We start from the raw sequence: 112,434 nt of genomic DNA, 5'->3' as shown, positions 1-112,434 counted from the left end.
TGGCGGGCGGGACAACTGTTGCTGGACGTGGCGGGCCTGAGCACCGACCGCGTCAGCGATGTCAGCCTCAGGGTTCGCCGAGGCGAAGTGCTCGGCATCGCCGGCCTCATGGGTGCGGGCCGATCCGAACTGGCAAAGGCGATTGTCGGCTATGACCGCCGCCTCGCTGGAACCATAGCCATGAACGGTGTGTCGGTTCTCGCCAACAGTCCGCATGCGGCAATCGTCGCCGGCATTGGCTTTGCCCCGGAAGACCGCAAGCACGAGGCGCTGCTGCTCTTTAGAAGCATTCTCGACAACGCGGCACTTTGCGTGCCCGACAAGACGTCGAGCTTCGGCTTCTTCAATCGGCGCAAGGCGCTGGAGATTGTCTCGCCTCTGGCAGCCAAGATGTCGATCAAGGCTCCGAATCTCGACGAACAGGTTTCAAAGCTGTCGGGCGGCAACCAGCAGAAAGTCGTTCTGGCGCGCTGGCTTGCCCGGCAGCCGATGCTGCTCATCCTGGACGAACCGACCCGCGGCATCGACATCGGCGCCAAGGCGGAAATCTATCGGCTGATCGATGAACTCGCGGCAAGCGGGATCGGCATCATCCTGATCTCTTCGGAAATGCCGGAACTCATCGGCCTCGCCGACAGGGTTCTGGTCATGGCGGGAGGCCGCATCACCGCCGAATTGTCCCGGCCCGACATCGACGAGGCGACGATCCTCAAACACGCCATGCCGCAATCGGCACCAGCGCTCGGAGACCACATCCAATGAACAGCCTCGAGCTTCGCGCCTCGAAAGCGCAGACCGGCGCCAGGGGGGCTTCCTCGCGCCTAGTGGAGCGCCTTGGCGTTCACAACATCAGCCTGCTGGTCGCGCTCGCCATTCTCGTCGTCATCTTCGGTTCGCTGCGCGCCGATGTGTTTTTCTCCAGCCGAAACCTGCTCAACATCGGTCTCGGCATCACCATCCTCGGCGTGCTGGCGATGAGCCAGACGGTTGTCATTGTCGCCGGCGGCCTCGATATCGCCGTCGGCGCCACTGTCGGCCTGACCACCGTATCGACTGCAATGGCCCCAAGCGACCGGGTCGCCCTCGGCGGGCATCGTTGCCGGCCTGGTGCTTGGCGGTCTTGCCGGTCTCGTCAACGGCATCATCATCACCTACGGACGGGTCAATGCGGTCATTGCCACGCTCGGCACCATGGCTATTTTTCGGGGTATCGCCTTCATCATGTCCGATGGCCAGTCGATCGCCATCTTCAGCGACACGTTCCGGTTCATAGGCATTGGGCGGATCCTCGGCCTGCCGCTGCTGATCTGGATTCTTGTTCTGACCGCGATCGTGTTCCATCTCTTCCTGGCGCGCTCGATCGTCGGCCGCAACATCTATGCGCTCGGCGGCAATCCCGTTGTCGCCCGCTTCTCCGGCATCAACATCAACCGCTATCGCGTCGGCATCTACATCATGAGTGGCGTTGCCGCCGGTCTGGCCGGGATCCTGCTGGCTGCCCGCACCGGCTCGGGGCAGCCTGTGTCCGGATCGCAGGGCCTGGAACTCGAGGCCATTACAGCGGCGGTGCTGGGTGGCTGCGCCTTGCAGGGCGGCAAGGGAACGATTGTCGGCGCACTGCTCGGCGTCGCCATCATTGGCGTGCTCAACAATGGAATGATACTGACGTCGGTACCAACCTTTTATCAATTGCTTGCAAAAGGCTCGCTGCTGATCCTTGCTGTGGTGATTGCCGAGTACCACTTGAACAGGACATGACGATGGACGCGGCGACTGCTTCGATTGGCCAAGGCAAGCAGGACCCGCCTGCCGGAGATGGCGCCACGTCATCCCTCAAGGATCGTATCGCCCGCGATCTCGGACAGCGCATTCTCGCCGGCACCTATGCACAGCACGCGCTGCTGCCGACCGAGGCTGAACTGTGTGTCATCTACGGCGCCAGCCGCACAGCGCTTCGCGATGCGCTGCTGACGCTTTCGGCCAAGGGATTGATCGAGGCGCGCAAGCGGGCAGGCACCCGCGTGCGTGTATCGAGCGAATGGAACAGGCTGGATGCGCAGGTTCTCGAATGGATGCGCGACATCGAGCCCGATCTCGATTTTGTTCGCGGCTTGATCGAGGCGCGGCTGGTCATCGAGCCAGCTGCCGCGCAGCTTGCGGCGAAGATGGCGACCTCGGGCGATCTCGCTGTGATCGAAGCCGCCTACGAGGCCATGCGCATAGCGCCGGAGGATGACCTCGCCGCCTGTCTCGACGCCGACGTCCGCTTTCATACCGCCATCCTGCGCGCCAGCCGCAACCCGGTTTTCGCCAATCTCGGCAACATGCTTGCGGCGGCGCTGAGCTTCTCCTTCCGATTGACCACATCGGCCACCGCCAACTACCAGCAGACACTGAGCGCGCATGGCGACGTGCTGGAGGCCATCCGCATGCGCAGGGTCGACGACGCGCATGACCAGATGAAAGCGCTGATCGGCATCGCGTCGAATGACCTTCTCGCTGTCGCCCGCAAGGGTCGCCATCAACAGCCGGCCGCCGCTGCCAAGGCCGATACCGTCTGAATGATCGAGACCATTGAAATTCGAAGCGGCGACCTGTCCGCCGAGATTGTTCCGTCGCTTGGGGCAGGTCTGGCGCGGTTCGACCATGGCCGCGTGCCGCTGTTCAGGCCATGGCCGGAGCACGGGAGTTCGAACCCCTTCGATCTCGCCTGCAATTTGCTCCTGCCTTGGTCAAATCGCATCTCGAGCGGCGGCTTCACCTTCGACGCCAAGTTCCACGAACTGCTTCCCAACCTTGCCGGCGAGCCGTTCCCCATTCACGGCAATGGATTTTCAAGCGCATGGGATGTCGACAGCCTGACGCCGGACCAAGCCAGGATGTCGCTGATCAGTGAGGGACCCGGCCCGTACCGGTACCGCGCGGAGGTGAGCTACGCGCTGACTGGCCAGACGCTCGAACTGCTGCTTCAAATCGTCAACCGCGCGACGGTCAGGCTTCCGTTCGGACTTGGCATCCATCCATGGTTGCCCAGAACCTCACGGACAACGCTTCACGCCCCGGCGTCACAGGTCTGCCTCGAACGGCCCGACCATCTTCCCGACGGGTTCGTGGATGTCAAAACCCGTCCCGATTGGGATTTCGGCACGCCGACTGCCTTGCCGGTCGGATGGATAAACAATGCCTTCGCCGGCTGGGACGGCGTCGCTTCCATATGTTGGCCGGAGCAAAATTGCGGCCTCAGGATCGAAGCGTCGCCGCCTTTGAACTTCTACCAGGTCTATTCGCCATCGCAGGCGAGCGACTTCTTCTGTTTCGAGCCGATAAGTCATGTCGTCGATGCTCACAACCGCGGCTCGATCGACAAATGGAATGGATTGACGGTGCTTGGCCCTGGCGAGAGCCTGGTGGCAGGTTGCAGCTTCCGTGTCTCATCTTTGCCTATACCGAAGTAAAGGCAACAGCGGCCGCCCGGCTGGCCGTGGCGGCGCGCTGCTTCTGGCGCTGTTGCGGCGGGATCGCCTGGCGCCGCCGCTGGTGTTCGGACATTGATATGGGACGGCCGCCCGTTGCTCGGCGACCGTCATATTCTTCGCGCTGCGGGTTGAGTCGAACCGGTGACTCAAACTTTCAGCCATGATTCATCCCGTTGACGCCGAAACTACGCCGCCTGAACGATCTCGACCAGTTCAACATCGAACACCAGGTCCTTACCGGCCAACGGATGATTGCCGTCGAGCTTGACGCTGGAGTCGTCCGCGCCGACGACCGTTACAGGCATGGGGCGCCCGTCGCCGGTTCTAACCTGCAATCGAGTGCCGACATCGACGTTGATGTTGTCTGGCACCTTGGCGCGATCGATGGTCATGACCGCTTCAGGGCGGTGTGGCCCATAGCCGGCCTCGGCGGGAACTTTGACGGTGCTTTTCGCACCCACCTCCATGCCCTCGACCTGGGTTTCAAGGCCAGGGATCAGTTGCCCTTCACCCAGCGTGAATTGCAGCGGTTCGCTGCCGGAAGCATCGAATTGAGTGCCGTCGGCCAGACGTCCAGTATAGTTGATGCGCACGGTGTCGCCATTCTTGGCCTGTGTCATAGCAGTCATCCTTTCGGAAGTTTTTGATGGGGCCGGCCAGAGCTCACGGTCCCGTTCTCGATCATCCACGCACGAAGGTGCACGGTGCGAAGCTTTAAAACTAGGTACTCGGCTGCAGATGTAAAGCGCTAGAGCTGCCGACTGGCTTCCCCATGCGTCGCCTTCATTCGCGTGCTGCCTGTGCTATGATACTGTCGGCGATCTTCAGCGCCGGCCAAGCCAGCACCGCACTCAGTGTAGTCGCCGTCGATGCCCGTCAACATCAACGTGCATTCGGCCTCAATGCGCCATCGCTCGCTTTTCGAGCTTCCGCGCGTACTGCGTCAGCGGAAAGCACATGACGAAGAAGATCAGAGCCACCAGCCCGTAGACCTTGAAGGGTTCGAAGGTGGCGTTGTTGATGGCGTTGGAGGTGCGCACCAGTTCCTCGAAGCCGATGATCGAGGTCAGCGCCGTCGATTTGATGAGCTGCACCAGGAAACCAACGATGGGCGCGCGGGTGATCGAAAACGCCTGCGGCAGGATGATCAGCCTGAGCTCCTGCAGATAGTGCAGGCCGAGGCTGGCGCCGGCGTCCCATTGGCCTGGCGGCAGGGCGGCGACGCCGGAGCGCCAGATTTCGGCCAGATAGGCGCTGGCGAAGAAGGTGAGGCCGAGCACCGCCGCCGTCCATGGCTCGATGCGCAGGCCCAGCATCGGCAGACCGAAGAACATCAGGAACAGCTGCATCAAGAGCGGCGTCCCCTGGAACAGGGCGATGTAGCCGGAGGCGACGCGCCGGCTCCACTTATTCTTGGCGATCCTGAAGAACAGCACGACCAGGCCGACGATGCCGCCGCCGATGAAGGCCGCCAGCGAAAGCAGCACCGTCCAGCGAGCGGCGAGCAGCAGGTTGCGCACGATGTCCCAGAAGGTGAATTCGATCATGACACGCCAGCCCCCAGGACGCGGCGGCCGCCTGTGACCAGCAGCCGGCGCAAGGCCATCGACATCAGTAGATAGACCATCGTCACGACCAAATAGGTCTCGAAGGAACGGAAGGTGCGCGCCTGCAGCATGTCGGCCTCGTAGGTCAGCTCACGCACCGCGATCTGCGACACCACGGCAGACTCCAGCATCATAATGACGATCTGGCTGGTCAGCGCCGGAAAGATCACCTTGAGCGCCTGCGGCAACACGATCTTGATGAAGACCTGGCGTGGTCTCAGGCCCAGCGCGAGCGCTGCTTCCGTCTGCCCGCCGGGCACGGCGTCAAGCCCGGCGCCGACGATCTCGATGGTGTAGGCCGCCATGTTGAGCGTCATCGCCAGGATGGCGGCAAGCACCGGGTCGAGCCTGATGCCGAGGCTAGGCAGGCCGAAGAAGATGAAGAACAGCTGCACCAGGAACGGCGTGTTGCGGATGATCTCGACATACCAGGCGATGGCCCGCTTGAGCAGCACCGGGCCGTTGCGGCGCCCCGCGGCACCCAGGATGCTGAGGAACGTTCCCGCCAGCGTGGTCACGGCGATCAACAGGATCGTCGTGGCCGCGCCGCGCGCTATGTCGCCGACGGCACCTGGAAGCCAGGCAAAAGCCACGGAAACTCAATCCTTGAGATTGTCGGGATTGAGCGGCGTCTTCAGCCAGGCTTTCGAACTTTCGTCGAGCTTGCCGTCCGCCAGCATCTTGGCGACGGCGTCGTTGACCGCCTTTTTCAGGCTGTCCTCATTCTTGTTGAGACCGATATGGGAGGGCGAGGTCAGAAGCTGGAACTTCTGCTCGGGCTTCAGCGCGTCCTGCTTGGCCAGCACCTGCGCGCCGACATCGTTGCCGACGACCATCAATTGCGTCTGGCCCGAGATGAAGGCCTGGATCACCGAATTGTAGTTGTCGAAGCGCTTGATGTCGGCAGACGCCGGTGCCGCCTCGGTGAGCGAGGTGTCTTCCAGCGTGCCGCGGTTGACGGCGATCGACTTGTCGGCGAGGTCTTCCTTGCCCTTGACCGAAAGAGCCGCCGGTCCGATGACGGCGATGTAGTAGGGCGCGTAAGCGACAGCGAAGTCGATCACCTGCTCGCGTTCCTTCGAATAGCCGACGCTCATCAAGAGATCGACGCGGTGGTCGTTCAAGTATGGGATGCGGTTCTGGCCGGTGACGGAGACTGGGTTGAGCTTCACCTTGAGCGTGTCGGCAATGTATTGCGCGACATCCATGTCATAGCCCTTGAGGCTCATGTCGGCACTGGCCGAAGAGAAGGGTGGGAAATCGGCGAAGGCGCCGACATTGATGGCGCCGGCCTTGGTGATATCTGCCAGCGCATCGGCGCTGGCGGCCTGGATTGCGAGGCCGAAACCGGTCGTGCCAAGCATCAGCACGGCGGCGATTGAGGTAAATGTCTTTCGGATCGTCATTTTTATTCCCCTGTCTGGACGCTTTGTTTGTCTGATACGGCCACTGGCTCCAGTACGGCGGCCGACTTTGCTTTCTGAACGTCAGGTTCCCTTGCCGGTAACAGCCGGGCTGAACACCATCAGGCTCAGGATCTCGAACAGCACCTGTGCGGCGGCATGCGCCGTATTGGTGGTGGCGTCGTATTGCGGCGCCACCTCGACGACATCGCCGCCGACGATGTTGAGGCCCTTGAGACCGCGCAGCAATTCAAGCACTTCGCGCGTCGTCAGCCCGCCAACTTCCGGCGTGCCGGTGCCGGGCGCGAAGGCCGGATCGATGCTGTCGATGTCGAAGGAGACATAGGTAGGGCCGTCGCCGACAATCTTGCGCGCCTTCTCGATGATGGCGAGAATGCCGAGACCGGTCACTTCCTCGGCATGGACCACCGTCATGCCGGACTCATAGGTGAACTCCCACAGATATTCGGCCGAGCCGCGAATGCCGATCTGGATCGTGCGCGTCGGATCGAGCACGCCGTCTAGCACGGCGTTGCGGAATGGCCCGCCATGGTGGAATTTGGTCATGTCGAACAGGCCACTGGTGTCGCAATGGGCATCGATGTGGATCAGCCCGACCGGAGCCTTCTTGCCGACGGCTTTCAGGATCGGATGGCTGATCGAATGGTCGCCGCCCACAGACAATGGGATGACGCCGGCATCGACGATCTGGTTGGTGCGGTGCTCGATGTCTTCGTGGCTGACCTCCAGCCGGTAGCGGCTGCGGAACGGCGTATCGCCGATATCGGCGACCCTGAGCTCATGCGTCGGTGCGCATTCCAGCACGTGGTTGTAGGGGCCGATGCGCTCGATGGCGCGCAGCGCCCTTGGCCCGAAGCGCGAGCCCGGCCGGTTGGTGACGCCGAGATCCATCGGCACGCCGATCATCGCCACCTGCAAATCGCCGAAATCCGGATTGTCGGCTGCTATTTCGCGGTAAGGTGCGGCGAGGAAGGTCGGGATGCCGGAATAGGGCGCCAGCCGCGTGCCGCTCTTGGAAAAGATCTTGTCGGCGACCTTGCGGAACTTCAGGTCGAACATCTCGCCGCCATGGCTTTCACCATACTTGCGACGCAACGCATCGAGCTTGCCGCGATCGTATCCCATATCCGCTCCTCCTGCCCGGGCTGATGCAGTGCGACCGTTGGCGATGCCTGGCGAGCCGACCGTCGTCCGGGCGGGTCGCTGTCGCGCTGGCTGCCTGCAGATTTCACGTCTTGAAGCTGTTTCGGGCTCAAGTGTCTGGCAGCCCCATTGAAAAATCAAATGATAATGTTAGCGTGTTCTCTGTGAGAAAATCTCACAATGAACTCTAAGCACGATCACATCCGAAAACCGGCCTCCACTTTTCGGGATCGTGCTTCAATGGATGCTCATGGGCAATCGGCTGCCGCCTCTCAATCCGCTGCGTGCCTTCGAGGCAACGGCCCGCCATGGCTCGCTGACCAAGGCGGCGAGTGAACTGAATGTCACGCATGGCGCCATCAGCCACCAGATCAAGGCACTCGAGCAGTCGCTCGGCGTCAAGCTGTTCGAGCGGGTCGGTCAGCGGGTCAAGCTGACGCCGCATGGCGCCGAACTTTTGCCGGCGGTCTCGACGGCCTTCGACAGCATCGCGACCGCCACCCAGCGCATGACAAGGCCAGCGAGCAGCGGCACACTTTCGGTCTCCTGCGTGCCGGCGCTGCTGTTGTTGTGGATGACACCGCGGCTCGGCAGTTTCATGGCGCAATATCCCGACATAAGTCTGACGCTTATTCCCTCCAATGACCCCAGGGATTTGCGGGCGCCGAATATCGACGTCTGCGTGCATTATGGCGACGGCAGTTGGGCCGATTGCTGGATGCGCAAATGGTCGGGCCTCGAACTGTTTCCCGTGGTCAGCCCGACCTTGATCAACAACCGTCCGATCCGCAGCGTCAGGGATCTCGCCGACCATGTCTTCCTGCATGGCGACGATGGCCGCGAATGGCACACATGGCTGGCGGCCGCCGATGCGCTGGACCTGGAGCGAGGCCGCCGCCATCATCTTGGCGATGCACGCATGGCGACCGAGGCGGCGGTGCATGGCCATGGCGTGGCGCTGGGCGATTCCGTGACGGCGAGCGCGCTGCTGGCCAGGGGTATGCTGGTCGCGCCGTTCAGCCTGTCGGTGCCGGCGGTCGACGATTTCTATGTCGTCTGTCGCAACGAAATGAGGGCGACACCGATCGTGCAGGTGTTCATCGATTGGCTGTTTGCCGAGAAGGCCGGGGATGACGGCCGCGCCGACGCGCCGGTGGCCGGCCGCATCGTCAGCCGCCGCAAGCGTCCGGCGCTCAGGGTCATCGGTGCCAAAACCGGGACCTGACAGCGGCTTGCGGTGGCCATCAGTGGTCTTCCGCCTCCGCAGGTCTCTCTTTTTGTCGGGCCAGCCTGAAACCGGGCAGCGTTCTGGCGAATTCGATGCTATGAGGCCTGTCGCGGTTGTGGATTGCAGGCAGCAAAGGCGGTGTTGAAACATGGCTAAGACCGATATTGCGCGGCGGGTCTACAACCACACCTGGAAGCTCGATCCGATCGTGCGCAGCCTGCTCGACACGGATTTCTACAAGCTTTTGATGCTGCAGATGATCTGGGGCATGTACCCCAAGGTCGAGACCACCTTCTCGCTGATCAACCGCACCACTTCGGTTCGCCTCGCAGACGTGATCGATGAGAGCGAATTGCGCGAACAGCTCGATCATGCCCGCACCTTGCGCTTCTCCAAGAAGGAGATGATCTGGCTCGCCGGTAATAATTTCTACGGCCGCAAGCAGATCTTCGAGCCGGAGTTTCTCGCCTGGCTCGAAGGTTTCCGGCTGCCCGAATACGAGCTGTCGAAGCGGGACAGGCAATATGAACTGACCTTCAACGGGCCGTGGATGTACACCACTTTGTGGGAGATCCCGGCGCTGGCGATCATCAACGAACTCCGATCTCGCGCCGCCATGCGGGCGTTCGGGCCATTCGCGCTCGATGTGCTCTATGCCCGCGCCAAGGCCAAGATGTGGGCCAAGACCGAACGGCTGAAAGCGCTGCCCGGGATTCGCATCTCAGACTTCGGCACGCGCCGGCGGCATTCCTTCCTGTGGCAGCGCTGGTGCGTCGAAGCGCTGAAGGAAGGTATCGGCGAGGCGTTCACCGGCACCTCCAACGTGCTTCTGGCGATGGACAACGACCTCGAAGCGCTCGGCACCAACGCGCATGAACTGCCGATGGTATTCGCGGCGCTGGCCAATTCCGAAAAAGAGCTGAAACAGTCGCCCTACAAGGTGCTGCAGGACTGGCAGCGCTACTATGGCGGCAATCTGCTGATCGTGCTGCCCGACGCCTTCGGCACCGCGTCGTTCCTGCGCGACGCGCCGGACTGGGTGGCCGACTGGACCGGTTTCCGCCCCGACAGCGCGCCGCCTATCGAGGGCGGCGAGAAGATACTGTCGTGGTGGCGCGACAAGGGCAAGGATCCCCGCCAGAAGCTGCTGATCTTCTCCGATGGACTTGAGGTCGAGACAATCGAAGAGACCTACCGCCACTTCAAAGGCAAGGTGCGCATGTCCTTCGGCTGGGGTACCAATTTGACCAATGATTTCGAAGGCTGCGCGCCGACCGAAACCAACAGCCTCGACGCCATATCGCTGGTCTGCAAGGTCACCGAGGCCAATGGCAGGCCGGCGGTCAAGCTCTCCGACAATCCGGCCAAGGCGACCGGAGATGAGAAAGAGATCGAGCGCTATATCAGGATTTTCGGGGAGAAGGACCGCGTGGAGCAACTGGTCAAGGTGTGAGAAACCGCGAAAGATCTCGCATCACCGGCAAAGATGAAATCTCGGATAGCTTGAGTTCCCGCCCACCCCCCTCTGTCCTGCCGGATATCTCCCCCTCAAGGGGGAAGATTGGCTGTCACTTCGGCTTTCGCCAATCCCCCACGCAGCGAAAGAGGCGCCGATCGAAGAAACTGCCAATCTCCCCACTTGAGGGGGAGATGTCCGGCAGGACAGAGGGGGGCGCCGTAGAGTGCCTTCCTGCGAGAGTTGCGCCCCCGTGCCTCATCGCTTTGCTGGCCTTCCTCCCCACCCCCGCCTTCGCGCACGCCTCTGACCGTGGCCATGTCCTGCTCCTGCCGACGGGCTACTACCTGGTCGGCGGCGCCTTCGCCGTTGCCGTCAGTTTCCTCGTGCTGGCGCTGCTGCCGGTGGATTGGCTCGATCGTTTCTGGCGCCGGCGCCTGCCGCTATTCACCTTCGGCGACAGCGTCCGCACTGCCGTCAGTCTGATATCCTTTGCCGGCTTTGCACTCCTGAGCGCCGCCGGATTTTCCGGCAGCCGCGACCCGCTCTCCAACCCGTTGCCGCTGGTGATCTGGACATTGCTGTGGGCCGGCGTCGCGCTGTTGCAAGGCGTCTTCGGCGATCTCTGGTCATGGCTCAACCCGTGGTACGGGCCATGGCGCCTCGTCTCGCGCCTGTTGGGCGGGGACGACGAGGGAAGGTGGCAATGCCCTCGATGGCTTGGCTACTGGCCGGCAGTGATACTGTTCTTCGCCTTTGCCTGGTTCGAACTCATCGATCCGGCGCCTGACGATCCGGTGCGGCTGGCCTCAGCCGCGGGCCTTTACTGGCTGCTCACCTTCCTTGCGATGCTGGTATTCGGCTATCGTGCCTGGAGCCGCAGCGGCGAATTCCTGACGGTTTTCTTCTCGATGGTGGCGCGCTTCGCGATTGTAGAGCGCGATGAGAACGGCCGGCTTGGCCTGTGCAGGCCGGGCGCCAAATTGCTCGCCGCCGAGCCATTGCCGACCAGCGGCATCGCCTTCCTGCTGCTGGCCCTGTCGTCGGTATCGTTCGACGGCTTGTCGAAGACGTTCTTCTGGCTTGGCCTGTTCGGCATCAATCCGCTCGAATTTCCCGGCCGCACCGCGGTGATCGGCAGCGGCACGTTCGGGTTGGTGCTGACATTCGTGCTGCTGGCGGCGGTGTTCCTGCTTGCCGTCTGGCTCGGCCAGCGTCTCGCCGGCGGTGATCGCACCCTCGGCGAGGCGGCTGGCCTGCTGGTCTGGTCGATCGTGCCGATCGCGCTCGCCTATCATGTCGCTCATTATCTGACCGCGCTGCTCGTCGACGGCCAATATGCGCTTGCGGCACTTTCCGACCCGTTCGCGCTGGGCTGGAACCTGTTCGGCACCGCCGACATGCAGATCGAGGCCGGCATCGTTGCCGGGGCGGACTCGGCGTGGTGGCTGTGGAATGTCCAGGCCGGCACCATCATATCAGGCCATGTGCTCGCCGTCCTGGTCGCCCACGGCTTCGCCTGGCGCCTGCACCCGCAGCCTTCCCGCGCCGCGCTCAGCCAGTTCCCGCTTACCTTGCTGATGATCGCCTACACCGTCTTCGGCCTCTGGTTGCTTGCCACGCCGACCGCCGGATGAGAAAACGGCGGCCTCGATATCGTCGGGGAAGCTCGCTTGCCACATCAAGGCTTTGGTGATTTAGTTTGTACACATGCAATTTTTCGCGTCCTCTGAGCGAGGATGCCTAAGCCGCCTTATCGTTGGTCAAAACTGAAAAACCGGGGAACGAAACATGGCTGACAAGAACGGATTTTTCGACCTCTCCAAGACTGCCCTCACCCGCCGTACGGCGCTGAAGGGTCTGGCTGCCACCGCCGGCCTGGTCACCGCCCCCGGCTTCGTACGCTATTCCCAGGCGCAGAGTTCGGCGCCGATCAAGATCGGCTTCCAGTCGCACCGCACCGGCATCGGCGCTGCCTATGGCCGCTGGTACGAGAAGACCACGGCTGCCGCGGTCAAGGCGATCAACGCTGCCGGCGGCATCAATGGCCGCCAGGTCGAGGTGATCATCGAGGATGACGGCACCGATCCCGGCCGTGGCGCCGAGGTGGTCGGCAAGTTCGCCACCCAGCACAAGACCGACATCGTCTTCGGCACGCTGTTCTCGCACGTCGTCATCGGTTCGGCGCCGGCTGCCGGCGAAGCCAAGATCCCCTATTTCGTCGTCAGCGAAGGCCACCATGTCGCCTCGACCAAGCTGAACCGGTATGTCTTCCAGCCCGGGATTACCGATGTGAAGAGCCAGATCCAGGCGATGGCGCCGTGGATCGCAGGCAATGTCGGCAAGAAGGTCACCATGATCTTCCCGGATTTCGCCTTCGGCTACGACCATCGCGACTACCTGCCGCCGGCGCTGAAGGCGCAAGGCGCCAACGTCATCGCCCAGATCGCCATCCCGCCGACGGAATCCTCCTTCACCAAGTACTTCCCGCAGATCCCGGCCGAGACCGAGGTGCTCTATCACGTCATGGTCGGCCCGGCGGTGCTCACCTTCGTCAAGGAACTCGGCGAATTCTACGGCTCCAACCGGCCGCAGTTGTTCGGTTTCATCGATTCGCTCGAAGCCACCGACATCAACAGCCCCGGCCTCGAATTCCTCGATGGCAGCCATTTCTGGGAAGGCTCGCCGCGCTATGCGCAGCCAGACGATTCCGAGGCGCAAAAGGCCTACCGCGCCGCCGTCGGCATCGACGACAATGGTGCCGCCGTCGGCGACCCCAAGGACGTCTCGACCGCGGCCCATATGTTCGGCTGCTGGGAAACGCTCTACGTCGTCAAGAAGGCGATGGAAGATGCCGGCTACAAGGGACCGGAAGACCGCGCCAAGCTGGTCGAGGCGACCGAGGCGCTGACCGAATTCGCCGAAGGACCCGAGCACCCGCAAGGACCCAAAACCTTCAATGGCAAGATCCACCAGTGCTTCGGCATTCAGAACATCTCCAAGGTCGAAGGCGGCAAACTGAAGGTCGTGCACAAGACCAAGATCGAGGACGGGCTTTACGAGCCCGAGGGGGATTACACGACGCAGGCGCTTTAGGCTTGGTCCTTTAAGCGCAGTGCCCTTCGGCCCACCCCCCTCTGTCCTGCCGGACATCTCCCCCTCAAGGGGGGAGATCGGCTGTTCTTGCGAAGGCGGCCATTTATCACCATCGGCTATTGGCGAAGGCAGCGGGGACAGCCAATCTCCCCCCTTGAGGGGGAGATGTCCGGCAGGGCAGAGGGGGGTGCGCCTCGCGCCTGCCTTGGGCGTATAGCCGATGCACTTCGGTCCGCACCTCCTCCTCGCCGCCCTCGAAGGCCTCGTCACCTCCGCGGTGCTGGCACTGACGGCGCTTGGTTTGTCGCTGGTGTTCGGCGTCATGCGCGTCGTCAATGTCGCGCATGGCGAGTTCTTCATGCTGGGTGCCGTGCTCGCCTGGGCGATCACCACGGCGATCGGCGGCCACCCGGCACTCGGCTTCCTGGCTGCATTGGTGATTGCGCCGCTGATCGTCGGCGCTATCGCGCTGGTCGCCGAACGCTTGGTGCTGCGCCGGCTCAACTACAATCCGGAAGCCACCATCGTTGCCACCATCGGCATGCTCTACATCATCCAGCAGTTGGCGCTGACCTTCTACGGTCCGGAGGCGCGGCCGGTGGAGCCGCCATTCAGCTATCGCATCCTTTTGCCGTGGTTCGGCTACTCCGGCTACAAGCTGTCCATTATCGCCGCTTCCGCGCTACTTCTGGTCGCGACATGGCTGGTGCTGACGCGGACCAAGATCGGCCTCATCATGCGCGCCACGCAGTATGACAGCGAGACGGCGCAGGCCTTCGGCATTCCCGTCGGTCGCGTCTATGGCGGCGTCTTCGCGCTCGGCGCCATGCTGGCGGCCGTTGCCGCGGTGCTGATCGTGCCGATCAGCCAGGCGCATTATCTGATGGGACAGGACCCGCTGCTGCTGTCCTTCATCGTCGTCATCATCGGTGGCCTCGGCTCGCTGCGCGGAACCGTCGTCGCCGCCGTGCTGATCGGCCTGTCCGACGGCATCATCTCGATGTTCTTCTCGCCGACGCTGGCCAAGATCATCGCCACCCTGCTCGTTGCCATGGTGCTGGTGTTCCGGCCGCAAGGCTTGTTCGGGACGGCGTCGCGATGAGCGAAGCTTCGCCGGCAAAAGCCTATGCCCTGCATCTCGGCGTCATCGCCCTGCTCTTCGTGCTGAGCTTCCTGCTGCCGGACTATTATCACGGCCTGCTCGCTCGCATTATGGTGCTGGCGGTCTTTGCCATGGGCTACAACATGCTGTTCGGCTATGTCGGCCTGCTCAGCCTCGGCCATGCCATGTTCTTCGCCGCCGGGCTCTATGGCGCCGGCCTTGCCGTCATCCATCTCGGCTGGAGCGTGCCACTGGCCTTCCTTGGCGGGATCGCCTGCGGGGCAGTGCTGGCGCTGGCGATAGGCCTGTTGGCGCTGCGCACCACGGGTGTCGCCTTTATGATCGTCACCATGATGTTCGCCCAGGTCTTCTACCTCCTCATTCTCTACTTCGCGACATGGACCGGTGGCGACCAGGGCATGGTCGTGCCGCAACCGGCACGGGTGCTTGCTTTCGGCTCGAGATCGCTCGATCTCACCAATCCGACCGTGCGCTATATGACGGCGCTGGCGCTGTTCTCGCTCGTGCTGCTTGTCACATTGGCGATCGTCCGCTCCAGATATGGCCGCGTGCTGGTCGCCATCCGCGAGAACGAGGAGCGGACGAAGATGCTCGGCTACGACACCTTCTCCAACAAACTCGCCGCGGTCGTCATCTCCGGCACTATCTGCGCTGCTTCGGGCGCCGCCTATGCCCTGCTGTTCGGCTATGTCGGGTCGAGCTTCGCTTCGGTGCAGTATTCGATCCTGCCGCTGCTCTGGGTGCTGCTCGGGGGTGCGGCCACGACACTCGGGCCGCTGATCGGCACGCTGTTCATGTATTATGTCATCGACATCACCAGCGGCTACACCTCGGCCTATCTGCTGATCGTCGGCATCGCGCTGATCCTTTTGGTGCTGTTTTTCCCCAAGGGCATTCTGGGCAGCATCCGGCAGCGCTGGCTTGGGTGGCTGCCATGATGCCGCTTTTGACCACCAAGGGCCTGTCGCGAAACTTCGGCGGCCTGCGCGCCGTCGACGGCGTCGATTTCGAACTGATGCCGGGCGAAATCCGCGCCGTCATCGGCCCGAACGGGGCGGGGAAGACGACTTTCGTCAGCCTGGTCAGCGGCCGCATCCAGCCATCTTCCGGCATGATAATCTTCGACGGTGCCGACATCACCAGCGAGCCGGCCTATATCAGGGTTCGCCAGGGCATCGCCTACACGTTCCAGATCACCAGCGTCTTTGCCAATCTTTCCGCCTACGACAATGTCGCGCTGCCGGTGCAGCGGACCCTGAGCGATGACCGCTCGAAGGGTGCGGTGCGGGCAGGCGTCATGGCGGCGCTCGAACGCACGGGGCTGGCCGATCGTGCCCACATGCCGGCCGGGCAGTTGTCCTATGGCCACCAGCGCCTACTGGAAGTGGCGATGGGCCTGGCACTGAAGCCGCGCCTGCTGATCCTCGACGAACCGACGCAAGGCCTTGCCGACAGTGAGATCGACAATTTCATCGAACTGGTGCGCGAGATCGCCAAAAACGCCACCGTGCTTCTGATCGAGCACAACATGCCTGTCGTCATGCAACTGGCCGACCGCATCACCGTCTTCAACGCTGGCAGGATTCTCGCCGAAGGCACGCCGGAAGCGATCCGCGAGAGTGCGGCGGTGCAGGAAGCCTATCTGGGGACGGCCCCATGACGGAGACGAAGTCCGAAGCATTGGCAATCGCGGGGCTCGACTGCTTCTATGGCGAGGTCCAGGTGCTCTATGGACTAGACCTGGTGCTGAACAAGGGCGAGGTGCTGTGCCTGTTCGGCCGCAACGGCGCCGGCAAGACGACGACGCTCAAGGCCATCATGGGGCTGGTCCCATCAAGCGCCGGCTCGATCAGGCTCGATGGCAAGGAATTGACCGGACTGCCGGCGCACGAGGTGCCCAAGGCCGGGGTCGCCTATGTGCCGCAGGGAAGGCGGCTGTTCGCCGAGATGACGGTGGCCGAAAACCTCGAGATCGGCCTGATGGCGCGTGGCAAGGGCAAGGCCGTGCGGGAAAACGTCCTCGACCTTTTTCCATTGCTGCGCCAGCGGCTGAGGCAACGCTCCGGTACGCTGTCCGGCGGCGAACAGCAGATGCTGGCGATGGCGCGTGCGCTGTGCCTCGAACCACAGGTACTGCTGCTCGACGAGCCGACCGAAGGGCTGATGCCGTCGATGATCGCCAAGATCCGCGAGACGGTGTCGCAATTGCGCGAGATGGGCGTCTCGACCATTCTGGTCGAACAGCGTGTCGACGCGGTGCTTTCGGTCGCCGACCGCGTTGCCTTCATCGAAAACGGCCGCAATCGCGAGACGGTCGATGTCGCAGAGCTGCGCGCCGACCCGTCGGCGGTGCGACGCTATGTCGGTGTCGGGTGATCAGCCGAAAAACAGAAAACCCGCGATCAGGAATATCGGGATCAGTACCAGGCCGGACCATGCCATATAGCCGAAAAAGCCCGGCATCTTCACGCCTCGATGTCGGGCTATGGCGTAGACCATGAAGTTCGGCGCATTGCCGATATAGGTGTTCGCGCCCATGAACACCGCCCCGGCCGAGATCGCCGCCAGAGTCGAGGCGAATTCCGTCATCAGGTGCCGTGGGTCGCCGCCGGCAAGCTCGAAAAACACCAGATAGGTCGGTGCATTGTCGAGGAAGGACGACAGCGCGCCGGTCAGCCAGAAATAGGCGAGGTCGTCGGGCCTGCCCGAGGACGAAGTGACGAGGGCGACCAGGGGCGCCAGCGCGCCGTCATGTCCGGCTCTCAAGATGGCGACGACCGGCACGATGCATATGAAGATGCCGGCAAACAGCTTTGCGACTTCCGCGATCGGTCCCCAATTGAAGCCGTTCGCCTCGCGGTGGCTCTTGCGCGAGACGGCGAGCGAAAGGAAGGCGAGCGCCAGGATGATGGCGTCGCGCACCAGGTTCTGCAGCTCGAGACTCACCCCGAGGGCGGAAAAGCTCACGCCCGGCTTCCAGGCCGCCGACAGCAGGATGGCACCGATCACGCCGGCCAGCAGTGGAAGATTGGCCAGGCCGCGCAGACGCACCTCCGTATCCGGTGTCGGATCCTTGATCTTTGGCGCGCCAGCCTCGCGCCGGTGCAGGACGATATCGATGCCTAGGAAGACGGCCAGCACGAGACCGCCGACGAACAGCGTTTCGCGATAGAGATTGGCAGTCGTCCAGAAGAAGTCGACACCGCGCAGGAAGCCGATGAACAGTGGCGGGTCGCCCAAAGGCGTCAGCGAACCGCCGATGTTGGAGACCAGGAAGATGAAGAAGATCACGACATGGGCGTTGAACGGCCTGGCGTCGTTGGCGCGCAGGATCGGCCGGATCAGGATCATCGAGGCGCCGGTCGTGCCGATGACCGAGGCGAGCAGTGCACCGACCAGCAACAGCCCGGCATTGACCAGCGGCGTCCCATGAATGTTGCCGGCGACCAGAATGCCGCCTGAAATGGTGAACAGTGCAAACAGCAGGATGATGAACGACATGTATTCGGTAAGCAGCGCATGCAACACCGCCTCGGTCGCCGAGGGGACGCCGAAGGCAAGGGCCAGCGGCACGATCACCAGCGCCGCCCACAGGCCCGCGATCTTGCCGTAGTGATGCTCCCAGGCATGAGGGAACAGCAGCGGGCCGGTGGCGATCGACAAAAGCAGTCCGGTGAAGGGCAGCGCCCACCACAGCGACATCGCGGCACCGGGCAGGCCGTGGTCTTCGGCAGCAAAAGCCATTCCAGGAAATAGTATTGCGAAAACCGCTATAATGCATGCCGCCCAGGCATTCACGGGATAGAGGCGGATAGCGCATGAGAAAGGCCCCCTCATCCGACCGCTGCGCGGCCACCTTCTCCCCGCCGGGGAGAAGAGGCAGGCGTCGGCGCCAGCGAACTCCTCTCCCCTCGGGGAGAGGTCGGATTGCCCCGAATTACCCTTCGTAATTCGGTTGGCAATCCGGGTGAGGGGGCTCTTTCCCAAGGGTCCGTTCAGTCCGACAAGGGATCTTCGAGCGTCACTCCGGCGTCGCGCATGCGGTGCAGCATTGTGTCGAGCGAACCATTGAGATCGATGCCACGGCAGGCATCGAGCCTGACGGTGGTCTTGAAACCCTGGCTGACGGCGTCCAGCGCCGAGAAGGCGACGCAGAAATCGGTCGCCAGCCCGACCAGGGTCAGCGTGCCGATGCCGCGTTCCCGGAGATAGCCGCCAAGACCGGTTTGGGTCTTGCGGTCATTCTCGAAAAAGGCCGAATAGCTGTCGATATCGGGCCGAAATCCCTTGCGGATGACGAGTTCGGCCTTGGTCCAGGCAAGGCCGGAATGGAAATCGGAGCCCAGGCTGCCCTGGATGCAATGGTCGGGCCACAGCGTCTGCTGGCCATAGGGCATTTCGATCATCGTGAAAGGCTGCGCGCCCGGATGGCTGGAAGCAAAGCTGGAATGGCCGGCGGGGTGCCAGTCCTGCGTCAGCACGACGTGATCGGCGTGCCGGATCAGGTCGTTGACCAGCGGCACGATCTCGTCGCCGCCGGCAACCGCCAGCGCGCCACCCGGACAAAAGTCGTTTTGCAGGTCGATGACGACAAGCGCTTCGTCGGCCATGGGCTTTCCTCTTCCGTATGCAGGCTCCAGTGGAAAATGCCGCTGACGCGACCGGACGCAGAAACTTGACCAGAAGGGCCGCGGCGTCAACCTCTCAAGGCATAAGAAATGCGCGCCGACCGAGTGGTCGCAAACTCCGGCTTTGACAATTCCTGCCGTCTTGATATCATTTGCATACGAATGAATTCCCCCGGTTGCCGATGCCGGAAGGATCTTTCGAAATACCGGTTCTGGAAGACCTCTTTTCTGGAAGGCAAGGCGTGATCCGTTACGCGAAACCCACCTCGGTCGACGAAGCGCTCGCTTTGCTTGGCGAGGGCGCCTGGCGCATTCTTGCCGGCGGCACCGATTTTTATCCGGCGCAGGGCAGCAAGCCGTTCCGGGACGATGTCCTCGACATCAACGGCCTGGCGGCGCTTCGCGGCATTGCAGAGACGGGCAGCCATTTCGTCATCGGTGCGCGTACGACCTGGACCGATATCATTCGCCATCCCGTACCGCCGGCCTTCGATGCGCTGAAACAGGCGGCGCGAGAGGTCGGCTCGGCGCAGATCCAGAATGTCGCCTCCGTCGCCGGCAACCTCTGCAACGCGTCGCCTGCCGCCGATGGTGTGCCAGCTTTGCTGGTTCTCGATGCCGAGGTCGAACTGCGTTCCGTGGCGACGACACGTTATCTGCCGTTGCACGATTTCATTCTCGGCAACCGCCGCACGGCCTTGCTCCCAGGCGAGATGGTGACGGCCATTCGCGTGCCGAAAGGCGCTACCACTGGCACGTCGGCTTTCGTCAAGCTCGGCGCGCGGCGCTACCTTGTGATCTCCATTGCCATGGTGGCGGCGCGACTGGTTGTCGAGAATGGTATTGTCGCGAATGCCATGGTCGCCGCCGGCTCCTGCTCGGTGGTGGCCAAGCGGCTTGTTGGCGTCGAGGCTGCGTTGCGCGGGCTCCCATCGGACGACGGACTCGCCGATGCGATCCTGTCCGCCCCGATGGGCGAATTGTCGCCGATCGCCGATGTGCGCGGCAGTGCCGAGTACCGGATCGATGCGGTGCGCGAGATCGTGGCCCGCGCCGTGCTTGCGGCTGTGGGATGGACGACTGGCGACGAGGTGGCGGCGTGAGCCAAGTTCAGCCTGAAATGAATGAAGCCCTGCCCGATCTGGGCAACGCCCTGCCTGGCTTCGGCGCCGCACGGGCCGATATCACTTTCGAGGTCAATGGCGACGCCATCTCGGTCAACGTACCGCCGCTGCGCCGGCTGTCCACGGTATTGCGCGACGAACTGCTGCTGACCGGCACCAAGGTCGGCTGCGATGCCGGCGATTGCGGTGCCTGCACGGTGCTGGTCGACGGCGATCCCGTCTGCGCCTGCCTGATGTCGGCTGCGTCCGCTGCCGGAACGTCGGTGACAACCGTTGAAGGCCTCGCCAATGGCCGGCTGTCGGCGCTGCAAGCCTCGTTCCTTGCCCACGGCGCGGCGCAGTGCGGCATCTGCACGCCAGCGCTGCTGGTCGCGGCAACGGCATTGCTGGACAAGCGGCCTAACCCGACCGAGACCGAGGTGCAGGACGCGCTGGGCGGGATTCTGTGCCGCTGTACGGGCTACCGGAAGATCATCGCGGCGGTGATGGACGCGTCGCTGCAACCAGCAAGCCTCGATTTCCGCTTGCCTCAATCCGGCCAAGCGGTCGGCTCCTCCCCCGTCAGGCTCGATGGCGTGCCAAAAGTCACCGGCGGTGAGAAATTCGGCGGCGATTCTTTCCCTGCCGACGCGCTGGCCGTGCTGGTGGTCCGCTCGCCGCATTATCATGCCGGCTTCGCCTTCGGTGACCTCGACGGCTGGGCGAAGGCACATCCCGGCATCGCCGGTGTCTTCACTGCTGCCGACATTCCCGGCAAGAACTGTTTCGGCGTGATCGGGCCGTTCGCCGACCAGCCGGCGCTGGCCGAAGGGTTTGCTCGCCTGCGCGGCGAGGCGGTAGCTCTCGTTGCCGGCGAGCGCGAGGCGATCCTCGATCTAGACATGTCGGATTTTCCGGTTCGCTGGACCGAATTGCCGCATTTTCTGGAGCCGTGCGATGCGAGAGCCGGCGGTACCAAGCTCATTCATGACAACCGGCTGGGAAACCTACTTACTGCCGGCTTCGTCGAACGCGGTGACCCCGAGGCGGCTCTCGCCGGCGCGGCGTTCACCGTGTCCGGCGCCATCGACACCTCCTATGTCGAGCACGCCTATATCGAACCGGAAGCCGGCTATGCGTATCTGGACGGCGATACGCTGGTGGTCGTCGCCTGCACCCAGGCGCCCTATATGGATCGCGACGAGACGGCGAAGGTGCTCGGCCTTGCCGTCGACAAGGTGCGCATCGTGCCGACGGCGACAGGTGGCGGTTTCGGCTCGAAACTCGACGTCTCGCTGCAGCCGCTGATCGGCCTTGTGGCGCTGAAGACCGGACGGCCGGCGGCACTCACCTACACCCGCAACGAATCTATGGTGTCGACCACCAAGCGTCACCCGGCCGAGATGAAGGCGACGATCGGCGCCGATGCCGATGGCCTTGTCACCGGCATGATCTTCGAAGGCGATTTCAACACCGGCGCCTATGCGAGCTGGGGGCCGACGGTCGCCAACCGCGTCCCGGTGCATGCGTCCGGACCCTACGCGACGCCGAACTACCGGGCCGAGGGCCGGGCCATTCACACGCATGGGCCGATTTCCGGCGCCTTCCGTGGCTTCGGGGTGCCGCAGGCGACGATCATGCAGGAGACGCTCTATGACGAGCTGGCCGGCAAGCTCGGCATGGACCGGCTTGAGTTTCGCTTGAAGAACTGCCTTCGGAACGGTTCCGAAACGGTTACCGGGCAGCGACTGGACTCCGGTGTCGGCATTGCCGAATGCCTCGAATCGCTGCGGCCGCATTGGGCGCTCGCCACGGCCGATGCGGATGCGTTCAACAGTGCCAACAGGGATAGAAAGCGCGGCGTTGGCATCGCGTCCTGCTGGTACGGCTGCGGCAACACTTCGCTGCCCAACCCGTCGACCATCCGCGTCGGCATCGCGGCTGACGGCACGGTCATCCTGCACCAGGGCGCCGTCGATATCGGCCAGGGTTCGAACACCGTCATCACCCAGATCTGCGCCGATGCGCTTGGCCTGCCGCTGGAGAAATTCCAGCTGAAGAGCGCCGATACATCAATCACTCCCGACGCCGGCAAGACATCGGCCTCGCGCCAGACCTTCGTCACCGGCAAGGCGGCAGAGAAGGCCGGCCGCGCCTTGCGCGAAAAGATCCTGCGTTTCGCCAATGTGTCCGAAAAGGCATCGCTGCAACTCGACGGCCCGGCGATCGCTATCCGCGAAGGTGAGGCCACTCGCCGTATCGAACTCGCCTCGCTCGACGTGGATGCCGAAGGCTTCGTCTTCCGTGCCGAGGAGACCTACGACCCGCCGACGCTGCCGCTAGACGCCAAGGGCCAGGGCAAGCCCTATGCGGTCTATGGCTATGGCGCGCAGATTGCTGAACTCGAGGTCGACCTCAAGCTCGGCACGGTGAAGCTGATCAAGATCACCGCAGCGCACGACGTCGGCAAGGCGATCAACCCGCTGCTGGTCGAGGGCCAGATCGAAGGCGGCATCGCGCAAGGCATCGGCATGGCGCTGATGGAGGAGTATATCCCCGGCCGCACCGAGAATCTGCACGACTATCTCATTCCGACCATCGGCGACGTTCCGCCGATCGAGACCATCCTGATAGAAGTTCCGGATCCGGAAGGACCCTTTGGCGCCAAGGGGTTGGGCGAGCATGTGCTGATCCCGACGGCGCCGGCGATCCTCAACGCCATCCGCCACGCCACCGGCGTCCTGGTCACCAAGGTTCCGGCGACGCCGACGCGTATCCGCGCCGCTATTCGCGAAAAGGAGGCACGCCGATGAGCGAGCTTGCCGAACGCTTCGAAACCCACGATCCCGGCGAGAAGCTGGTGGCGGAGAAGATCCGCTGCGATGCTTGTCCGGTGATGTGCTACATCGCCGATGGGCGCACCGGCGCCTGCGACCGCTACGGCAATGTCGGCGGCAGGATCGTGCGGATGGACCCGCTGACCATCCTCGACCATGCGGCGGAAACCGGCGTGGCAATCGTGCCGTTCGTTGCCGAGGGCGAGGCGTGGGACGGCGAACTGATCAACACCGGCCGCCGCTTCGTCACTGCCATTGGTGCCGGAACCACCTACCCCGACTACAAGCCGGCGCCGTTCATCGTCAGCCAGGAGGTCGAGGGGGTCGATCTCGTCACGGTCGTTACCGAGGGCATCTTCTCCTATTGCGGCGTCAAGGTGAAGATCGACACCGACCGTCATATCGGACCCGAAACAGCTGTGGTGCGGTCGCAGGGCGAAGCGATCGGCCATGTCACGACAGGCGAATATGGCTCTCAGATGCTGTCGCTTGGCGGCGTGCACCATCTGACCGGCGGCTCCAAGGCTGAAGGCCGCGCCACTTGCGACGCGCTGCTCAATCTGTGCAACCGCAAGCCTGTCGAACTGGCCATCGACGGCGGCGCCATCATCACAGTCGAAGCCGGCAAGCCACCCGTCATCGACGGCAAGCAGGAACACCGCATGCGTGTCGGGTGCGGCTCGGCCACCATCGGCATGTTCGCCACGCAATGGCGCGGCCTGGTCGACGAGGTGGTGGTGGTCGACGACCACATAACCGGTGTCGTTTCCGAGCATCAGGCCGGCAAGGTGTTGGGCTGGCAGGACACCGGCATAAAAATCATCGGCCGCCGCTCGACGCCAGGCCGCTATTTCAAGGTTTCCGAACCCGGCCTCGGCTGGGGCGGCACCAGCATATCCGACCCGCTGTCGATCCTCGGCGAATGGAATGCCAAGAAGGGCGCGCGGCCGGGCCTGTCGCTGCTGATGGTTTCGACCACCGGCGAGCAGTTCGCCTATTACGAGCTCGACGACGAGCTGAAGCCGGTGCAGAAGCCATTTCCCGAACGGCTGCAGAAATCGGTCGAACTGATCGAGGACAATTGCGAGCCGGCGCTGTGTACCGTGCTGTTCATCGGCGGCGCCGGTGGTTCGCTGCGCGCCGGCGTCACCGAAAACCCGGTCAACCTGACCCGTTCCGTGCAGGGCTTGACTACCTATGTCACGGTCGGCGGCGCGCCGGTCTATGTCTGGCCGGGCGGCGGCATCACGCTGATGGTCGATGTCACGCGGGTGCCGGAGGGCGCCTTCGGCTATGTGCCGACACCCGCACTTGTTGCGCCGATCGAATTCACCCTGCGCCGTGACGATTATGTCAGGCTCGGCGGTTACGAGACCGAGATCCGTAGCGTCGAGGACATCGTTGCCAGGGGTGGCGAATACCTCAATCCGCGACGCGGCACCGATGCGCCGGCCAGCAATCCATGGCCGCCGCTGGCGCAATTGCGCCGCGCTGTGTCGAACGGGGCTGGGTGATGGAAGGCCCGCAAGTACATTGGCTGCAGGACGGCAAGCGGCTGCATCTCAACCACGGGCCGATCGACCTGATCGTCGAAGCCTTTGGCGAGGCGGGCGAATGCCGCCTGGCCTACGAGCAAGCCGTGGCGCGGTTCCAGACCATCCTGCCCGAGCTGGTGGAGGAATTGCCCGAACTGCGCCGCCCAGCCGCGTTGCGGGCCCGCGCTTTCGTCGGTCCGACAGCGCGGCGCATGGAAGCGGCTGTAATGCCGTTGGCCGAAAGCTTCATCACACCGATGGCGGCCGTCGCCGGCTCGGTAGCCGACGAAATGCTTGATGCGCTGCTTGTCGGACGCAGGCTCGATCGCGCCTATGTCAACAATGGCGGCGACAGTGCGATCCATCTCGGCGCCGGCCGATCGATGACACTTGCCATCGCCGGCACCGGGCACGGCCTCGCCGATCGCATCGTCATCCATGTCGAGGATGGCGTGCGCGGCGTTGCCACCAGCGGCTGGCGCGGGCGCTCGTTTTCGTTGGGCATTGCCGATGCGGTGACCGTGCTGGCGCGCACGGGAGCAGAAGCCGATGCCGCCGCGACGCTGATCGCCAACGCCGTCGACTTGGCCAATCATCAGGCTATCCGGCGTGTGCCGGCGCGCGATCTGGCGCCGGACAGCGACCTTGGCGACAGGCTTGTCACGCAAGAGGTCGGCCGGCTTTCTCCAGCGGAGATCGCCATGGCGCTGGACAGCGGCCTTGCCGTCGCCGAAGATTTCCGCCGCAGGGGCTTGATCGCCGCATCGGCGCTCTTCCTTGCCGGCCAGACCCGCATCAGTGGTTCAATGGCGCTCGCCGCGCCCAACAAAAGTCCAGGGAAGGAAGTTGCCCATGCCTGAGTTTCCGATCCGCAAGATCGCGGTTCTGACCGAGGAGATCTTTCACGAGGGCGGGCCGGTCGCAAAAGTGCCGCGCCGCCGCGCCGCCGCCATGGCGCTGGTGACGAACCCGTTCGCCGGGCGCTATGTCGAGGATTTGCAGAGCGCCATGGATGATCTGAAGCCGCTCGGCCTGCTGCTCGCCGACCGGCTGATCGCCGCACTCGGCGGCGACGTCAAACAGATCGACGGTTACGGCAAGGGCGCCATTGTCGGCACATCGGGCGAACTCGAGCATGGCGCGCTCTGGCATGTGCCGGGCGGCTACGCGATGCGCGAACGGCTCGGCGACGCCAAGGCGATCGTGCCGTCGGCGAAGAAGGTCGGCGCTTTCGGTTCAAAGCTCGACGTGCCGCTCGGCCATATCAACGCCGCCTATGTGCGAAGCCATTTCGACGCCATGGAAGTCGGCATCAGCGACGGGCCGCGCCCCGACGAGATCCTGTTTTGCCTCGCCATGACCTGTGGCCCGCGCGTGCACGACCGCATGGGCGGCCTAGCCGCCAAGGATATCAAGGCCTGGGACGGGCTGCGGTGAGTGCTGAGGAAAATCTGCTGAAGCTGGTCGAGTCCGAAGAGCCTGACGACCAGGATTACCATTTGCAGGAGCAGGTCGGCTTCATCCTGCGCAAGGCGCATCAGCGCCATGTCTCGATCTTTGCCGCGCATATCGGCGACCTGACGCCACCGCAATTCGCGGCTCTCGCCAAGCTGCGCGACGTCGGCGAGACCTCGCAGAACCAGCTCGGCACGCTGATCGCCATGGATGCGGCGACGGTGAAGGGTGTCATCGACCGGCTGAAGGCGCGCGGCCTTGTCGAGCTTTCCAAGCATGAGGTCGACAAGCGACGGCTGCTGGTCAACCTGACCGCAGAAGGCCGCGACGCCATCGAGCGCCTGATCCCGCTGGCCCGTGAGATCACAAGGGAAACACTGGCGCCGCTCTCGGCCAAGGAGATCGCCACCTTCATGAAACTGCTGGCGAAGCTGGCGTAGGCGGATCTGCCGGGCGCAAAAGCACCCGGCAGGAAGTTTAGATCAGAGGCCGTTGTCCTTCAGCACCTTGGCGGCGTTTTCCTTGGTGATCTTCTCGGTCGGCAAGGTGATGGTCTTTTCGACCTTCTCGCCGTTGAGGAACTTGATCGCCTGGCGCAGGCCTTCGGCGCCGGGAGTGACATAGGTGAACGTCGCCGTCAGTTCGCCCTTGTTCACCATCTGCACACCTTCATTGGGCAGACCGTCGATGCCGATGAACTTGATGTCCTTCTCGCGGCCGACATCCTTGGCTGCGAGATAGGCGCCATAGGCCATCGGATCATTGTGGCCATAGACGAGATCGATCTTCTCGTTGCTCTTCAGCGCGTTGGCCATCAAATTGTAGGCCTGGTCCTGCTTCCAGTCGCCCGACTGCTGGTCGAGCAGATATTTGATGCCCGGTTCCTTGTCGGTGAACTCATGGAAGCCGTCATGGCGATCATGCGCCGGCTGGGTGCCCATGCCGCCCCAGATTTCGACGACATTGCCTGATGCCTTGCCCTTGCCGCCGAGCAGTTCGACGGCATATTCGCCGGCCGCGCGGCCGATCAGCGCGTTGTCGCCGCCGACGAACTGGGTGTAGTCCTTGGTGTCGACATTGCGGTCGAGCACGAAGACCGGGATCTTGGCGTCGATCGCCTGCTGCACGACGCCGGTAAGGCCGGCGGATTCCTTCGGCGACACCAACAGCGCGTCGACCTCCTGACGGATCAGGTTCTCGACATCGGCGACCTGCTTTTCGGTCTTGTCCTCGCCGTCGGTGATGATCAGCTCGACCTCGGGATGCTTGGCGGCTTCGGCCAGGATGTCCTTGTTGAACTGCGCGCGCCAGGGCTCGATGGTCGTCACCTGGGAGAAGCCGATCTTCCACTTCTTGTCCTGGGCGAAGGCATTGCCGCTGGTCATGAGCGCGGTGGTGGTCAGCAGTGCCGCGGTCATGGCGGCAAGTTTCAGCATGTCACGTCGTTTCATTTTTTGTTTCCTCCGAGATTGAGAGACGATGTCTCTTGTGACGGCCGCTTTGCCGCGGCCGTTTCCTTGCGCGCCGTTTGCCCGCCTGGCAGGCGCAGATAGGCCAGGAGATCGCCGGCATTGCGTTCCTGCACGAGCACGGTACCGATGATGATCATCCCCTTCAGTACCAGCTGAAGGTTCGAATTGATGTTGTGGAGCTGCAGGATGTTCGAGAGCAGCCCGAAGATCAGCACGCCGCAGAACGTGCCGGTGAGGCTGCCGCGCCCGCCCATCAGGCTGGTGCCGCCGATGACGACGGCGGCGATGGCGTCCAGCTCCAGCCCGGCGCCGGCATCCGGCTTGCCTTGCCGGTACTGCGCGACATAGAGCACGGCGGCGATGCCAGCGAGCAGGCCGGAAATGGCATAGGTGGCGATCTTGACGCGGCCGGCTGCGATGCCGGAGAGGCGCGCCGCCTCCTCATTGCCGCCGATGGCATAGACATAGCGGCCGAACGGCGTGAAGCGCAGCACTGCACCATAGATCAGGATGGCGCCGAGGAAGAACAGGCCCGGCATCGGGATAACGCCGAACACCAGCGATCGCAGCATCTCGAAATCGGCGGTGGCGTTCGAGCCGGTATAGACCGGCAGAACCGCATTGTTCTGGCCGGCGGTCAGCCGGGCGATGCCGAGCGCCGTCACCATCATCGCCAGGGTGACGATGAAAGGCTGCAGCCGTCCGGCAACGATGATGAAGCCGTTGAGCGCGCCGAACAGCAACCCGACGCACGGCGCGACCAACAACACGCCAAGCACACCGAATTTCGGCTCGATCTGCGGCAGCAGGTACCATAGCGACAGGCTGCACAGGACCACGCCGACGACGGCGGGCGTGATCAGACCGCGAATTCCGTCGAGCCTGATCTCACGGACGAGATCGGCACCGGCACGGGATTTTGCAATGTTCTGGAAGATGAAGCGGGTGACGACGAAGCCAAGGCAAAGCGCCACCAAGGCGACGGTCGGCACGCCCAGCACGACGCCCGGCGTCACGCCTGGAACGGTCAGCAGCATGGCGCAGACCACCGAGCAAATGGCCATCAGCGAGCCGACGGAGAGATCGATGCCGCCGGTGATGATGACCGCCGTCATGCCGGTGGCGATCAGCCCGGTGGTCGAGACCTGGCGCAGCACGTCGAGCAGATTGCCGTAGGAGAGGAAGATGTTGTTGCCTTTCGAACTCATCGGCGAGCCCAGCACGCCGATCAGGAAGATGGCGATCAGGCCCCAATAGAGCTTGGTTTGGGACAGGAGTTTCAGGACAGTCATGCGGCTGGTCTCGATATGGTCCGACGCGGTGCGGCGAGCCGCATGATGGCCTCCTCGCTGGCCGCATCGCGGGAAAGAATGCCTGTCTGGCGGCCATCGGCCATCACCAGGATACGGTCGGAGAGATGCAGAAGCTCGGGCAGTTCCGAACTGATGACGGCGATGGCGAGGCCGTCGCGCGCCAGTTTGAAGATCAGGTCGTAGATCTCGCGCTTGGCGCCGACGTCGATGCCGCGCGTCGGCTCGTCCAGCAACAGCACCCTTGGCCTGGTCGCCAGCCATTTGCCGATGACGACCTTCTGCTGGTTGCCTCCCGACAGCGTGCCGGCGGGCTGGTCGATGTCCTGGCAGCGGATGCCGAGCGACTTGACCGCCTGCCGCGCCAGCCCCTGTTCGCCGGCCAGCGACCGGATGCCGAAGCGCGCCAGCGACCCGACCAGCGGCAACGCGACATTGTCTGATATCGAGGCCTGCAGATGCAGGCCTTGCGTCTTGCGGTCCTCGGTCACCAGTGCGATGCCCAGCCGCCTTGCGTCGCGGGGCGAGCGGATATCCACGGGCCTGCCGTCGACCTGGATTTCGCCACCGGTGCGGCCATCGCTCGAGCCGAAGATCGCTTCCAGTATCTCGGTGCGGCCAGAGCCGAGCAGCCCTCCAATGCCGAGGATTTCTCCGGCGGCAAGATCGAATCCGACGCCGTCGATCACCGTTCGCCAGCCATGGGCATCGGGCTTCGACAGCGACAGATTCTCGACCGAGAGCACGATCCTGCCACTGGGGCCGCGCTCGCCCTCAGGGGACGCGAGCAGGTTGCGGCCGACCATCGCGGAAATGATCGCGTCTTCATCGAGCTTGCCCATCGGCTCGGTCAGTACGTGGCGCCCGTCGCGAAACACGGTAACGCGGCTGGCCAGATGCATGACCTCGTCAATGCGGTGCGAGATGTAGACAATGGCGACTCCGCTGTCGGCCAGCTGGCGAATGATGCGGAACAACCGCTGGCATTCGGCCGGCGACAGCGCCGAAGTCGGCTCGTCCATGATCAGGATACGTGCCGACATCGACAGCGCCTTGGCGATCTCGACCAGCTGTTGCTCGCCGACGCGCAAGGCACCGACGCGGGCTTGCGGATCGAGTTCGATGCCGAGCCGCCGCAACAAAGCATCTGCGGCGCGGCTGCTCGCCTTGCGGTCGACGATCAGCCCGGCGATCAGCTTCTCGCGCCCGAGGAAGATGTTGTCGGCGACGCTGAGTTCCGGCACCAGGTTGAGTTCCTGGTGGATAATGGCGATGCCGGCATCCTCGGCGTCGCGCACGCCGGAGAAGCTGACGGGAAGGCCATCGACGCTGACCGTGCCTTCATAGCCGGTGTAAACGCCGGAGAGGATCTTCATCAGCGTCGATTTGCCGGCGCCGTTCTCGCCCATCAGGGCATGGACTTCGCCGCGCCGCAGTTCGAAGCGGACGTCGACCAAGGCGGCGATGCCGCCGAAGCTCTTGGAAATATGCTCGGCGCTCAGAACGACGTTCGAACGATCCGCCGCACTGTGCTCCGGGGATAGGGAATTCGCATGCCTCATGACAATGGCGGCCTCCCTTCCGTCCTCGTCAAATCTCACCAAACGCTAATCTAAACGTTTCGATCATGTCAAGCCGCTATCTGATGGTGCTGGCCCGACATATTTCAATTCTTGCGAAAAAATGCAAAAATTCGTAGATGTAGCACATAGAGGGGTGGCGAAACGTTTAGAAATGACAGCATTCAAGCGGACTAGGAAGCGAAAATCCACGGCGCCGACCATGCTCCACGTCGCCGAAGCGGCGCGTGTATCGGTCGCCACGGTGTCGGCGCTGATCAACGGCACGGCAACGGTCAGCCCGGAGCTCAGCCAGCGCATCGAACAGGCGATCCGCGATATCGGCTACAAGCGCAACGCGATCGCCCGCAGCCTGAAGATGGGCACGACCCGCACCATCGGCTTGACCGTGCCGCACATCACCAACCCGTTCTTCACCGATGTCGTCTCGGTCATCCAGCAGGCCTTCGACCGGGCCGGCTATGCCGTCATGCTTTGCTGCACGGACGAGGACCTGAACACCCAGGACGACCAGATCAGGCTGCTGCTCGACCGCATGGTCGACGGGCTGATCGTGGCGCGCGTCGGCGACGGCGCTATCCTCAAACGGATCGTCGACGACGCCAATGTGCCGGTCGTGCTGCTCGACCGTCTCTGCAAAGGCGTCGATACCGATGCCGTGGTGCTCGACAACCAGCGCGCGGTGTTCGACGCCATCACCTACCTGATCAATCTCGGCCATCGGCGCATTGGCTACATCACCGGCACGTCGGACATTTCGCCGATGCATGATCGCATGACGGGATATCGCGAGGCGCTTCACGCCGCCGGCCTGCCGATCGCCGAGGAGTTGATCCGTTTCGGCAATTTCCACGAGATCGACGGCTACAATGCCACCATGCAGATGCTTTCCGCGCACGATCGGCCAAGCGCGATCTTCTCGGCCAACAACCCGATGGTGATCGGCACCATGAAGGCGATCCGCGACATCGGCCTGTCCTGCCCTGAAGACATTTCGGTCGCCTGTTTCGACGATTTTCCATGGTCCGATGTGTTCCAGCCGCAATTGACCACGGTCGCCCAGCCGGTGCAGGCGATCGGCGAGCAGGCGGCCAATCTCTTGCTCGACCGTCTCGCCGGCAACAGGGACGCGCCGCCGCGCAAGCTGGTGCTCAAAGGCCGGCTGATGATCCGCAATTCATGCCGCCCGCTGGGAGCGATGGCGCAGAGCGTGAGCGCTTAGTTTTTCGCGCGTCGGCGGGCGCTCGACGTTGCGAAAGGTGTGCCGCCTTTAGCCGAGCCGGACTGTCAGGCAGCTTGCGATAGCGATTTATGCGCCTCGGCCAGGATCTCGAACGACCGCACTCGCGACGCATGGTCTGATATCTGCGCGGTGACCATCAGCTCGTCGGCACCGGTGCGGCGCACGAAGGCGTCGATGCCTTGCCGGACCGTTTCCGGGGAGCCGACGACGGCGCAGGACAATGCCTGGCCGAGCATGGTCTTGGCCATCGGCTCGAGATCGCGCTCATAGTTCTCGACAGGTGGCGGCAGTCGGCCGGCCCGACCGGTGCGCAGGTTAACGAAGGCCTGTTGCAACGACGTGAACAGCAACCGTGCCTCGGCGTCGGTGGGCGCGGCAAAGACGTTGAGGCCAAGCATGACATGCGGCTTGTCGAGCTGCTCCGACGGCTGGAAGCGCGAGCGGTAGACGTCCAGCGCGTGATCGAGTTCCGCCGGCGCGAAATGCGAGGCGAAGGCATAGGGCAGGCCGAGCATGGCAGCGAGCTGCGCACCATAGAGGCTGGAGCCGAGAATCCAGACCGGCACGTTCTGACCCTCGCCAGGCACGGCGCGGATGCGCTGGCCTTCCTCGGCCGGCTGGAAATAGCGCATCAGTTCGATGACATCCTGCGGGAAATTGTCGGCCCCGGCCTCGAGATTGCGGCGCAAGGCGCGGGCCGTGGCCATGTCGGTACCGGGCGCCCGGCCGAGGCCGAGATCGATGCGGCCCGGATGCAACGCGGCCAGCGTGCCAAACTGCTCGGCAATCACCAGCGGCGCGTGGTTGGGCAGCATGATGCCGCCGGCGCCGACACGAATGGCCTTGGTGCCGCCGGCAACATGGGCAATGACGACCGCGGTTGCCGCACTGGCGATGCCTGGCATGTTGTGATGCTCGGCCAACCAGAAGCGCCTGTAGCCCAGCCGCTCGGCATGACGGGCAAGATCAAGCGAATTGGCCAGCGACTGCGAGGCATCGCTGCCTTCGACGATCGGCGACAGGTCGAGAACGGAAAGGTCGGTCATGAACGGTATCCTGTGTCAGGACCGCATGTAGGAAGCGCCCTGCGACCTGCAAATTCAAAAATATTGATCAGCCTTTTGCAATTTCGGTGTCGGCGACGTCCTCGTCCTCGATGACAGCCGTGTGTTGTGCGGCGAGAAAATTGCCGACATGACTGAGCCCGTCGAAATGATCGCAGAACACTTTTATGACGACCAGCAGCGGCACCGCCATCAAGGCACCGACGAAGCCCCACAGCCACGACCAGAAGGCGATAGCGATGAGGATCGCCACGGCATTGATCTCAAGGCGGCGGCCGACCACCGTCGGGGTCACGAACTGGCCTTCGATGATATCGCACAACAACACGAAGGCCGGAGCCAGTAGCGCGTAGGAGACGGTGTCGAAGCTGATCAGCGACATGATCGTGACAAGCATGATGGTCAACAGCGCGCCGACATAGGGCAGGAAGTTGAGCATTGCGGCAGTGATGCCCCAGACTTGCGGGTTGGGCACGCCGAGTGCCCACAGGCCAAGGCCGATGACGGCGCCGAGACCGGCATTGATGATGGTGACAGTGAGCAGATAGTGCGAGATTTCCCGCTCCACGTCGTAGACGACGCGCAGCGCCCGCTTCTTTTCGCTGAGACGCGCGAAGGACTGGATGATCTTCTCGTAGAACATCGTGCCGGAGGCGAGCAGGAACAGCGACAGTACGAAGATTATGGTGAGGCTTGTTCCCGCCGACAGGATGTTGCTGGCCGCTGCAGACAGAATGCCGGATTGCGCCACCGCCACCTTCTGGACGCCCGGCTCCTGCGAGGTCTCGGTCAGCTGTTCGATCTGATGCGAAATCTGCATGATCTTCTCGAGCGGACGCCGCAATTGCGCCAGCCGTTCGGTGAGCCGCTGGCCGATCGACGAGGTGTTGTTGATGAGTTCGATGACTGGACCGCTGAGCAGATAGCCGGCACTGGCGAAAACGAAAAGCGACAGCAGCACCAGCACGGTTGCCGAAACCACGTCGGGGATGCCGCGCTTGCGCAGCAGCCGGACGATCGGCGTCAGCGTCAGCGTCAGCAGAAAAGCCAGGATGACCGGCATGAAGAACGCGCGGGCGAAGTAGAGCGCATAGATGGCCATGAATAGGAAGATGCCGACGAGCAGCGAGCGCGTCAGATGCATGTCGGCACGAGCCGCGACGCGCGAATCCAGTTCATCGGCAACGCCTGCGCCCAAGGCAGTGGGTTCGGTCTTCATGCTCGCCCCTTGAGCCGGGCGCCCCTCGGCGATCGGCGATTGCCTGCATGAAACGCAGAGTGACGGGGTCAGGTTCCAGGGTTAGGTGAACCGGGCTCCACCGAGATGGCTGGTATGACCATTGCCTTTAAGCGCATGTCGCGACAGCACGAGCCGTTTCCGGCCATGGTCATGGATATTGGAACGTACCCCGTGGCGATCGGCTTCATGCCCGCCATTCCACCTGGTTTCGTCAGGGGAGATCGGGGCCGACCTACTTTTCGACGGGCACCGCCAGCGCCGGCGCGGATTTCGCCGTTTCCTTGCGCACGATCGGCGCCACCCTGGTGCCGTAGAGTTCGATCGCCTTCATGATCTTGGCATGCGGCATGGTGCCGATCGCCATCTGGAGCAGGAAACGGTCGTTGCCGAAGATCTTGTGCTGGGCGACGATCTTCTCGGCCACCTGCTCGGGGCTGCCGACGAACAGTGCGCCGTTGGGACCGCGCGACTGGTCGAAATGCGCCCGCGATGTCGGACCCCAGCCGCGCTCGCGGCCGATGCGGTTCATCACTTCCGCCTGGGGTCCATAGAAATCGTCGGCCGCCTGCTCGGTCGTTTCGCCGATAAAGCCATGCACGTTGATGCTGGTGGCGAGATCAGCCGGTTCGCTGCCGGCGCGCCTGGCGGCCTCGTGGTAGAGATCGAACAGCGGCGCGAACCGTGCCGGCTCGCCGCCAATGATGGCGAGCGCCAGCGGCAGGCCGAGTGCGCCAGCGCGGGCGGCAGACTGTGGCGTCCCACCAATGGCGATCCAGACCGGCAGCCTGTCCTGGAAGGGCCGGGGATAAACGCCGCGATCGTTGATCGACGCGCGCAGATTGCCGGACCAGGTGACCTTCACGCTATCGCGGATGGCGAGCAGCAGGTCGAGCTTTTCGGCGAACAGCTCGTCATAGTCCTCGAGGTTGTAGCCGAACAGCGGGAAGGATTCGATGAACGAGCCGCGTCCGGCCATGATCTCGGCGCGGCCGCCCGACAGAAGATCGAGCGTGGCGAACTGCTGGAAGACGCGCACCGGGTCATCGGAAGACAGGACGGTGACCGCGCTGGTCAGCTTGATACGCTTCGAGCGCTCGGCGGCTGCGGCCAGGGCTACGACCGGCGCTGAGGCCGCATAATCGGGCCGGTGGTGCTCGCCGAGGCCAAAGACGTCGAGACCGACCTGATCGGCCAGTTCGACCTCCTCGATCAGGTTGCGCAGCCGCTCATGCGGGCCGATGGCGCCCGGACCCGGCAGCGGGCTGACGTCGGCGAAGGTGTAGAGACCGAGTTCCATTAAGTGTCATCCTGCTGTTGGGTTGGTCGCGTAGCAATCCCAGGAAAAGTGTGAGGCGGATTTCCGCCCGGAATTGCGTCAACACAGAGATAAAGCGCGGTTCACCGTTTCTGGTGAATCGCTCTAGACGTAGCGACCGACCCGCCGCGCCGCCAGAGGGGCGGACGGTGAACAGTGCATGCCGGTTTCGGCCGAAAAGACGTCTCCCGGCTGCAACAGCCAATAATTTCATGGCTGCCATGCCGTTTTGGCGCTTGAACTCTCGGTTTTCGCGCGTATGTAAGCGTCGCGAATTGACTCCAGGGAAGTGGACTTGGCTATCTACAGGGAAAAAGACGTTTTCGAGCGGCGCAACGCCGCAAACGAGGCAAAGAAGGCGCTCCTCGAGCGCTTCAAGGCAAAGCCGGCTGCGGATGATCCCGCAGTGCTGGCGCGGCAGGCCGAACGCAAGGCGATCCTAGCGGCCCGCGAAATCCGCGAGGCTGAAAAGGCCCGGCTGAAGCAGGAAAAGCTGGCACGCGAAGCGGTTGAGAAGGCCGAGCGCGAGGCAGCAGCCGAGGCAGCACGTATCGCCGCCGAGGAAGCCGCACAGGCCGAGGCCAAGATTCGGGAATCCGAAGAGAACGAGCGCATCGCCCGTTTTCTGGCCGACGAAGCCGAACGCAAGGCCAAGCGCGACGCGCGTTATGCGGCGCGCAAGCAGCGTACCGGCAGGACGCCTCCGGGCTTCTCCGCCCGCTAGCCTCAAAACTGCCGAAGCAATCAGCTTCAAGAATCAGGGTCGCCTCGCAGCGGCCCTGAACGTGTTTGTCCGCCACTCCGGTCAGGCGGCGAACTTCAGCCCCATGATGCCGCAGACGATGAGCGCGATGCAGGTCAGCCTGATCGCCGTGGCCGGCTCGCCGAGCAGCCAGACGCCGAGCAGTGCCGTACCGACGGTGCCGATGCCGGTCCACACCGCATAGGCGGTACCGACCGGCAGCGTCTTCAGCGCCAGGCCGAGCAAGGTGAGGCTGACGATCATCGAGGCAACGGTCAGCATGGTCGGCACCAGCTTCGAAAAGCCATCGGTGTATTTGAGGCCGATTGCCCAGCCGATCTCGAACAGGCCGGCAACAAAGAGAAGAATCCAAGACATCGACAACGCTCCATCAGAGCATCGGACCGAAAAGTGATCTTCGGGTGCCCGACGATCAATCAATCAAGCAATGACGGGTCGTCCCGTCCGGATTTGGGGAAGCGCGAGGTCGTCCCCGCCGTGCCAACATTGGAATTTCGGGCGCTCGATCACCAACGATCGGCAACGGCGTTGCCGATCGTAATCCTATTCCAATGCGGATGGCCCGGACCTACTTGTCCTTAAGCTTCATCGCCTTGACAGGCGGCGCCTTCAGGGCCGGAGCGGGAGCGGGTTTCTTGGCGTCCTTCTTCGGCTTGCGGGCTTCCTTGCCTGCCTTCATCGCACCTTTAGCCATGATTCGTTCCTCCGATTGCGGGAAGCGAAGTGAAACAAGAGAACCGCCCGACTGCAAGGGTTTAGCGACTGCTGCCGCCGTCAGCGGATCGCTTTCAACCGGTTTCTAATTTGCTCGTAAACCCTGGCGGTCCGTGCCATGGTCATTTTCGCACTGCAGCATCAACCGTGCCGTCGCCGGGTGATCGTCAGGCAGGCCGTTCAGGACGACAATGCGAATCCACATCGGCTGCGAAATGAGCTTCGACTTTCCGCAGGAAACGCCGCTCATCGCGATGCTGAATGTCCACTATTCCCGTGCCTCCGATCTCGAGCGGCCGGATTTCCTGATCTCCAACCCGCCGGTGCCTATCCAGAGCTACCGCGACAGTTTCGGCAACTGGTGCAACCGGTTCGTCGCGCCGCCCGGGCGTTTCACCTTCGGCACAGACGCGGTGATCCGCGATCCCGGCACCTTCGAGAAGGGCGACCTGATGGCCTGGCAGCACGAGGTGCGCGACCTGCCGGCGGACACGCTGCTGTTCCTGCTGCCCAGCCGATTTTGCGAGAGCGACCTTCTGGCTGATGAAGCGTGGCGGCTGTTTGGGCAAACGCCGCTCGGCGTTCCACGCGTCCAGGCGGTCTGCGACTTCGTCCACAATCATCTCGTCTTCAACTACGGCAATGCTCGGCCGACACGTAGCGCTGCGGAGGCCTACCGCGAACAGAGCGGTGTCTGCCGAGATTATGCGCATCTCGCCGTCACATTCTGCCGGGCACTCAACATCCCGACGCGCTACTGCACCGGCTACATCAGCGACATCGGCATGCCAAAGCCATGGGCGAGCATGGATTTCTGCGCCTGGATGGAAGTCTATCTCGGCGGCCGTTGGCATGCCTTCGATCCGCGCAACAACGCACCGCGCATCGGCCGCATCCTGATCGCCTCCGGCCGTGACGCCGCCGATGTGCCGCTGACCCATATTTTCGGGCCGGGCACGCTCGCCGGGTTCAAGGTGTGGACCAGCGAGATCGTCGACTAGCCCGCTTCCTGCCGGCCAATCTGTCCAGCACTGTCTTTGACGCACGCCAGCTTTGAACGAGCCTGCGGTTCGTGCATTGTGATGTCTGTGGAGCTTCTGCCTCTGGCCTTAGGCTGGGTGCGCATCTAACGGGACCACACACCATGGCTGCGCATGGCGGCTCAAAACGGGTGATCTACACGGCGCTGGCCGGCAATCTCGCCATCGCGCTGACCAAGTTCGCCGCCGCCTTCTTCACCGGCAGTTCGGCGATGCTGTCGGAAGGCGTGCACTCGCTGGTCGATACCGGCAATGGCAGCCTGCTGCTCTACGGCATGCATCGCGCCGCCCGTCCGGCTGACCACACGCATCCGCTCGGTCACGGCCGCGAACTGTATTTCTGGAGTTTCATCGTCGCACTTCTCGTCTTTGCCGTGGGCGCCGGGGTATCGTTCTACGAGGGCGTGATCCACATCATGGCGCCGGAACCGGTCGCCAACGTCAAGGTGAACTATCTCGTCCTGGGCCTTTCCTTCCTGTTCGAAGGCAGCTCCTGGCTGGTGGCGCTGAAGGAGTTCCGCAATCAGAAGGGCAAGGAAGGCTGGCTGCGGGCCGTGCAGTCGAGCAAGGATCCGAGCGTCTACACCGTGCTGTTCGAGGACAGTGCGGCCCTTCTCGGCCTGATCGTCGCCTTCGCTGGCATCCTGGCGGCGGAACTGCTGGGGATGCCGGAACTCGACGGCGCCGCCTCGATCGGCATTGGGCTGATCCTTGGCGCGACGGCAATTTTCCTGGCCCGCGAAAGCAAGGGCCTACTGATCGGCGAGCCGGCCTCGCCCGAGGTGCAGAGACAGGTGCTGGCGATCGCCCAACAAGATCCGGCGGTGCAGCGGGCGAACGGCGTTCTGACCGTCCATATGGGGCCGGCAGAGATCGTTGCCGGGCTGAGCATCGAGTTCGAGGATCACCTGACGGCGCCGGAGATCGAAGCCTGTGTGGAGCGCCTGGAGGCGCGGCTACAGAAGGAGATGCCGGAGATCACACGGCTGTTCGTCAAGCCGCAGACCACCGGCACCTGGGAAAAGCGGCGCAAGCTGATCGAGACCGCATCCAATCCGGCGCCGGATTAGCGTTGCGCCATTGCCTCACGGTCTTGCCTCGCTAAGATTAACAACACTTTGGAGGAACGAAGATGAAAATCGACGGCGGCTGCCATTGTGGCGCCATCACCTACGAGGCGGAGGTCGATCCTGAAAAGACGAACATCTGCCACTGCACGGACTGCCAGCAACTGACCGGCACGGCTTTTCGCGTGACCGTTCCGGCGCTCGAAAGCAACTACCGCATCACCAAAGGTACGCCGAAAATCTACATCAAGACAGGATCGAGCGGCGCCAAGCGCGCGCAGGCCTTTTGCGCCGACTGCGGTTCACATCTTTACGCTACGTCGGTCGGCGACGGGCCAAAAGTTTATGGCATCCGGGTCGGCACGGCGCGGCAGCGCGATGAACTGGTTCCCCGGACACAATACTGGCACCGCTCGGCATTGCACTGGCTGCCGGAATTTCAGCACATGACCACCGTGGGGGAGCAGTAGCGCTGCTCAGTCGTCGCCTTCGACGACCCTCAGCCTGAGCTGCCCGGTCTTCGAATCGGCAACGCGAGCGCCCGTGTCAGCCTTTGCAGCGGGAGGCCGTGACGCGGCGTCCGCCGCGGCTTCGCCGTCGGCCTGTGCGCCGAACTCCAGCGCCTCGATCTTCTGGCCGCGCTTGGTGACCTTCGAAGTAGAAACCAGGATGTCGTCGATGTCCTTGGCGGACTGGCCGAAATGGACCTGCAGCTTGCGCACCCGCTCATCGACACGCGCAACATCCTCCATCAGCCGGATGACCTCGCCCTGGATCAGGTGCGCCTGTTCGCGCATGCGGGCGTCCTTGAGGATCGCCTGAATAACCTGGATCGACAGCATCAGCAGCGACGGCGAGACGATGACGACACGGGCGCGATGCGCCTTGTGGACGATCGCCTCGAAATTCTCATGGATCTCGGCGAACACCGATTCCGAAGGCACGAACATGAAGGCGGTATCCTGGGTCTCGCCCTGGATCAGGTATTTTTCCGAGATATCGCGGACATGGATCTCGATGTCGCGGCGGAATGCCTGCGAGGCGACCTTCTGCAGGTCGGCGCCATCGGCGGCGCGGATGGCGTTCCAGGCTTCCAGCGGAAACTTGGCGTCGATGGCAAGCGACGGCGCGCCGTTCGGCATCTTTACCAGGCAGTCGGGCCGGCTGCCGTTCGACAGCGTCGCCTGGAATTCGTAGGCGCCGTGCGGCAGGCCGTCGGCGACGATCGCCTCCATGCGCGACTGACCGAAGGCGCCGCGCGTCTGCTTGTTGGAGAGTATCGCCTGCAACTGCACGACCTGGCCGGCGAGCGACTGGATGTTACCTTGCGCGACATCGATGATCGCCAGCCGCTCCTGCAATTTGGCCAGGCTTTCATGCGTCGATTTCGTCTGCTCGGTCATGGTCTGGCCGAGCCGGCCGGTCATGGCATCGAGACGCTGGCCGATCGACTGCGTCAATTCCGCTTGCCGTGCCCCGAACACTTCGGCGATGGCGCCCATGCGGCCCTGCATCTCGGCCTGGCTTTGCAGAATGCCGGCCATTCGCGCCTCGGCGTCGCGGGCATGATCGGCGGCTTCGGCGGCAGCGACTGCGCGCGCTTTGGCCGACCGCCACAGCGCGACAACGAGCGCCACGAACAGGCCGAGAACCAGCAAGGCGCCCAAGGCCAGCGCATGGCCGAGTGTGATCGTGGTGGCGCCAAGCCGGGCGACAGGTTCCGAAAGGATGGTGCTCAGATCATTCATGTGGACAGCATAAACGATTCGCCCTGATCGCACAGATCAAAACGTGAACGAGCTTCGCGCGCAACGGTTGACGCTTTTCGCTGGAGGTCTTAGGTGGAGCGCCATGCCGATCAAGCCGCTCATCATCCTTCCCGATCCCATCCTGCGCCAGGTTTCCAAGCCGGTGGAGCGTGTCGACGCGCCTTTGCGCAATTTAGCCGACGACATGCTGGCGACCATGTATGACGCGCCCGGCATCGGGCTGGCCGCAATCCAGATCGGCGAGCCGCTGCGCATGCTGGTGATCGATCTCGCCAAGGAAGACGAAGAGCCGGCGCCGCACGTCTTCATCAACCCGGAAATCCTGGAGAGCGCCGATACGCGGTCCGTCTACGAGGAAGGCTGCCTGTCGATCCCGGACTATTATGCCGAGGTCGAACGCCCGGCCGCCGTGCGGGTCAAGTATCTCGACCGTGACGGCAAATTGCAGGAGATGGAGGCCGAGGGCCTGATGGCAACCTGCCTGCAGCATGAGATCGATCACCTCAATGGTATCTTGTTCATCGATCACATTTCGAAGCTGAAGCGCGACATGGTGGTGAAGAAATTCAAGAAGCTCGCCAGAGACAAGGCGCCGGGCAAGCTGGTGGGATAGCTCGACTGAGCAGCGCGCGTCGTTCATTTTTGTCCTGCCCTTGGCCAAACCTTCGAATTTCGTTGAGGGCAGGCCTGCAGTTTGATATCATTGATATCAAACTTTTGGAGATATCCATGGGTGATATGCTGATCAGAGATATTCCCGAACCCTTGAAGCGCGAAATCGAACAAGCAGCACGCAAGGGCGGCCAGAGCCTGTCGGGCAAAGCGATCGATCTTTTGCGCAAAGGCATGGTCGCGGAGAAAGAAGCCAAGCCAGAGCCGGGCCTTTCAGCATGGGATGCGATACGCTCGGCATTCGCCGCTGAAAACGCAATTGGCGACGAATTTTCCGAGATAATGGACGAAATCGAAGCGGACAGGAAACGCGACTTCGGTCGTCCAGTCGAGGATTTCGAGTGATCGTCCTCGACACCAACGTCGTTTCCGAAGCCAGCAAGCCTGCGCCCGATTCGAACGTCTCAGCGTGGTTCCGCAAACAGGATCTTCTCGCACTCTATATGTGTGGACCAGTCATCATGGAGCAGTCGTTCGGTGCCGAAAGGTTTTTAAACAGGACGGGGTCGGACCGTTATGTTCGCGTGCTCGATCACCTGGTCACCGAACAGTTTGCCGGTCGTATCGTGGAATTTTCGGGTTCGATCCCTCGACTTGCCGGCAAGTTGCGAGCAGCACGGGAGAGGAATGGCCGCCCAATCAGTCTTTCTGACGCCATGATTGCCGCGATTTGTATCGCCCATGACGCCACGCTAGCCACGCGCAACGTTCGCGACTTCGACGGCCTTGACCTGAAGGTCATAAACCCGTTTGAAGCAGATGCTTGAGCCGGCTCACGGCGCAAGACAGGATATCGGAAGAAAAATGCCGCTTCGCGTCATCTTCATGGGCACGCCGGAGTTTTCGGTGCCGACGTTGCGCGCCATCGCCGAGGCCGGACATGAGATATCAGCCGTCTACACCCAGCCGCCGCGCGCCGCCGGACGGCGCGGGCTGGAACTGACGCCGTCGCCGGTGCAGCGCGAAGCGGAGCGGCTGGGCATCGAGGCGCGTACACCGACTTCGCTCAAAGGTGAGGCCGAGCAGGCCGCTTTCCGGGCCTCGCGGGCCGATGTAGCCGTGGTGGTCGCCTACGGCCTGCTGCTGCCGAAGGCGGTTCTGGAGGCGCCCCGGCTTGGCTGCATCAACGGCCATGCCTCGCTTTTGCCGCGCTGGCGGGGAGCTGCACCCATCCAGCGCGCCATCATGTCCGGTGACAGCGAAACCGGCATGATGGTGATGCGCATGGAAGAGGGTCTGGACACCGGTCCGGTCGGATTGGTTGAAAAATGCGCCATCGAGCCCGATATGACGGCCGGCGATCTGCACGATCGATTGATGAGTGTCGGTGCAACCCTGATGGTGGAAGCGCTGGCCCGACTGGAAAGGAACACGCTGACATTTGCCGACCAGGCGGTGGAAGGGGTGACCTACGCCAAGAAAGTCGATAAATCCGAGACGCGCGTGGACTGGACTCGCCCGGCGAGCGAGGTCCACAATCATATTCGTGGCCTGTCGCCCTTTCCCGGCGCCTGGTCGGAGATAGAAATTGGCGGCCGCCCGGAACGGCTGAAACTGCTTCGCTCGACGCTGTCGCAAGGCCTGTCGCTTTCGGGAGATTTGGGCGAGTCGGGAGGAATTCTCGATGACCGGCTGACTGTCGCCTGCGGCGCAGGCGCGATCAGGCTGGTTGAAGTTCAACGGGCGGGCGGAAGGCCTGCTGCCGCGTCGGAATTCCTGCGCGGGGCCAAGATCGAAAAAGGAATGAAATTCTCATGAGCATGATGTCGATACGCGCGGCGACGCCGCGGGATCGCGAGGCCATTCGCCTCGTCGAGGAGCACGCTTTCGGCCAGCAGGCGGAGGCCGGGCTGGTCGATGCGCTGGTGACCGGCGGCGACGTCGTTGCCGAACTGGTGGCGGAAGAAGACGGCCAGGTGGTCGGCCACATCCTGTTTTCCCGGCTGTTCGTCGAAAGCGGCGGCAAGAACTTCGCGGCCGTGGCGCTGGCGCCGTTGGCGGTGGAGCCTTCGTTCCATGGCAGCGGTATCGGCGGCGCGCTGATCCGCGAGGCGCATATCCGCCTCAAGGACACCGGCGAGACACTGGCCGTGGTGCTGGGCGATCCGGCCTATTACGGCCGTTTCGGCTACAGTCACGCCCGCGCCGAAAAATTCGAGAGCGAGTATCAAAGCGAGGCTCTGCAGGCATTGGCCTGGGGCGATGCTCCGGAAGCCGGCAAACTGGTCTACGCGTCGGCCTTCGGCTCGGCACTCGCCGCGTAGGCGGCAACAGCCCTAGAGCCGGATGATTTCAGGTCGAATCCACCTGAAATCTGAATCCGTCTCTAATCCAAGAGATCGAGCATGATGTCGTCCGAAAACCGCTTCACACTTTTCGGCGTCTTGCCCTAGCATGCCGCGTTTTCGCCTCGACATCGAATATGACGGCAGCCTGTTTGCCGGCTGGCAGCACCAGGCGGACCAGCCTTCGGTGCAGCAGGCGATCGAGCAGGCGATCGAAAAATTCTGCGGCGAAGCGGTCCGGCTGCGCGCCGCCGGCCGCACCGATGCCGGCGTGCATGCCACCGCCCAGGTTGCGCATGTCGATCTCGTCAAGGGATGGCCCAACGACAAGGTGCGCGATGCCGTCAACGCCCATCTGCAGGCGGCCGGCGCGCGCGTCGCCGTGCTCAAGGCAACGGTCGTCTCCGACAGCTTCGACGCGCGCTTCTCGGCCACCGGCCGCCACTACCTCTACCGTATCCTCAACCGACGCGCGCCGGCCGCACTCGACAAGGGCAAGGTCTGGTGGGTGCCGAAACGGCTCGACGCGAGCGCCATGCACGAAGCGGCAAAGGTCCTGCTCGGACGGCATGACTTCACCACCTTCCGCTCGACCCAGTGCCAGGCCAACAGCCCGGTCAGGACGTTACAGCGGCTCGACGTGAGCAGGCAAGATGACGTGATCGAGGTAAGGGCTTCGGCGCGCTCCTTCCTGCACAATCAGGTGCGTTCGATGGTCGGTTCCCTCAAGCGAGTCGGCGAAGGCAGCTGGACCGCGGCCGACCTGAAAACAGCGCTCGAGGCGCACGACCGCGCCGCCTGCGGCCAGGTGGCGCCGCCCGACGGGCTGTTTCTGGTGGGTGTCGATTATCCTGAGATCGACTATGCAGGATAGGGGCTCTCCGGGATAGAGGCCCGAAGGGCTCTGTCTGGGGTAGAGTCCGGAAGGCTCTACCCGGGGACGAACCCGGAAAGGCTCTGGGACCCGACATCATCCGGCACGGCGATGCCGAGTAGCGTCTGCAGGCCGAACAGCACCAACAGCGACGCGAGGAACATACCGACGAAAACGGCGGTGCCAATGGCAGGCCCCTTGCCAATTGTGGCGTTGGTCATTCGCCAGGTCAGCACCATCGACAGGGCAAACAACAACAGCGACACAAGGCTTGAAACCTGGCTCGCTGACGATAGAAAAAGCCGGATCAGCGCCGAGGGCAGCATCAGCCAGGCAGTAATGGCCGAGGCCCAGTTGCTGGCGACGACATAGTGGACGAAGCGGCCGCCAATGCCGGCGCGCGGCGCGACCAGGGCCAGAACGACCAGCGGCAGCACCCAGGAGCCGATGTCGACGGTCGCCAGACGCACCAGCATGCTGAAGCGCCCCGCAAAAGCGTCTGGATCGCCGATCTCGTTGGCGATGCCGACCCAGCCGACGATCAGGGCCGGTGCTGCAACGACAATGGCGAAAAAGGAATTCCAGAAGCCGTCGGCCGACAGGTCGAGCAGGCGCAAGCCGTCAGCCTTGCCGAGCATGAGCCGCCAGGCGCCCGTCAGCGAAGCTTGGGTTTCATCAGCCGAAAGCATGCCCTAGCCCTGCCCGAACCAGTCTTCGATGAAGCGTTGATAGACTTGCGTCAGCGTTTCGAGATCGGCAATGGCGACACGCTCGTCGACCATATGCATGGTCTTGCCGACAAGCCCGAACTCGACCACCGGGCAATAGTCCTTGATGAAACGCGCGTCGGACGTGCCGCCGGAAGTCGACAGCGTCGGCTCCTTGCCGACCGTCGACTTGATCGAACCGCGAAGGGTCTCGACCAGTCTGTCATCGCGGGTCAGGAAGACATGGCTCGGCCGGTCGCGCCAGACCAGCTCATAGTCGACCGGCGTCTTCTTGGCCTGCCGGTACTTCTTGCGTCTTGCCGCCTGGTCGAGCCGGTTGTGGATCTCGGCCTGCAGGGTCTCGGCCGTCCAGCTGTCGTTGAAGCGGATGTTGAAGGTCGCGGTCGCCTTGGCCGCGATGACATTGGTGGCCGGATTGCCGACATCGATGGAGGTGATCTCCAGATTGGTCGGCTGGAAATCCCTGGTGCCCTTGTCGAAGTCCGGGTGCATCAAGGCGTCGACCAGGCTCATCAGCCCACGCACCGGATTGTCGGCAAGCAAGGGATAGGCGACATGGCCCTGACGGCCATTGACCGTTATGGCTCCGGACATCGAGCCGCGCCGGCCGATCTTGATCATGTCGCCGAGCGTATCGGGGTTGGTCGGCTCGCCGACAAGGGAGGCATCCCATTTCTCACCCCTGGCAGCCGCCCATTCGAGCAGCTTGACCGTGCCGTTGATGGCCGGCCCTTCCTCGTCGCCGGTGATCAGCAGCGAGACCGACCCTTTCGGGCCGCCCTTGGTCTCGACATGGCGTGCCACGGCGGCGATGAAACAGGCGATGCCGCCCTTCATGTCGACCGCGCCACGGCCATACATCTCGCCATTGGCGATCTCGGCAGCGAAGGGCGGATGCGTCCAGGCGGCTTCGTCACCGACCGGCACCACGTCAGTATGGCCTGCGAACATCAGATGCGGGCCGTTGCCGGACCGTCGCGCATAGAGGTTCTCGATATCGGGCGTGCCGTTTTCGGAAAACACCGGCCGGTCGACCAGGAAGCCGAGCGGCTTCAGCATCGTCTCCAGCGCGCCCAACGCGCCGCCCTCAGCGGGCGTCACGGATGCACAGCGGATAAGGGCAGCGAGGTTTTCGGCGGGATCGGTCGGCAGCGTCATGGCAAAAGCGATAGTCGAAAGCGGAAGGCCTGTCACGGCCAGACATGGGGGCCAGCCTCATGGCTGGCGATACCGCCGATATTATGGTTTTCATGTCGTATAGCTGCGACCCGCGCGGGCGACAGGATGGCAGACCGGGAAAGAAGAATCGTCATTGCCGGTGCCGGCAGCATCGGCTGCTATGGCGGCGGCTGCCTGGCGCTCGCCGGGCGCCGGGTGATTCTGCTGGCCCGGCCGCGTGTCGACGCCGCGTTGCGGCAGGGCGGATTGCGGGTCACCGATCTTGAAGGCCGCGATCGCTCGATCAAGCCGGAGGCACTTGCCGTCACCACCGATCCGGCCGCCGCCCTGCCGGGGGCGGATGTGATCCTGGTCACGGTCAAGAGCGGCGCGACGCAGGATATGGCAGGCCTCATCAAGGTCCATGCCCGCCCGGATGCTGTTGTGGTGAGCCTGCAGAATGGCATCGAAAATGCAGAACGGCTGCGCGCCGGGCTTGCCGGGCAAACAGTGCTGGCCGGCATGGTGCCGTTCAATGTCGTGCAGTCCCCGGATGGCGAACAGCCGCTGCGCGTTCACCGCGCAAGCGACGGCAAGGTGATGGTCGAACACGGCAATTCCGGCCTGGTCGACCTGCTCGATGTCGAAGGCTTTGCGGTCGAAGCCCGCGGCGACATGAAGGCCGTGCTGTGGGGCAAGCTGCTGATGAATTTGAACAACGCTCTGGTGGCCCTGTCGGACCTGCCGCTGGTAACCGAATTGGCCGATCGGCGCTGGCGGCTGATCCTGGCCGGTCAGATCGACGAGGCGCTCACGGCGATGAAAGCGTCCGGCATCGAGCCGGCGCGGATTGCCGGCCTGCGGCCGTCCCTGCTGTCGAAGGTGCTCAGGCTGCCCGACTGGCTTTTCAAACTGCTGGCCCGGCGCATGCTGGCGATCGACCCGCAGGCGCGCTCGTCGATGTGGGACGATTTGCAGCGCGGCCGGCCGACGGAAATCGACGACTTGCAGGGCGCCATACTGCGGCTGGCGGATAAGGCCGGCACGCCGGCTCCGATGATCCAGCGGATCACCGCGCTGGTGCGCGCGGCGGAAGCGGAGCGGGTTGGCTCGCCGGGCCTGTCGCCGGGGCAGATCGCTGCGGGGCCGGCCGGCCGTCGATCAACGTGATCTTCTGCCAGATTTTCCGCGACAGGTTGGACGCCAGGTTCTCGATGTCGTTGACGCCATCGATGACTACACCGTCATTGACCGACTGCGCGAACAGCGCTGCGATCTTGCCGGTGATCGACAGCATTTCGGAGCAATAGTCGAGATAGCGCGCCAGGTCGGCGGCATTGGTGATGCGGGCAGGCGAATGCGTGGTCGGCCTGAAATCGGCCGAAAGAGCTGCCGGATCCTTGGTCAGCTGATGCATGTCGATGACATGGATCAGCGAGCGCAGGCCGTGCAGTTGACGGAACACCTGTTTGCGCTTGATACGCTCCTCGGTTCGGGTCAACGCCAGGAAGCCAAGCACGGCAAGGATCATCATGTTGATCGTGGCTTCGATACCTTGCACCGACTGAACCGCATCGTCGGCCTGGGAGATATGAATGAGCGGCAGAATGGTGCCGACGAACAGGAACACCAGCGCGCCGGCGACGACGGCGGCAATGATGAGCCCGCGCAGCCACCAGATCGGCGCCTCGAGCGCCTTGGCGGCCTTGGCCAAATCGCGCGACAGCGAGACCAGTTCGGCGGCGACGCCACGCAATCCCGCTTCGGGAAAACGGTCGGCGATCCGCTCTTCGAGCCGCTCGGCGGTGTCGACGATCAGTTTCGGATCAAGCGTGCGGTAGCGCATGTCCGATCGACCCTCAGGATTGTGCCGGCTCGTTGGTGCGCCGGCCATAGCGATTGGGCCCAGGCTGCCCTGGAAACAGGCACAACACAAGGAAGGCGACAATCGAGACCACCGGGACGAACAGGATCAGTGCGGCAATGCCCGGCTTGTCCAAGTCGTGCAGCCGCTTCACCGCCAGCACGATGTTCGACCACAGCGAGGCGATGAAAGCGATAAAGAAGATGAACGACCACATGTTGCTCTCGGGCGAGCCCTCGGGCACCAGCGTGAAGCGATAGAGAGGGAAGGCCTGGATGATGGCGACGAGCAATCCACCAAGGAAATAGGCCGCGCGACTGACGCGGCCCGATGTTTTGAAGAAAAGCCAGGTGAGATCTGATTTGTCAGGCAAGCGGGTCCGGTCCATATTGATTGGCACCCCTGGAGCCTTCGAGGATGTCGAGCTCGACCAGCAGCCAGATGCCGCCGATGATGGGTACGAGGCCGATCAGCGTCCACCAGCCCGACTTGTTGCGGTCGTGCCAGCGTTTGGCATAGAGGGCAATGGCGAAATAGATCGACGCCAGCGCGAACAGGATGCCGATGATGCCGACCTGGGCGCCGCTGGCCGTGGTGAATCGCGTGCCCAGAATCGCGTCGAGGATGAAAGCAACGATGCCGATAACGATGAATACGCCGATGCCGGCCCAGAACTTGCCACGGTTGATGCGGCCATCGAAACTTGTGAGAAGATACTTCCAGTCCATGTCACCCCTCCATGTTGAACCAGCGCGACCGATCGTCGCGCCGGCGGAAGGTGCGCCCGCTTTGCGCAAAGATCAATCGCGCAGCAATTCGTTGATCGAGGTCTTGGACCGGGTCTTGGCATCGACGCGCTTGACGATGACGGCGCAGTAGAGGCTTGGGCCCGGCTCGCCGTTCGGCAACGGCTTGCCAGGCAGCGAGCCGGCGACGACGACGGAATTCGAGGGCACCTCGCCATAGAAAATCTCGCCCGTGGCGCGGTCGACGATCTTCGTCGACTGGCCGATGAAGACGCCCATGCCGAGCACCGAGCCTTCGCGCACGATGCAGCCCTCGACCACTTCCGAGCGCGCGCCGATGAAGCAATTGTCCTCGATGATGGTCGGGCCGGCCTGCATCGGCTCCAACACGCCGCCAATGCCGACGCCGCCGGACAGGTGCACGTTCTTGCCTATCTGGGCGCAGGAGCCGACCGAGGCCCAGGTGTCGACCATGGTGCCGGTATCGACATAGGCGCCGACATTGACGAAGGACGGCATCAGCACGGCGCCCGGCGCGACATACGCCGAACGGCGCACGATCGACGATGGCACGGCGCGGAATCCCGCCTTCTCGAAATCGACGGCGCTCCAGCCATCGAACTTCGACGGCACCTTGTCCCACCACACGGCCTGGCCTGGGCCGCCCTTGATGATCTCCATCGGATTGAGCCGAAACGACAACAGCACGGCTTTCTTCAGCCACTGGTTGACATGCCACTTGCCGTCGGCCTGCCGCTCGGCGACACGGGCGGTGCCGCGGTCGAGCAGGTCGAGTGCCGACTGGATGGCGTCGCGCGTCTCGCCGCGTGTCATCGTCGAAATCGTGTCGCGTTCCTCGAAGGCCTTCTCAATGGTCTTTTCGAGGCTCGCCAGATCTGGCTTCGACATGAATTCGCTCCATTACCAAGCTGTTAAGGGGCTGCGCCTTAACCTGTTTTGAAAGTCGCGCGGACCGCTGGCAGGCTTTGCCTTCCTGGGTCTTTGCATGTAGCAGGTTCTTGTCGCAAAACCGTCGGACACTTTTGCGGAACCTGCTTATGTTAAGGCTCAATGAGGGTCAATCGCGGCTGCGCCATGGGACGGCGCAACTGAAGAATTTGGACGGGTAGCGCAATTATGACTCCTATGGAAAAGGCGGGGTGGACGCCGCTGCCGCATTCGGACGAGGATCTGGAGCGGTCGAAGAGTGTGCCGGACACGCCGCAGACGCGTGCCGAGACCTATCGGCTGGCCTGGAACGATCCCGACTTCATGACGCGTCGCGAATTGCGCGCGGTCAGGCTGCAGCTCGAACTCTTGAAGCCTGAGATGATCCTGGCCGAACGCGGCATCCGTTCGACGGTCATCCTGTTTGGTGGCGCACGCCTGCCCGAGCCCGGCGGCGAGGCCTGGGCGGCCAAGAACGAGACGCAGAAGAAGAACCTCGAGAAAAACAGCAAATACTACGAGGAGGCGCGCAAATTCGCCCGCCTCTGCTCGCAGCAATCGGCCACGTCATACTACCGCGAATATGTCGTGGTGACCGGTGGCGGACCCGGCGTGATGGAAGCGGGAAACCGCGGCGCCGACGATGTCGGCGCGCCGTCGATCGGCCTCAACATCGTCCTGCCGCACGAGCAGGCGCCGAACAGCTATGTGACACCGGAGCTCTGCTTCAACTTCCACTATTTCGCCATCCGCAAGATGCATTTCGTCATGCGCGCCAAGGCCGTCGCGGTGTTTCCCGGCGGCTTCGGAACAATGGACGAGTTCTTCGAAACGCTGACCCTGATCCAGACCGGGCGCATGGAGCGCGTGCCGGTGATCCTGTTCGGCAAATCCTTCTGGAAACGGGCGGTCGATCTCGATTTCCTCGCCGAGCAGGGCACGATCAGCCCCGGCGACCAGGATATCATCGATTTCGTCGACACCGCCGACGAGGCCTGGGGGATCATCAGCCGCTTCTACAGTCTGTGAACCTGGCGGGCAGGACGCTTCAGGCCGTTACCTCGACTACCGCCGTCAGGAAGCTGGCAAGGTCGTCGGTGACGAAATCGACGTCATCCTCGTTGGCTGGATCGCGCTCCCAGATCTCGGAAAAGGTCGGTTCGAAATTGCGCGGCACGACAAGCACCGTGGTCATGCCCAGCGACTTCGGCACCGAAAGGTTGCGGGCAAGGTCTTCGAACATCACTGCATTGTGGCCAATAACGGAGTGGAGTTCGGCGAACTTCTCATAGGTCTGGCGCGCCGGCTTGGGATTGAGCCCTGCGGCGACGATATCGAAGATAGCGTCGAAATGTTCGAGAATGCCGAGCTGGCGCGCGGTGCGTTCGGCATGCCTGCGGTCGCCATTGGTGAAGATGAACTTGCGGCCCGGAAGCTGGCGGATGGCCGTGCCGAGGACGGGATCGGGCACCAGCCATGAGTAATCGATGTCATGGACCTTCTCGAGGAAATCGTCGGGGTCGATGCCGTGGCGCGTCATCAGCCCGTTCAGCGTCGTGCCATATTCGCGGTAGAGCTCCTTCTGCAATTTGCGCGCGTCGTCGCGCGGCAGCGCCAGGAGTTCGCCGACATAGGCGGTCATCTTGACGTCGATCTGAGAGAACAGATTCGAATGATGCGGATAGAGCGTGTTGTCGAGGTCGAACACCCAATCGGTGACATGGGCGAAGCGGGCGGGGTCAGGGAGCGTGGTCATCTGCTCCTTATGGCATGAAACGGGCGGCCTGAAAGAGACTTTATCCACAACTTCTACTCGCTATGATTGCAGAAATGACCTCACCGTTCAAATTTTAGTCATCCGGGAAAGGTGCCCTTCAGGGCTTGCTGGCACAGAGACAGTCTTGTGGGAGCAAGCGATGAACAGCATAATTCTGAGATCCGCCGCCGTCGCTTTCGCGTCTGTCGCGGCATCGCTCGTTTTGACGCTGATCATCGTTCCGGCGATGGGATTTCCGGTCAACCGCACGATCTGGCTGACCTCAACGCTCTGTCCGCTGGTGCTGACATGGGCCGCCAGCGCAAGTACTTTCTGGCAAAGCGACAGGCTGAAAAACGCGCATCGCGACCTCGCTCGCGCGCATGCCCAACTCGCTGCCGCGCATCGCCGCCTGGCGGAAAAGGCAAGCCGCGACGACATGACCGGCATGCTCAACCGGGAAAGCTTCTTTGCCGCGCTGGAGGGTTCGCGCCGCAAGTCCGATCGCGGCGCGCTACTGATCATCGACGCTGACCACTTCAAGAGGATCAACGACAATTTTGGCCACCTGACCGGCGATGACGCGCTGCGTTTGATCGCCAGCGCGATTCAGCGCGGCGTGCGCAGCGGCGATGTGCTCGGCCGCATCGGCGGCGAGGAGTTCGGCGCCTTCCTGACCGGCGCCACCGAGCAGGAGGCCAAGCGCGTCGCCGAGCGCATTCGCCGCGAAGTCGAGCTGATCCGCTTCCGGCCCGTCGACGAGCGGACCATTCCACTCACCGTCAGCATCGGCGGCACCGTCTGCGGCGAAGATATGAGCGTCTCGGACCTGATGCGCGCCGCCGACCGGCGCCTCTACCAGGCCAAGCATCAGGGCCGCAACCTGACGATCCTCGGCACGGACATTTCCGAAGCGGCCTGATCAAGCCGCTGATGCGGGCGCCGGCAGATGCAGGGCATGGCTCAAAGGCCGTAGACGGCGATGCGCACCAGCACCGCGGCTGCGGCCAGCGAGACCGACTGAGGCGTCAGACCGTCGCCGGGTCGAGTGCCGGCTGGCCCTTGCGGCGGGCGACTATCGCCTCGAAGTCGGCGGTCCGGAAGGCATCGCGCAAGGCGTCAAACGACGGCAGCACGAAATAGACGCGCTGGAACTTGTCGATCTCGTAGCCGGTCCGCATCACCGTCTCCAGGTGGAAAGGCGCGTGGTGGGCATCCTTGCCGTCGACGGCGAACTGCAATTCCGTGAACGAGGACATCAGGCCGGCGCCAAAGGCCTTCAGCGGCTGGCCGGCCTCCTGCATCAGGCCGTATTCTGCCGTATACCAGTAGAGCCTGGTGATCATCTCGTCGCCGCCCAGCGCAATGATGTCGCCGGCCTTGCGGCCATACATTTGCATGAAATCGGCAAACACCGGCTGCGACAACACCGGGACGTGGCCGAAGAAGTCATGGAACATGTCCGGCTCGACGATGTAGTCGAGCTCCTGCCTGGTCCGTAGCCAGTTGGTGACCGGGAATCGGCGATTGGCGAGATGGTCGAAGAAGGGAGCCGCGGGAATGAGACCTGGCACGGCAACGATCTCCCAGCCGGTCAGCTTGCGCAGCTTGGCGCTGACCTCGTCGAAATCAGGGATGCGGTCGAGCAGGCCGAGCTTCTCGACGCCGTCTAGATAGGAGTGGTGGGCGAGCTTGCGCGTCAGTTCGGTCTGGCGGTCGCACAGCGTGCGCCACACTGCCTGCTCTTCGTCGCTGTAGTCGTAACCCTGCGCCACGGTGAAATCGGCACGGCAGACCGAATAGTTGCCGCGCAACCCTTGCGCCGCGCAATCGCGGGCGTATTCCGCAACTGTCATCGTCGTCATGACTTTTTCTCCTCACAGATCATGGATGGCTGACGTGTTAAAGATAACCGGATTTGCCGAGGCAAATCGGTTTTGATGATGGCTCAACGAGAGAAATCGAGGTAAGATTTACTCAGAAGCCCTTTTGGAGGAGTGAAGATGCCTCAATTCGATGATTTCGAGATCAGGATGCTCGATGTCCTGCAGCGCGACGGGCGTAAGCCTGTCTCCGAGCTGGCACAAGAGATCGGCCTGTCGACGACGCCTTGCGCACGGCGTTTCGAGGCGCTGCAGGAGACCGGTATCATCAAGGGTTTTGCCGCGGTGATCAGCCGCCGCGCGGTCGGGCTGATGGTCGAGGTGTTCATCCAGGTGCGCCTTGTCAGCCACAGCGACGGCTCGCCCGAAAGTTTCATCGCCGCGGTCCAGCGCATGGACGAGGTGTCTGCGTGCTGGACAATGACCGGCGACCACGATTTCCTGCTGCATGTCATGGTGCCATCGGTCGACGAGCTCAACGCCTTCGTCATGCACCGGCTGATGCGGCTCGACGGCGTGCGCGACGTTCATACCCAACTCGTGCTGCAGAACATCAAGGGGCCTGGCCACGTGCCGCTCGCCCACCTGAGGCGATGACAATGCCTGCCTTCAGTATTCCTGCGGGAAAGCTGCACGCAAACTGCTGAAGCGGGCCAAGCCCGTGTCCACATCGCCGGCCAGCTTGCGCGGACCAACAGCCGGAGGTCCGCCATGAACATCGTCCTGATCAATCCGCCGCACACCGCCATCGGCAGTCGCGTGCCCGACGACCACCTGCCGCCGCTCGGCCTTTTGGCGCTCGGCGGCCCGCTGATCGATGCCGGCCATGAGGTGCGCCTTGTCGACGCCGAATTCGGACCGATGCCACTTGATATCGTCGTGCGCAACGCGCTCACGGATCGCCCCGACTTCGTCCTGATCGGCCATTCCGGCTCGACCTCGGCGCACCCGACCGCCCTGCTCCTCGCCAAGATGATCAAGCAGCGCGAGCCGGCGACCATCATCATCTATGGCGGCGTTTTTCCGACCTATCACTGGCGTGACATACTGGCTGAAACGGACGTCTTCGACTTCGTCGTGCGCGGCGAGGGCGAGGCGACCGTCGTGGCGTTGGTCGAGGCACTTGAAATGCACCAGCCGCCCGGGAGCGTGGCCGGCATCGCCTATCGCGACGATCTGCGCCGTCCCTTCGCCACGCAGCCGGCCATGACCATCCCAGAACTCGACGCCTACCGTGTCGGCTGGGAGCTGATCGATCACGGGCGCTACAGCTATTGGGGCGGCAAGCGTGCCGTGGTCATGCAGTTTTCGCGCGGCTGCCCGCATCTGTGCAACTATTGCGGCCAGCGCGGCTTCTGGACCCGCTGGCGGCATCGCGACCCGGTTAAATTCGCGCAAGAAATAGCATGGTTGCACCGCGAGCACGGCGTTGAACTGATCAATCTCGCCGACGAGAACCCGACGGTTTCGAAGAAGGCCTGGCGCACCTTTCTCGATGCCCTGATTATCGAGAATGTGCCGGTGCTGATCGTCGGTTCGACCCGCGCCGACGACATCGTGCGCGACGCCGACATCCTGCACCTCTATCGCAAGGCGGGTGTCATCCGCTGGCTGCTCGGCATGGAAAACACCGACGAGCAGACGCTTCAATTGATCCGCAAGGGCGGCAGCACCTCATCCGATCGCGAGGCGATAAGGCTGCTGCGCCTCAACGGCATACTGTCGATGGCGACCTGGGTAGCCGGCTTCGAGGATGAGGGGTTTCGCGACCTGTGGCGCGGCTTTCGCCAGTTGATCGCCTACGACCCGGACCAGATCCAGGCGCTTTATGTGACGCCGCATCGCTGGACGCCGTTCTTCAGGATCGCGCGGGGCCGCAAGGTGATCCAGAAGGATGCCCGGCTGTGGGACTACAAGCACCAGGTGCTGCAGATGACGCGGCTGAAGCCGTGGATGCTGTTCTTCAGCGTCAAGCTGATCGAGCTGGCGGTGCAGTCGCGGCCGAAGGCGCTGGCCCGCATCCTGTTTCACAAGGATCCGGAGCAGCGCCATTCGATGCGCTGGTATACGCAGATGGGCCGCCGCGTCTGGTTCCGCGAGGTGTGGGGCTTTCTGGTCCGCGACATCAGGGTGAAGGACGGCCCGACGCTTGCCGAATTCTGGGGCGCTCCGCAGGACACGGAAGAGGAGTCCATGGTTGTCCAACGCCTAAAGCGAAAGCTGACATCGCCCGAGATTACGATTTCACCCCGAGCGTGACAGCTCTTGGCAATCTCCCAAAGACACGCGCGACGTATTCACATTGACATACGCGCCGTATGTGCCCACATCCGGCATACGGGGCGTATGTCAACAGCCGTCCCGGATGTTGGAGTGCAGCGATCCAAAACCCTGAAGCCCTGCGGATAGCTCTCGCCTTCTCGGCGAAGCCACGTCGCGATCATCAGGAGATCGGACCTGCCTTGTCTAGATGGAGTGAAACTATGACCAAACGCGACGCGATCTTTCCGGCCGGCCGGCAGGCTCTCTACGAGATCAACCGTTATTCGGCGGCGATCCGTTCAGGCGACCTTCTGTTTGTCTCCGGCCAGGTCGGCAGCCGCGAGGACGGGTCGCCCGAGCCGGTCTTCGAAAAGCAGGTGCAGCTGGCCTTCGACAATCTCGCGGCGGTGCTGAAGGCGGCCGGTGGCACGTTCGACGACATCGTTGACGTGACCACGTTCCATACCGATCCGGCCGCGCAGTGGAAGGTGATCGACGCCGTTCGAAAGAAGGTATTCGGCGAACCGCCTTACACGAACTGGACCGCGGTGGGCGTGAACTGGCTGGCGGGCTTCGACTTCGAGATAAAGGTCATTGCGCGCCTTCCTCAGGGCGCCTGATCGATCAGCGGCAGACGATCAACAAATCGGCCGCCGCTCAGGGCACGATCAGCGTGCCGGCGCCGTGTTCGGTGAACAGCTCGAGCAGCACCGAATGCGGCGTTTTGCCGTTGAGGATGACGACGCCTTCGACGCCGCGCTCGATCGCTTCGATGCAGGTTTCGACCTTGGGGATCATCCCGCCCGAGACCGTGCCGTCCTTGATCAGCGCCTTGGCCTCGGCCACTGTCAACTCGTCGATCAGGTTTTTGTCCTTGTCGAGCACGCCCGGCACATCGGTGAGGAACAGCAGGCGTGTCGCCTGGCAAGCTCCGGCAATGGCGCCGGCGAAAGTATCGGCATTGATGTTGTAGGTGTGGCCGTCGCGGCCGGGCGCCACCGGCGCCAGCACCGGGATCATTTCGGAGCGCGCCAGAAGATCGAGCAAGGTGCGGTCGACCTCGACCGGCTCGCCGACAAAGCCGAGATCGAGCACGCGCTCGATATTGGAGTCAGGGTCGATCATCGTCTTGCGGGCCTTTTCGGCGAACACCATGTTGCCGTCCTTGCCGCACAGACCGATCGCCCATTCGCCCTCGGCGTTGATCAGGGCGACGATCTCCTTGTTGATCGAACCGGCCAATACCATCTCGACGATCTCGACCGTCTTCTGGTCGGTGACGCGCAGGCCGCCCTCGAACTTGGATTCGATGCCCATCTTGGCCAGCATGGCGCCGATCTGCGGACCGCCGCCATGGACGACGATCGGGTTGACGCCGGATTGTTTCAAGAGCGCGATATCGCGGGCGAACGCCTTGCCGAGTTCGATATTGCCCATGGCATGGCCGCCATATTTCACCACGACCGTCTTGTTCTCGTAGCGCTGCATGTAGGGCAGCGCCCGCGACAGCAGGGCAGCCTGCATTTCGGCGGTGGCGGTTATTTCCGTCATCGGCTTGGTTCCCTGGATATAGGTAAGGACGGCGGCGTCTTAGCGGGAATTGGCTCGACCCGCAAATGGCTTTGCTGTCATATTCCAGCGCCTCACGACCTCGTCATCATGACGGCACCTTCAGCGGCGCCCTGCGGCCCAGCCAGCCCGAGATCTTTTCCATCTGCGCGGCGAGCGACAGCAGCGTCTCCTCGTCGCCCGGGCGGCCCGCCGCCTGGATGCCGAGCGGCAGGCCGGTATCGGTGACATGGACCGGCAGTGCGATCGACGGCTGGCCGCTGACATTCTGGATCGCCGGCCAATGGGTGAACCAGAGGCTCTTGTCCATCAGCTGGCCGAAGAACGGTTTCAGCTTCAGCAAGGAGGTCAGGTGAAGCTTGTCGAGCAGGTTCTCGATGAACTCGTCTGTGCCTTTCGGATCCATGGCGCCGCAGGCGAGCGGCGGATGGGCAATGATCGGCATCAGCACGGCGTCATACCGAGCAGTCTCGGCGATCAGCTGCCGCGAGGCGGCATGCAGCCGCTGCAGGTCCGCATAGGTCTCGCCGGCCGACAGCATCTCGCCCAACCTGCCGAGCACGCGGGTGGCCCGCTCGACATCGCTCATAACGGAACGGCCGACACGCAGCGCCTCCGCCCGCATCGTGCCGGCGACGGCCGAGGCAACCGTCCTGCAGAAGCCGGCGAGGAAATCGCGCCCTATGAATGGCAGGTCGATCTCCTCGATCGTATGGCGACCCTCGCGGGCAAGCGCCACCGCCGTGTCGAGCGCCTTGAGCGTCTCATCCGAGATCGGCAGGCCAAGCGGCGATTTGCGGTACACGGCCAGCCTGAGCTTGCCTGGATCGCGCGCTGCGGCCGCCGCGAACGTGCCTTTCGGCGGCGGCGCGGCATAGGGCGACAAAAGATCGGGACCGTGGGTGAGATCGAGCAGCAACGCGCAATCGCGCACCGAACGGGTGAGCGCATGGTCGACCACCATGCCGTACCAGCTTTCGCTCACCAGGGGCGTCAGCGGTGTGCGGCCGCGCGACGTCTTCAGGCCGACAAGCCCGGTGCAGGCGGCGGGCACGCGGATCGAGCCGCCGCCATCCGAGGCGTGTGCCACCGGCACAACGCCGGCGGCGACCAGTGCCGCCGCACCACCCGACGAGCCGCCGCTGGTATGGCCGGTGTTCCACGGATTGCAGGTGATGCCAAAGGCTTTGGACTCGGTCATCAACCGCAGCCCGTGTTCCGGCGACGTCGAGGTGACGATCGGAATGAGCCCGGCGGCAAGATAGCGGTCGGTGAGCGCCGAATCGACGTCGGCCAGCCATGCCGGAATGCGGCTTCCGCCATACGTCGACACGCCCTTCATGGCGATGCCGAGATCCTTGATGGCGAACGGGACGCCGGCCAGCGGCAGCGAGCGGTCGACGATCCTTGCGCGGGCGCGGGCGGCATCATAGAGCGACACGGCCGTGGCGTTGATGTCGGGACGGGTGGCCTCGGCGCGGGCAATCGCGGCCTCGGTCAGCTCGATGGGCGAGACCTCCCCCTTGCGAATCAGATCGGCGAGGCCGGTTGCGTCTTGCGACCATAGTATCTGTTCAACCGACATGCGCGCTCCCCGTCCCTATAGCAAGCTAGCCAGTGGCGACTACATTGGCAATCGACGGGCGGAGCCGGGCTGGCGACACGCAAAGCTAAGGCGTGCACAAGGTTTTCCGCCGTTGCAAATATATCGCAATCGCCTAATTTGCCTGCGATGACGCCGCAGGACATCACCAAGCTGATCGTCCGGACTTCGATGAAGGATCGGGCCGCGTTCGATCTGCTCTACCGGCAGACCAGCGCGAAACTTTTCGGCGTTTGTCTTCGTGTATTGAACGATCGGGGAGATGCGGAAGAAGCTCTACAGGAAGTCTTCGTCAAGATATGGACGAAGGCGGACCGTTTTGCCGTCTCCGACCTGAGCCCGATCTCCTGGTTGGTGGCGATCGCGCGCAATCATGCGATCGATCGCATCAGGGCGCGGCGCAAGCCTGCTGCCGACATCGATGCCGCACTCGACGTGGCCGATCCGGCGCCGGGGCCTGAAGCGATGGCGGTGGCGGGCGACGAATCCGAACGCATCCACCATTGCCTCGATGAATTGGAGAAGGACCGGGCGGCGGCAGTCCGGGGTGCTTATCTCAAGGGCGAAAGCTATGCCGAACTGGCGGAGCGCCACGGCGTGCCGCTGAACACGATGCGTACCTGGCTGCGCCGCAGCCTGCTGAAACTCAGAGAATGTCTGGAAAGATGACGCTGGCAGAAGACACAGGACCGGAACGTGGAGGCGACGACCTGCTCGCCGCCGAATTCGTTCTCGGCGTGCTGGCTGCCGACGAACGCCGGATCGCGTCCCGCCGCATCGAAGCCGAGACCGACTTCGCCCGCCTTGTCGACGGCTGGGAGGTCAATTTTTCGCCGCTGGCCGCCGCCTATCAGGACATCGAGCCGCCGGCTTCGGTCAAGCCGGCGATCGACCGCAGGCTGTTTGCGTCCGCCGGGGCCGTTACCGTACCCGCTCAACCGCGCGGATTGTGGTCCAGCCTGGCCTTCTGGCGCGGCCTCGCCGCGGCAGCGGTCGCCGCACTGGCGATCTACATCGCCGTGCCCATCCTTCACCCGCCGGTCGAGCAACCGCAGGCGCGCCTCGTCGCCTCGCTGGCCGCCGAAGGCAGCGACGTCAAATATCTCGCCGTCTACGACGCCGCACATCACGAGGTCGGCCTGTCGCACGTCTCCGGTGAGCGCGCCGCCGGCAAGGACTTCGAGCTATGGATGATCGAAGGCAAGAACCCGCCGGTGTCGATGGGCGTCATTCCGGCAGGTGCTACGGCGCGCATCATCGTCTCGCCGGCGGCCCGGCAGAAGCTCGCCCAGGGCGCGGTGCTTGCCGTCAGCCTCGAGCCGTCAGGCGGTTCGCCGACCGGTCAGCCAACCGGACCGGTGGTCGCCGCGGGCGATCTGAAGAGCATCTGACCGGCTCTTGCGTCTGCAAACTCAAAATAGATTACCTGAAGTCTATCATTCGCTGCACACGCCTCAGTTAGCATGTTCGTGGGTACACCCGGCGGCATTCGAAAATGTATCTGACCTGGTAGATAATTTAAAAAATCACAATATTCCTGAAACTAGCGCATTTTTGTCCCGTATCTCCTCTCGTCCCAAAGATGGGAAGTGGAAAATCCAAGGAGTATTATATCATGCGCAGATTCGCCACCCTTTTGCTCGCCGGTACCATCGCCGTCTCCGCCCTTGCCACCTCCGCCTATGCCAAAAACCCGACGGTCGGCGGCGCCCCAATGTATGCCAACAAGAACATCATCGAAAACGCCGTCAACTCGAAGGACCACACGACGCTGGTCGCCGCCGTGAAGGCCGCCGGCCTGGTCGAGACGCTGCAGAGCGCCGGTCCGTTCACGGTGTTCGCGCCGACCAACAAAGCCTTTGCGGCACTGCCGGCCGGCACGGTCGAGACGCTGCTCAAGCCCGAGAACAAGGACAAGCTCACCAAGATTCTGACCTGCCATGTCGTCGGTGCCAAGGCGATGCGGGCGGACGTTGCCTCGATGGCCAAGGCCGATGGCGGCACCCACAAGGTCAAGACTGTTGGCGGCTGCGAGCTGTCGCTCAAGGCCGAAGGCGGCAAGGTCACCGTCACCGACGAGAACGGCAATGTCGCCCATGTGACGATCGCCGATGTCGAACAGTCCAACGGCGTCATTCACGTCATCGACAAGGTTCTTTTGCCCAAGATGTAACTTCTTTTGTCGAAGATGTAACAGGGGGCTTGCTGCCGGCGAACTGGCTGCAAGAGCCCTCCGTCGATGCATGATCCCGCTCCCGAGATCGGCAGTCGACCCGCGCACTCCGCGGCGTCCACATCCAGATGTGGAACGGCGCGGGGTGTTCGGTCGAGGGCCACCGTCACCGGCTTTTGATTTCCGCGCGGCGGTATAGTTTGGCAAAGAGACAAAAGGAGGAACTGGTCATGAACCGTCGCGACTTTCTTTTGAGCGGTGCCGCCGCCATTGGCGTCGCCGGGGGCGCGGCGACAGTGCTGCGCATGAACAGCCCTCAGGCGGCGCAGGCCGCCGAGAAGTTCGAAGTCACCAAGACCGACGCCGAATGGAAAGCCATCCTGTCGCCGGCTGCCTTCGACGTGCTGCGCAAGGGAGGCACGGAATATCCCGGTACGAGCCCGCTGCTCAACGAACACCGCAAGGGCATCTTTGCCTGCGCCGGCTGCGACCTGCCGGTCTACCCGTCGGAGACGAAGTTTGATTCCGGCACCGGCTGGCCGAGCTTCTGGCAAGAGATCCCCAATGGCATCGGTAAAACCGTGGACAGGTCGCTCGGCATGACCCGCACCGAGGTGCATTGCCGCCGTTGCGGCGGCCATCTTGGCCACGTCTTCGACGATGGCCCGGCGCCGACCGGCCTGCGCCACTGCATCAACGGCGTGGCGCTGAGCTTCAAGCCCGCGACCGCCTGACAAGTTCCAAACTGGAAACGAAAAACTCCGGGCTTGGCAGCCCGGAGTTTTTTGCGCGGTCACAGCTTTTCGGGCGTGGACTGGAGGAGCTTCCCGAAACGCTGCCCACGTATCTTTGTCGCAATTCCTGACGGAAAACCGCCTTTTACTATTCCTGGACTTGCTCCGGAATCAGTGCCCGCCACCGCCGCCGCCGGCGGGGACCGGCTTGCGGATCAGCATGGTGAACAGCCCGAGCGTCGCAAACAGCACCGTCAGCATGAAGAACACGTCCATGAAGGACAGCAGCGACGCCTGCTGATGGACCATGCCCGACAGCTTGGAGATCGCGGCATTTGTCGCGTTCAGGCCGGGGGTCTGCTCGAAATTGAGCGTCATGTTCTGCAGCTTGGACTGCGCGGCTTCACTGCCCCATTGCACATGCTCGGAAAGCCTTGCGAAGTGGAAGGCATTGCGGTCGATCAGCACCGTGTTGATCAGGGCGAGGCCGACGGCGCCACCAAGGTTGCGGGTGAGATTGAACAGGCCGGACGCATTCTTCAACCGCTCCGGCGGCAGCGTGCCGAGCGCTATGTTGTTGATCGGCACCATGCACAGCATCATCGAACAGCCCCGCAGGATCTGCGGGATGAGCAGCTCGTAGAAATCCCAATCGGCGGTCAGATGCGTCATCCACCAAGTGCCGGTGGCGAAGCCGAAAAAGCCGATCATCATCATTAGCCGCGGGTCGATCTTGTTCGACAGGATGCCCGAGATCGGTGCGGTGAAGAACATCGCCAGTCCGCTGACGAACAGCGCCTCGCCGATCATCATCGAATCATAGCCGCGGATGCGCCCGAGAAACACCGGGTAGAGATAGGTCAGGCCGTAGAGGCCGATGCCGATGACGAAGGAAAACAGCGAGCCGAAAGCGAAATTGATATTGGTGAAGGCCTTCAGGTCGACGATCGGCTCTTCGGCCGTGAACACGCGCCAGAAGAACAGCACCCCGCCAATGGTCATGACAATGGCGCAGATGAAGACGCCCTGGTCCTGCAGCCAGTCGTTGTTGGGTCCTTCCTCAAGCACATATTCCATGCAGCCCAGGAAGGCCGCCATGCCGGCGAGACCCCACCAGTCGAACTTGCTGAACAGCTTGAGATTGGGCTTGTCGAAGTCGATCAGCGTCCAGGCCGCCGTCGTCACCAGGATGCCGGGCACGACATTGACCAGGAACAGCCAATGCCAGGACATTGCATGGCTGATATAGCCGCCGACCGTCGGGCCGATGGTCGGCGCCAACGTTGCCACCAGGCCGATCATCGGCGACACCACGGCGCGGCGCGACGGCGGGAAGATGGTGAAGGCGGCAGCGAAGACGCTCGGGATCATGCCGCCGCCGATGAAGCCCTGGACGGCGCGGTAGACGATCATCTGGTCGATGTTGGTGGCGGTCGCGGCAAGGGCGCTGGCAGCGGTAAAACCCGCCGCCGAAATCGTGAACAGCACGCGCGTCGACAGCATCCGGCTGAGGAAGCCCGACAGCGGGATCATCACCACCTCGGCGATCAGATAGGCGGTCTGCACCCACGGAATTTCATCGGAACTGGCGCTCAGGCCGGCCTGGATCTCGGCCAGCGAGGCGGAGACGATCTGGATATCCAGGATGGCCATGAACATGCCGAATACCATCGCCAGGAAAGCGATGACGCGCCGTGTCGAGATGGTGTCGGGCACAGCCGGCCTTGCCGGCGGCGCTCCTGCTGTCAGGGTTGCGGTTGCCATGGCATTGCTCCCCGGCGGCCGCTCAGTTCGACGCGGCGGCTGACGCCGACGCGGCGGGGGCGGTGCGGCTGTCGACGGCGACGACGACGCTGAGGCCGGCGCGCAGCTTGCCGCTCTTCAGCGCGTCGGCGGGTACGTCGATGCGGACCGGAACGCGCTGCACGACCTTGGTGAAGTTGCCGGTGGCGTTTTCGGGCGGCAGCAGCGAGAACACGGCACCGGAAGCCGGCGCGAGCGACGAGACGGTTCCCTCGAAGTCCTGGCCGTCGGTCGCATCGACCGAGATCTTGACCTTCTCACCGGGCACCAGCCGGGCAAGCTGCGTCTCCTTGAAGTTGGCGACGATGTAGAGCTTGTCCATCGGCACGATGACGGCAAGCTTCTGGCCGGGGCTGACGAGATCGCCCTGTTCCACGGAACGGTTGCCGACGACACCGTCATAAGGCGCCTTGAGCACGGTGAAGGAAAGATCCCGCAGCGCCTTGTCGTGGCTGAGCTGCAAGGATGCGAGCGTGCTTGCCGATTCGGCGCGCTGCGCCTGCAGCACGCCGATATTGGCCTGCGCCGCGGCGATCTGCGCGTCGGCGCCGACAAGGGCTGCGTCGGCCTGCTGGACTGCCGTCTGGGCGTCGTCCAGTTGCGCCTGCGTGCCGACATGCGTCTTGAGCAGCTGCGAGGCGCGCGCCGCGACTTTGGCCGCATTGTCGGCAGAGGCACGGTCGGCGACCTTCTGCGCCTGGGCCTGCTGCAACGAGGCGCGCGCCGCTTCGGTCTGGGCGTCGATACGGTCGAGCGTCTTGCTCAACGTGGCCATCTGCGCCTCGGCCTGGGCGACAGCTATTTTATAGTCGCCATCATCAACGACGAGCAGTGGGTCGCCGGCCTTGACCAGCTGGTTCTCGCCGACCTTGACCTGATCGACATAGCCGGAAATCTTGGGCGATATGAACGCCATATCGGCCTGTACATAGGCATCGTCCGTCGAGATCATGAAGCGGCCCGTGGTCCAATAGTCGTAACCGTACCAGGCGCCGGCACCCAGCAAGGCAACGCCGATGACGGGCAGCAGAAAGGAGCGCACCGAGCGCTTCTTCTTGGCCGGAGCCTCTGTCGGCGGTGGCGATACCGCGGGCTGGACTGGTATTTCAGGTGCTTCCGTCGCCGGCGCGACCTTGGCGTTGGGGAAGGGACGGACTTCGGCTGATGTTGGCGCGTTCGAGGACATGACATCTCTCTAATGTAATAGTACTGAACCGTTCGGTTCGATCAGGACGTTGACATAGCGCGTAAAGAGGACCATATCAAGTGCAATCGAACCGGATGGTTCGAATTATTTTCGAGGTGTGACCTTTATGGCCGAGACTCTGCCCAACGTCGAAACCGACCCGTGTGGCGATCTGCTGGACAGCTTGCGCCGTGGTCGCCCGGCGGCAGGGCAGGACCCGGTCAAGCGTAGCCAGATCATCGATGGCGCCCGGCGTGTCTTCATCGACAAGGGCTTCGAAGCGGCGTCGATGAACGACATCACCCGCGAGGCCGGTGTCTCCAAGGGCACGATCTATGTCTACTTCGCCAACAAGGAAGAGCTGTTCGAAGCGCTGATCGAGGAAGAGCGCGGCAGCATCTTCAAGAACATGTACGACATGCTGGAGAAATCCGACGACCTTCGCCAGACACTGGTGAAGTTCGGCAAGGTGCTGGCGCTCAAGATCACATCAGCCAAGGTCATCCAGGCACAGCGTACGGTGATCGGCGCATCCGACCGGATTCCCGACATGGGCGCGCGTTTTTACGAACGTGGACCCAAGCGCGGTCACGACAAGGTCGTGGCCTTTCTCAATGCTGCCATCGAGCGCGGCCTGTTGCGGATCGATGATGTCGATCTCGCCGCCTATCAGTTCACTGAACTGTGCTTGGCCAGTCTGTTCCGCCAGTGCATCTTCGCCTACCGAACCAAGGCCCCGTCGCAGGACGAGATCGACCACATCGTCACGTCAGGCGTCAGCATGTTCCTGAAGGCTTACGGCACCGAAAGGCTCGTGGCGGAAGAAAGCCATCAGACGATTGCCATCGAGGCCAAGCCTTAGCATTTTTGTTTCCGCGCAATTCCTAAGGGAAGGCGCTATGCGCTTTGGGAATTGTTCTATCCGCCATTGGCCGCAAGCACTATCGCGGCCTGCAATTCCTGCAGGCCCTCGGCCTTTTCCGAAGATGTCGCCAGAACGAACGGAAACGCTGCCGGCCGCTTCTTGATCTTTGCCAGCGTCTCCTCGATCAGCCGCGGCACGCCGGCAGCCTTGATCTTGTCGGTCTTGGTCAGCACGATCTGATAGGACACGGCCGCCTTGTCGAGCAGCGACAGCACTTCATCGTCCTTGGCCTTGATGCCGTGTCGGGCGTCGATCAGCACATAGACCCGCTTCAGCGTGACGCGGCCCTTGAGATAGTCGAAGACCAGCTTGGTCCACTCGTCTACCTTCTCCTTCGGTGCCGTGGCGTAGCCGTAACCCGGCATGTCGACAAGCGCCAAGGGCGGCAGGTCTGCGCCCTCGCCCGAAAAACCGTCCGGCACGAAATAGTTGAGCTCCTGCGTGCGTCCCGGCGTGTTGGAGGTACGGGCCAGCCCCTTCTGGTTGACCAGCGCGTTGATCAGCGACGACTTGCCGACATTCGAGCGGCCGGCAAAGGCGATTTCCGGCGGCCCTTCCGGCGGCAGGAATTTCATTGCCGGCACGCCGCGAATGAATACCCATCCCCGCGTAAACAGTTCGGTGCCGATCGTGCTGCTGTTCAGAGTGTTCAAGCTGCTGCCTCCAGAAGAGAAATATTGGCACCCCGGATAGCGTCGAGGTTGCGGCTGATCTTGTCCACCGGCCAGTCCCACCACGCCACTGCCAGCAGCCGCCTGATCGTGCGGTCGTCGAAACGCATCTTAACCACCTTGGCCGGGTTGCCGGCGACGATTGCATAGGGCGGGGCGTCGTGCGTCACCACCGATTTCGCGGCGATGATGGCACCATGACCTATTTCCAACCCGGGCAGGATCACCGCCTCCATGCCGATCCAGACGTCGTTGCCGACGATCGTGTCGCCACGAACCTCCTTCGACCAGGTCGCTGGGTCAAAACCCCTTTCCCAGCCATGGCCGAAAATGTTGAACGGGTAGGTCGAAAAGCCGGACATTGCGTGGTTGGCGCCATTCATGATGAAGCGCGCACCCTCGGCGATGGCGCAGAACTTGCCGATGATGAGCTTGTCGCCAATGAACGGATAATGATGCAGGACGCATTTTTCAGCAAATTTGTCCGGCCCGTCGGGGTCGTCATAATAGGTGTAATCGCCGATTTCGATATTCGGCGCGTTCACCAGTGCCTTGAGGAAGCCGACGCGGGTATACATCGGGATCGGGTGCTTGATGTCTGGGTTGGGTCCGTCCATGTCGAAGTCCATCAAAGAATTGGCCGCCTGGCGCAGAGCGAAGTTCGCACGCGCCCGTTCAAAAATAGCGTGATCCGCCCTATAGCACCAATCGGATGACGAGCGAGCTTTCCATGGCGGCATTGCTCATTTGCTGCCGCACACAGGCAAGGTCGACGATCCCCGGAGCAGCCGGCGTTCATCTGCTTCGACAGCCAAAGCCCACAGAATCTTCGAGTCCAAGCAAAAGAACCGGGGCCCCGTGGAGGCCAACAGGACCCCGGTCTGCCGCTACGGCCTCCCAAACACCGGCGCCTTTGCGCCGGAAGCCGTCTTGGCAACACTATCTTGTCAGCGTCGCGAAAAAACGCGGTGGTGCGCACCAAACCCATGCCGTAGGGAATAGTGATACGCAGTTACGAGGCGTGGCGGCCAAAGTTTCGCCGGATATTGGAAATCGGTCGAAATGGGATGTCCACCAACGAAGAAGCCTCGGGCGTGTGAACCCGAGGCTTCTTGAGTCCGCAAAAAGAGCGCCTGCTATTCCGCCGGTGACGGTTTCTTCCGGAACAGCGCAACCAGATTGTCCCACAGCTCGATCTTGGCGCCCTGGCGTTTCATGATCACGCCCTGCTGGAGAATCGACAGCGTGTTGTTCCAGGCCCAGTAGATGACGAGGCCGGCCGGGAAACCCGCCATCATGAAGGTGAAGATGACCGGCATCCAGGTGAAGATGGCCGCCTGCGTCGGATCCGGCGGCGTCGGGTTCATGCGCATCTGCAGGAACATGGTGATGCCCATGATCAGCGGCCAGACGCCGATCATCAGCATGTGCGGCAGCGTGACCGGAACGAGGCCGAACAGGTTGAAGATCGAGGTCGGATCGGGCGCCGCCAGATCCTGGATCCAGCCGAAGAACGGCGCGTGCCGCATCTCGATGGTGATGTAGAGGACCTTGTAGAGCGAGAAGAAGACCGGGATCTGCAGCGCCACCGGCCAGCAGCCGGCGAGAGGGTTGATCTTTTCGGTCTTGTACAGCTCCATCATCGCCTGCTGCTGCTTCATCTTGTCGTCCGCGTATTTCTCGCGGATTTCGAGCATTTTCGGCTGCACCTTTTTCATGTTCGCCATCGACGCATAGGACTTGTTGGCGAGCGGGAAGAAGATGGCTTTGACGATGACGGTGGTGGCGAGGATCGCCAGGCCGAAATTGCCGAAGAATTTGTAGAGCGTGTCGATCAGCCAGAACATCGGCTTGGTGATGAAGTGGAACCAGCCCCAGTCGATCAACAGGTCGAACCGCTTGATGTGACGGTCTTCCGCATAGGCGTTGATCTTGGCGACTTCCTTGGCGCCGGCGAAGATTTCGCTCTCCACCGTCGCCGACTGACCGGCGGCGACTGTGATCGGATCGGTCAGGAAATCCGACTGGTAGCGATGGCGGCCGTCCTCGAAATAGGCGTAGCGCGGCTGGAACGGCTGTTTCTCCGTCGGCACCAGCGTCACCGCCCAGTATTTGTCGGTGATGCCAAGCCATCCGTCGGTCGACTTGCCCGGCGTGGCCTGCTTGTCCTTTTCGATGGACGCGTATTTGTGTTCCTGCAGGCCTTCGGTGCCGGTGAAGCCGATCAGGCCCTCATGCAGCACATAGGTGCTGGCGACGAGTGGCTTGTCGAACCGGGTGACGCGGCCGTAATTGGACAGCGAGACGGCAGCCGTGCCCGCATTCTGCACCGTGTCGGAAACCGTGAACATGTAGTTGGTGTCGACGGAAAAGGTGCGCTGGAAGGTCAGGCCCTTGTCGTTCGAATAGGTCAGGGTGACCGGCGTCGTCGGCGTCAGCGTCGCATTGCCGTCGACGGTCCATACAGTCTCGGGACCAGGCACCGCGCCGGTTTTGTCGTTACCGACGAAGCCGATCTCGGCATAATAGCCATTGGGGAGTGCCGCCGGGTTGAGCAGGCTGATCTCGGGCGAGTTCTTGTCGACCGTCTCGGTGTAGTGCTTGAGCTTGAGGTCGTCGAGACGGGCGCCGGTCAGGTTGATCGAACCCTCGAGGCTCGGCGTATCGATCTTGGCGCGGGTCGTCGTGGCCAGCGCTTGTTCACGGCCGGCCGGCGTCACGGCATCGGTGCCGGGTGCGTTCGGAATGGCGCCAGGAGCAGCGGGCGTTCCGGTGTCGGTGCCGGGATTGGTACCCTGGGCGGCCTTCTTCTGCTCCTCGATGCGCTGCTGTTCGACGCGGGCCGCCTCGCGCTGCTGCTCGCTGCGTGGCAACACGTAAAAATATTGCCATACGGCCAGGATCAGCACCGACAATGCGATGGTGATGAAGAAATTCCGGTTGTTTTCCATCGAAAGCCCTTGGCCTATCGTGTTCCGCGCAGTCGGCGGGAGAGTTCGGCCTTCAACTGGCCGAACGGAATGGTAAGCACGTCTTCGCGCCCGACGATGACATAGTCATTGCCAGGCGCCATGTCACATGCAGCGTGTGTACGGACGGCTTCTCGCAGCCGCCGCCGGACGCGGTTGCGGATAACCGCATTGCCGACCTTCTTGGTGACGGTGTAACCGACGCGCGGCGACAGGCCGTCGCCGCGGTCGAGAACTTCAACGAGAAAAAGCCGCCCACGTCGCTTTTCACCACGACGGACGGCCAGGAATTCCGCGCGCTTCAGAAGCCGCTGGGGATTTGGTCCCACTGGCTTGCCGGTTGCGGGCAACGATCTCGTCTTCCGTTCAGGCGCTGAGCCGCTTGCGGCCGCGATTGCGGCGAGCTGCGACGACGCCGCGACCACCCTTGGTGGCCATGCGGGCACGAAAGCCGTGCCGACGTTTGCGGACGAGTTTGGACGGTTGGTAGGTACGCTTCATTTGTTTTAATACCGCGGGGTGCGGCCCTTCTTGATTCTGTCACTGTGTAACAGGAGCTTTGCCGGGCCGTTTTCGGCGCGATCGAAACCGCGCCGGGACGAATGGCCCGAGCGTGTGCGGGCTTATAGAAAGAAGGCTTTTGGAAGTCAATCCGGCGTCGTCGGGTGGAAGCCTGTCGTCGTTCAGGCCGGTTTATGTTTCCGACAAGGATGAAATTGGCAAGAAAGCCGTAATCGCCTAATCTGCGTTGATCAAGTGATTGTGAAGACATGGACCGCATGAGCGAAACCATACAAGCGCAGGAAGGGACCGGCACGGCCGAACCCACCATCGTGCGCACGGTGCCGCTGTCTCGCGGCCTGTCGACCAAGCTGCTGCTGCTCACCATCGTTTTCGTGCTTTTGGCCGAAGTGCTGATCTTCCTGCCCTGGATCGCCAGCTACCGGCTGAACTGGCTGAAGGAGCGGCTGAGCACGGCGGCGGCGGTGTCGATCGTGCTGGTGCAGGGTGAGCCAACCTCGCTGTCACGCACGGCCCAGAACGACGTGCTGATGGCGATCGGCGCCAAGGCGATCGCGGTGCGCGACGGCGGCGTCTCGCGGCTGCTGGTGGTGGCCGAAATGCCGCCGAAGGTCGACGAACACATCGATATCGCCGGCATCGGCATGATCAAGGGCATGACCGGCGCGCTCGACACGCTGTTTTTCGGCGGTGACCGGATGCTGCGCGTTTTCGGGCCCGTCGGCGACTCCGACAAGGAGTTCGAGCTGATCATGCCCGACAACAGCCTGCGCAATGCGATGCTGCGATACTCACGCAACGTCGCCTTCGTCTCGCTGCTGATCTCGCTGTTCACCGCAATGCTGGTCTATGCCGCGATCGACCTGATCATGATCGGCCCGATCCGGACGATGACGCGCTCGATGCTGTCCTTTTCGGAAGCCCCCGACGATCCGGGGCGCATCATCCACCCGGCCGCCCGCGCCGACGAGATCGGCGTTGCCGAGCGCGAACTGTCGCAGATGCAGGAACGGCTGCAAAAAATGCTCTCCGAGCAGAAGCACCTTGCCGACCTCGGCCTTGCCGTCTCCAAGATCAACCATGACATGCGCAACATCCTGGCCTCGGCGCAGCTGATGTCGGACCGCCTGCGCCAGGTCAAGGACCCGACCGTGCAGGCCTTCGCGCCGAAACTGCTGCGCGCGCTCGACCGAGCCGTCTCCTATTCCGAAGGCGTGCTCGCCTATGGCCGCACGCAGGAGCCGCCACCGGCGCGCCGACGCTTGAGGCTGCGCCAGCTGGTCGAGGACGTGCACGGCCTGCTCGACATCGGGCAGGGCATCGAGTTCGTCAATTCCGTCGAGCCGACCTTCGAGGTGGACGCTGATTCCGATCAGCTGTTCCGCGTGCTCACCAATCTGTGCCGGAATTCCGTGCAGGCGATGGCAGCAGACAGTGAAAGCGCCCTGGTGCGCCGCCTGGCGGTGTCGGCCGTGCGCCTCGGCAGTGTCAGCCGCATCGCCGTCAGCGATACCGGACCGGGGCTGCCGCCCAAGGCGCGGGAGAACCTGTTCGCGGCGTTCCGCGGCTCGGCCCGCAGCGGCGGCACCGGCCTTGGACTGGCGATTGCGCACGAACTGATCCGGGCGCATGGCGGCACGGTGGAGCTGGTCGAGAGCATTGGCGGGCGCACCACATTCGCGGTCACCATTCCCGACCAGCCGGCACGGCTCGACCAGGCCCGCAGCAACGGCCTGCGCCGCCCGGCATGACGGATCGGCGCTGTTTTGCCCCGGCGACCGATCTTTCCTCCTTTCCTTGCAGAAACATGTCACCCGAAGGCGTCTCCGGCTTTGGGCGGACGTGATGCATCGGAAGCGCATCACTTGTGGCCGCCCGGACACGATGCGCTTTGGTGGTTTTGAGGCGCTGGGAAACGGGCCATCATTGCCGGATGACACGCCTGCGACAAAACTTTTGCCGGATCGGCTTGCTTTTCCGAAATTCAGTCGCTAGGGAACACGTCTCGTCGCGGCCGGTCGTTCACGATCGGATCGCGGGGTCATGGAAAGCATGGCCTGATGCGCGCCCGTAGCTCAGCTGGATAGAGCACCAGACTACGAATCTGGGGGTCAGGAGTTCGAATCTCTTCGGGCGCGCCATCCCCAGCCGACTTCACGATTTCCTGCGATCCATTGCCCCGAGCACTGCGAGGCCAGTCAGTATCGTGCGACGATCGATTGAAGTCCTAAAGGTTGAATTGTTCATTGCTGCACTTCTCCACCGGTCGTCTGGGACAGATGCTCGATGACGGCCGCAAGGAACTGGGCACGCCCGCGTTCGGACCGATCGAGGTGGACGTAGTGCGTCGCGTCCCGGATCGTGATAGCGCGCAGGTCTTCGGCGTTGATCAGATGACGCTGGAGCATCGTGACGTCCTGCTGACGGCTCCAGAAATCGTTGGCGGAACGGACAATCAGCACGCGCGCCGTGATGGCGGCCGCGTCCCAGAGCTGACGTCCGGACGCCAGATAGAAGCTGTCTTCCATAGCTCCGGAGGGTGCCCGGAACGATGCGGGATTGCGCTGAGCTGACGTCGGGTCTGAAGCGAGTGCTGCCTCCTGATAGGCTTCTGCGACAGCGGGATCGCGCCAATCCGCCTTGTGCTCGATCGGTATCGAGCGATCCCAGGATGGCAGGAGCGATGCGGCCGTGTTCAGGCGGTAGGCGCCAAACTTCGCTACATTGAAACGCGTGCGATCGGCGGGATCGGCGTTCTCGCCGTCAGGTCCGAGCAAGGGGTGCCCGCGCGTGCCGCCATATAGGCTGTTGTAGAAAACGAGGTGGCTGACCCGCTCAGGATTGAGGGCAGCGTACATTCCGCTCCAGTGACCACCAGTCGCCCAGCCGAGGAGCGCTACCTGCCTGTTGCCGGCGCGCCGCTCGACCGCGTCGGCGACCGCGCCAATGTCGCGCATGACCTCGTGGGAATTAGCAAGCGGATCGCCGTCCGCGCTCCCGTCCTGCCCGGCACGGCTCGAACCGCCATAGCCTCGCACGTCCATCACGAACACACGGTGCCCCGCGCGCGCCAGGTCAGCTGCGAGCGAGCCGCCCTGCACCGGTAGGTCGAACGAGGCAATCCCGGGTACGCGCGCGCCATGCACCAAGATTACCGGCGGTTTGCCTCCGCCCGCTTTCGTGTCGCTGACCTCCCGAACGGCGAGCTGAACTCCATAATCTGTCGTGACCTGGAAGTCTTCGCGCCTGATTTCGGCCGATACAGACGATGCTGCAAAAAGGGATGCAGCAGCGGCCGTTGTGACGGTTCTCAATCGCATCGATATTCTCCACGTTGTCATTCCCTCCCCATATTGTGGCCGACCGAGACATGATCCAATATCAACGCGATCTATATTGAGACCTTTTAGGTATGACAGTCGATCTTCTTCGGATGAGGCAGTTTGTGGCCGTGGCCGAGGAACTTCATTTCGGCAGAGCGGCAGTCCGCCTCGGCATGGCTCAGCCGCCGCTCAGCCAGGCTATCAAGCGGTTAGAAGCAGATCTCGGTTTCCCACTCTTCGAGCGTACCCGACGTGTCGTCAGCCTGACTGCGGCGGGCCGGGTGTTCTTGGAGGAAGCGCGCCAGACCCTCATCCAGGCCGAAGAGGCGATTCGCATGGCTCGTCGCGCCGCTTCAGACGACTTGGCGGAACTCTCCATCAACTTTGTGTCTGCGGCCCTCTATCGTGTGCTTCCCGCCGCCATCCGGGCATTTCGACGAACTTGGCCGGACGCCACAATCCGTCTCGACGAGCGACCTACCGACGCGCAGCTCGCTGACCTTGAGAGAGGCGCCGTCGACCTCGGGTTCCTTCATCCACCTCTCAAGGCGATAGACGGACTGGAGATTGAGACGATGCACCGCGACCGTCTGTTGGTTGCGGTGTCATCAACCGACTTACTCTCGACATGGGGCGAATGCCGCATTGCCGACCTGGCGTCGAAACCGTTCATCCTCTTCCCGTATCGCCAGGGGCCGAGCCTGCACGCCCGGATCACCCAGGCCTGCCGTCGCGCCGGCTTCTTGCCGCGCATCGCACAGGAGGCACGACAGATGCACACTATTCTAAGTCTGGTCGCGGCTGGACTGGGTGTGTCGCTTGTGCCCGAGGGCGCTCGCACAATGCAGGTGGATGGTGTCGCTTTTGTTCTGCTTACCGATGCCGCGGATGATCTCGCTTGGGAACTTGCCGTCGCGTGGCGACCGCGAGGCGCCCGACGTGCACTTCGCGACTTCGTTGAGACGACACGTGCAATTGCCGCCGACTTTGATCATGAGCGCCGTCCTAACCCGCATCAGAGATAGACCAGCGAGCCTACCCTGCATCCCCTGGTTGCACGTCGCTTTTCAGGCACCAATCTGGATCGTCGTAGTGATTCCGGCGGCTCTTGGCCGCTCACGGCTGCTTCCACGGCGAACGGCTGAAATGTCAAAGTACTTCAGCGGAAATGTAGCTATCAGTTTCATCCACGCTGGCGCGCCATTTGACTCTAAATCGTCCTGATGTGCGAACGCCATAGACCGCCGTTTCCCATCATCGAGCATACGGCGGTCCCAGCCCGGCTAGCCGCCTTGCCTGTATGTAACCACCACCATCGTCTGTGGGAGGCGGCTGATCCGGTGGAATGACCAAAGGAGGAGAGGGCAAAGAAGGAGCACGGCAGCGCCGAAATCGAGCGCGGCGGCCGAGCTGCCGGCCCAGGTTGCAAGTTTGCCGCCGATCGTCGGCCCAGCCAGCATGCCGGCATAGTAGACGGTGTAGAACACCCCCATCCCGATCGAGCGCGTCTTCTGGTTGAGCACGCGCGTCGGCAAGCTCATGATCGCGCCGGCAGGCAACCCCGCCTGCGATCCCCATGGCGATGATGAGGGCAAACACTGGTCCGCTTCTCGACAGAAGGAGCATCAGAAATGCAAAGCCTACACAGCCCGTGGCGAGAACCACGCCGCCACGCTTGGTGCGATCGGTCAGGAAGCCACCCCGGGGGACCGAAAGCGTGGCCAGCCAAAGCACGACGCTGATCGTCGATCCCGCCGCAGAGTTGGACCACCCGCGCTCGACGAGCATTGACGGCCCGAAGCTGAAGACCATTGCGAAGCCGACATTGTAGAGGCACCAGATCAGGCCGGCGGCAATAAGGGCATAGGTTGTCGCCGCCGAAATGCCAGAGCGTTCGACGCCACCAGCGGGCAGTACCTCCGGGGTGCGGTAGATGAAGGTCATCAGGCCGATGGCGACGATGACCAGGACCGAAACGGCAATGGCCACGGCGGTCACTCCGAATGTCGTTGCGATTGCCGGCAGCAGCATGAGAGCGATAGCGATGCCTGCTGGCCACGAGTTGATGTAGATGGCCATGGCGGTTGCGATTTCCCGGCCGGCAAACCAGTCGGCGACCATCTTGGTCATCAGGACGTTCAGGAGAACGCCGCCAGTGCCGCTTATCAATCGACCGCCGACCTGCAGGCTCCAGAACGGCGATGCCGCCATCAGCATTTCACCCGCCAGCATCATCAGGAGCCCGGCAAGAACGGTCGCCTTATCGCCATAGCGCTGGCCGATGGTCGCGCCAGGCAGGGCCAATGCGACTCCCGGTGCAAGATAGAGGCCGATTAGAATGCCGATGTCGGCCAGGCTCGCTCCGACGCTATCGCTGATAAGAGGCGCGACGGCGCCGACGCTCTGAAACTGAAACGCCATTGCGGCGCGGGCGACAAACAGGACAGCAAGGATCGTCCAGCGACGGCGCACGGTTCCCCGTTATGTTTGTTCCGAACTATTCAGGCCTGATGTTCTGATTCAATCGAAAGAAATTGGTCGGGTCGTATTGCTTCTTGATAGAAGCGAGGCGCGCATAATTGGCGCCGTAGGCATCACGCACGCGCTCGTCACCTTCATCACCGAGATTGTTGGCATAGACGCCACCGGTCGAGAATGGTCTGACCGCATTCCACAGGTCGCGCGCCCAGCGGGTATTTGCCTCGTCATCGGCCAGATCGTCCCAGATCGCGATCGGGAAGCAGTCAAAGGCCGCATCGCGATTGGCGTAGGGCGAGTGCGATGCGGGCACGCGAGCGATCGCGCCGCCCACCTGCTGGAAAACCAACAGAGAGGAGCGATTGGGAGCCCGCGCGTAAGCGTCGAGCAGGGCCTCGATCGCGCCATCGCTGATCTCCCGCATGAACTGCGCTTTCCAGTAATAGCGTCGCCCGCGTGGAAAGAGGCTGTCGGCGGCCGATTGGATCTGAAGATAAGGAATGGCTTGAAGGCGACTGTCGATGGGGGATCCGAATTTCATCAGCGGTGCGATGACTGGTTCGCCCGCTTCGGGCGACCCGACATAGCAAGCCGAGATGCTGAAGGCACGCTCGCCCGAGGGCAGCGTGACCAGCGCGGCATCGACGCTCACCTCGTCCGGTGCGTCGCGGGAGAATCCATCGTAAAACCGCATGGCCTCGCGCGCATGATCGTAATCGTGAAGCACCGAGCCCACGAGAAGGTTCGGGCTAAGCGGGTGCAGCCGGTATTCGAACGTCGTCACGATGCCGAAATTGCCCCCGCCCCCTCGCAAGGCCCAGAACAGTTCGGGATACTCGCTGGCGCTTGTTCGCAACAGCCGTCCGTCGGCCGTGACAATTTCAGCCGCGATCAAATTATCGCAACTCAGGCCGTGCTTTCGTCCGAGCTTGCCGAAGCCTCCACCCAGCGTGAGGCCGGCAATACCAGTGTCGCTGTTGACGCCCATGGTCGTCGCAAGGCCGTGGGCCAGCGTGGCTGCGTCGAACTCGCCGAGGGTCAGACCAGCTTCGGCCCTGGCAATGAGACGCCCAGGATCGACTGCGATCTTCTTCATGCGTGATAGATCAATCACCATCCCATCGTCGCAGACGCACAGACCGGCGACGTTGTGGCCGCCGCTGCGAACCGCCACGAGACAGCCTTGTGACCTGGCATAGGTCACGGCATGGACGACGTCAGCGGGATCGGCGCAAAAGACAATTGCAGCAGGGTGTTTGTCTATCGCCCCGTTCCAGACTCCGCGCGCCTGGTCGTAGGTAGCGTCCGTCGGCAACACCAGTTCGCCCCGCAAGCCTTGCCGGAGCTGTTCAATCGCCGCACTCGGAGAGTGGGATCGGCCCAATAGCGCCTCGGTCTGTCGCGGAATCTCCATCGGTAACGCCCTCGGTTCTGGCAGGACTATGATCTCACAGAGACGCAACCTTCTGCAAAAGCGAAATTCTTAGCTGCTAGATGAGAGGAACTCATCTACACTGCCGGCATGAGAAACTGTCCGCCTCTCCGCGCCTTGCACGCCTTCGAGGCCGTCGCTCGGCACGGCAGCTTCAAAGCCGCAGCGGCGGAACTCGGCGTGACGCCGACAGCGATCAGCCACCAAGTCCGCTTGTTGGAAGAGATATGCGGTCGCAAGCTGTTCCAGCGCCGACCGCGCCCGCTCGTGCTGACGGGTGCGGGAACGCGACTGTTTCCTATACTCCGCAACGGCTTTGATCTTCTCTCCGGCTCCCTTGCCGCAGTCGCCGAGCCAGATTTTCAAGCGCCATTGCGGGTGACAAGCCCAAACGCTTTCGCGAGTCGATGGCTGGTGCCTCGATTGCCTAAATGGCGAGAGGCCAACCCGGCCGTACCACTGGATATCATCGGGACGGACGCAGTACTCGATTTACGCGCCGGCGCCGCAGATGTGGCGATCCGCTACACGCGTCGCTCGCCTTTGGGCTTTGCCGCGCAGGAGATATGCCGTGATTCCTTCTTTCCCATATGCAGTCCCCGATTATTGGCAAGCGACGGGCGAACGATTGAGCGTGCTGCTGATCTCCTGCGTTATCCGTTGATCCATTTCGACTGGATGAACCGGGATCCGGACGCTCCCACCTGGCCCCGGTGGCTAGCGACGGCCCGTTCAATCGATCCAGACCTAATCCCGCACAAAGCTTGGGATTTGAGCTTCCGCGAGGAACTGCATGCGATCGATGCGGTTGTCGCCGGGCAAGGCATTGCGATCTGTAGTGACGTCGTGGTTGGCCGTGAACTGGAAAACGGCTCGCTCGTCAAAGCGCATCAATTATCCTTGCCAGGCTACAGTTTTTATATCGTATGGATGCCCCACAGTCCGAGATCCGCGGTGATAGAGTCCTTCCTGGCGTGGATGAGAACCGTCGCATGAGACTGTCGAATCTGGGATGAGCCGCGCCAAGCTTGGCTCTCAAGAGGATGGGGCCATGGCAGCGAAGACGTCCAACAGATTTTCTTCCAGCCTTTTGACGGCGTGGGAGGAAGCGGCCGGAAACCCGCCGTGATTTCAGCAAGTTCCGATCTGCTTCCGAGTGTCACTTTGGAGAGCTATAGCGTAGACATAGTTCTCATCATCACCTGCGACGGCGCGCCAATTCATCCTTGGACTATGGTTCGTTGATTGCGACGGTGCGGGACAGGCGGAAACCCGCGGAGCCTGATTTGACCATGCCTTCTTCCACCATCAAGCGCGCTTTGATCACCGGGGCCGGTGCGGCCGACGGCATCGGCTTTGCCATTGCCCGGCAGCTCGGCCGTGCCGGCCACGCGGTTTTCCTCACCGGCGCCAGTGCGCGTGTGCTCGATCGCGCCGCCGAGCTTTGCGCCGATGGCATCGATGCGACTGCCACAATTGCCGATCTCACCAAAGCTGCCGATGTCGCGCGGTTGCGGGCTGATGTCGGCGCCGTCGATATACTGGTCAACAATGCCGGCATGGGCTCGCTGGCATCGCCATCGGTCGACAAGGCGTTTCTCGCCATGACCGAGGCCGACTGGGATCAGGGGATCGACGTCAGCCTGAAGACGGCATTCCTCGTCACGAAAGCGTTTCTGCCGGCGATGGTCGAAGCGGGCTACGGGCGCATCGTCAATGTAGCATCGGTCACCGGGCCGCTGGTGTCTTTCGAAGGCACATCAGCCTATTCCGCCGCCAAGGCCGGCATGATCGGCCTGACGCGAACGCTGGCGCTGGAAGTGGCGAGACACGGCATCACGGTCAATGCCGTGGCCCCGGGATGGATCGAAACGGGGTCGTCGAGCGAAATGGAGCGGCAAGCTGCCCTGCATACGCCGCCGGCGCGAGCCGGGCGGCCCGACGAAGTGGCCGCAGCGGTGGTGTTCCTGGCCTCGGAACGCGCCAGCTATGTCAACGGCGCCCTGCTGGTGGTCGACGGCGGCAACAGCCTGCAGGAGCGCAAGGGCTGAACGTCGATCGGCACATCCGCCAATCGGCGGGAACCAAACCGCTCAGCAGCGGTTTTCCCATGAAGGGACCGCAAACCTCAAGGGTGCGGAATAATGCACGACCATCTGGAACTGGAACTGGCGAGAGCCAGGCAGCGCGTCAAGCGGGCGGAAGTCTTTCTCAAGCGAGCGAACGAGATGCTGGACGAGGAGCGTGGCGTTGGCATCAGCCTTGCCCTGTGCTGCCGGATCAGATCCGAGCAAAAAAATGTGGCTGAAGCGCGCTCGCGCCTCCGCCAGATTGATCCCACCACACACTGATCATCCCATGACTATGATGCCCTTGGAATCTCCCGGCTGAGGGAACGGCTCAGGCCCGCGGCGCATCAGTAGCGTCCAGGTGGTTCCTCAAGACGCCTTGGCGAGGAAATTCCGATAGTCCGACTTGGCCTGCAGCAGGCGCAAGACATTGTCGCGCGATGCGCGCACATGGGCGCGGGCCAGGGTGCCGGCGCGGGCGGCGTCGCCGGCGCAGATCGCCTCGACGATTTCGGCATGCTCGTCGCGGGCGATCTTCCATTCGTCCAGCCACAGGAGTTCTGTCCAGACATAGTGCTGGCACTTGTCGAGGATGCCGCAGAGCATGCCGTGCAGCATCACATTGCCGCTGATTTCGGCGATGACGCGATGCAGGTCGATGCCGACTTCCAGTTCCTGGAACTTTTCCCTGTTGGTGCGGTCCGGAATGGCGGCCAGCCGCTCGCATTCGACCAGCATGGCGCGCAGCCGCGCCTTGTCCTGTTCCGAGGCAGCAGTCGCGGCCAGTTCGGTCGCATGGCCGTCGAGCAGTTCGCGGATCTCGAAGGCCTCGCGGAACATGTTGATGTCGAACTCGGTGACGGCATAGCCCTGACGCGGCCGGCCAGTGACCAGGCCGTCGCGCTCGAGGCGGTTGAAGGCCTCGCGCACCGGGGTGCGGCTGACATTGAGCTTCGCGGCGATGTCGTTTTCGGTTACGCGCGAGCCCGGCGGAATCTGGCCGGTCACGATCATCGCCTTGAGCGAGGAATAGACCGAGTCGCGCAGCGTATTTTTGGTTTCTCTGGCCAAGCTTCCATTCCCAGTTCTCTCCGGTCTTTCAGCCGGAACACGCATAGCTGTAGTCGCAGTCGGCGTAATTTGCCACGTCTCCGACGAGGCCATCTCTCGCCATCTGTCCGGCACGAAGCGCGGACAATCCGATCGTGCAGGACGGTGTTGACATCGCCTATCCCCAAGCTACACTCAAAATTGTATACAAGATAGCATGCGAACTCAAAAACAAATGGGAACACCGGTTGGAGAGCCGAAAATGAACAGGACAAGAAGCGTTAGCGTTGTTGCGGTTGCCGGCCTCATGGCCTCGCTCGCTGCCCCCGCAATGGCGGGCGACACCATCACCGTCGCCTCGTGGGGCGGCACCTATCAGGAGGCGCAGACAAAGGCGTTCTTCAAGCCGACCGCCGATGCGCTCGGCATCACCATCAAGGAAGACACCACCAACGGTCTCGACGACGTGCGGCTGCAGGTGACCGGCAATGCGGTGAAGTGGGACATCACGGAGCTCGGCGCCGACGAATGCGCGCGCGGTTCGAAGGAAGGGCTGTTCGAGAAGCTCGATTACGGCATCATCGACAAGAGCGGCATCAACCCGAAGCTGGTCCATGACGACTGGGTCGGCATTTCCTACACGTCGGTCGTGCTCATCTACCGGACCGATGTCTTCGGCGACAAAGGGCCGAAGACATGGGCCGATTTCTGGAACGTGGAGAAATTTCCGGGACGTCGCGCGCTGAGCGGCAGCCAGGCGACGGAAACGCTGAGCGTCGCGGCACTTGCCGAAGGCATTCCGACCGACAAGGTCTATCCGGTCGATATCGACGGTGCCTTGAAATCCGTCGACAAGATCCGTGGCCATATCGATGCCTGGTGGACCTCCGGCGCCCAGGCCATGCAGCTGGTCAAGGATGGTGAAGTCGACATGGCGAGCATCTGGAACGGCCGCGCCGGCACCTTGAAGAAGCAGGGTGCGCCGGTCAGCTTCTCCTTCGACCAGGGCGTGCTGACCGCCGACTGCATGGTCATTCCCAAGGGTGCCAAGAACAAGGAAGCGGCCATGAAGGCGCTGGCGATGTTCGTCAGCCCGCAATTGCAGGCCAATCTGCCGCTCTATGTCGATAATGGGCCGGTCAACGAAAAGGCTTTCGAGACCGGCAAGATCCCGCAGGAGAGGATCAAGGACATCAATTCGGCGCCCGAAAACGTCAAGAAGCAGGCGCTGCAGGACGCCGAGTTCTGGCGCGACAATCTGGTCGAGGCGACGGAAAAGTTCAACAATCTGGTCCAGCAATAGGCCGCGGCCACAACCCAAACCACGGCAGGGCGGTGCTTCGCCCTGCTTCTGCCGCCTCAGCATTTAGGAGACGATGATCTTGTCCATTGCGCCATCCGCGCTGCCGATCGGCATGCGCCGGATCGAGAAACGATTTGGCAGCGTGCCGGTGCTGCGCGACCTGAACCTTGATGTCGAGGCCGGCGAATTCCTGACGCTGCTCGGCCCTTCCGGCTCCGGAAAGACGACGCTGCTGATGATCCTGGCCGGCTTCGTGCGGGCCAATGCCGGCTCGATCAAGGTCGGCGCCGACGAGATCATCACCACGCCGCCGCACAAGCGCAACATCGGCATGGTGTTCCAGAACTATGCGCTGTTTCCGCATATGAACGTCTTCCACAACATCGCCTTTCCGCTGAAGCAGCGCGGCGTCGCCGCCGCCGAGACGGCCGAGCGCGTCGAGAAGGCGCTCGATCTGGTGAAGCTGCAGGGCCTGGGCGAGCGCCGGGTCGACCAGCTCTCCGGCGGCCAGCGCCAGCGCGTGGCGCTGGCGCGCGCCATCGTCTTCGAGCCGCGCATCGTGCTGATGGACGAACCCCTGTCGGCGCTCGACAAGGGCCTGCGCGAGCATATGCAGATCGAGCTGCGTGCTCTGCATCGCCGGCTTGGCATGACCACGGTCTATGTCACGCACGACCAGCGCGAAGCGATCACCATGTCGGACCGCATCGCCGTCATGAACGGCGGACGTATCGAACAGCTCGGCAAGCCCGAAACCCTCTACGCCACGCCGCAAACGCGGTTTGTAGCCGGCTTCATAGGCGAATCGAATTTCATTCCGGTCGAGTGCCGCAATGGGTCCGTCTGGTATGAGGACAGGCGAATCCACACCGCAGCGCCGGCGCCTGCATCGGGCCAGTACCTGATTGTGGTGCGGCCGGAGAAACTGCGATTGCTGACATGTGCCGAACCGGCGAGCGACGTCAATGTGCTCGATGCGACGCTCAGTGACATCATCTACCAGGGCGACAGCTTCGTCTGCTACGCGCTGTTGCGCGATGGCCGCCAGCTGACGCTACGCGACTATTGCCGCAGCGATGTGCTGGCGAAAATGCCTGCTCCCGGCCAGCGGATAAGCCTCGGCCTCGATGCGCGGGACACCATCCTGGTGGCGGCGGATTGATGAGCGCGCAGCCCGCCCTCATGGAAGAGACTGCCCGCGCGGACCAGGTCCTGAACACAGCGCTGCGAACCGATGCGCGGCGCGAGTCGTTGCGGCTGCTGGGGCTGCTGTCGCCAAGCCTGTTTCTGGTCTTTGCCATCATCATCGTGCCGATCGGCTGGCTGTTCTGGCTGTCGCTATTCGACGAGGCCGGCGCCCTCAGTCCCGCCAACTATGCGCGCTTCTTCGAACAAGCCTCCTATATCAAGACCTTCGTCACCACGTTCAAGGTCGCCTTCATCGTCACCGGCGCCTGTGTCCTGCTCGGGTATCCCCTGGCCTACATGCTGTCGCAACTGCCACGCCGGGCGGCGTCGATCTGCCTGATCTTCGTCATCCTGCCATTCTGGACTTCGGTGCTGGTACGCACCTATGCCTGGCTGGTGATCCTACAGCGCAAGGGCCTGATCAACAGCTGGCTGATCGACCTCGGCGTGATCAGCCAGCCGCTGTCGCTCGCCAACAATCTGTCGGGCGTCGTCATCGGCATGACGCATATATTGCTGCCGTTCCTGGTGCTGCCGCTTTACGCCTCGATGAAAACCATCGACACCGACTGCCTGCGCGCCGGCATGAACCTTGGCGCCGGTCCGGCCGCCACCTTCCGACAGATTTTCTTTCCGCTGTCGCTGCCCGGCCTCGCCTCCGGCGTGGTCATCGTCTTCGTGCTGTGCCTGGGCTTCTTCGTCACGCCGGCGCTGATGGGCGGCGGCAAGGTGATCATGTGGGCGATGCGCATGGAACAGACCACCAGCCTCTATTCCAGCTGGGGTGCAGGCGCCGCGCTTGGCGTGGTGCTGCTGGTGGTCACGCTGGCGCTTCTCGGCCTGTTCCAATGGCTGCTCGGCGCGCGCGCCACCGGTGTGTGGAGTTCACGATGAGTGGGGATGTCGGCCTGCCGATCTCGCACCGGCAACGCCTTTGGCTCTATGGCTTCGGCGGCCTCGTGCTTCTCTTCCTGATCGCGCCGTCGATCATCATCGTCATCATGTCGTTCTCGGACTCGACGCTGCTGCAGTTCCCGCCGCAGCAATGGTCGCTGCGCTGGTACCAGACCTATTTCCAGTCGGTGGAATGGCGCGATGCCACGATCGTCTCAGTCAAGGTGGCTGTCATGACAGTGCTCGTCGCGACACCGCTCGGCACCGCCGCAGCCTACGCGATCAACAGGGGAACGCTGCGCTTCAACGGCACCATCAACGCGCTGCTGACGGCGTCGCTGATCGTCCCGGTGATCCTGATCGGCATCGGCACCTTCTTCCTCTATGCGCGGATCGGGCTCAACAACACGCTGACCGGGCTGGTCATCGCGCATTCGGTACAGGCCTTGCCGCTGGTGGTGCTGACGGTGCTGTCGGGCCTGCGTTCCTACGACATGAACCAGGAGCGGGTGGCGCGCAGCCTTGGCGCCGGACGCGTCGCCGCCTTCTGGCAAGTGACCATGCCGCAGATCCGCTTCTCGATCGTCTCGGGCGCGCTGTTTGCCTTCATCACCTCCTTCGACGAGGTGGTGGTTTCGCTGTTCATTTCGGGCGGCGAGACGACGACGTTGACGCGCCGCATGTTCAATGCGCTGCGCGACCAGATCGACCCGACGATCGCCGCCATCTCGACCTGCCTGATCGTGCTCTCGGTCGCGCTGTTATCGGTTGCGCAGATATTCGGGCGGCGGCATTGATTTCAGACGACCAATTTGCAGAAGCGACCAGGGGATATCCACCAGAATGCGTGATTTCCAGTTTCCCGGCCGCTCGCCGGTTCGTGCCACTGAGGCGGTTGCCGCGACGTCGCATCCGCTTGCTACCCTTGCCGCAATCGACATGCTGCGCTCCGGCGGCAACGCCATGGATGCTGCGGTCTGCGCCGCCGCGGTGCAGGCGGTGGTCGAGCCGCAGTCGACCGGCATCGGCGGCGACTGTTTCGTACTTTACTGCCCGGCGGGACAAGGCAATGTGCTGGCCTTCAATGGTTCAGGCCGGGCGCCGGCCAAGGCGACGGTCGACTGGTATCGGGAGAAAGGCTTCGACCGCATCCCTCTGCAGGGCCCGCATGCGGTCACCGTGCCGGGCGCCGTCGATGCCTGGAGCCGCCTGCTGGAGGATCATGGCCGCAAGGGCCTGGCCGAGGCGCTGGCCCCTGCCATCCACTATGCCGAAACCGGCTATGTCGTGCACGACCGCGTCGCCTTCGATTGGGCCGAGCCGGAGACCGATCTGTCGGCCGACGAGCATGCCGCGCGCATCTTCCTGCCCGGCGGCAAGGCGCCGCAGGCCGGCGATGTTCACCGTCAGTCGGAACTCGCCGCCACCTTGCGCATCATCGCCAGGCGTGGCCGTGCCGGATTCTACGAAGGTGCCGTCGCCGACGATATGGTGAGCCGGCTCAACGAATTGGGCGGGCTGCATTCGGCCGAGGATTTCGCCGCGACCAGAGGCGACTATGTGACGCCGGTCAGCACCTCCTATGGCGGCCATGACATCCACCAGATGCCACCGAACAATCAGGGGCTGACGGCGCTCTTGATGCTGAACGTGCTGTCGGGCTTCAAGCTCGGCGGGCTCGATCCCAATGGCGCCGAGCGCCTGCATCTGGAGATCGAGGCCGGGCGGCTGGCCTATCGCGACCGCGACCGCTACGTCGGCGACCAGGATCATGTCCCGGTGCCGGTCAAGCAGCTCCTGTCCGGCGCCTATGCCGACCGGCTGCGCGCCGAGATCGACCGCGACCGCGCCATGACGCATCTGCCGCGCGTGGAATTGCCAGGCAGCGACACGGTCTACATCTCCATCGTTGACCGCGACCGCAACGCCGTCTCCTTCATCAACTCGACCTACTATTCGTTTGGCAGCGGCGTGGTCAGCCCGAAGACCGGCATCGTGCTGCAGAACCGCGGCTCGAGCTTCCGCCTCGATCCGGCGCACCCGAACGCAATCGCGCCCGGCAAGCGGCCGATGCACACGATCATGCCCGGCATGGCGACGAAGAACGGCCGGGTGGTGATGCCGTTCGGCGTCATGGGCGGCGGCTACCAGCCGTTCGGACATGTCCATCTGCTCACCAACATGCTCGACTTCGGCATGGACCCGCAGCAGGCGCTGGATGCCCCGCGGGTGTTCTACAATGATGATACAGTGGAGGCCGAGCGTGGCGTTCCCAGCGATGCGATCGAGGGCCTGCGCCGGCGCGGCCACCGCGTCACCGAGCCGCATCATCCGCTTGGTGGCGGACAGGCGGTGTTGATCGATTGGGAGAAAGGGACGCTGACCGGCGCCTCCGATCCGCGCAAAGATGGTTTGGCGCTTGGCTACTGAGGCGATCCGTTGTCCAATGGCGTATCCCATATCGAGGCAAGCCCGTTAGCGAGGCTCCCGCCAATAGTCGTTCGAAATCCAACCGGTGATCATGACCAATATTGCAAATCCCAAAGACCTCTCCCGTCGTCTCGCCGCCGGCGCCGATGATGCGCCGGCGATTTCGGCACCCGACAGGGCGACGCTCACCCATGGCGGATTGCGTGGCCTGATCGCCGACACGGCGAAACAGCTGCATGCGCGCGGCATCGGCCGGGGCGACAGGGTGGCCATCGTGTTGCCGAACGGACCCGAGATGGCCACCGCTTTCGTCGCGGTGGCGGCCGCCGCCTCGACAGCGCCGCTCAATCCCGCCTACCGGGCCGACGAACTCGATTTCTACCTGACCGATATCGGCGCCAAGGCGATCCTTGTCGCCGAGGGCGAGACTGGCCCCGCGGTGACGGTGGCCGAGCGCCTCGGCATCGGCGTGCTGCGGCTTGTCGCGCAGCCTGACGCGCCCGCCGGCAGCTTCACGATCGAAGGCGCGGCTATCGCACCGCCGGCAGCCCCTGACATGGCGCAGGAGGGCGACATCGCGCTGCTGCTGCACACCTCCGGCACGACATCGCGTCCAAAACTGGTGCCGCTCAGCCACGCCAACATCGCGGCCTCGGCCGCCCATATCGGCGCGACGCTTGGCTTGACGGCCGATGACCGCTGTCTCAACATCATGCCGCTGTTCCACATTCACGGCCTGATCGCGGCCGTGCTGTCGTCGTTGGCATCAGGCGGCAGCATCTACTGCACGCCCGGCTTCAACGCGCTGCGCTTCTTCCAGTGGCTGAGCGAGGCGCAGCCAAGCTGGTACACGGCGGTGCCGACCATGCATCAGGCGATCCTGCCGCGCGCAGCGCGCAATGCCGAGGTGCTGGCGACGGCGCGCCTGCGCTTTATCCGTTCGTCCTCGGCGTCTTTGCCGGCGCAAGTGATGGCCGAACTCGAGGCGACCTTCGGCTGCCCGGTCATCGAATCCTACGGGATGACCGAGGCGGCGCACCAGATGGCGTCGAACGGATTGCCGCCGGGCCGGCGCAAACCGGGCAGCGTCGGTGCCTCCGCCGGGCCGGACGTGGCTGTCATGGCGCCCGACGGGCGGCTGCTCGAGGCCGGCGAGACCGGCGAGATCGTTATTCGCGGGCCCAATGTGACCGCCGGCTACGAGAAGAACCCGGATGCCAACGCCACGGCTTTCGCACATGGCTGGTTCCACACCGGCGACCAGGGCGTGCTGGACGAGGACGGCTATCTCCGGGTCACCGGGCGGCTCAAGGAGATCATCAATCGCGGTGGCGAAAAGATCTCGCCGCTCGAGGTCGACGATGTGCTGATGGACCATCCGGCGGTGGCGCAGGTCGTCACCTTCGCCATGCCGCATGACAAGCTCGGCGAGGAGGTGGCGGCGGCGGTGGTGCTGCGCGACGGTACCATTGCCACCGAGGGCGACATCCGCCTCTATGCCGCGACGCGGCTCGCCGATTTCAAGGTGCCGCGCAAGATCCTGATCCTGGAAGAGATTCCCAAGGGCGCGACCGGCAAATTGCAGCGCATCGGCCTCGCCGCCAAACTCGGGCTTTGACGATGAAGATCACCATTTTCGGCGCTGGCGCGATCGGCGGCTATCTCGCGGCCAAGCTTGCCATCACTGGGCGGACCGATCTTTCGATCGTCGCGCGCGGCGCCCATCTGGAAGCGATCAAGGCAAATGGCCTGCGCCTGATCGAGGATGGCCGGGAAATTTCGGTCCCTGTCCGGGCCGCCGCCAAGGCAGAGGAACTTGGCGCCCAGGACTATGTCGTGCTGGCGCTGAAGGCGCATTCCCTCACCCCGGCCCTTGACCAGATCGCGCCACTGCTCGGGGAACACACATCGGTCGTCACCATGCAGAACGGCGTGCCGTGGTGGTATTTCCACGGCGTCGGCGGGCCGCTTGAAGGCACCAGGCTGAGCGCGGTCGATCCCGGCGGCAATATCTGGACGCGGATCGGGCCGCAGCGCGTCATCGGCTCGGTCGTCTATCCCGCCGTCGAAGTCGACGACCCCGGCCTCATCCGCCATGTCGAGGGCAAGCGCTTCTCGCTCGGCGAACCCTCCGGCGAGCGCAGCGAACGGGTCACGCTTCTGGCCGACGAAATGGTCAAGGCCGGCTTGCAGGCGCCGGTGCGCGACGACATCCGCAGCGAGATCTGGGTGAAGCTGTGGGGCAATCTCTCCTTCAACCCGATCTCGGCGCTGACCGGCAGCACGCTGGCGGCGATCGTCGCCGATGAGGGCACCCGCACGCTCGCCCGCACAATGATGCTGGAGGCGCAAGCGATCGGCGAAAGCCTCGGCGTGCGTTTTCCCATAGCGGTCGACCGGCGCATCAAGGGCGCCGGCGATGTCGGCGAGCACAAGACCTCGATGCTGCAGGATCTCGAGCGCGGGCGGCCGATGGAAATCGACGCGCTGGTGACGGCCGTCCAGGAACTCGGCCGGCTGACGGACAGACCGACGCCGACCATCGACGCCGTGCTGGCGCTGGTGCGGCGGCTGGCGGTGGAGCGCGGGTGTTATGGCTGAGGGGCGCGGAGCGTCTAGGCCTTGAAGCCGCTGCTCTGTCCCAATGATGTGCAGGGGCGCGCTCTGGTTGATGGCGGCATCCGCTGCAACGGCTAACGACCACTTTACTTACGGAGCCGTTGCGATCGTCGACCAATACCGCCCAGCTCGGGACAGGCCGGCTTAGGCTCAACTCTCCTCAAGGTTCCGGGATCACTGGCTTGAAGTGCGATCATCGGCCGGTGGCGGGAACTGTCGGCCGACGTCCATGCTTACTTCGGTGACCAGCTTGCGGCGAAGGGCAATCGCGTAGTCGTTTGGCCCCTTCGGCGTTATGACGAAGGCTTGCGAACCGCCAATGACCGATTTGGCAAAGTAAGATGCCAACGGTTGATCGGGATTCTCATCTTGCGTTGGAATGGCGATCGCGTTGATCGTATACCCCTTGGCAATGGCGTTCAGCCTGCTCGGTTGAACAGGAAGCCCATCGTTGTTCTCGCCGTTGGAGGAGATGTCGATTACTTTCTTGGCCGCCTTTCCCGGAAACTGGTCGAGCAGAAGACTACCGACGTCAATAGCGGAGGAAACGGATGTTCCTCTTCGCCCTCTACGGGTAAAGCCGGTATCGCCTTTCTTGCTGATCACCGACGCGGCCGCTCTGGCATCCTCCAGCCCGCAGATGCTTGTCCACGGCAGCACAATGCGTGTGTGCCCGGGACTCGACCATTCAAAGTAGGCCACACTGATGCAGCCAACGTAGTTCCGCGTGATGGCCGCGATGATCTCTGGCGAAGTGAGCGCCGCGGCATGACCCTCACGCTGTAGATCGGCAATCTCTGGATCGATCGAGGACGAGAAGTCGACAGCGAATACAACGGCAACATCAACGTCGGCTGCGTGTGCCTGCAGTCCCCAAAACACCGAAGCTGCAAGTGTCCCCGCCACTCTCAAATACGAATTGATCCGTCTTGCCGGTTCTCTGGTCGATCGCCGAACCTGCCGGCGAAAGCCGGCCGCTGCTGTCGTGCTGGGCGGCCGTCGGGTTGGGAATACGTTCGCATCAACCGCAAGGGTCATCACATTCCTCCATTGGACCTGAATTGGCGGCGGCACGATCGCCCGGCCAGCCTGCTGGAGTAGCGCCAATGGCAAAGGCCGCGTCGAAGGGTTGAACCGGGCGGGCCAACAAGGGCGCGCATGCCTGCGGCGTTCGGTTCGACATTGCGACGCACAGGATCGCACCGAGAATGATGGCAGCACCCAGTGCACCCGTGGGCGAATTCCGCTCGCCGAGGAAGATCGCCGCGCCGAGGGCGCCGAAGACGCTTTCGGCACTGACGATCACAGCGGCATGACTGGCGGAGGTGAAGCGCTGGGCGGCAATCTGCATGCCGAAAGCGATTGCGGTGGAGAATACGCCGAGGACCGCCAGTTCCGGACCGGCTGCAAATGCTGCGGCCAGCGACAGGTTGCCTTGCAGTGCCCCGAGCGGCAGGGCGAAGGCGGCGGCGCCGAGGAACTGTGTCGCCGCGGCAGTGAACGGCCGCGCATGGGCCTGCATGTGCCGACCAAGCTCGACCATCCAGAGCGCATAGCAGCCAGCCGACAGGATGGCTGTGAGATCACCGCTGCTGAGACCGGCGATCCCGCCGGACAAGAGCATGGCACCGACCACGGTCAGCCCGGCGGCAGCGGTGAGGCTCGCTGTCGGACGTTCGCCGATGAGCAGCCAGGCGGCCAGTGGTGTCATCACCGTTGCCGTGCTCACCAGGAAGCTTGCATTCGTGACCGTGGCGCCGAGATAGCAAAGCTGCTGAAGCGTGATGGAGATGGCAAACAGAACGCCCACCATGGCCAGGCTGGAAAGATAGCCCGGTCCGGCGGGCAGTCGCCTTTCGGTCAAGACGAAAGGCAGCACAAGCAGCCCACCGATCAGGCAGCGCAGGCCGACGGCACTTAGCGGGTCGAGATGAGCAAGCACCGTCTTTTGCGCGACATTGCCGAGGCCCCACAAAGCGGCTGCAAACAGCAGCAGCAAATTGGCTCTAGTCTTGGACACCCGCCACCCCCTCGAGCCAAAGCCTGTTGCTGACTCGGTTGGCCCTAATTCAGCGAAGGCTAATTGACCTTGCGTCACGACAGCGCTTGAGTGCGGGGCGCTAGAGTTCCGAAGCGTTAGTTTTGAGTTAGAATTTCGTCAGGCTGGAAGAGCAAATGCAAAATGAGGGCAGCGGCGCCAATATAATCTCACTCTTCGGTGGTTTCCGGATCGAAAATGGATCGGCGGATCCGCTCCGGCTGACAGGGAAAAGAGGTCCTGCGATCGTTGCCTATCTGGCCCGGTGTCCAGGCATGGTGGCGACACGGGAGAGACTGGCTGATCTGTTTTGGGGTGACAGCGATAGCGAACACTCGCGCAATAGCCTGCGGCAAACGCTCAGCGTCCTGCGTCGGGATCTGTCACGCGCAGGTGTGGATCTTATCCATTCCCGCGGGGACCTAATCGGCCTCGCGCCAGACGCGGTTCGAGTTGACGTGGAGGAATTCGAAGCAGGCCTCTCGGCCCGTTCCGTGCAGGAACTCGAAAAGGCTCTGGCGAACTACACCGGGCCGTTCCTCGACGGGCTTTATCTGGGAAGCAGTGGGTTCGATGACTGGGTCGCATCCGAACGCGACAGGCTGCTGAGCCGCGCACTTGAGGCCTTCGAAAAATTGGCCCGCCTCGTCGACGCGGAAACCGGGGTCATCCTGGTCGATCGTGTTCTGGCCATGGAGCCGACGCGGGAAGAATCCTACCGGCTCAAGATGGAATTGCTCCTCGCATGTGGTCAACACGACAGGGCGATTAGGACATACGAGGCCTGTAGAAGCATGCTGAAGAAGGAGCTCGGCGTCCACGTTGGCCCGCAGACGCGAGCGCTTTGGCAATCCGTGCTGTCTGCCGTCGCCACGGCCTCAAATGCCCAGCCGGCAAATGCTGTTCCAGCCAGCCAGCGCCTCGGGCACCCATCGATCAGCGTTGCCGACTTCATCAATCTGACCGGAAAGCAGGGCGACGATTTTTTCGCCAAGGGACTCGTCCAGGACATCACCACGGCCCTCTCCGAGGTCGCCGACTATATCGTGCTTTCCGCATTTCCACCCGTGGAGAAGAACGGCCCTGCCGAAGAAACCAAAATCCCGGGCATGCTTCGGGCGCAATATGTGCTCAGCGGTAGCGTCCAGAGATCCGGCAATGGGCTGAGGGTGAACATCCAGCTTGTCGATGCCGCCGGCGGCCATAACGTCTGGGCCCAGAAGTTCGATGGCCACTCCGAGAACGCGCTCGAATTCCAGGACAGGATCGCTCAGGCGGTTGTGCTGGCCGTGATCCTCGACCTTCAACTGACCAACTGGAAAGTCCGCGACAAGAGCCCACCCGGTCCCCCTGAAGTGCGCAGGTTGGTGAACGAAGCTCTCATGAAATATTTTGAAATGACCCGGGATTCGCTGTTGGTCGGGATAGAGCTTGCCGAGAAGGCTGTCGCGATAGGTCCCGACAACGCTCGTGCGAAGCGAACGCTCTCGGTCTTAATTTCCATGGGCGTGGCGTTTGGCTCGCTGCCCCGGGAGCCAGGGCAAATCGAGCGTGCGGTCGAGCTTGCGGAAGCAGCGGTACGGGCAGTGCCTGACGACGAAATCGCCCGCTGCATCCTGTCCTTCGCGCTCGAAAGTTCCGGTCGCATCGACGAGGCGATCGCCGAGTGCCAACATGCGATCAGCCTCAACCCGAGCTATCCGACCGGCCATGGCGACATTTCGATGCTCTTCGCGTTGCGCGGACAGGTCGGTGAAGCAGTGCGTGAAGCCAACGAGGCAATCCGGCTCGGAACGCATGACGTCATCGACTTCTGGCGTCACCATGGCCTGGCTGTTGCACTGTTCGCCGGCGGAGACGATCGGCGGGCGCTCGAAGCCGCCCGCAGGGTGGTTAGGACAAAGCCGGGATTCGTTCGCGGCGCCCTCTACTGGGCTGCTGCCGCGTCGGCAACCGGAAACAACGAAGAGGCCTCGCGGGCCATCCATCATTGCCTGTCACAACTTCCGCATCTCAACCTGGGTAATGTCTGCCCCGGCTTTGTGCCGCGCTATGTGAAGGATCATCATCACGCGAGATTCCTTGAAATGCTGTCGAGGGCTGGCCTTCCGAGCTCCTGAGGAGGTCGCGAAGAGCAGATCGTTGCTAATGAACCGCATGGTCGGGCGCAACGCCTCCTGCATATGCTTCAGGACCGCTGGACCGAATCCAAACCTATCCGGAACTGATCACTCCTTCCCCGCCCGCCTGATCACCCGCGCGTAAAATTCGCCGACAATGCCGCGCCGGAAGATCAGCACGCACACCATGAAGATCAGCCCGGTGGCGATGGTCACCGGGAAGCCGGAAGTGGCAAGGGTGTTTTCCAGTCCGATGACCAGGCTTGCGCCGATCATCGGCCCGACCATCGTGCCGATGCCGCCGAGAAGCGTCATCAGGATTACCTCGCCCGACATCTGCCAGGTGACGTCGGTGAGCGTGGCGAACTGGAAGACGATCGCCTTGAGCGAGCCGGCCAGCCCGGCCAGCGCCGCCGACATGACGAAAGCCCCCAGCTTGTAGTTGGCGACGGAATAGCCCAGCGAAATGGCACGGTTCTCGTTTTCGCGAATCGAGCGCAGGATCATGCCGAACGGCGAATTGACGATGCGCCAGATGGCGAAGACGCCGACCAGGAACACGACAAGCACGAAATAATACATGTTCAGCGAGACATTCAGGTCGAGGACGCCAAGCAGGATGCCGCGCGGCACGCCTTGGATGCCGTCCTCGCCTTGCGTGAAGGGCGCCTGCACGCAGAAGAAGAAGAACATCTGCGACAGCGCCAACGTGATCATGGCGAAATAGATGCCTTGCCTGCGAATGGCGAAAAGGCCCATGACGAGGCCGAGCAGGGCCGCGCCCGCCATGCCAAGCAGGATGCCCGCTTCCGGCGGCCAGCCCCAGACCTTGACGGCATGCGCGGTGAAGTAGGCGGCGCCGCCAAAGAAGGTGGCGTGGCCGAACGACAGGAGCCCGGTATAGCCGAGCAGAAGATTGAACGCGCAGGCAAACAGCGCGAAACACAGCATCTTCATCAGGAAGATCGGATAGACCAGGAAAGGCGCAACCAGCAGCGCCACGATGCCGAGCCCGACCAGCGTCCATTCAAGCCTTGCCGAGGTCCTGGAGGGCTTCTCGCGGAGCGTCAGGTCGGCCATGTCAGATGTCGCTTCCGACGTCTCGGATGTCTCTCCCGGCATCTCAGGCGTCCCTTCCGAACAGGCCGGCCGGCCGGACCAAAAGCACGATGGCCATGATGACGAAGACCACCAGGTTGGAGGCCTCGGGGTAGAAGACCTTGGTCATGCCTTCGGCGAGGCCGAGCATGTAGCCGGTGACGATCGCGCCGAGGATCGATCCCATGCCGCCGACCACGACGACCGCGAAGACGACGATGATGAGATCCGATCCCATCAGCGGGCTCACCTGGTAGACGGGTGCTGCCAGAATACCGGCAAGCCCGGCAAGCGCGGAGCCGAGGCCGTAGGTCAGCGTCAGCAGCAACGGCACGTTGACGCCGAAAGCCTGGACGAGACGGGGGTTCTCGGTTGCCGCGCGCAGGTACGATCCCAGCCTGGTCTTCTCGATCAGCGCCCAGGTCCCGAAGCAGACGATCAGCGAGGCGACCACCACCCAGCCGCGATAGTTGGGCAGGAACATGAAGCCGAGATTGGTGCCGCCGGAAAGCAGCGGCGGCACGGCGTAGGCGTTTCCCGAGACGCCGTAATAGTAGCGGAACATGCCTTCGAGCACGAGCGCGAGACCGAAGGTGAAGAGCAGGCCGTAGAGCGGATCGAGATCGTACAGCCTCGACAGTGCCAGGCGCTCGACGACGATGCCGAAGACGCCGACGATCAGCGGCGCGAGGATCAAAGCGGGCCAATAGCCGATGCCGAGATGGGTGAGAAGCAGATAGCCGACGAAGGCGCCGAACATATACTGGGCGCCATGGGCGAAATTGATGACGCGCAGCAGGCCGAATATGACGGCCAGGCCGAGGCTCAGCATGGCGTAGGACGAGCCGTTGATCAGCCCGACCAGCAGCTGTCCGAGGAAGGCCTGAACGGGGATTCCGAAGATCATCGTCATGGCGCCATCATACACCCAGGACTTCGTGCAGCAGCGTCATGCGGTCCGGCAGTTCGCCGATCGGAAACCCTGCCACGACCTTGCCGTGCTCCATCAGATAGAATCGGTCGGCGACGCGGCTGGCGAAGCGGAAGTTCTGCTCGACCAGCAGGATCGTCATGCCGCGCTTTTTCAACGTTGCCAGCAACTCACCGATGCGCTGCACGATGACGGGGGCGAGACCCTCCGTCGGCTCGTCGAGAAGCAGCATTTTCACGCCGGTTCTCAACATGCGCGCAATCGCCAGCATCTGCTGTTCGCCGCCCGACAGCCTGGTGCCGGGACTGTTGCGCCGCTCCTTCAGATTGGGGAAGAGTTCGAATATTTCCTCGACGCTCATGCCGCCCTCGGCGACGACCGGTGGCAGCACCAGGTTCTCGTCCACGGTCAGCGTCGCGAAGATGCCGCGTTCCTCCGGCACGAAGCCGATTCCTTGATGGGCGGTGCGGTGCAGCGGCACCCGCATCAGATCCTTGCCGTCGAAAGCGATCCGGCCGGTTCGCTTGCGGATCAGCCCCATGATGGAGCGAAGCGTCGTCGTCTTGCCTACGCCGTTGCGGCCAAGCAGCGTGACCGTCTCGCCGGCAAACACCTCCAGATCGACGCCGTGCAGCGCATGACCCTCACCATACCAGGCGTTGAGACCGCTGACCGCAAGCAGGGGCGCGGCGCTAGTCATCGGCGGTGCCCATATAAGCGACCCTCACGCGTTCGTCGCGGCTGACGGTGGCGTAGTCGCCGGCCGCCAGCACCTCGCCACGCTGCATGACCGTTATCCAGTCGCAAAGGTCGGCGACGACAGTCAGATTGTGCTCGACCATCAGCACGGCGCGATCCCGTGCCACCGAGCGGATGAGGTCGGAAACCGTGGCCACGTCCTCATGTCCCATGCCGGCCATCGGCTCATCCAGCAGCAGCACTTTCGGATCGAGCGCCAGTGTCGTGGCGATCTCGAGCACGCGTTTCCTGCCATAGGAAAGATCGCCGGCAAGCCTGTTCCTGGCGTCGTCGAGACCGACCGACCGCAGCAGTTCCTCGGCGCGCGGCGTCAGCCGATCGAGCGCCGCGAGCGAGCGCCAGAACTGGACGCTGAGCCCGCCCGGCCGCTGCAGCGCGACGCGCACATTGTCGAGTACGCTGAGGTGCGGAAAAATCGCCGATATCTGGAACGAGCGCACCAGACCCATGCGCGCGACCCTGGCCGGCGAGGTTCGGGTGATGTCGTGGCCGAGCAGTTCGATCCTGCCGCTGGTCGGCGCCAGGAACTTGGTGAGCAGATTGAAGACGGTCGTCTTGCCGGCGCCGTTGGGTCCGATCAGCGCATGGATGTTGCCATGGCGGACATCGAGATCGACATTTTTGACGGCGACGAAGCCGGCAAAGTCGCGCCGCAACCCGCGGGCGGAAAGCACCACATGCGGCTCGTTCGCGTTCACCTCAGGCGGCGCCATGGCCGCGCCGATCACTGGCTGGCCGTCGAACAGCCACTTTCCTTCTCGCTGAGGAAGGCCTCGTTGCCGGGAATGGTGGCGAGGTATTTGTAGTAGTCCCACTCCTTGGTGCTCTCGGCTGGCGACTTGACCTGATAAAGATACATGTCGTGAATCATGTTGCCGTCCGCCTGCACCTTGCCGTTGGCCGTAAAAACGTCGTTTACCGGCATCGAATGCAGTTGCTTGGCGACGGCTTCGGTCTCGTCGGTGCCGGCCTTGTCGATCGCTTTCAGGTATTGCGTCACCGCCGAATATGTCGCTGCCTGGATCATGTTCGGCATGCGGTTCGTGCGCTTGGAAAAGCGCTGCGCGAATTCGCGGCTCTTGTCATCGCGATCCCAGTAAAAGCCCTCGGTCAGCACGACGCCTTGCGCCGCCTGAAGGCCCAGCCCATGCACCTCGGCCAGCGTGAAGAGAAGTGCGGCAAGACGCTGGCCGCCTTGGACGATGCCGAATTCGGCCGCCTGTTTGATGGAATTGGAAGTATCAAGGCCGGCATTGGCCAGCCCGATGACCTTGGCACCCGACGATTGCGCCTGCAGCAGGAAGGACGAATAGTCGGTCGCCCCTAGGGGATAACGCACTTCGCCCAGCACCTTGCCGCCGTGGCTTTCGACGAACTTCGCGGTCTGCTCCTTCAGCGAATAGCCGAATGCATAGTCGACGGTAACGAAGAACCAGCTGTCGCCGCCCTGCTGCACCAGAGAGCCGCCGGTTCCCACCGCCTGCGAGTGGGTGTCATAGGCCCAGTGGAAACCGTAGGGTGAGCACTGCTTGCCGGTCAGCTCCGTGGTCGCCGCACCGGTAACGATGTCGATCTTCTTCTTCTCCTTGGAAATGCCCTGGACGGCGAGCGCGACCGAAGAGGTGGTCAGTTCCATGATGGCATCGACCTGTTCGGTGTCATACCACTGCCGCGCAATGTTGGAGGCTATGTCAGGCTTGTTCTGGTGGTCGGCGCTGATGATTTCGACCGGCGCTCCCTGCACCTTGCCGCCGAAATCCTCGACCGCCATCTTGGCGGCCTCGACCGACCATTTGCCGCCAAAATCGGCATAGACGCCCGACTGGTCGTTGAGGATACCGATCTTGACCTTGCCATCGGAAATCTCGGCACCCGAAGCGGAGCTTGCAACAGCGGCGAGAAGGGCGGCAGAAACGAAATAGCATGCCTTCATGGTCTACTTCCTCCCATCACGATGAAGCCGACCGGCCCTCCACGATCGATCATCGGCAAGACGAACATTAGGAAGATGAGCATGATCGGCAAGAGGCCATTGCGCATTTCATGGCCGAAGCGGCGCACTTTGGCGCCATTACGCGGACAATGCAGACACAGACCGAGATACAGGAATGGCGACGGCGAACGCGCGCTGCAACTCCTTCAACAGGTCGAGCACCACGGCCTGCCGTCGCGGTTTTCGTTGCCGCCGGCTATCTGGCCGCCGGCCTCTGACTGTGTTGGCGGGCATAGGCAACACAGGCATCCACCGTGCTGACGCACAGCGCGTCGCGCCTGTTCGGCAGATTGTTGTCGCCGGCGTAGGCGACTTCGGCAACGCGGCCGTCGACCATGCGGATTTGCGTATCGCAATAACCGCCGGGAGCGACATTGACGGAACCGCCGACCGCCGGGATCGCGCCGACCGCCAGGGTTGGAACGACAATGCTTAGATTGCCGCGCTGAACGATGCGCTTGTAGGTCCAAATCTGGCCCGAGCGGCCAGCGTCCGCGGTGGCGGTCGGAAACCCGGCGCACATTCGAACGTCGGCTTCGCTGAGACCGACCATCTCCTTGCGGGCCGCCGACGCTGTGGGGTCAGCCTTGGCCATGCGTGACGTATCGTCGGGAACGACGCAGGAAGACAGGAAGACAGGATACCGGCGAAGAGAACAGGAATGGCGAGCTTTCGAATCGAGGAAAATGTCATACCGACTGTCGGATTTGCATGGCCCCCGCCGCTTCTTTACCTAGGCAAACAGGCTATCGGATCAACCCGTGCAGCTTCACGAAAAAGTTGCCATGGCTGGATCATGGCCGGCCACTGGGACGTGCGCCGGGGTGGTGGTCGGAAACCGGACGTGAGCCGCAAGGGTCGCATCCATGATCATCCGGTCACCGCCCCCGCAACTGCTTCCGCCACCAGCGGCCGGGCGTCTCCCACTCGTGCGAAAGAATCGTAAAAGGCGGCGGGTCGTCGATGCTGTGTGCACCGCTGCGGTCGGCCGAAGCCGTCCTGTTCTCTCTTCGTTGAAATTTTTGAGAGAATATTCCTGGCTGTGGTGGGAACGGCGAAATGCGTTCTTTGATATAATCGATAGAATTTATGACGATGCGACCAAGGCTTAGGCAGTCCGCCTGGCCGCGATGACTTCACAACCGCAGAGATCAATCATGACCGACTTCAAAAACACTTCGCCCTCTTCCCTCTGGTCACCCCTAAGCCGGCGCAGTGGCCTTGCTCTGCTGTTTGCCTCGGCCGTCGCGATTGGCAGCCTGTTGGCGCCCGGCGCGTCGTTCGCCGAAGACAAGAAGGCGATCAAGGTCGGCATCATCAGCGGCGAAGACGAGGATGTGTGGCGGGTCGTCGTCGCCCAGGCTGCCGAAAAGGGCCTCGCCATCGAGACCGTGGTGTTCAACGACTACACCCAACCCAACGAGGCGCTGGAGCGTGGCGAGATCGACGCCAACGCCTTCCAGCACCAGCCCTATCTCGACAACCAGATCAAGACTCAAGGGTATCACATCGTCCGCGTCGGCTACACCGGCGTATGGCCGATCGGTCTCTACTCGAAGAAGTACACCAAGGTCGCCGAGCTGCCCGAGGGCGCGGTCATCGGCGTTCCGAACGACCCCTCCAATGAAGGCCGGGCGCTGCGCGTCTTGCAGAATGAAGGCGTGGTCAAGCTGAAAGACGCCACCGGCATCTTGGCCACCACTGCCGACATCGCGGAAAATCCCAAGAAGGTCCAAATCAAGGAGTTGGACGCAGGCATCGTTGGACGCTCGGTTGAGGATCTCGACGCTGCCGTGGTCAACACCGATTGGGCGCTAAAAAGCGGCCTGACGCCGGAAAACCGCATCGCGCAGGAGCCCATTGCCGACAATCCGTACCGCAACTTCATCGCGGTGAAGTCCGGCAACGAGAACGAGGCCTGGGTGAAAACGCTGGTGGCTTCGTACCAGAACGAGGCGGTGAAAGCCGAGTTCAACAAGGTCTACAAGGGCACCGGCCTCAGCGCCTATTGAGGACATACAGGCGCTCAAGCGTCTGCTTTGACAGCAAGGCGGTCCGCGCCACGCGCGGGCCGCACTCGTATTTTCAGGATCCGCCCATGAACCAGCACTTTACCTCGACCGTCGAGACCGCGGAGCAGGCCGGCGCAACACAGCAAGATGTCGTGCGCCTTGTCGAGCTTAAACGCCGCTTCGGTGTCACGGCAGCGCTCGACGGTATCTCGCTGACGGTGCGCAAGGGCGAGATCCTCGGCATTATCGGTCGCAGCGGCGCCGGCAAGTCGACGCTGATCCGCTGCCTGAACGGCCTGGAGCGGCCCGATTCGGGCGGCGTGTTCATCGAGGGCCGCGAGATCAGCCGGCTCGGCGAGCGCGACCTGCAGCCGCTGCGCCGGCGCATCGGCATGATCTTCCAGCATTTCAACCTGCTGTCGGCCAAGACCGTCGAGGACAATGTAGCGCTGCCGCTCAAGATCGAAGGCCGCCCGAAGGCCGAGCGGCTGGCGCGCGCGGCCGAGCTGCTCGATCTCGTCGGCCTGTCGGAGAAAGCCAAAGCCTATCCGGCCTTGCTGTCGGGTGGCCAGAAGCAGCGCGTCGGCATCGCCAGGGCGCTTGCGGCGCGCCCGGCGCTGTTGCTATCGGACGAGGCCACATCGGCGCTCGATCCGGAGACGACGCGGTCGATCCTTGCACTGCTGAAAGACATCAACCGGCGGCTTGGCCTGACCATCCTTTTGATCACCCACGAAATGGAGGTGATCCGCTCGATCGCCGACCGGGTGGCGGTGATCGACGCCGGGCGCATCGTCGAGGAAGGGCCGGTCTGGTCGGTGTTTGCCGATCCGCGCTCCGAGATTACGCGGAGCCTGCTCGGCGCCATCCGGCCGCAGCTTCCGGCCGAACTGGCGGCCCGGCTGCTGCCGGCGGCCGGCGCGGAGACGATCCTGCGCGTCGATGTGGCCGGCGAAGCGGCAAGCAGCCCGCTGCTGTCCGACCTGGCCACGGCTGTTCCAGGTGCCTTCCGCCTCGTCCATGGCGGCATCGACCACATCCAGCAGCAGCCGGTCGGGACGCTGTTCCTTTCGGTTCCCGGCAGCGATGCAAATCGTCTCGCCGACATCATCACATTCCTGAAGGCCCGCCAGACGCGGGTGGAGGTGCTTGGCCATGTCGCCAATCCTGTTTGAGCTTCTGCTGCGTTCGATCTGGGAGACGGTGCTGATGACGGCCGCCTCCGGCCTCATCTCGCTGGTCTTCGGCCTGCCGCTCGGCCTGGCCTTGATTGCCACCGAACGCGGCGGCATTGCCGAAAGCCTGTGGGTGAATCGCGCGCTGGGTGCCGTCATCAACGGCTTCCGCTCGGTGCCCTTCATCATCCTTCTGGTGGCGCTGATCCCGGTGACACGACTGATCGTGGGCACCTCGATCGGCACATGGGCGGCGATCGTGCCGCTGTCGATCGCCGCCACGCCCTATTACGCGCGCATCGCAGAAGTGTCGCTGCGCGAGGTCGATCATGGTTTGATCGAAGCGGCCCGCGCCATGGGCGGCAATCGCTGGACGATCATCCGCGAGGTGCTAGTGCCCGAAGCCCTGCCCGGCATCGTCGCCGGCTTCACCGTGACGCTGGTGACCCTGATCGGCGCCTCGGCCATGGCCGGCGCCATCGGCGCCGGCGGCCTCGGCGACCTCGCCATCCGCTACGGCTACCAACGTTTTGAGACGTCAGTCATGATCGCCGTGGTCATCGTACTGATCATCCTGGTCTGCGGCATCCAGTGGGTGGGGGACAGGCTTGTGGCGCGGCTGGATCGGCGGGGGTAAGCGGAGCCGGTAGTTGGGATTGGCCGAGGCTTCCCCAACTTCGTCGTCCACGGGCGGAGCAGCCGCGAAGCGGCGTCGCGGCATCCGGCCCTTTGATGTCCATCTCGTTTCCGTCTCCGCCGCGCGCCTTGAAGCCCGCAGACTTCTTGCGCTCAACGGCGATCTCGAACATCCGTCTTTTCGGTCGTTTCGCTGTTAGCGGGCGCGCTGCTTGTCCGTCGCCTTCCGGTCGACCGCGAGCTCGCCCACCGACAGGACGACGCCGAATTTTTCGCTGGCTTCCGCAGGCGTATAATATCCCAGCGCCACATCGCGCAGCACCAGATCGGCATCCCGCTCGCGCGGATCGCCATAGCCGCCACCACCCGGCGTGCCGACCCTGACCCGATCTCCCGCTTTCAGCGCGATGTCCTGCTCCTTGGACAGATGCAGTGGTACATGTTCCTCGCCATTGCGGAAAACGGTAACGGTGTTGACCGCGCCGTCCTCACCGCCGAGTGCGCCTTGCGGGCCGAAACGGCCGTGATCCATGACGAAGGAGGCGCGCGCGTCGCCGCGCAGGATCTCAACCTCATAAGCTAGGCCAAAGCCGCCGCGATGCTTGCCGGCGCCGCCCGAGCCTTCGCGCAAGGCATAGTGGCGGTAGAGCACCGGGAATGCCTGTTCCATGATCTCGACCGGCGGCGACTTGGAGATGCCGATGGTCGAGCAGCCATTGGTCAAGCCGTCATGACTTGAATTGCCGCCATAGCCGCCGCCGGAGATCTGGTACATGACGTAGTCGCGGCCGCGCGCCGGGTCGTTGCCGCCGAGCGCGAAATTGCCGCTGGAGCCGGCCGGGGCCGCCGTCACCTTGTCCGGCACTGCCTGCACCATGGCCGCGAACACCGCCTCGGCGATGCGCTGCGACACTTCGGCGGCGCAACCCGATACGGGTCGCGGGTATTTCGCGTCGAGGAAAGTGCCTTCCGGGCGCTTGACGATCAGCGGTTCAAACGCGCCGGCGCTGATCGGCACATCGGGGAAAATGTGGCGCATGGCGAGATAGACCGACGACAGGGTCGTCGCCAGCACGCTGTTCATCGGCCCGGCGCACGGTTTCGACGAGCCGGAGAAATCGAAGGTCAGCGTATCGCCCTGCTTCTCGATGGCGAGCGCGATGGTCAGCGGCTCGTTGACCACCCCGTCGGAGTCGACGAACGCCTCGGAACTGTAGGTGCCGTCGGGGATGGCCACTATGTTGGCACGCATCTGCTCGGCGGCGCGGCGACGCAATTCGGCGATCGCCTCGACAACAGTTTCGTCGCCGTAACGATCCAGGATTCCGTTGAGCCGGTCCTGGCCGATCAGCAGCGCTGCGGCCTGGGCCCTGATGTCGCCGATGCGCTGGTCGGCGACGCGGATGTTGTTGCAGATAATGGCGTAGATCTCCGCGTCGAGCACGCCCTTCTTGAACAGCTTGACCGGCGGCAGCCGCAGCCCTTCCTGCTCGACTGCCGTTGCCGATGCGGAAAACCCGCCCGGCACGGAGCCGCCAATGTCGGGCCAGTGGCCGGTGTTGGACAGCCAGCAGAATATCTTGCCATTGCGATAGACCGGCATGGCAAAGCGCACATCCATCAGATGGGTGCCGCCGAGATACGGATCGTTGACGATGTAGATGTCGCCTGGGTCCGGGGCCAAGCAGCGGCCATCGGCGATCATCTCGATCACCGTCCTGGTCGAATACTGCATGACACCCACGAACACCGGCAGGCCCTGGCTGCCTTGCGCGATCAGCGAACCGTCGACGGCCGAATAGATGCCGTCGGAGCGGTCGTTGGCCTCGGCGATCACAGGCGAGAACGCAGCGCGCGAAAAGGTCAGGTCCATCTCGTCGCAGACCTGCTGCAGCGCCGCCTGAAGGACCGAAAGCGTGATGGCGTCGAGTTTTTCCATCTCAGGCCTCGCCAATATCGATGATGATGTTGCCGTCGGCGTCGCAGCGTGCGCAGTCGCCGGGTTCGAGCACAGTGGTGGCATCCATCTGTTCGAGGATTGCCGGTCCTTCGATGATCGCATCTAACGGCAGTTTTTCGCGTTCGTATACCGGCGTGTCGTGCCAGCGGCCGGCATACCAGACCGGCCGGATTTCGCGTCGCGCCTCGTCGAGTGTCTTGGTGCGCCCCGCCGGATCGATCAACCGCGACAGATCGATCGCCGGCCTGACGCCGGTCACCGAGGTGTTGAGATTGACGAGATTGGCGCGGATTTCCGGCAGTTCGACTTTGAAGCGGGCGAAATAGGCCTTTTCGAAAAGCTGCTGCAGCGTTGCCCGCGTCACCGATGACGACGGCAGCGCCACGTTGACGATGTGGGTCTGGCCGACGAACTGCATGTCGGCCGAATGGGTGACGCGGATCGTCTCCGGCTTCACCGCTTCCTTGCCGATCAGCTCTTCGCCTTCGTTTCGGTGCCGTTCCAATAGGTTGTGAAGCTGGACTTCGTCGAGCACCGCGACAGGCTGATTGATCGTGTTGACGAAGTCGTGGCGCAGATCGGCGACGACGCAGCCGAGCGCGTTGGTTATGCCGGGACGCGCGGGCACCAGTACCTTGGGCAGGCCGAGTTCACGCGCAAGGGCTGTCGCATGCAGCGGACCCGCCCCGCCAAAAGCGAACAGCGCAAAATCGCGCGGATCGTGGCCGCGCGACACGGAGACCATGCGGATGGCGCCGGCCATCTTCATGTTGCCGAGCCGCAGCACCGCACCAGCCGCCTCGACCCCGGACAGGCCGGTCGCCTTGCCTATCTTGTCCTCGAATATGCCGGTGACGCGCTCTGATGTGACCGGGTTTTCGACCGCCAGCAATTTCTTCGGCGCCAATCGGCCGAGCACCAGATTGGCGTCGGTGATGGTCGGCTCCAAGCCGCCGCGTCCATAGCAGATCGGGCCCGGATTGGCGCCGGCACTTTCCGGGCCGATCTGGATCAGGCCGGCCGCATCGACGCGCGCGATCGAGCCGCCGCCGGCGCCGACCGTGTGCACCGCCACCATCGGCACGTGGATCGGCATCGCGTATTCGATCTCGATCTCGTTCGACACAGCCGGCTCGGCATTGCGGATCAGTGCCACGTCGGTGGAGGTGCCGCCCATGTCATAGGTGACGAGGTTTTCGAAGCCGGCGCGCTTGCCCGTATAGGCAGCGGCGATGACACCCGAGGCCGGACCGGACATCACCGTCTTGGCTGATTCACGTGTGACGAAACGGGCCGAGATCATGCCGCCATTGCCGTTCATGATCAGGAAGTCGCGGGCATAGCCTTTTGCGCCCAATTCCTTGCGCAGCCGCTCGACGTAGCGCTCGAGGATCGGCTGTACGGAGGCGTTGACCGAGGCGGTCACGCCCCGCTCGAATTCCCGCGCTTCCGACAGCAGCGCATGGCCTGCTGTGATGTAGCCGTTCGGCCAGAGTTCGGCGGCGATTTCGGCGGCGCGGCGCTCATGCATCGGGTTGGCGTAGGAATGCAGAAAATGGATGACGAGGGATTCGCAGCCGGCCGCGATCAGCGTCTTCACGGCGTCACGCATCTCGGCCTCGTCGAGCGGCGTGCGTATCGCGCCCGACGCCTCGACGCGCTCCGAGACCTCGAGCCGCAGATTGCGCGGAATGATCGGCACGAAGCTGCCGGTCATGCCATAGGCCTGCGGCCGCGTGCGTCGGCCAAGCTCGATCACGTCGCGAAAGCCACGCGTCGTGATCATGCCGGTTTTCGCCAGCCGGCGTTCGAGCACCGCATTGGTTGTGGTGGTCGTGCCGTGCACGATGAGATCGATGCCGTCGATGGCAAATCCCGTGGTGCCGAGCGCCGAAACGACGCCGAACGCCTGGTTGTCGACCGTGGTCGGCGTCTTGGCTAGATACACCCTACCACTGTCACGTCCGTCGATCAGGAGCAGATCGGTGAAGGTGCCGCCGACATCGATACCGGCAACGACATTTCCCAGGGAATCATGCGCTTGCGCCGAAAAATTCTCTTCCATCATCGAAACCCGAAATGCGCGGACTACGGATATGCGTCAGTTTGGAAAGCTGTTTTAAGGGAGCATCTTGACGCAAATATCGTTTGTATACTAATAAATTCGGGACACAAGAGCTTGCCGCTTTGGAGTGTGCGAACAGCACGCCGGGACCTGAATGGTTCGGGCGCGCAGGTGAAAGTTTGGCGCCCGCATCCACAGTTGGGCCAGAAGGTTGGATTTGATGAACACCACATCCGCTCTCAACATCGTCGGCGCCCGCCCGCTGCAATTCCCGATTCCGGCCAATGTCTACGCCGAGACCGTCGTCTCGGTGAAGCACTACACCGACCGGCTGTTCTCGTTCCGCATCACCCGCCCGCAGTCGCTGCGCTTCCGCTCCGGCGAGTTCGTCATGATCGGCCTGCCCAATGCCGAGAAGCCGGTGTACCGCGCCTATTCGGTGGCCAGCCCGGCCTGGGACGAAGAGCTGGAATTCTTCTCGATCAAGGTGCCGGACGGCCCGCTGACCTCGGAATTGCAGAAGATCCAGGTCGGCGACACGGTCATCATGCGCCCGAAGTCGACCGGCACGCTGGTGATCGACGCGCTGACGCCCGCCAAGCGGCTGTTCATGATCTCGACCGGCACTGGCATCGCGCCCTTCGCCAGCCTGCTGCGCGATCCCGATACCTACGAGAAGTTCGATCAGCTGATCCTGACCCACACTTGCCGCGACAATGCCGAACTGACTTATGGGCAGGAGCTGGTGGCTGCACTGGAGAGCGACCCGTTGATCGGCGAGCTGACCGCCGGCCGCGTCACGCTCTACAATTCCACGACCCGCGAAGAATCGCCGTGTATGGGCCGCATCACCGCGCTGATCGGCTCCGGCAAGTTCTACAGCGATCTCGGCATCGACAAGCTCAATCCTGAAACCGACCGCATCATGATCTGCGGCTCGATGCACATGCTGAAGGATGTCAAGGAACTGGCCGAAAGTCTCGGCTTCGTCGAAGGCTCGCTGAGCCATCCGGCGACCTTCGTCGTTGAGCGCGCCTTCGTCGGCTAGGCCTGGGCCGGCGACATCTTAATTTTACATTTTGACCATGCGGTCAAAAATCAGCTGCTCCGGTAGCCTTTTTCAGCTATGACGGCCCAAAGGACTCGTGAAGTATAACTTCGCGAGCTATCTTCGTGCGTATCGTCCAAAAGAGTCGAGCGGTCTTGGGAAAGCGATACGCGCCAAGGCATAAGCGCACGCCGCTGAATGAAAGGGCAGGAGATGAGCAGCACAATCCGCGAAGCCGATCTCGGCACCAAGGTGACACCGTTGCCCGCGCGTGCCGCCGCCAACACAGCCGTTCCGCCGGACCATCGCATCGCGCGCAATCCCGGCATGAAGCTCGACCTCGGCTTCATGGAATCGGTGCGCAGCGTCAACCGTTCGGCGCTGGAACGGCGCGTCGCCAGCCTGACCAAGCGGCGCTCGATCAAGGCCGACAACCAGGCGGCCTGGCTGCTGCGCGCGGTTGCCTGCATGGATCTGACGACGCTGAATTCTAACGACACCGAGGAGCGCGTGCGCCGGCTCTGCGCCAAGGCGATCAATCCGTTCCGCCGCGACATCGTCGAAGGCCTCGGCATAGCCGATGAAAAGATCCACCCGGCCGCCGTCTGCGTCTACCATCCCTTCGTCGCCACCGCCGTCGAGGCCTTGCGCGGCACCGGCATCCATGTCGCCGCCGTTTCCACTGCCTTTCCGCATGGCCTTGCACCGCTCACCACCCGTCTGCAGGAGATCGAGGCTTCGGTGCGCGACGGCGCCGACGAGATCGATGTCGTCATTCCGCGCGGCCTGGTGTTCGGTGCCAAGTGGCGGGAGCTCTACAATGAGATCGTCTCGATGCGCGCCGCCTGCGGTGATGCGCATCTGAAGGTCATTCTGGGCACCGGCGACCTCGCCACGCTGCGCAACGTCATGCTGGCTTCGATGGTGGCGATGATGGCGGGCGCCGACTTCATCAAGACCTCGACCGGCAAGGAAAGCGTCAACGCGACGCTGCCCGTCGGCCTCGCCATGGTCCGCGCCATCAGGGCCTATTTCGAGGAAACCGGCTATCTCATCGGCTTCAAGCCGGCCGGCGGCATTTCCACGGCCAAGGTCTCGCTCGACTGGCTGGTGCTGATGAAGGAAGAGCTTGGCCGGCCGTGGCTGGAACCGGACCTGTTCCGCTTCGGCGCGTCGAGCCTCTTGACCGACATCGAGCGTCAGCTCGAACATCATCTGACCGGTCACTATTCGGCCAATCATCGCCACGCAATGGCTTGAGCACCCACCCCGATCGGCCTTGCCGATCGACCCCTCCCTGCAGGGAGGGTGAAGGAGGCACCTGATGAACATTCTCGACCGCTATCACGCCATGGATTACGGCCCGGCGCCGGAAGCCCGCAACGAGGCCGATGCCTGGCTTGCCGTCCGCGACTTTTCCAAGGCGTTGTTCATCGATGGTACCTGGAAGGCCGCATCCGGCGGCAAGACTTTCGAGACAAGCGAGCCATCCTCCGGCAAGCTCCTGGCCAAAGTCTCCGACGCCAGTGCCGCCGATATCGACGCGGCGGTTGCGGCGGCCGCCAAGGCGCTGCCCAAGTGGAGCGCCAGCTCAGGCTATGTCAGGGCGAAAGTGCTTTATGCCATCGGTCGTGCCATGCAGCGCCATCAGCGCCTGTTCGCGGTGCTTGAGACAATCGACAATGGCAAGCCGATCCGCGAAAGCCGCGATATCGATGTGCCGCTGGCGATCCGTCATTTCATCCACCATGCCGGCTGGGCACAGGCGCTGGACAGGGATTTCCCCGGCCACAAGGGTGTCGGCGTCGTCGGCCAGATCATCCCGTGGAACTTTCCGCTGCTGATGCTGGCCTGGAAGATCGCGCCGGCGCTCGCCGCGGGTTGTACGGTGGTGCTGAAGCCGGCCGAGTTCACGCCGCTGACGTCAATCCTGTTCGCCGAGATCTGCGAGCGCGCCGGCGTGCCGAAAGGCGTCGTCAACATCGTTCAGGGCGGCCCGGAAGCGGGCGCCGCCATCGTCAACCATCCCGGCGTCCAGAAGATCGCCTTCACCGGCTCATCCGAGGTCGGCAAGATCATCCGCAAGGCAACCGCCGGCTCGGGCAAGAAACTGTCGCTGGAGCTCGGCGGCAAGTCGGCCTTCATCGTCTTCGAGGACGCCGATCTCGACAGCGCCGTCGAAGGCCTGGTCGACGGGATCTGGTTCAACCAGGGCCAGGTCTGCTGCGCCGGCTCGCGCCTACTGGTCCAGGAAGGCATCGCCGACGCCCTGATCGCCAAGGTCAAGACGCGAATGAGCCGACTGCGCGTCGGCAGCCCGCTGGACAAGAACACCGATATCGGCCCGCTGGTCGATTTGACCCAGCTCGACCGGGTCAAGGGTCTGGTCGCCGAAGGCGCCAGACAAGGCGCCGTCTGCTGGCAGCCGGATGCGGCGCTGCCGTCCTCCGGCCATTATCACCTGCCGACACTCGCCACCGGTGTTTCGCCGGCTAATATTCTTGCTCAAGAGGAAGTGTTCGGCCCGGTGCTGGCGACCATGACCTTCCGCAACACCGAGGAAGTAATCGAGCTCGCCAACAACACGCGCTACGGGCTCGCCGCGTCGGTATGGAGCGAGAACGTCAACCTCGCTTTGCATGTCGCGCCGCAACTGAAGGCCGGCGTCGTCTGGGTCAACGGCACCAACATGTTCGACGCCGCCTGTGGTTTTGGCGGTTACCGCGAGAGCGGTTTCGGCCGCGAGGGCGGGCGCGAGGGCATGTTCGAGTATCTCGCGGCGAAACTGCCGCTTGGCCCGGTGATCAAGCCGGCGACGATCTCGGCGCAACCCGTCGAACAGACCGATGGCGCGGCAATCGACCGCACGGCGAAGCTGTTCATCGGCGGCAAGCAAATTCGGCCGGACGGTAATTACTCGCTTGCCATCGCTACCGCCAAGGGCAAGCTTGCAGGCGAGGTCGGGCTAGGCAGCCGCAAGGATATACGCGATGCCGTTTCAGCGGCGCGGGCCTGCAAGGGCTGGCCTGAGGCGACCGCCTATAACAGGTCCCAGGTGCTTTATTATCTGGCTGAAAATCTTTCCGGCCGTGCCGACGAGTTCTCGGCGCGCCTCGTTCAGCTCACGGGCGTCACCGCCAAGGCCGCGCGCGAGGAGGTCGACCGGTCGATCGAGCGGCTGTTCCTCTATGCCGGCCTTGCCGACAAGTTCGAGGGCCGCGTGCACCAGCCGCCGGCGCGTGCCGTGACACTGGCCCTGCACGAGCCGGTCGGCGTTGTCGGCATCGTCGCGCCTGACACCTCACCGCTGCTCGGCCTGATCTCGCTGGTCGCACCGGCGCTGGCCATGGGCAACACCGTGGTCGCGGTGCCTTCGGAAAAATATCCGCTGCTGGCCACGGACCTCTATCAGGTCATCGAATATTCCGACGTTCCGGCCGGCGCCATCAACATCGTCACCGGCCGCGCGGCGGAACTTGCCGGCGTGCTGGCCAAGCACGACGACGTCGACGGGCTGTGGGTGTTCGCCGACGCCGAGACCTGCGCCAAGGCGGAGGCCGAATCCATCGGCAACCTCAAGCGCGTCTGGAGCAGCAATGGCCGCAGCCTCGACTGGGCGTCCGACGAGGCCGCCGGCGACGCTTTCCTGCGCCGCGCCGTCGAGGTGAAGAATGTCTGGGTGCCTTACGGGGATTGAGCCACGTGGCTATCCGCGATTGGTGATCGTGTTCGGGCTTGACGCCCGGATGTATGTTCTTTAACGAGAAAAAACATTTTTATCTGTGGGTTGATGACGCGCAGGCCGCATGATGATGCCTGACTGGCACATGACGCCCCGGCCGGCTGCCGATAGACCCTAACGATGGCAAGCGGACGAGGAGAACAGCATGGCGGATCTGGCAGGCAAGGTCGTTGTCATCACGGCAGCGGCGCAAGGCATCGGCAAGGCGAGCGCGCTGGCCTTCGCCAAGGCAGGCGCCGTGGTCCACGCCACAGACATCAACGAAGCGCTGCTGGCTGAGCTCGCCAAGACCTCCGGCATCAAGACCCGCAAGCTGGACGTGCTCAATGACGAGGCCGTCAACGCGGCCTTTGCCGAGATCGGCATCGTCGACGTCCTGTTCAATTGCGCCGGCTTCGTTCATTCTGGCTCGATCCTGGAGATGAAGGACGCCGATCTCGATTTCGCCTTCAACCTCAATGTCCGCGCCATGATCCGCACCGTGCGGGCCGTGCTGCCCGGCATGCTGGAGCGCGGCGACGGGTCGATCATCAACATGTCCTCGGTCGCCGGCGCCGGCAAAGGCGTGCCCAACCGCTTCGCCTATGGTGTCACCAAGGCCGCCGTCATCGGCCTGACCAAGGCGATCGCCGCTGACTATGTCGGCAAGGGCATACGCTGCAACGCCATTTGCCCCGGCACGGTCGAGAGCCCCTCGCTGCAGGACCGCATGCACGCGCAAGGCGATTACGATGCCGCCCGCGCCGCCTTCATCGCCCGCCAGCCGATGGGCCGGCTCGGCACGCCGGAGGAAATCGCCGATCTCGCCGTTTATCTGGCGGGCGCCACCTATACGTCCGGACAGGCCTACAATATCGACGGCGGCTGGTCGATCTAGGGTGCTCTCCCTAGCGGAAAAGCAGGTTGCTTCCGCGCTTGCCCGGCCACCATCCACTGGCTAGGTTCCGCCGGCCCTGGAACCACGTCGTCGCGGCGACGGAGCGAATTGTAATCGGCCGATGGCCGCAATCAGGAGAAGGATCTAGATGAAACTGCTGCGCTATGGCGAGGTGGGAAGCGAGCGCCCAGGTCTGCTCGATACGGATGGCATCATCCGCGATCTCTCCGCTCATGTCGCCGACATCAGTGGCAAGGCGCTGGACCCGGCATTGCTGGCTGATCTGGCCAAGCTCGATCCGAAATCGCTGCCGGCGGTTTCCGGCAGCCCGCGCCTCGGCGCCTGCGTCGCCGGCACCGGCAAGTTCATTTGCATCGGCCTCAACTATTCCGACCATGCCGCCGAAACCGGCGCCACCGTGCCGCCGGAACCGATCATCTTCATGAAGGCAAGCTCGGCCATTGTCGGGCCGGATGACGACGTGCTGATCCCGCGCGGCTCAGACAAGACCGATTGGGAAGTCGAACTGGCCGTGGTCATCGGCAGAAAAGCCAAATATGTCAGCGAAGCCGACGCCCTTGACTACGTTGCCGGCTATAGCGTTGCTCACGATGTGTCGGAACGCGCCTTCCAGGCCGAGCGGCAGGGCCAGTGGACCAAGGGAAAGTCCTGCGACACCTTCGGCCCCACCGGCCCATGGCTGGTGACCAAGGACGAGATCGCCGACCCGCAGAACCTGAAGATGTGGCTGACGGTCAACGGCAAGACGATGCAGAACGGCTCGACCAGGACCATGGTCTACGGCGTCAAGTACCTGGTGTCCTATCTCAGCCAGTTCATGTCGCTGCACCCCGGCGACATCATCTCGACCGGCACGCCGCCCGGCGTTGGCCTCGGCATGAAGCCGCCGGTATTCCTCAAGGCTGGTGATGTGGTGGAGCTCGGCATCGAAGGGCTCGGCCAGCAGAAGCAGACGTTCAAGGCGGACGTGTAGAGGTTGCGCTGCCCCCCATGCGGCCGCTTCGCGGCCACCTTCTCCCCGCTGGGGAGAACAGGTGAGCGCCGGCGCTGACAATCTCCTCTCCCCTTGGGGCAGGGGAATCGCACATGAGTACAAAGGGACTCTTGTGTGGTGTGCGGAAATCGATTCTGAAAGGACCTCTGGATGATCGGAG

109 protein-coding genes and 1 tRNA gene (1 of these 110 only partly in view) are annotated in these 112,434 nt (G+C 63.1%); 62 read left to right on the top strand and 48 right to left on the bottom strand.

Going from position 1 to position 112,434, the window contains the following annotated elements; translation table 11 throughout:
* Positions 1 to 762 carry the 3' portion of an ATP-binding cassette domain-containing protein gene (locus tag NKJ01_RS36450; RefSeq protein ID WP_502905878.1) on the top strand. Its footprint begins 42 nt before the window's first position, so only the last 762 of its 804 coding nucleotides appear in the window; its start codon lies beyond the left edge, outside the window; its stop codon occupies positions 760 to 762.
* A 59-nt stretch (positions 763 to 821) separates the two neighbouring features.
* On the opposite strand, the gene NKJ01_RS12850 is transcribed toward NKJ01_RS36450, so the two are convergent.
* Positions 822 to 1,094: a hypothetical protein gene (locus tag NKJ01_RS12850; RefSeq protein ID WP_352728362.1), complete on the bottom strand. Its 273-nt coding sequence runs from the start codon at positions 1,092 to 1,094 to the stop codon at positions 822 to 824.
* A 13-nt stretch (positions 1,095 to 1,107) separates the two neighbouring features.
* Here NKJ01_RS12850 and NKJ01_RS12845 point away from each other — a divergent pair, with 13 nt between their 5' ends.
* From NKJ01_RS12845 to NKJ01_RS12835, 3 genes are read left to right on the top strand one after another with little or no spacing between them, the layout of a single operon-like run.
* On the top strand, positions 1,108 to 1,758 hold the full coding sequence (locus NKJ01_RS12845; protein ID WP_352728361.1) for an ABC transporter permease: 651 nt from the start codon (positions 1,108 to 1,110) through the stop codon (positions 1,756 to 1,758).
* A 2-nt stretch (positions 1,759 to 1,760) separates the two neighbouring features.
* Positions 1,761 to 2,561, top strand: a complete 801-nt coding sequence (locus NKJ01_RS12840; RefSeq protein WP_352728360.1) for a FadR/GntR family transcriptional regulator — start codon at positions 1,761 to 1,763, stop codon at positions 2,559 to 2,561.
* Positions 2,562 to 3,455: an aldose 1-epimerase gene (locus NKJ01_RS12835; protein ID WP_352728359.1), complete on the top strand. Its 894-nt coding sequence runs from the start codon at positions 2,562 to 2,564 to the stop codon at positions 3,453 to 3,455.
* Positions 3,456 to 3,661: 206 nt separating this feature from the next.
* Here the strand turns inward: NKJ01_RS12835 and NKJ01_RS12830 are convergent, their stop codons facing one another.
* The 5 genes from NKJ01_RS12830 to speB all read right to left on the bottom strand — a co-directional run bounded on the left by NKJ01_RS12830 (position 3,662) and on the right by speB (position 7,632).
* Entirely contained in the window at positions 3,662 to 4,096 is a 435-nt protein-coding gene (locus NKJ01_RS12830) for an FKBP-type peptidyl-prolyl cis-trans isomerase (RefSeq protein ID WP_352601684.1), read from the bottom strand.
* 279 nt (positions 4,097 to 4,375) lie between these two features.
* Positions 4,376 to 5,023 (bottom strand): amino acid ABC transporter permease, encoded by a 648-nt coding sequence (locus NKJ01_RS12825; RefSeq protein ID WP_352728358.1) that lies wholly within the window; start codon positions 5,021 to 5,023, stop codon positions 4,376 to 4,378.
* A complete protein-coding gene (locus NKJ01_RS12820) occupies positions 5,020 to 5,676 on the bottom strand; it encodes an amino acid ABC transporter permease (RefSeq protein WP_352728356.1) in 657 nt (218 codons plus the stop codon). The genes NKJ01_RS12825 and NKJ01_RS12820 overlap by 4 nt, the downstream gene beginning before the upstream one ends.
* Positions 5,677 to 5,682: 6 nt before the next feature.
* Complete coding sequence (locus NKJ01_RS12815) at positions 5,683 to 6,489, bottom strand: transporter substrate-binding domain-containing protein (RefSeq protein WP_352728354.1); 807 nt, start codon at positions 6,487 to 6,489, stop codon at positions 5,683 to 5,685.
* An 81-nt stretch (positions 6,490 to 6,570) separates the two neighbouring features.
* On the bottom strand, positions 6,571 to 7,632 hold the full coding sequence (gene speB / locus NKJ01_RS12810; RefSeq protein WP_352728352.1) for an agmatinase: 1,062 nt from the start codon (positions 7,630 to 7,632) through the stop codon (positions 6,571 to 6,573).
* Between the two features lie 268 nt (positions 7,633 to 7,900).
* Here speB and gcvA point away from each other — a divergent pair, with 268 nt between their 5' ends.
* The 8 genes from gcvA (at position 7,901) to NKJ01_RS12770 (ending at position 16,929) form a co-directional block, all read left to right on the top strand.
* Complete coding sequence (gene gcvA, locus NKJ01_RS12805) at positions 7,901 to 8,875, top strand: transcriptional regulator GcvA (protein WP_352601694.1); 975 nt, start codon at positions 7,901 to 7,903, stop codon at positions 8,873 to 8,875.
* 151 nt (positions 8,876 to 9,026) lie between these two features.
* Entirely contained in the window at positions 9,027 to 10,331 is a 1,305-nt protein-coding gene (gene pncB / locus NKJ01_RS12800; protein WP_352728350.1) for a nicotinate phosphoribosyltransferase, read from the top strand.
* Between the two features lie 197 nt (positions 10,332 to 10,528).
* Positions 10,529 to 11,971 carry a hypothetical protein gene (locus NKJ01_RS12795; protein WP_352728348.1) on the top strand — a complete coding sequence of 481 codons (1,443 nt, stop codon included), beginning with the start codon at positions 10,529 to 10,531 and terminating at the stop codon, positions 11,969 to 11,971.
* A gap of 154 nt (positions 11,972 to 12,125) precedes the next feature.
* Positions 12,126 to 13,430, top strand: coding sequence for an ABC transporter substrate-binding protein (locus NKJ01_RS12790; RefSeq protein ID WP_352728347.1), 1,305 nt, complete (start codon positions 12,126 to 12,128; stop codon positions 13,428 to 13,430).
* 220 nt (positions 13,431 to 13,650) lie between these two features.
* A complete protein-coding gene (locus NKJ01_RS12785; protein ID WP_023761411.1) occupies positions 13,651 to 14,532 on the top strand; it encodes a branched-chain amino acid ABC transporter permease in 882 nt (293 codons plus the stop codon).
* Positions 14,529 to 15,491 (top strand): branched-chain amino acid ABC transporter permease, encoded by a 963-nt coding sequence (locus NKJ01_RS12780; RefSeq protein WP_352728344.1) that lies wholly within the window; start codon positions 14,529 to 14,531, stop codon positions 15,489 to 15,491. The genes NKJ01_RS12785 and NKJ01_RS12780 overlap by 4 nt, the downstream gene beginning before the upstream one ends.
* Positions 15,488 to 16,213 (top strand): ABC transporter ATP-binding protein, encoded by a 726-nt coding sequence (locus tag NKJ01_RS12775; RefSeq protein WP_352728342.1) that lies wholly within the window; start codon positions 15,488 to 15,490, stop codon positions 16,211 to 16,213. The genes NKJ01_RS12780 and NKJ01_RS12775 overlap by 4 nt, the downstream gene beginning before the upstream one ends.
* Positions 16,210 to 16,929, top strand: a complete 720-nt coding sequence (locus NKJ01_RS12770) for an ABC transporter ATP-binding protein (RefSeq protein ID WP_352728340.1) — start codon at positions 16,210 to 16,212, stop codon at positions 16,927 to 16,929. Before NKJ01_RS12775 ends, NKJ01_RS12770 begins: the two co-directional genes overlap by 4 nt.
* Here the strand turns inward: NKJ01_RS12770 and NKJ01_RS12765 are convergent, their stop codons facing one another.
* Together NKJ01_RS12765 and pncA are read right to left on the bottom strand one after the other, a co-directional pair.
* On the bottom strand, positions 16,930 to 18,297 hold the full coding sequence (locus NKJ01_RS12765) for a sodium:proton antiporter (protein WP_352728339.1): 1,368 nt from the start codon (positions 18,295 to 18,297) through the stop codon (positions 16,930 to 16,932).
* Positions 18,298 to 18,548: 251 nt separating this feature from the next.
* Positions 18,549 to 19,163, bottom strand: a complete 615-nt coding sequence (gene pncA / locus NKJ01_RS12760; RefSeq protein WP_352728337.1) for a bifunctional nicotinamidase/pyrazinamidase — start codon at positions 19,161 to 19,163, stop codon at positions 18,549 to 18,551.
* Between the two features lie 260 nt (positions 19,164 to 19,423).
* On the opposite strand from pncA, the gene NKJ01_RS12755 reads away from it, so the two are divergent.
* The 6 genes from NKJ01_RS12755 to NKJ01_RS12730 are packed head-to-tail and all read left to right on the top strand — an operon-like array spanning position 19,424 to position 26,551.
* Positions 19,424 to 20,284 (top strand): FAD binding domain-containing protein, encoded by an 861-nt coding sequence (locus NKJ01_RS12755; protein ID WP_352728335.1) that lies wholly within the window; start codon positions 19,424 to 19,426, stop codon positions 20,282 to 20,284.
* 17 nt (positions 20,285 to 20,301) lie between these two features.
* A complete protein-coding gene (locus NKJ01_RS12750; RefSeq protein ID WP_352728434.1) occupies positions 20,302 to 23,097 on the top strand; it encodes a molybdopterin-dependent oxidoreductase in 2,796 nt (931 codons plus the stop codon).
* Positions 23,094 to 24,635: a 6-hydroxynicotinate reductase gene (locus NKJ01_RS12745; protein WP_352601716.1), complete on the top strand. Its 1,542-nt coding sequence runs from the start codon at positions 23,094 to 23,096 to the stop codon at positions 24,633 to 24,635. The genes NKJ01_RS12750 and NKJ01_RS12745 overlap by 4 nt, the downstream gene beginning before the upstream one ends.
* Entirely contained in the window at positions 24,635 to 25,516 is an 882-nt protein-coding gene (locus tag NKJ01_RS12740) for a UPF0280 family protein (protein ID WP_352601855.1), read from the top strand. Before NKJ01_RS12745 ends, NKJ01_RS12740 begins: the two co-directional genes overlap by 1 nt.
* Entirely contained in the window at positions 25,509 to 26,093 is a 585-nt protein-coding gene (locus NKJ01_RS12735; protein WP_352601719.1) for an amino acid synthesis family protein, read from the top strand. Before NKJ01_RS12740 ends, NKJ01_RS12735 begins: the two co-directional genes overlap by 8 nt.
* Entirely contained in the window at positions 26,090 to 26,551 is a 462-nt protein-coding gene (locus NKJ01_RS12730; RefSeq protein ID WP_023761400.1) for a MarR family winged helix-turn-helix transcriptional regulator, read from the top strand. Before NKJ01_RS12735 ends, NKJ01_RS12730 begins: the two co-directional genes overlap by 4 nt.
* Positions 26,552 to 26,593: 42 nt before the next feature.
* On the opposite strand, the gene NKJ01_RS12725 is transcribed toward NKJ01_RS12730, so the two are convergent.
* From NKJ01_RS12725 to NKJ01_RS12715, 3 genes are read right to left on the bottom strand one after another with little or no spacing between them, the layout of a single operon-like run.
* A complete protein-coding gene (locus tag NKJ01_RS12725) occupies positions 26,594 to 27,562 on the bottom strand; it encodes a substrate-binding domain-containing protein (RefSeq protein ID WP_023761399.1) in 969 nt (322 codons plus the stop codon).
* Positions 27,559 to 28,875: an ABC transporter permease gene (locus NKJ01_RS12720; protein WP_352728331.1), complete on the bottom strand. Its 1,317-nt coding sequence runs from the start codon at positions 28,873 to 28,875 to the stop codon at positions 27,559 to 27,561. Before NKJ01_RS12720 ends, NKJ01_RS12725 begins: the two co-directional genes overlap by 4 nt.
* Positions 28,872 to 30,455 (bottom strand): sugar ABC transporter ATP-binding protein, encoded by a 1,584-nt coding sequence (locus NKJ01_RS12715; RefSeq protein ID WP_352728329.1) that lies wholly within the window; start codon positions 30,453 to 30,455, stop codon positions 28,872 to 28,874. Before NKJ01_RS12715 ends, NKJ01_RS12720 begins: the two co-directional genes overlap by 4 nt.
* A gap of 220 nt (positions 30,456 to 30,675) precedes the next feature.
* Here NKJ01_RS12715 and NKJ01_RS12710 point away from each other — a divergent pair, with 220 nt between their 5' ends.
* A complete protein-coding gene (locus NKJ01_RS12710; protein WP_352728327.1) occupies positions 30,676 to 31,695 on the top strand; it encodes a LacI family DNA-binding transcriptional regulator in 1,020 nt (339 codons plus the stop codon).
* Between the two features lie 65 nt (positions 31,696 to 31,760).
* Here NKJ01_RS12710 and NKJ01_RS12705 read toward each other — a convergent pair whose 3' ends face one another.
* From NKJ01_RS12705 to NKJ01_RS12695, 3 genes are all read right to left on the bottom strand, one after another.
* Positions 31,761 to 32,762 (bottom strand): LLM class flavin-dependent oxidoreductase, encoded by a 1,002-nt coding sequence (locus tag NKJ01_RS12705; protein ID WP_352728325.1) that lies wholly within the window; start codon positions 32,760 to 32,762, stop codon positions 31,761 to 31,763.
* Between the two features lie 67 nt (positions 32,763 to 32,829).
* The gene (locus NKJ01_RS12700; protein ID WP_023761394.1) at positions 32,830 to 33,999 is read right to left on the bottom strand and encodes an AI-2E family transporter; all 1,170 of its coding nucleotides are present in this window, start codon (positions 33,997 to 33,999) and stop codon (positions 32,830 to 32,832) included.
* Positions 34,000 to 34,252: 253 nt separating this feature from the next.
* Positions 34,253 to 35,317, bottom strand: a complete 1,065-nt coding sequence (locus NKJ01_RS12695) for an LLM class flavin-dependent oxidoreductase (RefSeq protein ID WP_352728323.1) — start codon at positions 35,315 to 35,317, stop codon at positions 34,253 to 34,255.
* 313 nt (positions 35,318 to 35,630) lie between these two features.
* On the opposite strand from NKJ01_RS12695, the gene NKJ01_RS12690 reads away from it, so the two are divergent.
* Positions 35,631 to 36,059, top strand: a complete 429-nt coding sequence (locus tag NKJ01_RS12690) for a DUF6481 family protein (protein WP_023761392.1) — start codon at positions 35,631 to 35,633, stop codon at positions 36,057 to 36,059.
* A gap of 81 nt (positions 36,060 to 36,140) precedes the next feature.
* On the opposite strand, the gene sugE is transcribed toward NKJ01_RS12690, so the two are convergent.
* Together sugE and NKJ01_RS12680 are read right to left on the bottom strand one after the other, a co-directional pair.
* The gene (sugE, locus tag NKJ01_RS12685; protein ID WP_352728321.1) at positions 36,141 to 36,455 is read right to left on the bottom strand and encodes a quaternary ammonium compound efflux SMR transporter SugE; all 315 of its coding nucleotides are present in this window, start codon (positions 36,453 to 36,455) and stop codon (positions 36,141 to 36,143) included.
* Positions 36,456 to 36,666: 211 nt separating this feature from the next.
* Positions 36,667 to 36,792: a hypothetical protein gene (locus NKJ01_RS12680; RefSeq protein WP_013528464.1), complete on the bottom strand. Its 126-nt coding sequence runs from the start codon at positions 36,790 to 36,792 to the stop codon at positions 36,667 to 36,669.
* A gap of 211 nt (positions 36,793 to 37,003) precedes the next feature.
* Here NKJ01_RS12680 and NKJ01_RS12675 point away from each other — a divergent pair, with 211 nt between their 5' ends.
* The 3 genes from NKJ01_RS12675 to NKJ01_RS12665 all read left to right on the top strand — a co-directional run bounded on the left by NKJ01_RS12675 (position 37,004) and on the right by NKJ01_RS12665 (position 39,389).
* Positions 37,004 to 37,813 (top strand): transglutaminase-like domain-containing protein, encoded by an 810-nt coding sequence (locus tag NKJ01_RS12675; protein WP_352728319.1) that lies wholly within the window; start codon positions 37,004 to 37,006, stop codon positions 37,811 to 37,813.
* Between the two features lie 143 nt (positions 37,814 to 37,956).
* Positions 37,957 to 38,922, top strand: a complete 966-nt coding sequence (locus NKJ01_RS12670) for a cation diffusion facilitator family transporter (protein ID WP_352486125.1) — start codon at positions 37,957 to 37,959, stop codon at positions 38,920 to 38,922.
* Positions 38,923 to 38,984: 62 nt separating this feature from the next.
* Complete coding sequence (locus NKJ01_RS12665) at positions 38,985 to 39,389, top strand: GFA family protein (RefSeq protein ID WP_352728317.1); 405 nt, start codon at positions 38,985 to 38,987, stop codon at positions 39,387 to 39,389.
* A gap of 6 nt (positions 39,390 to 39,395) precedes the next feature.
* On the opposite strand, the gene NKJ01_RS12660 is transcribed toward NKJ01_RS12665, so the two are convergent.
* Positions 39,396 to 40,667 carry a DNA recombination protein RmuC gene (locus NKJ01_RS12660; RefSeq protein WP_352601741.1) on the bottom strand — a complete coding sequence of 424 codons (1,272 nt, stop codon included), beginning with the start codon at positions 40,665 to 40,667 and terminating at the stop codon, positions 39,396 to 39,398.
* 103 nt (positions 40,668 to 40,770) lie between these two features.
* Here NKJ01_RS12660 and def point away from each other — a divergent pair, with 103 nt between their 5' ends.
* The 6 genes from def (at position 40,771) to truA (ending at position 44,519) form a co-directional block, all read left to right on the top strand.
* Positions 40,771 to 41,301 carry a peptide deformylase gene (gene def / locus NKJ01_RS12655; protein WP_352601743.1) on the top strand — a complete coding sequence of 177 codons (531 nt, stop codon included), beginning with the start codon at positions 40,771 to 40,773 and terminating at the stop codon, positions 41,299 to 41,301.
* A gap of 116 nt (positions 41,302 to 41,417) precedes the next feature.
* A complete protein-coding gene (locus NKJ01_RS12650) occupies positions 41,418 to 41,705 on the top strand; it encodes a plasmid stabilization protein (RefSeq protein ID WP_352728432.1) in 288 nt (95 codons plus the stop codon).
* Complete coding sequence (locus tag NKJ01_RS12645) at positions 41,702 to 42,127, top strand: type II toxin-antitoxin system VapC family toxin (RefSeq protein ID WP_352728314.1); 426 nt, start codon at positions 41,702 to 41,704, stop codon at positions 42,125 to 42,127. Before NKJ01_RS12650 ends, NKJ01_RS12645 begins: the two co-directional genes overlap by 4 nt.
* A 37-nt stretch (positions 42,128 to 42,164) precedes the next feature.
* On the top strand, positions 42,165 to 43,118 hold the full coding sequence (gene fmt, locus NKJ01_RS12640; protein ID WP_352728312.1) for a methionyl-tRNA formyltransferase: 954 nt from the start codon (positions 42,165 to 42,167) through the stop codon (positions 43,116 to 43,118).
* Entirely contained in the window at positions 43,115 to 43,624 is a 510-nt protein-coding gene (locus tag NKJ01_RS12635) for a GNAT family N-acetyltransferase (RefSeq protein ID WP_352728310.1), read from the top strand. Before fmt ends, NKJ01_RS12635 begins: the two co-directional genes overlap by 4 nt.
* A 130-nt stretch (positions 43,625 to 43,754) precedes the next feature.
* Positions 43,755 to 44,519 carry a tRNA pseudouridine(38-40) synthase TruA gene (truA, locus tag NKJ01_RS12630; RefSeq protein WP_352728309.1) on the top strand — a complete coding sequence of 255 codons (765 nt, stop codon included), beginning with the start codon at positions 43,755 to 43,757 and terminating at the stop codon, positions 44,517 to 44,519.
* 56 nt (positions 44,520 to 44,575) lie between these two features.
* Here the strand turns inward: truA and NKJ01_RS12625 are convergent, their stop codons facing one another.
* Entirely contained in the window at positions 44,576 to 45,208 is a 633-nt protein-coding gene (locus NKJ01_RS12625) for a transporter (protein WP_352486124.1), read from the bottom strand.
* 3 nt (positions 45,209 to 45,211) lie between these two features.
* Positions 45,212 to 46,405 carry a succinyl-diaminopimelate desuccinylase gene (gene dapE, locus NKJ01_RS12620; protein ID WP_352728307.1) on the bottom strand — a complete coding sequence of 398 codons (1,194 nt, stop codon included), beginning with the start codon at positions 46,403 to 46,405 and terminating at the stop codon, positions 45,212 to 45,214.
* Between the two features lie 126 nt (positions 46,406 to 46,531).
* Between dapE and NKJ01_RS12615 the strand changes: the two genes are divergently transcribed.
* Positions 46,532 to 47,575, top strand: a complete 1,044-nt coding sequence (locus NKJ01_RS12615; RefSeq protein WP_352728305.1) for a 2-dehydropantoate 2-reductase — start codon at positions 46,532 to 46,534, stop codon at positions 47,573 to 47,575.
* Here the strand turns inward: NKJ01_RS12615 and NKJ01_RS12610 are convergent.
* From NKJ01_RS12610 to dapD, 4 genes are all read right to left on the bottom strand, one after another.
* Complete coding sequence (locus NKJ01_RS12610) at positions 47,475 to 48,251, bottom strand: hypothetical protein (protein ID WP_352728303.1); 777 nt, start codon at positions 48,249 to 48,251, stop codon at positions 47,475 to 47,477. The genes NKJ01_RS12615 and NKJ01_RS12610 overlap by 101 nt on opposite strands.
* 13 nt (positions 48,252 to 48,264) lie before the next feature.
* Positions 48,265 to 48,642: a DUF805 domain-containing protein gene (locus tag NKJ01_RS12605; protein WP_352601761.1), complete on the bottom strand. Its 378-nt coding sequence runs from the start codon at positions 48,640 to 48,642 to the stop codon at positions 48,265 to 48,267.
* Positions 48,635 to 48,997: a DUF805 domain-containing protein gene (locus NKJ01_RS12600; protein WP_352728301.1), complete on the bottom strand. Its 363-nt coding sequence runs from the start codon at positions 48,995 to 48,997 to the stop codon at positions 48,635 to 48,637. Before NKJ01_RS12600 ends, NKJ01_RS12605 begins: the two co-directional genes overlap by 8 nt.
* A gap of 72 nt (positions 48,998 to 49,069) precedes the next feature.
* Positions 49,070 to 49,924 carry a 2,3,4,5-tetrahydropyridine-2,6-dicarboxylate N-succinyltransferase gene (gene dapD / locus NKJ01_RS12595; protein WP_352728299.1) on the bottom strand — a complete coding sequence of 285 codons (855 nt, stop codon included), beginning with the start codon at positions 49,922 to 49,924 and terminating at the stop codon, positions 49,070 to 49,072.
* A 228-nt stretch (positions 49,925 to 50,152) separates the two neighbouring features.
* Between dapD and NKJ01_RS12590 the strand changes: the two genes are divergently transcribed.
* Positions 50,153 to 50,992: an LOG family protein gene (locus NKJ01_RS12590; RefSeq protein ID WP_352728297.1), complete on the top strand. Its 840-nt coding sequence runs from the start codon at positions 50,153 to 50,155 to the stop codon at positions 50,990 to 50,992.
* A gap of 19 nt (positions 50,993 to 51,011) precedes the next feature.
* Here NKJ01_RS12590 and NKJ01_RS12585 read toward each other — a convergent pair whose 3' ends face one another.
* Positions 51,012 to 51,719 carry a pyrimidine 5'-nucleotidase gene (locus NKJ01_RS12585; protein ID WP_023761376.1) on the bottom strand — a complete coding sequence of 236 codons (708 nt, stop codon included), beginning with the start codon at positions 51,717 to 51,719 and terminating at the stop codon, positions 51,012 to 51,014.
* A 160-nt stretch (positions 51,720 to 51,879) separates the two neighbouring features.
* Between NKJ01_RS12585 and NKJ01_RS12580 the strand changes: the two genes are divergently transcribed.
* A complete protein-coding gene (locus tag NKJ01_RS12580) occupies positions 51,880 to 52,641 on the top strand; it encodes a GGDEF domain-containing protein (RefSeq protein WP_352601765.1) in 762 nt (253 codons plus the stop codon).
* Positions 52,642 to 52,747: 106 nt separating this feature from the next.
* Here NKJ01_RS12580 and phhA read toward each other — a convergent pair whose 3' ends face one another.
* Positions 52,748 to 53,584: a phenylalanine 4-monooxygenase gene (gene phhA / locus NKJ01_RS12575; RefSeq protein WP_023761374.1), complete on the bottom strand. Its 837-nt coding sequence runs from the start codon at positions 53,582 to 53,584 to the stop codon at positions 52,748 to 52,750.
* A gap of 138 nt (positions 53,585 to 53,722) precedes the next feature.
* Between phhA and NKJ01_RS12570 the strand changes: the two genes are divergently transcribed.
* The 3 genes from NKJ01_RS12570 (at position 53,723) to NKJ01_RS12560 (ending at position 56,484) form a co-directional block, all read left to right on the top strand.
* Positions 53,723 to 54,199 carry an Lrp/AsnC family transcriptional regulator gene (locus tag NKJ01_RS12570; protein WP_352486123.1) on the top strand — a complete coding sequence of 159 codons (477 nt, stop codon included), beginning with the start codon at positions 53,723 to 53,725 and terminating at the stop codon, positions 54,197 to 54,199.
* A gap of 114 nt (positions 54,200 to 54,313) precedes the next feature.
* On the top strand, positions 54,314 to 55,861 hold the full coding sequence (gene bchE / locus NKJ01_RS12565; RefSeq protein ID WP_352728294.1) for a magnesium-protoporphyrin IX monomethyl ester anaerobic oxidative cyclase: 1,548 nt from the start codon (positions 54,314 to 54,316) through the stop codon (positions 55,859 to 55,861).
* A 224-nt stretch (positions 55,862 to 56,085) separates the two neighbouring features.
* Entirely contained in the window at positions 56,086 to 56,484 is a 399-nt protein-coding gene (locus NKJ01_RS12560) for a RidA family protein (protein ID WP_352601771.1), read from the top strand.
* Between the two features lie 37 nt (positions 56,485 to 56,521).
* Here the strand turns inward: NKJ01_RS12560 and argB are convergent, their stop codons facing one another.
* Together argB and NKJ01_RS12550 are read right to left on the bottom strand one after the other, a co-directional pair.
* Complete coding sequence (gene argB, locus NKJ01_RS12555; protein ID WP_352728292.1) at positions 56,522 to 57,415, bottom strand: acetylglutamate kinase; 894 nt, start codon at positions 57,413 to 57,415, stop codon at positions 56,522 to 56,524.
* Positions 57,416 to 57,521: 106 nt separating this feature from the next.
* The gene (locus NKJ01_RS12550) at positions 57,522 to 59,018 is read right to left on the bottom strand and encodes an amidase (protein ID WP_352728290.1); all 1,497 of its coding nucleotides are present in this window, start codon (positions 59,016 to 59,018) and stop codon (positions 57,522 to 57,524) included.
* A 147-nt stretch (positions 59,019 to 59,165) separates the two neighbouring features.
* On the opposite strand from NKJ01_RS12550, the gene NKJ01_RS12545 reads away from it, so the two are divergent.
* The 4 genes from NKJ01_RS12545 (at position 59,166) to msrB (ending at position 61,943) form a co-directional block, all read left to right on the top strand.
* Positions 59,166 to 59,705, top strand: a complete 540-nt coding sequence (locus NKJ01_RS12545; RefSeq protein ID WP_013528490.1) for a sigma-70 family RNA polymerase sigma factor — start codon at positions 59,166 to 59,168, stop codon at positions 59,703 to 59,705.
* Positions 59,702 to 60,427, top strand: coding sequence for an anti-sigma factor (locus tag NKJ01_RS12540; RefSeq protein WP_352728430.1), 726 nt, complete (start codon positions 59,702 to 59,704; stop codon positions 60,425 to 60,427). The genes NKJ01_RS12545 and NKJ01_RS12540 overlap by 4 nt, the downstream gene beginning before the upstream one ends.
* Positions 60,428 to 60,651: 224 nt before the next feature.
* A complete protein-coding gene (locus tag NKJ01_RS12535; protein WP_352728288.1) occupies positions 60,652 to 61,209 on the top strand; it encodes a fasciclin domain-containing protein in 558 nt (185 codons plus the stop codon).
* 230 nt (positions 61,210 to 61,439) lie between these two features.
* The gene (msrB, locus tag NKJ01_RS12530) at positions 61,440 to 61,943 is read left to right on the top strand and encodes a peptide-methionine (R)-S-oxide reductase MsrB (protein WP_352728286.1); all 504 of its coding nucleotides are present in this window, start codon (positions 61,440 to 61,442) and stop codon (positions 61,941 to 61,943) included.
* Positions 61,944 to 62,114: 171 nt separating this feature from the next.
* Here the strand turns inward: msrB and NKJ01_RS12525 are convergent, their stop codons facing one another.
* Positions 62,115 to 63,707, bottom strand: a complete 1,593-nt coding sequence (locus NKJ01_RS12525) for a DHA2 family efflux MFS transporter permease subunit (protein ID WP_352601779.1) — start codon at positions 63,705 to 63,707, stop codon at positions 62,115 to 62,117.
* Between the two features lie 22 nt (positions 63,708 to 63,729).
* On the bottom strand, positions 63,730 to 64,932 hold the full coding sequence (locus NKJ01_RS12520; protein WP_352728284.1) for an HlyD family secretion protein: 1,203 nt from the start codon (positions 64,930 to 64,932) through the stop codon (positions 63,730 to 63,732).
* A 127-nt stretch (positions 64,933 to 65,059) separates the two neighbouring features.
* Between NKJ01_RS12520 and NKJ01_RS12515 the strand changes: the two genes are divergently transcribed.
* Entirely contained in the window at positions 65,060 to 65,794 is a 735-nt protein-coding gene (locus NKJ01_RS12515; RefSeq protein ID WP_352728282.1) for a TetR/AcrR family transcriptional regulator, read from the top strand.
* Positions 65,795 to 65,850: 56 nt separating this feature from the next.
* Here the strand turns inward: NKJ01_RS12515 and yihA are convergent, their stop codons facing one another.
* From yihA to rpmH, 5 genes are all read right to left on the bottom strand, one after another.
* The gene (gene yihA, locus NKJ01_RS12510; RefSeq protein WP_352728280.1) at positions 65,851 to 66,510 is read right to left on the bottom strand and encodes a ribosome biogenesis GTP-binding protein YihA/YsxC; all 660 of its coding nucleotides are present in this window, start codon (positions 66,508 to 66,510) and stop codon (positions 65,851 to 65,853) included.
* Entirely contained in the window at positions 66,507 to 67,145 is a 639-nt protein-coding gene (locus NKJ01_RS12505; protein WP_352601786.1) for a CatB-related O-acetyltransferase, read from the bottom strand. The genes yihA and NKJ01_RS12505 overlap by 4 nt, the downstream gene beginning before the upstream one ends.
* Before the next feature lie 519 nt (positions 67,146 to 67,664).
* Positions 67,665 to 69,479 (bottom strand): membrane protein insertase YidC, encoded by a 1,815-nt coding sequence (gene yidC / locus NKJ01_RS12500; protein ID WP_352728278.1) that lies wholly within the window; start codon positions 69,477 to 69,479, stop codon positions 67,665 to 67,667.
* Between the two features lie 14 nt (positions 69,480 to 69,493).
* Positions 69,494 to 69,847, bottom strand: coding sequence for a ribonuclease P protein component (gene rnpA / locus NKJ01_RS12495; protein ID WP_023761357.1), 354 nt, complete (start codon positions 69,845 to 69,847; stop codon positions 69,494 to 69,496).
* A 16-nt stretch (positions 69,848 to 69,863) separates the two neighbouring features.
* Positions 69,864 to 69,998, bottom strand: coding sequence for a 50S ribosomal protein L34 (gene rpmH / locus NKJ01_RS12490; RefSeq protein ID WP_008833937.1), 135 nt, complete (start codon positions 69,996 to 69,998; stop codon positions 69,864 to 69,866).
* A 278-nt stretch (positions 69,999 to 70,276) separates the two neighbouring features.
* Here rpmH and NKJ01_RS12485 point away from each other — a divergent pair, with 278 nt between their 5' ends.
* Together NKJ01_RS12485 and NKJ01_RS12480 are read left to right on the top strand one after the other, a co-directional pair.
* On the top strand, positions 70,277 to 71,770 hold the full coding sequence (locus NKJ01_RS12485) for an ATP-binding protein (RefSeq protein ID WP_023761356.1): 1,494 nt from the start codon (positions 70,277 to 70,279) through the stop codon (positions 71,768 to 71,770).
* 313 nt (positions 71,771 to 72,083) lie between these two features.
* Positions 72,084 to 72,160, top strand: a tRNA-Arg gene (locus NKJ01_RS12480).
* A 102-nt stretch (positions 72,161 to 72,262) separates the two neighbouring features.
* Here the strand turns inward: NKJ01_RS12480 and NKJ01_RS12475 are convergent.
* Positions 72,263 to 73,339 carry an alpha/beta hydrolase gene (locus NKJ01_RS12475; protein ID WP_352728276.1) on the bottom strand — a complete coding sequence of 359 codons (1,077 nt, stop codon included), beginning with the start codon at positions 73,337 to 73,339 and terminating at the stop codon, positions 72,263 to 72,265.
* A gap of 92 nt (positions 73,340 to 73,431) precedes the next feature.
* Here NKJ01_RS12475 and NKJ01_RS12470 point away from each other — a divergent pair, with 92 nt between their 5' ends.
* On the top strand, positions 73,432 to 74,367 hold the full coding sequence (locus tag NKJ01_RS12470; protein WP_352601793.1) for a LysR family transcriptional regulator: 936 nt from the start codon (positions 73,432 to 73,434) through the stop codon (positions 74,365 to 74,367).
* A 229-nt stretch (positions 74,368 to 74,596) separates the two neighbouring features.
* Here NKJ01_RS12470 and NKJ01_RS12465 read toward each other — a convergent pair whose 3' ends face one another.
* Positions 74,597 to 75,814 carry an MFS transporter gene (locus NKJ01_RS12465; protein WP_352728274.1) on the bottom strand — a complete coding sequence of 406 codons (1,218 nt, stop codon included), beginning with the start codon at positions 75,812 to 75,814 and terminating at the stop codon, positions 74,597 to 74,599.
* 25 nt (positions 75,815 to 75,839) lie between these two features.
* Positions 75,840 to 77,234, bottom strand: a complete 1,395-nt coding sequence (locus NKJ01_RS12460) for an FAD-binding oxidoreductase (protein WP_352728272.1) — start codon at positions 77,232 to 77,234, stop codon at positions 75,840 to 75,842.
* A 108-nt stretch (positions 77,235 to 77,342) separates the two neighbouring features.
* Between NKJ01_RS12460 and NKJ01_RS12455 the strand changes: the two genes are divergently transcribed.
* The 3 genes from NKJ01_RS12455 to NKJ01_RS12445 all read left to right on the top strand — a co-directional run bounded on the left by NKJ01_RS12455 (position 77,343) and on the right by NKJ01_RS12445 (position 79,603).
* On the top strand, positions 77,343 to 78,248 hold the full coding sequence (locus tag NKJ01_RS12455) for a LysR substrate-binding domain-containing protein (RefSeq protein WP_352728270.1): 906 nt from the start codon (positions 77,343 to 77,345) through the stop codon (positions 78,246 to 78,248).
* A 296-nt stretch (positions 78,249 to 78,544) separates the two neighbouring features.
* Positions 78,545 to 79,303 (top strand): SDR family NAD(P)-dependent oxidoreductase, encoded by a 759-nt coding sequence (locus NKJ01_RS12450; protein ID WP_352728268.1) that lies wholly within the window; start codon positions 78,545 to 78,547, stop codon positions 79,301 to 79,303.
* A 93-nt stretch (positions 79,304 to 79,396) separates the two neighbouring features.
* On the top strand, positions 79,397 to 79,603 hold the full coding sequence (locus NKJ01_RS12445; RefSeq protein ID WP_023761350.1) for a hypothetical protein: 207 nt from the start codon (positions 79,397 to 79,399) through the stop codon (positions 79,601 to 79,603).
* A gap of 87 nt (positions 79,604 to 79,690) precedes the next feature.
* Here the strand turns inward: NKJ01_RS12445 and NKJ01_RS12440 are convergent, their stop codons facing one another.
* Complete coding sequence (locus NKJ01_RS12440) at positions 79,691 to 80,392, bottom strand: GntR family transcriptional regulator (RefSeq protein ID WP_352601805.1); 702 nt, start codon at positions 80,390 to 80,392, stop codon at positions 79,691 to 79,693.
* Between the two features lie 241 nt (positions 80,393 to 80,633).
* On the opposite strand from NKJ01_RS12440, the gene NKJ01_RS12435 reads away from it, so the two are divergent.
* The 7 genes from NKJ01_RS12435 (at position 80,634) to NKJ01_RS12405 (ending at position 88,787) form a co-directional block, all read left to right on the top strand.
* Positions 80,634 to 81,674 (top strand): ABC transporter substrate-binding protein, encoded by a 1,041-nt coding sequence (locus NKJ01_RS12435; RefSeq protein ID WP_352728265.1) that lies wholly within the window; start codon positions 80,634 to 80,636, stop codon positions 81,672 to 81,674.
* 79 nt (positions 81,675 to 81,753) lie between these two features.
* Positions 81,754 to 82,836, top strand: coding sequence for an ABC transporter ATP-binding protein (locus NKJ01_RS12430; protein WP_352728428.1), 1,083 nt, complete (start codon positions 81,754 to 81,756; stop codon positions 82,834 to 82,836).
* Entirely contained in the window at positions 82,836 to 83,756 is a 921-nt protein-coding gene (locus NKJ01_RS12425) for an ABC transporter permease (RefSeq protein ID WP_352728263.1), read from the top strand. The genes NKJ01_RS12430 and NKJ01_RS12425 overlap by 1 nt, the downstream gene beginning before the upstream one ends.
* Entirely contained in the window at positions 83,753 to 84,553 is an 801-nt protein-coding gene (locus NKJ01_RS12420) for an ABC transporter permease (protein WP_352728262.1), read from the top strand. Before NKJ01_RS12425 ends, NKJ01_RS12420 begins: the two co-directional genes overlap by 4 nt.
* A 46-nt stretch (positions 84,554 to 84,599) precedes the next feature.
* Positions 84,600 to 86,186 carry a gamma-glutamyltransferase gene (ggt, locus tag NKJ01_RS12415; protein ID WP_352728260.1) on the top strand — a complete coding sequence of 529 codons (1,587 nt, stop codon included), beginning with the start codon at positions 84,600 to 84,602 and terminating at the stop codon, positions 86,184 to 86,186.
* 91 nt (positions 86,187 to 86,277) lie between these two features.
* Positions 86,278 to 87,804, top strand: a complete 1,527-nt coding sequence (locus NKJ01_RS12410) for an acyl--CoA ligase (protein ID WP_352728259.1) — start codon at positions 86,278 to 86,280, stop codon at positions 87,802 to 87,804.
* 2 nt (positions 87,805 to 87,806) lie between these two features.
* Complete coding sequence (locus tag NKJ01_RS12405; RefSeq protein ID WP_352728257.1) at positions 87,807 to 88,787, top strand: 2-dehydropantoate 2-reductase; 981 nt, start codon at positions 87,807 to 87,809, stop codon at positions 88,785 to 88,787.
* Between the two features lie 192 nt (positions 88,788 to 88,979).
* On the opposite strand, the gene NKJ01_RS12400 is transcribed toward NKJ01_RS12405, so the two are convergent.
* Together NKJ01_RS12400 and NKJ01_RS12395 are read right to left on the bottom strand one after the other, a co-directional pair.
* The gene (locus tag NKJ01_RS12400; protein WP_352728255.1) at positions 88,980 to 89,843 is read right to left on the bottom strand and encodes a DUF1194 domain-containing protein; all 864 of its coding nucleotides are present in this window, start codon (positions 89,841 to 89,843) and stop codon (positions 88,980 to 88,982) included.
* Positions 89,827 to 90,825 carry a DMT family transporter gene (locus NKJ01_RS12395; RefSeq protein ID WP_352728253.1) on the bottom strand — a complete coding sequence of 333 codons (999 nt, stop codon included), beginning with the start codon at positions 90,823 to 90,825 and terminating at the stop codon, positions 89,827 to 89,829. The genes NKJ01_RS12400 and NKJ01_RS12395 overlap by 17 nt, the downstream gene beginning before the upstream one ends.
* 155 nt (positions 90,826 to 90,980) lie before the next feature.
* Between NKJ01_RS12395 and NKJ01_RS12390 the strand changes: the two genes are divergently transcribed.
* Positions 90,981 to 92,963 (top strand): BTAD domain-containing putative transcriptional regulator, encoded by a 1,983-nt coding sequence (locus NKJ01_RS12390; RefSeq protein WP_352728251.1) that lies wholly within the window; start codon positions 90,981 to 90,983, stop codon positions 92,961 to 92,963.
* 108 nt (positions 92,964 to 93,071) lie between these two features.
* On the opposite strand, the gene NKJ01_RS12385 is transcribed toward NKJ01_RS12390, so the two are convergent.
* The 6 genes from NKJ01_RS12385 to NKJ01_RS12360 form a co-directional block, all read right to left on the bottom strand.
* Positions 93,072 to 94,043, bottom strand: coding sequence for a branched-chain amino acid ABC transporter permease (locus NKJ01_RS12385; protein ID WP_352728426.1), 972 nt, complete (start codon positions 94,041 to 94,043; stop codon positions 93,072 to 93,074).
* A gap of 43 nt (positions 94,044 to 94,086) precedes the next feature.
* The gene (locus NKJ01_RS12380) at positions 94,087 to 94,974 is read right to left on the bottom strand and encodes a branched-chain amino acid ABC transporter permease (protein WP_352728249.1); all 888 of its coding nucleotides are present in this window, start codon (positions 94,972 to 94,974) and stop codon (positions 94,087 to 94,089) included.
* Between the two features lie 7 nt (positions 94,975 to 94,981).
* The gene (locus NKJ01_RS12375) at positions 94,982 to 95,692 is read right to left on the bottom strand and encodes an ABC transporter ATP-binding protein (RefSeq protein WP_352728248.1); all 711 of its coding nucleotides are present in this window, start codon (positions 95,690 to 95,692) and stop codon (positions 94,982 to 94,984) included.
* Entirely contained in the window at positions 95,685 to 96,464 is a 780-nt protein-coding gene (locus NKJ01_RS12370) for an ABC transporter ATP-binding protein (RefSeq protein ID WP_352601819.1), read from the bottom strand. Before NKJ01_RS12370 ends, NKJ01_RS12375 begins: the two co-directional genes overlap by 8 nt.
* An 11-nt stretch (positions 96,465 to 96,475) precedes the next feature.
* Complete coding sequence (locus tag NKJ01_RS12365) at positions 96,476 to 97,684, bottom strand: ABC transporter substrate-binding protein (protein WP_352728246.1); 1,209 nt, start codon at positions 97,682 to 97,684, stop codon at positions 96,476 to 96,478.
* A gap of 256 nt (positions 97,685 to 97,940) precedes the next feature.
* Entirely contained in the window at positions 97,941 to 98,339 is a 399-nt protein-coding gene (locus NKJ01_RS12360; RefSeq protein ID WP_352728244.1) for a hypothetical protein, read from the bottom strand.
* Positions 98,340 to 98,901: 562 nt separating this feature from the next.
* On the opposite strand from NKJ01_RS12360, the gene NKJ01_RS12355 reads away from it, so the two are divergent.
* From NKJ01_RS12355 to NKJ01_RS12345, 3 genes are all read left to right on the top strand, one after another.
* Positions 98,902 to 99,756: a MetQ/NlpA family lipoprotein gene (locus NKJ01_RS12355; protein ID WP_352728242.1), complete on the top strand. Its 855-nt coding sequence runs from the start codon at positions 98,902 to 98,904 to the stop codon at positions 99,754 to 99,756.
* An 86-nt stretch (positions 99,757 to 99,842) separates the two neighbouring features.
* Positions 99,843 to 100,931, top strand: a complete 1,089-nt coding sequence (locus tag NKJ01_RS12350; protein ID WP_352728240.1) for a methionine ABC transporter ATP-binding protein — start codon at positions 99,843 to 99,845, stop codon at positions 100,929 to 100,931.
* The gene (locus tag NKJ01_RS12345; RefSeq protein WP_023761329.1) at positions 100,912 to 101,568 is read left to right on the top strand and encodes a methionine ABC transporter permease; all 657 of its coding nucleotides are present in this window, start codon (positions 100,912 to 100,914) and stop codon (positions 101,566 to 101,568) included. The genes NKJ01_RS12350 and NKJ01_RS12345 overlap by 20 nt, the downstream gene beginning before the upstream one ends.
* Positions 101,569 to 101,763: 195 nt before the next feature.
* Here NKJ01_RS12345 and NKJ01_RS12340 read toward each other — a convergent pair whose 3' ends face one another.
* A complete protein-coding gene (locus tag NKJ01_RS12340) occupies positions 101,764 to 103,506 on the bottom strand; it encodes a hydantoinase B/oxoprolinase family protein (protein WP_352728238.1) in 1,743 nt (580 codons plus the stop codon).
* A 1-nt stretch (position 103,507) separates the two neighbouring features.
* A complete protein-coding gene (locus tag NKJ01_RS12335; protein ID WP_352728236.1) occupies positions 103,508 to 105,592 on the bottom strand; it encodes a hydantoinase/oxoprolinase family protein in 2,085 nt (694 codons plus the stop codon).
* Between the two features lie 220 nt (positions 105,593 to 105,812).
* Here NKJ01_RS12335 and NKJ01_RS12330 point away from each other — a divergent pair, with 220 nt between their 5' ends.
* The 5 genes from NKJ01_RS12330 (at position 105,813) to NKJ01_RS12310 (ending at position 112,253) form a co-directional block, all read left to right on the top strand.
* Entirely contained in the window at positions 105,813 to 106,640 is an 828-nt protein-coding gene (locus NKJ01_RS12330; protein WP_352601832.1) for a ferredoxin--NADP reductase, read from the top strand.
* 213 nt (positions 106,641 to 106,853) lie between these two features.
* Complete coding sequence (gene deoC / locus NKJ01_RS12325; protein ID WP_352728234.1) at positions 106,854 to 107,900, top strand: deoxyribose-phosphate aldolase; 1,047 nt, start codon at positions 106,854 to 106,856, stop codon at positions 107,898 to 107,900.
* A gap of 64 nt (positions 107,901 to 107,964) precedes the next feature.
* Complete coding sequence (locus NKJ01_RS12320) at positions 107,965 to 110,337, top strand: aldehyde dehydrogenase family protein (RefSeq protein ID WP_352728232.1); 2,373 nt, start codon at positions 107,965 to 107,967, stop codon at positions 110,335 to 110,337.
* A gap of 190 nt (positions 110,338 to 110,527) precedes the next feature.
* Complete coding sequence (locus tag NKJ01_RS12315; protein WP_352728230.1) at positions 110,528 to 111,259, top strand: SDR family oxidoreductase; 732 nt, start codon at positions 110,528 to 110,530, stop codon at positions 111,257 to 111,259.
* Between the two features lie 148 nt (positions 111,260 to 111,407).
* Positions 111,408 to 112,253 carry a fumarylacetoacetate hydrolase family protein gene (locus NKJ01_RS12310; protein ID WP_352728228.1) on the top strand — a complete coding sequence of 282 codons (846 nt, stop codon included), beginning with the start codon at positions 111,408 to 111,410 and terminating at the stop codon, positions 112,251 to 112,253.
* Positions 112,254 to 112,434 lie beyond the last annotated feature (181 nt).

It is taken from the genome of Mesorhizobium sp. M0276 (assembly GCF_040321755.1).
In the GTDB taxonomy this organism is placed as follows: Bacteria; Pseudomonadota; Alphaproteobacteria; order Rhizobiales; family Rhizobiaceae; genus Mesorhizobium.
This window is presented reverse-complemented; position numbering and strand designations above follow the sequence as displayed.

Coding starts and splice junctions, on each gene's coding strand:
- NKJ01_RS12850 (WP_352728362.1), bottom strand. CDS start 1,094: ATGCCCGCCGAGGGCGACCCGGTCGCTTGGGGCCATTGCAGTCGATAC.
- NKJ01_RS12840 (WP_352728360.1), top strand. CDS start 1,761: ATGGACGCGGCGACTGCTTCGATTGGCCAAGGCAAGCAGGACCCGCCT.
- NKJ01_RS12835 (WP_352728359.1), top strand. CDS start 2,562: ATGATCGAGACCATTGAAATTCGAAGCGGCGACCTGTCCGCCGAGATT.
- NKJ01_RS12830 (WP_352601684.1), bottom strand. CDS start 4,096: ATGACACAGGCCAAGAATGGCGACACCGTGCGCATCAACTATACTGGA.
- NKJ01_RS12825 (WP_352728358.1), bottom strand. CDS start 5,023: ATGATCGAATTCACCTTCTGGGACATCGTGCGCAACCTGCTGCTCGCC.
- NKJ01_RS12815 (WP_352728354.1), bottom strand. CDS start 6,489: ATGACGATCCGAAAGACATTTACCTCAATCGCCGCCGTGCTGATGCTT.
- speB (WP_352728352.1), bottom strand. CDS start 7,632: ATGGGATACGATCGCGGCAAGCTCGATGCGTTGCGTCGCAAGTATGGT.
- gcvA (WP_352601694.1), top strand. CDS start 7,901: ATGGGCAATCGGCTGCCGCCTCTCAATCCGCTGCGTGCCTTCGAGGCA.
- pncB (WP_352728350.1), top strand. CDS start 9,027: ATGGCTAAGACCGATATTGCGCGGCGGGTCTACAACCACACCTGGAAG.
- NKJ01_RS12795 (WP_352728348.1), top strand. CDS start 10,529: ATGTCCGGCAGGACAGAGGGGGGCGCCGTAGAGTGCCTTCCTGCGAGA.
- NKJ01_RS12790 (WP_352728347.1), top strand. CDS start 12,126: ATGGCTGACAAGAACGGATTTTTCGACCTCTCCAAGACTGCCCTCACC.
- NKJ01_RS12785 (WP_023761411.1), top strand. CDS start 13,651: ATGCACTTCGGTCCGCACCTCCTCCTCGCCGCCCTCGAAGGCCTCGTC.
- NKJ01_RS12780 (WP_352728344.1), top strand. CDS start 14,529: ATGAGCGAAGCTTCGCCGGCAAAAGCCTATGCCCTGCATCTCGGCGTC.
- NKJ01_RS12775 (WP_352728342.1), top strand. CDS start 15,488: ATGATGCCGCTTTTGACCACCAAGGGCCTGTCGCGAAACTTCGGCGGC.
- NKJ01_RS12770 (WP_352728340.1), top strand. CDS start 16,210: ATGACGGAGACGAAGTCCGAAGCATTGGCAATCGCGGGGCTCGACTGC.
- NKJ01_RS12765 (WP_352728339.1), bottom strand. CDS start 18,297: ATGGCTTTTGCTGCCGAAGACCACGGCCTGCCCGGTGCCGCGATGTCG.
- pncA (WP_352728337.1), bottom strand. CDS start 19,163: ATGGCCGACGAAGCGCTTGTCGTCATCGACCTGCAAAACGACTTTTGT.
- NKJ01_RS12750 (WP_352728434.1), top strand. CDS start 20,302: ATGAATGAAGCCCTGCCCGATCTGGGCAACGCCCTGCCTGGCTTCGGC.
- NKJ01_RS12745 (WP_352601716.1), top strand. CDS start 23,094: ATGAGCGAGCTTGCCGAACGCTTCGAAACCCACGATCCCGGCGAGAAG.
- NKJ01_RS12740 (WP_352601855.1), top strand. CDS start 24,635: ATGGAAGGCCCGCAAGTACATTGGCTGCAGGACGGCAAGCGGCTGCAT.
- NKJ01_RS12735 (WP_352601719.1), top strand. CDS start 25,509: ATGCCTGAGTTTCCGATCCGCAAGATCGCGGTTCTGACCGAGGAGATC.
- NKJ01_RS12725 (WP_023761399.1), bottom strand. CDS start 27,562: ATGAAACGACGTGACATGCTGAAACTTGCCGCCATGACCGCGGCACTG.
- NKJ01_RS12720 (WP_352728331.1), bottom strand. CDS start 28,875: ATGACTGTCCTGAAACTCCTGTCCCAAACCAAGCTCTATTGGGGCCTG.
- NKJ01_RS12715 (WP_352728329.1), bottom strand. CDS start 30,455: ATGAGGCATGCGAATTCCCTATCCCCGGAGCACAGTGCGGCGGATCGT.
- NKJ01_RS12710 (WP_352728327.1), top strand. CDS start 30,676: ATGCTCCACGTCGCCGAAGCGGCGCGTGTATCGGTCGCCACGGTGTCG.
- NKJ01_RS12705 (WP_352728325.1), bottom strand. CDS start 32,762: ATGACCGACCTTTCCGTTCTCGACCTGTCGCCGATCGTCGAAGGCAGC.
- NKJ01_RS12700 (WP_023761394.1), bottom strand. CDS start 33,999: ATGAAGACCGAACCCACTGCCTTGGGCGCAGGCGTTGCCGATGAACTG.
- NKJ01_RS12695 (WP_352728323.1), bottom strand. CDS start 35,317: ATGGAACTCGGTCTCTACACCTTCGCCGACGTCAGCCCGCTGCCGGGT.
- sugE (WP_352728321.1), bottom strand. CDS start 36,455: ATGTCTTGGATTCTTCTCTTTGTTGCCGGCCTGTTCGAGATCGGCTGG.
- NKJ01_RS12680 (WP_013528464.1), bottom strand. CDS start 36,792: ATGGCTAAAGGTGCGATGAAGGCAGGCAAGGAAGCCCGCAAGCCGAAG.
- NKJ01_RS12675 (WP_352728319.1), top strand. CDS start 37,004: ATGCGAATCCACATCGGCTGCGAAATGAGCTTCGACTTTCCGCAGGAA.
- NKJ01_RS12670 (WP_352486125.1), top strand. CDS start 37,957: ATGGCTGCGCATGGCGGCTCAAAACGGGTGATCTACACGGCGCTGGCC.
- NKJ01_RS12665 (WP_352728317.1), top strand. CDS start 38,985: ATGAAAATCGACGGCGGCTGCCATTGTGGCGCCATCACCTACGAGGCG.
- NKJ01_RS12660 (WP_352601741.1), bottom strand. CDS start 40,667: ATGAATGATCTGAGCACCATCCTTTCGGAACCTGTCGCCCGGCTTGGC.
- def (WP_352601743.1), top strand. CDS start 40,771: ATGCCGATCAAGCCGCTCATCATCCTTCCCGATCCCATCCTGCGCCAG.
- NKJ01_RS12650 (WP_352728432.1), top strand. CDS start 41,418: ATGGGTGATATGCTGATCAGAGATATTCCCGAACCCTTGAAGCGCGAA.
- fmt (WP_352728312.1), top strand. CDS start 42,165: ATGCCGCTTCGCGTCATCTTCATGGGCACGCCGGAGTTTTCGGTGCCG.
- NKJ01_RS12635 (WP_352728310.1), top strand. CDS start 43,115: ATGAGCATGATGTCGATACGCGCGGCGACGCCGCGGGATCGCGAGGCC.
- truA (WP_352728309.1), top strand. CDS start 43,755: ATGCCGCGTTTTCGCCTCGACATCGAATATGACGGCAGCCTGTTTGCC.
- NKJ01_RS12625 (WP_352486124.1), bottom strand. CDS start 45,208: ATGCTTTCGGCTGATGAAACCCAAGCTTCGCTGACGGGCGCCTGGCGG.
- dapE (WP_352728307.1), bottom strand. CDS start 46,405: ATGACGCTGCCGACCGATCCCGCCGAAAACCTCGCTGCCCTTATCCGC.
- NKJ01_RS12615 (WP_352728305.1), top strand. CDS start 46,532: ATGGCAGACCGGGAAAGAAGAATCGTCATTGCCGGTGCCGGCAGCATC.
- NKJ01_RS12610 (WP_352728303.1), bottom strand. CDS start 48,251: ATGCGCTACCGCACGCTTGATCCGAAACTGATCGTCGACACCGCCGAG.
- NKJ01_RS12600 (WP_352728301.1), bottom strand. CDS start 48,997: ATGGACTGGAAGTATCTTCTCACAAGTTTCGATGGCCGCATCAACCGT.
- dapD (WP_352728299.1), bottom strand. CDS start 49,924: ATGTCGAAGCCAGATCTGGCGAGCCTCGAAAAGACCATTGAGAAGGCC.
- NKJ01_RS12590 (WP_352728297.1), top strand. CDS start 50,153: ATGACTCCTATGGAAAAGGCGGGGTGGACGCCGCTGCCGCATTCGGAC.
- NKJ01_RS12585 (WP_023761376.1), bottom strand. CDS start 51,719: ATGACCACGCTCCCTGACCCCGCCCGCTTCGCCCATGTCACCGATTGG.
- NKJ01_RS12580 (WP_352601765.1), top strand. CDS start 51,880: ATGAACAGCATAATTCTGAGATCCGCCGCCGTCGCTTTCGCGTCTGTC.
- phhA (WP_023761374.1), bottom strand. CDS start 53,584: ATGACGACGATGACAGTTGCGGAATACGCCCGCGATTGCGCGGCGCAA.
- NKJ01_RS12570 (WP_352486123.1), top strand. CDS start 53,723: ATGCCTCAATTCGATGATTTCGAGATCAGGATGCTCGATGTCCTGCAG.
- bchE (WP_352728294.1), top strand. CDS start 54,314: ATGAACATCGTCCTGATCAATCCGCCGCACACCGCCATCGGCAGTCGC.
- NKJ01_RS12560 (WP_352601771.1), top strand. CDS start 56,086: ATGACCAAACGCGACGCGATCTTTCCGGCCGGCCGGCAGGCTCTCTAC.
- argB (WP_352728292.1), bottom strand. CDS start 57,415: ATGACGGAAATAACCGCCACCGCCGAAATGCAGGCTGCCCTGCTGTCG.
- NKJ01_RS12550 (WP_352728290.1), bottom strand. CDS start 59,018: ATGTCGGTTGAACAGATACTATGGTCGCAAGACGCAACCGGCCTCGCC.
- NKJ01_RS12545 (WP_013528490.1), top strand. CDS start 59,166: ATGACGCCGCAGGACATCACCAAGCTGATCGTCCGGACTTCGATGAAG.
- NKJ01_RS12540 (WP_352728430.1), top strand. CDS start 59,702: ATGACGCTGGCAGAAGACACAGGACCGGAACGTGGAGGCGACGACCTG.
- NKJ01_RS12535 (WP_352728288.1), top strand. CDS start 60,652: ATGCGCAGATTCGCCACCCTTTTGCTCGCCGGTACCATCGCCGTCTCC.
- msrB (WP_352728286.1), top strand. CDS start 61,440: ATGAACCGTCGCGACTTTCTTTTGAGCGGTGCCGCCGCCATTGGCGTC.
- NKJ01_RS12525 (WP_352601779.1), bottom strand. CDS start 63,707: ATGGCAACCGCAACCCTGACAGCAGGAGCGCCGCCGGCAAGGCCGGCT.
- NKJ01_RS12520 (WP_352728284.1), bottom strand. CDS start 64,932: ATGTCCTCGAACGCGCCAACATCAGCCGAAGTCCGTCCCTTCCCCAAC.
- NKJ01_RS12515 (WP_352728282.1), top strand. CDS start 65,060: ATGGCCGAGACTCTGCCCAACGTCGAAACCGACCCGTGTGGCGATCTG.
- NKJ01_RS12505 (WP_352601786.1), bottom strand. CDS start 67,145: ATGGACGGACCCAACCCAGACATCAAGCACCCGATCCCGATGTATACC.
- yidC (WP_352728278.1), bottom strand. CDS start 69,479: ATGGAAAACAACCGGAATTTCTTCATCACCATCGCATTGTCGGTGCTG.
- rpmH (WP_008833937.1), bottom strand. CDS start 69,998: ATGAAGCGTACCTACCAACCGTCCAAACTCGTCCGCAAACGTCGGCAC.
- NKJ01_RS12485 (WP_023761356.1), top strand. CDS start 70,277: ATGAGCGAAACCATACAAGCGCAGGAAGGGACCGGCACGGCCGAACCC.
- NKJ01_RS12475 (WP_352728276.1), bottom strand. CDS start 73,339: ATGCGATTGAGAACCGTCACAACGGCCGCTGCTGCATCCCTTTTTGCA.
- NKJ01_RS12470 (WP_352601793.1), top strand. CDS start 73,432: ATGACAGTCGATCTTCTTCGGATGAGGCAGTTTGTGGCCGTGGCCGAG.
- NKJ01_RS12460 (WP_352728272.1), bottom strand. CDS start 77,234: ATGGAGATTCCGCGACAGACCGAGGCGCTATTGGGCCGATCCCACTCT.
- NKJ01_RS12455 (WP_352728270.1), top strand. CDS start 77,343: ATGAGAAACTGTCCGCCTCTCCGCGCCTTGCACGCCTTCGAGGCCGTC.
- NKJ01_RS12450 (WP_352728268.1), top strand. CDS start 78,545: ATGCCTTCTTCCACCATCAAGCGCGCTTTGATCACCGGGGCCGGTGCG.
- NKJ01_RS12445 (WP_023761350.1), top strand. CDS start 79,397: ATGCACGACCATCTGGAACTGGAACTGGCGAGAGCCAGGCAGCGCGTC.
- NKJ01_RS12435 (WP_352728265.1), top strand. CDS start 80,634: ATGAACAGGACAAGAAGCGTTAGCGTTGTTGCGGTTGCCGGCCTCATG.
- NKJ01_RS12425 (WP_352728263.1), top strand. CDS start 82,836: ATGAGCGCGCAGCCCGCCCTCATGGAAGAGACTGCCCGCGCGGACCAG.
- NKJ01_RS12420 (WP_352728262.1), top strand. CDS start 83,753: ATGAGTGGGGATGTCGGCCTGCCGATCTCGCACCGGCAACGCCTTTGG.
- ggt (WP_352728260.1), top strand. CDS start 84,600: ATGCGTGATTTCCAGTTTCCCGGCCGCTCGCCGGTTCGTGCCACTGAG.
- NKJ01_RS12410 (WP_352728259.1), top strand. CDS start 86,278: ATGACCAATATTGCAAATCCCAAAGACCTCTCCCGTCGTCTCGCCGCC.
- NKJ01_RS12405 (WP_352728257.1), top strand. CDS start 87,807: ATGAAGATCACCATTTTCGGCGCTGGCGCGATCGGCGGCTATCTCGCG.
- NKJ01_RS12400 (WP_352728255.1), bottom strand. CDS start 89,843: ATGACCCTTGCGGTTGATGCGAACGTATTCCCAACCCGACGGCCGCCC.
- NKJ01_RS12390 (WP_352728251.1), top strand. CDS start 90,981: ATGCAAAATGAGGGCAGCGGCGCCAATATAATCTCACTCTTCGGTGGT.
- NKJ01_RS12385 (WP_352728426.1), bottom strand. CDS start 94,043: ATGGCCGACCTGACGCTCCGCGAGAAGCCCTCCAGGACCTCGGCAAGG.
- NKJ01_RS12380 (WP_352728249.1), bottom strand. CDS start 94,974: ATGACGATGATCTTCGGAATCCCCGTTCAGGCCTTCCTCGGACAGCTG.
- NKJ01_RS12375 (WP_352728248.1), bottom strand. CDS start 95,692: ATGACTAGCGCCGCGCCCCTGCTTGCGGTCAGCGGTCTCAACGCCTGG.
- NKJ01_RS12370 (WP_352601819.1), bottom strand. CDS start 96,464: ATGGCGCCGCCTGAGGTGAACGCGAACGAGCCGCATGTGGTGCTTTCC.
- NKJ01_RS12365 (WP_352728246.1), bottom strand. CDS start 97,684: ATGAAGGCATGCTATTTCGTTTCTGCCGCCCTTCTCGCCGCTGTTGCA.
- NKJ01_RS12360 (WP_352728244.1), bottom strand. CDS start 98,339: ATGGCCAAGGCTGACCCCACAGCGTCGGCGGCCCGCAAGGAGATGGTC.
- NKJ01_RS12355 (WP_352728242.1), top strand. CDS start 98,902: ATGACCGACTTCAAAAACACTTCGCCCTCTTCCCTCTGGTCACCCCTA.
- NKJ01_RS12350 (WP_352728240.1), top strand. CDS start 99,843: ATGAACCAGCACTTTACCTCGACCGTCGAGACCGCGGAGCAGGCCGGC.
- NKJ01_RS12345 (WP_023761329.1), top strand. CDS start 100,912: ATGTCGCCAATCCTGTTTGAGCTTCTGCTGCGTTCGATCTGGGAGACG.
- NKJ01_RS12340 (WP_352728238.1), bottom strand. CDS start 103,506: ATGGAAAAACTCGACGCCATCACGCTTTCGGTCCTTCAGGCGGCGCTG.
- NKJ01_RS12335 (WP_352728236.1), bottom strand. CDS start 105,592: ATGGAAGAGAATTTTTCGGCGCAAGCGCATGATTCCCTGGGAAATGTC.
- NKJ01_RS12330 (WP_352601832.1), top strand. CDS start 105,813: ATGAACACCACATCCGCTCTCAACATCGTCGGCGCCCGCCCGCTGCAA.
- deoC (WP_352728234.1), top strand. CDS start 106,854: ATGAGCAGCACAATCCGCGAAGCCGATCTCGGCACCAAGGTGACACCG.
- NKJ01_RS12320 (WP_352728232.1), top strand. CDS start 107,965: ATGAACATTCTCGACCGCTATCACGCCATGGATTACGGCCCGGCGCCG.
- NKJ01_RS12315 (WP_352728230.1), top strand. CDS start 110,528: ATGGCGGATCTGGCAGGCAAGGTCGTTGTCATCACGGCAGCGGCGCAA.
- NKJ01_RS12310 (WP_352728228.1), top strand. CDS start 111,408: ATGAAACTGCTGCGCTATGGCGAGGTGGGAAGCGAGCGCCCAGGTCTG.